The organism is Coleofasciculus sp. FACHB-542, assembly GCF_014695825.1.
GTDB lineage: Bacteria > Cyanobacteriota > Cyanobacteriia > Cyanobacteriales > FACHB-T130 > FACHB-T130.
In genome coordinates, this window is record NZ_JACJPB010000023.1 from 173,014 (window position 1) to 288,356 (window position 115,343).

Consider the following 115,343-nt stretch of genomic DNA (forward strand, 5'->3'; position numbering starts at 1 on the left):
CTAAACTTCTAGGGAAAGGTAGATTGTAATACAAAATGTGGGATGGATAGCTCCTATAAAATAGTTTATCATTGCCCTGTTTTCCTGAATAGACGACCTATTAAAAAAAGGGATTTGCGCTCAAAGAGTACAACAACGGGAATTTAGATGGAGAGGTTTAAGTTGTGTTAGTCAAAAGATAAATAGACGGATTAGAGAGAAGGTTGGCAATTTGGTTCTGGCTAAAACCGAATTGGCTGAAGCTATGGAAGAGATTCGCCTTTTCGCCTGAAAGAGTTCCGCTAGTGATGTCGAAGTGAACCGGAAATCGTCTTTTAAGATATCGCCCTTCTGTATAATATGGATGCCAGTGCCATCGGTCGCAGAGACACTCGACTGTGCCTGTGCCGCTGCGCTGAATGCAAAAGCATTCCCATGCAAAAGCTAGAACAAGGGAAGAAAGAAAACCGAAAATAATTGTGCTGAGTTTTAGTTGCTTGTTGGCTTTGTTCGGAGTTTCAATAGATAGCTATTTTGATGCGTGGATGATTTTGTATACTTTAAAAGGAGGGAGAATTGATTCATCTAAAATGATTTTTTCGACAAAAACCTTAGGATTAATTAGAGAATTAGTCATTCTAATGCCACATTAAGGTTAGCAAAGATTTTCTTCTTCAACATTCAAATTTACCATGAAAGCTAATTTGAAAGAATTTTTAGAATCCTGCGAAAATTTAGGAACACTGCGTCTGATTGTGACCAGCAGTGCTGCTGTTTTGGAAGTCCGCGGCCCGCTGAAAAAGCTGTTTTATGCAGAATTACCTAAAGGTAAGTACGCTAATATGCACGCCGACATATTCGAGTTTCACCTGAATATGGATGCTATCAAGCAGGTAAAATTTGAGACAGGCGAATCAAAACGGGGTAACTTTACTACCTATGCTATTCGCTTTCTGGATGAGAAAAGTGAACCCGCCTTGAGCGCATTTCTCCAGTGGGGCAAACCAGGAGAATACGAACCAGGACAAGTAGAAGCATGGCAGTCCCTTCAGGAGAAATATGGAGAAGTTTGGGAACCAGTACCCGTTGATTCGGTGTAGTCGAAATGCTTGAAAACCCGGTAAATTGAGGATCTTTCTGTGTTTAAAAGCTATATAATCCTACAAACAAACCCACGTTTACCGTGATGCGACGAGTCTTTTGGGGTTGTTTCCTAATTTTGGGGTTGCTGCTATGGGGAGGGGAAGCGCAGGCGGGGCTTTTGGCTGACCGTTTGGCGCAGTTTCCTCACTGGGACAGCAAACCACCCGTCAGCGCCGCGAAGGGCGACTTAGTTTATCCTGACTGGATGGAAGGTACTTGGAACGTCACCAGTACGTTAGTAGATTTAGTGGCACCCTTAGCGCCAGAAATTGTGACGCCAGGGTTTGAAAGTAATCGTCGCCAGCTGAATCAGCCCGTTAGTTTCCCCGTGCGATTCAAAAATCAAGACGCGATAACTGTCTCAACAAAAGGCAAAAATCAGCCGGTAGTAGCAGATCGGGCGTTTAACGGGTTGAGTATCGGGAAGGCATATTTAGGCGATCGCGCGATCTTATCGGTCAAAGTCGATCCCAATTCTCCCAATCGTCAGGTGACTTTACTGCGAGGCGATCGCCAGCTAGTCTCAATTGTCACGAGTCGAGGCACCGAAACACTCGCCCCAGATCGATTTATTGCCACAGAAGTGTCTCAGCAAGTCTTTCGCGGCACCCCTCAGCCGTATTTCAATATTGTAGAAACCACAACTGCTTATCAATGGATTCACTCATCCATTGAAGCCGATCAAGTAACAGCAATTTACCTCTCGCCTCAAGATCCAGACTATTTCAAAGCTGTCGATCAACCCGTCGCACTTTATCGCTATCAACTACAACTTTTGCCAGTTGAATAGCTAAACGCGATAAATGGCGTCTCTACGTGACTTCAGATCGGGGTGCATGGGTAGACGGCTCCACAAGCAAGCTAGACAATTGCTTGCCTAATCTAGCCCTACTTCTTTGCTTTCGAGAAGTCCGCACCTTATATAAAGTAAAAAACCGTGGGAGTTGGAGTTCCACGGCTTCTGAAGGAGTCTTATCTTAAAACAATCTTATTCGGCAGCAACTTATAGAAAAGGGCTGGTAACAGTTTTTGTAACCGAATTTCCTTAGCGGGTAGCAGTCGCGGCTATATAGACAAAACCCAGATGGTGCGCGGGTTTTAATTTCATCAGTCCGCAACGGGAGACTGAGTTTATATAGCCGCGATTTTTAATTGCCAAGGCAAGGTGTTCCCAGAATTTACATCCGTTCCACATAACGCTTCAACTCCCGCGCCATCCGCTTGATGCCTTGCTGCTCATCATCCCGAATGAAGGGCATAAATACACGAGTCAGCACCCCTGAGAACGTGTTGCGGTGGAAGTATTTAGTCCGTCCAATACCAATCTCTTGCAACTCAAAGACATACTCATTCTTAAAGCCAGGAATCGAGGAAACCCAAGCGAGGCATAGTCCAGACTGCACTCTAGTAATCAACGGCTGAAACTCTGTTTCCTCCTCACCCGGTACGCGCCGCACAGAGAGTAAAACTTCTTCCCCCTGCTTAAATGGCACCGTTGGGTCGAGGTCAAATAAAAAAGTGTTCCACTTGTACCACTTTTCTTTTTTCAACAGAACCTGCCAAACTTCCTGCTTAGGAGCATTAATTTCAATTTCGGTATAGAGACTCGCCATTATCGCGGCAGCTAATCCGGTAGTGTAACTGGGTACAATTGGAAACTTGCAGCTCCTTTAGGCTAGGAGCGAACAATTTTGGATTTTGGAGGAAAGGATTTTAGATTCCCAATCCAAAATCTATCATCTTAAATCTAAAATCCTTAGTCAGCATGGTCAACCTAACACCCAACTCTAGCTTCAGTTTAACGATTCGCCTCCAGATTCCCAATCGCACTGGGATGTTAGCAAGCATCACCACCGCGATCGCTAGTGTCGGCGGTAACATCGGTCAAATTAGTTTAATCGAGCGGACTCGCAATATCGTGGTGCGAGAAATCACCGTCGATGCTGCCAGCACGGAACACACCGAACAAATTGTGCAAGCCGTGAAAGGATTGCCAGATGTCAAGGTAATCGATGTCTACGATTGCACCTTTAACTTGCACCGCGGCGGCAAAATCGCGATGCAGAGTAAGATTCCGCTGAAAAGTCAAGCCGATTTAGCAATGGCTTACACTCCCGGCGTCGGTCGCATCTGTATGGCGATCGCATCTGACCCCGAACAGGTTCACACTCTCACGATTAAACAAAACACGGTTGCGATTGTTACCGATGGTAGCGCCGTACTGGGATTGGGCAACTTGGGCGCAGCCGCATCGTTGCCGGTAATGGAAGGCAAAGCGATGTTGTTTAAAGAATTTGCCGGGATTGATGCCTTTCCGATTTGCCTGGATACCCAAGACACGGATGAAATTATCCGCACGGTAAAAAATCTTGCCCCAGTCTTTGGCGGCGTTAACTTGGAAGATATTGCTGCCCCCCGTTGTTTTGAGATTGAAGCGCGACTGCGGCAGGAACTCGATATTCCGGTGTTTCACGACGATCAACATGGCACCGCAATTGTTAGCCTTGCCGCATTGATTAACGCCCTCAAATTAGTGAAAAAATCCTTAGCGGATGTCCGAATTGTGATCAATGGGGCGGGTGCTGCTGGGGTAGCGATCGCTCGGTTGCTCAAGAAAGCGGGCGCACAATCCATCTGGATGTGCGATTCCAAAGGAATTCTCTCCAGCCAACGTACCGACCTCACCCCGGAAAAGCAAGAATTTGCTGTCGAAGCCAGCGGTAACTTGGCAGATGCCATGCAGCAAGCTGATGTCTTCTTAGGCGTCAGTGCGCCTGGAGTTGTAACGCCGGAAATGGTGCGTTCGATGGCAAAAGATCCGATTGTCTTTGCAATGGCGAATCCTATTCCTGAAATTCAGCCGGAATTAGTCACAGAAGATGTCGCGGTCATGGCAACCGGACGCAGCGACTACCCGAATCAAATTAACAATGTGCTCGCCTTCCCTGGCGTTTTTCGCGGGGCGCTCGATTGTCGTGCACAGACCATTACCACCACGATGTATCTAGAAGCCGCTTACGCGATCGCTTCTTTAGTCAAACCCTCCGACCTCGACCGGGAAAACATCATTCCCTCCGTGTTCGACCCGCGCGTTGTCAATGCCGTCGCCGGTGCCGTGCAAGCCGCCGCCCGTCAAGAAGGCATCGCCCGCCATTAAGCGAGAAAAGCAGCTGGTTCCAGGCGCAATCGTATCGCGTCTGGAACCGGAAAGTGGGGAAGCGACCAACAATCGACTCCCCATTTTCATCTTTGAAATAGTTTGCTCTACAGATAGAGTTTCAATTTTCTAGATATTGGAAGAATAAGGGGGAATACTGCGTTCTTGCTAGGGAATAATGAGCTTTAGTTTCTTTGACCTCTTCTGGGTATTTCTGGCTGTCAGCTCGATCTTGCCCGCCTTCCAACAACGCCGCTTGGCTTTTCAGCGAGTGCAAGCCTTGCGGAATTTTGAGCGATCGCGCAATAGTCGAGTGATTTTGCTAATTCACCGGCAAGAATCGATTAGTTTCTTAGGAATTCCCATCTCGCGCTACATTAGCATTGAAGATTCAGAACAGGTGCTACGGGCAATTCGCCTCACACCTCCCGAAGTTCCCATCGATCTAATCTTGCATACCCCAGGTGGTTTGGTGCTAGCAACCGAGCAGATTGCTAGAGCGTTAATTCGCCACCCTTCCAAAGTCACCGTGTTTGTACCCCACTACGCCATGAGTGGTGGCACCATGTTAGCTTTAGCATCTGATGAAATCGTCATGGATGCCAACGCTGTCTTAGGTCCAGTCGATCCCCAGTTGGGAAATATGGCAGCGGCGAGTGTCCTCAAAGTCATCGAACAGAAGCCAATTAGCGAAATCGACGACAACACGATCATCATGGCAGACCTCTCGCGCAAAGCGATGGATCAGGTGCAGCGCTTTGTCCGAACCCTCTTGAAAGACAATATTCCCCAACCGAAAATTGCTCCCGAAAACATCGAACGGATTGTGGACGCGATCACTACAGGGCGCGTCACCCATGACTATCCGATTACAGTCGAGGAAGCTACAGAACTCGGTATGCCGATCACGGTAGGGCTGCCGATGTCAATCTATAACTTGATGGATTTCTATCCGCAGCCCCAAGGAGGACGTCCAAGTGTGCAGTACATTCCCATGCCCTACGAACGTCCCCCAATTTTACCCCCAGCGCCAAAGGGCAGACCGATCCCAGAGAATGCAAAGTCTTAAGCTGCCCTGAGATTGAATTTTCCCAGAAGTTGAGTCTGGATAATTGTCAGTAGTGAGCAGTCATTAACCGTTTAAATAATGACTGCTCACTAGCGATCCATTATCTATTCCCAACTCAGCGCGATCGCTATGCGATTTAGACCCACAGCACCTTAAAAATTTATCAGCTTGAAGGCGATGGACTTGGGCTGGGAGCCGGGGATGGACTTGGACTCAGCGTTGGTCTTGGCGATGGGCTAGGACTAGGACTTGGTCTTGGGGATGGCGATGGACTCGGACTCGGCGTTGGGGTGGCGCGGGGGGTTGGCGCGGGACTCGGTGTTGGCGATGGCGCTAGTGTTGGTTCTGGCGCTGATTGGGGTGTTGGTGTTGTCGCTGGCGCTGGCGATTGCTGTTCAAATCCGAGGATTCTTCTTGCTTCTTGGTCGAGTCTCTGACGAACTGGTAACGTAGCAATGCCAGTTACCGGCAAATTAAATTGTCTCTGAAACTGCCTGATAGCATCTTCAGTGCGCGGACCATAAAACTGGTTACGGGGAAGGGGCGGATTTGGCTTAACGACAAGATTCAAGTTTGCCTGAAGAATTCTAACGATATTTGCGGCATAATCCTGTGTCTTCGGCCCCGCTGTAGCATCAACAGGTGTTAGCTTATATCCCTGCTGAAACTCGCGGATAGCCCTTATCGTGGCTTCATCCGTCAGAGTATCTCCAATCGTGACGTTATACCCAAAGCCGCGCAACAGGGAGCGAAATTCCCTTGGCGTGTAATCGCGGCTGCGTTCGGCTATAGCTACTTGATAACTAACTAAGCTGGCGGTTATGGTTATCACCGCAGCTAAAGGCATTCCAAACCTATTCCACATAGCTCAATCTCCTCACTCACTCACTGATTAAGCGCGATAGCGATTTGAACAGTTACAGTTTAAGCTGAATTGGGCATTCTACCGTTTATTTTTCCCAAGCGATCGCTACAACCGCCAATTGCGATCGCGTCGCGTGCGCTACCGGGTTCGACCTTTCAGCGTGCTGATATCCAATAGAATCCTTCTATTTTGAAGGCAACATCAGCAATTGGTGAACAATTAGTGGTATCAAATATGACTGAAGCTTCAGAGGGTCTGTCAAGCTGATAATTGGTAATTGAAAATTGTGATGGATGCTAGCTAGGTAGTAGGTAGCAGCTTTTTCGCCATTCCCTTTTTTTCCATTACCGATTCCCGATTACCAATTACCTCATCTTCCTTTCCATGTCACCTCAAAAATTGGCAAAGACTCCCCAATCCCGCCGGAACTTGTGGTTTGAACGTGTGATGGCACTTTTGGCAGTGGCTAACTTGGGCTTAGTGCTGTTCGACTTAACTTACATTCCGCTGCGCGATTTCTACCTGCGGGAATTTCGCAGCATTACCCGAATCTATGACCCCATCAAAGGTATTGAACCCCATCGAGAAACCCAGCAGTACCTAGAGACAGTAGAAAAACTCAAAGCACAGCTGCAACAGACAGAAGGATTGCAGTCGCCAGAGGTGGCAACTTTACTGGAGGAACTGCGCCAACAAAGTGTGGAAATGATTGAGACAAACCCGTTTGCAGAGGCGAATAAGACAGGGACTCTGGAAAAAATCAAAAATCGGATGCGTCAGCGCGTTGGCAATGTCTCTGCCAAACAATCTTTTAGCACCTTTTGGAGTCTGCCTTATTTATCCCAAGCTGGCGTGGAAAAAGAAATTACCTTTTATAACCAAGAAATTCAGCCTTTGATGGCAAGAAATTATTTTCGCCCAGTTGGGGAAACAGGTAATTTCGTTGACTACTTCTGGAAAATCGATCTCTGGTTTATCATTCCCTTTGGCATTGAGTTTCTGCTTCGTACCTACTATATCCACCGACGTCACCATAGTCTCACTTGGCTCGAAGCAATGATGTGGCGCTGGTATGATATTTTCTTGCTGCTACCTTTTTGGCGGTGGCTGCGCGTCATTTCAGTTTTCATGCGCCTACACCAAGCACAATTATTAAACTTAGAATCAATACGAGTGCAAATTAACCGAGGATTTGCGGCAAACTTTGCAGAAGAATTGGCAGAAGTCATTGTGATCCGGGTAATCAACCAGCTACAAGGGTCGATTCGTGGCGGAGAACTGACTCGGTGGTTATCAGGACGGGAGGCTCGTCCTTATGTTGACATTAACAATGTTAATGAAGTAGAAGCGATCGCTACCTTATTGATGAAAGTAACTGTCAATCAAGTGTTACCAAAAATTCAGCCAGATTTAGAGGCAATTCTACAGCACAACATTGAAAAAATTCTCAGCCAATCTCCCCTCTATCGGGGACTCCAACAAGTACCTGGAGTGGGTACTATCCCCACACAGATAACTGAAAAACTGGTCAAAGAAATCTCACTTGCAGCCTACAACACCCTCACCGCCTCTCTGGAAGACGATCCGGTTGGCGCAGAACTTTCCAAACAGCTGATAGAACACTTCACTGAAGCCTTAGGATCGGAGGTGCAAAGACAGCAGACTGCTCAGAAAATTCAATCTTTACTTTTCGATATGTTGGAGGAAATGAAACTCAACTACGTCCAACGCTTGTCCGAGCAAGATTTGGAGCAAGTGTTAGAAGAAACACGGGCGATCCGTCAGATTGTCAAGCAATAATTTGAATTTGTATGTCAATTGCTGATATCCATCTCTAACTTGAACTCCTTATTTAGGATTCAAATTTAGTCTTGGCTTGTGCTAGGACAAGACCGAGACTGTTGAGCTTGGATACGAAGATGTTTGAACAGTAGTATTGGCATCTTGAAAGAGTTATTTATTGAGTAAACTACCTGCCACAAATTCTGATAAATTGTCGCGAAAGCGCCAAATTCCCGATAGATAAGGAGTGTCATAACCAACTTCTTAGACATTTTCTACCAATCTCAATTCCTAGCATTCTTTCCTAGATGTTTCTAGAGAGTTTATTATCGCGATCGCGCCGCCACCCAGAAGAAAAGTTGTTCTTCTACAGAGTCTTCATCCCGCGCTTGCACGCGCCTACGTTAATAATCCTCAGTCCAATTTTCCTAGCCCTTCAGGCACCGAGCATCGGTGCCTATCTCTTTTTTCTTATCTTCCCTCAGCGCTCGGTTGACGACTCGCCACTGGCATACCGCTTGAGTTAAACTCAAAGTTAGGAAGGCGAATCCATCAGGATTCGTCCAGAGACTTCTTGGAATATAGTGTTCGCAGGAAGTGGGGCAGCACCCACTTTTTTTATTGGAGTTTTCCAATGACTCATCCCCTGATTCCACAAATTATTGATTTAGCAGCGCCAGTGGCAGAAGCCCTGGACTTGGAAGTAGTCGGGGCGGTTTTTCACACCAACCAACGCCCACCCGTGCTACGCGTGGACATCCGGAATTGCAACGCTGACACAGGGCTGGATGACTGCGAACGAATGAGTCGGGCATTGGAGGCTGCTTTGGATGCAGCGGATTTCATTCCTGATGCCTATGTCCTGGAAATTTCTAGTCCCGGTATTTCGCGTCAGTTGACGACAGATCGGGAATTCATCTCCTTCAAGGGATTTCCCGTAATTGTCACCACATCCGAACCCTACGAAGGTCAGCAAGAGTGGACGGGGCAACTGATTCGTCGGGATGAAGAGGGTGTTTACCTCAACCAGAAAGGTCGAGCGATCGCCATTCCCCGCCAAATGGTCAGCCGAGTGCAGCTGGATGAAAAACGGTAATTGAGCTGTCAGCTTAGTAGTTAGTTGTCAGTGGTTCGCAAGGAAGTTGCCTCTTGACCACTGACCGATTACCAATTACCAGTTACCAATTACCAATAGCAATTAGCGAGGTTTTTTTATGTCAATGGTTAGTCTACGCGGACTTAAAGAGCTAATCGATAAAATTAGTGTAGAGCGCAATTTACCCAAAAGTGCCGTACAAGCAGCCCTACGAGAAGCTTTATTGAAAGGATACGAGCGATATCGTCGTACCCAGAACCTCGACAAGCATCATTTTGATGAAGAGTACTTTCAAAACTTTGAAGTCGAACTCGACCTAGAACAAGAAGGAGAAGAAGGCTTCCGCGTTTTGGCGACCAAGACCATCGTTGAAAAGGTGAGTAGTGGCGATCATGAAATTGGTCTAGAAGAAGTGCAGAAAGTCGCGCCTGAAGCAGCGATTGGCGACACGGTGGTTTTAGATGTGACCCCCGATCAAACTGAGTTCGGTCGCATGGCAGCAATTCAGACCAAGCAAGTGCTATCGCAAAAACTGCGAGATCAGCAGCGCAAACTCGTCGCAGAAGAGTTCCAAGAACTGGAAGGAACCGTTTTGCAGGCGCGGGTACTGAGATTTGAGCGGCAATCCGTGATTCTAGCTGTCAGTAGTGGGTTTAGTCAGCCAGAAGTAGAAGCCGACTTACCGAAACGGGAACAGCTACCCAACGATAATTACCGTGCCAATGCAACCTTCAAGGTATTTCTCAAAAAAGTACGCGAAGGCCCAGCGCGGGGGCCACAATTGCTAGTGTCTAGAGCTGCCGCAGGTTTAGTCGTTTATCTCTTTGCCAACGAAGTCCCAGAGATTGAGGATGAAGTGGTGCGGATTGTGGCAGTGGCGCGGGAAGCAAATCCTCCGTCTCGTCACGTTGGCCCGCGGACTAAAATCGCGGTCGATACCCTGGAGCGCGATGTAGACCCAGTGGGAGCTTGTATTGGTGCTAGAGGATCGCGGATTCAAGTGGTAGTGAATGAATTACGCGGCGAAAAAATTGATGTAATTCGTTGGTCGCCCGACCCATCTACTTATATTTCCAATGCTCTGTCGCCCGCACGAGTGGATGAGGTACGTCTGATTAACCCAGATGCTCGTCAGGCTCATGTTTTGGTAGCGGAGGATCAATTAAGTTTGGCGATTGGTAAAGAAGGCCAGAATGTCCGGCTAGCAGCCCGCCTGACTGGTTGGAAAATAGATATTAAAGATATTGCCAAGTACGATTACGAAGCGGAATCTCGGAATATGGCAGCGATCGCAGCCGCTCGGCAAGCCCAAGAAGAAGCTGAATATGACGAAGCCGACGATGAACTCGAAGAACTGGAAAGACCGGCAGCAGTTTCTAGCTGGCAGCAGAACGGTGACGATTTTGATGATGTAGATGTAGATGAGGTGGAAACCACGGAAGTTTAGATTTGAGATTAAATCTTCAATCCAAAATCTACACTCCCCATTGCTTGAGATGGAACCAAACTACCGTCGTTGTGTGAGTTGCCGCCAAGTCGCGCCAAAATCGGCGTTTTGGCGAATTGTCAGAGTCTATCCGTCCCAGCAGTTACAATTAGATCGGGGGATGGGGCGATCTGCCTATCTTTGTCCCCAAGAAAGTTGTCTGGTAGCAGCTCAAAAAAAAAATAGGCTGGGCAGAGCGCTCAAAGTACCTGTTCCAGAAGCACTGTACCAAACCCTGTGGCAGCGCCTAGCTACTAAACTTGAAGGCTGCGATCGCTCCTTGCCCAGAAGCGAATCCAGCCCTCAAGAACGTTGCCTCCCATCCGCATCAGACCTAAAACAGCCGTCCGAATGAGATATTGTAGGAAAGAAGCCCAAAAAAAGCGACGTGCCCCAAATTGTAAAGATTTGTGCAAAATTAGAAATAGAAGTGTTTCACTATCCTTAAAGATAGGCAATTCACTTGGTGATAAACAGACTTCCCATAAGTAGCTTGGATATCATTAGTAGAAGTATAGGCAGCAAGTTAAAGCTTCACACCCATTAGGCAGTAAGCAAATGATCAACAAGTTGTCGTTCAAGCAGATGGTTATGGTGTAAAAACTGGTAGGATTCGAGGGGAAAGACTGGATGAACAACGGCAAAGTAAGAATTTACGAGTTATCGCGGGAATTGGATTTGGAGAATAAGGATATTCTAGGAATTTGTGAGCGGCTCAATATTGCAGTCAAGAGCCACAGCAGCACAATAACTGAATCGGAGGCGGAGAGTATTCGCTCGGCGGCAGAAAAACAGGCAGCAGCCCGACCAGCTTCACGTGCGCGGGCTCCAATGGATCAACGTAAAACAGCACCGCCAGCCGCTCAATCGGTGCGACCCCGGCTAGAAAACAAGCCGCAAATTCTGGAGATTCGTCAGCATAAATCTGGGTCTGGTTCTAACGCACCACAACAGCCGGGAGAACAGGTCGCGATTCCTCCCCAACCACCAGTAAGACAGCAGACGCCATCACCCATGAAGCCGACAAGTCTGAATAAACCAGTGCGTCCTAGCCAGCGGGATAATCCTCCTGTAGTAGAAGTAGTAGAAGCAGAAAAACTACAGGTAGACCCAGTAGAGGCTCCTCCTATTCCAGCTCCGAAAGCTGTTGAACCAGCTCCCCATCTGGTTGAACCTCCCATGCGACAAGCAGGGGAGCGTCCTGCGCCAAGTAATGTGGAGCGGCCTGTATTAAAACGTGCCAAGGTAGAAACAGCTACTAGCTCGCCTGTCAGCGCACCCCAAAGAGTAGGACCAGCGAGCGGGGCACCCGAAAGAACTAACGCCTCGGCTCCTCCTGCCCCCGTCAGAACGGAGCGACCTGCCCCCCCGGCTCCACCCCGAGTTCCAGAACTGCACTCGCCTCCCCAAAGGCCGGTGCGACCTTCCATGCCTGTTGGTAGACGCCCAGGCGGTGCTGGTGACACGCAACTAGAACCTGGTTCCAGTCGCTCGAAGCTACTACGGGACGAAAATGATGAAGGTTTGGGAACGCCCGATACTCTGGGAGAAGAGGCAAGAAAACCGAATCCCCCCCGTCTCGTTGGTCCCAATAAGCGAAAACCTGAGTGGGAAGATGAGGAAGAAGAAAACCCAGATAAAGCAGGCAAGGCAGGTGCTAAAGCCAAGCGTCGGGTTCAACCCCTCATTGATGACGACGAAGACTTTGACACGGATTTAGAGGAATTGCCAGCAGCATTACAGGTGAGTCTATCTGTAGCTCGTCCTCCCAAGCAGCAGAAAGCTCGTCCAGCCAGCCCAGTCGTGGTGGCAGCGGAAAGAGAGAAGCGGAAGCCTCAAATGCAGCGCGGCGAAGGGCAAAGCAACGATCGCGATCGCCGTCGAGAACCTGCTGCTAAAGCAGAACGTCCGGAAAATCTGGTGTTAACGGGCAGTATGACCGTTCAAGAACTTGCTACGGCCTTAGCAGTTCAGGAAACAGAGATTATCAAAACTCTGTTCTTTAAAGGCTTTGCGATCAATATCACCCAAACCCTAGATATCCCAACCATCACAATGGTGGCGAAAGAACTGGGCGTAGAAGTGGAGACGCAAGAAGAACAAGCTGCGGCGACAAAAGTAACGGAGATGGTGACAGAGGAAGACCTCGATCACCTGCAACGCCGTCCGCCAGTGGTGACGATTATGGGTCACGTAGACCACGGGAAAACAACTCTGCTCGATTCCATCCGCAAAACCAAGGTAGCGCAGGGAGAAGCTGGGGGAATTACTCAGCACATTGGTGCCTACCATGTGGATGTGGAATATGAAGGAAAAACTCAGCAAGTTGTGTTCCTGGACACTCCCGGTCACGAAGCCTTTACAGCAATGCGGGCGAGGGGAACGCGAGTCACCGACATCGCTATTCTAGTAGTTGCCGCCGATGATGGAGTCCAACCCCAGACAATTGAAGCAATTAGCCACGCGAAAGCCGCTGAGGTGCCAATTGTTGTGGCGATCAACAAAGTTGATAAACCGGATGCCCAGCAAGACCGCGTGAAGCAAGAGTTGACCCAGTACGGTCTGCAACCCGAAGAATGGGGCGGCGATACCATCATGGTTCCCGTGAGCGCCATCAAAGGGGAAAACTTGGATACCCTGCTGGAAATGATTTTGATCCAGGCCGAAGTTTTAGAACTCTCTGCAAACCCAGACCGCGCAGCTAAGGGTACGGTAATTGAAGCCAATCTAGATAAGTCGAGAGGCCCAGTTGCTACCTTGCTGGTGCAGAATGGTACATTGCGAGTCGGTGATGTCCTGGTAGTTGGCTCAGTATTGGGCAAAGTCCGGGCGATGATCGACGACCGGGGAGATCGGGTAACGGCAGCGGCACCATCGTTCGCGGTGGAAGTGTTGGGCTTGAGTGATGTCCCAGCGGCTGGCGATGAGTTTGAGGTCTATCCAAACGAAAAAGAAGGTCGCGCGATCGCAAGTGTCAGAGCCGACGAGCAACGCCAGTCACGCCTGCAACAGGTCATGGCATCGCGCCGAGTCACTTTGAATACCCTCTCAGCTCAAGCGCAGGAAGGCGATCTCAAAGAACTCAACTTGATTCTGAAGGCAGACGTTCAAGGTTCCGTAGAAGCTCTTCTGGGCGCGCTCGGACAGCTGCCACAAAATGAGGTACAAGTTCGGGTGCTGTTAGCGGCTCCTGGAGAAGTCACCGAGACAGACGTTGACTTAGCGGCTGCCAGTGGCGCTGTAATTGTTGGATTTAATACCACCCTTGCTAGTGGTGCGCGGCAAGCAGCGGATCAAGCAGGAGTCGATGTGCGCGAATACAACATCATCTACAAACTGTTAGATGATATTCAAGGCGCAATGGAAGGTCTGCTAGAACCGGAGCAGGTGGAAGAGCCTCTGGGTCAAGTCGAAGTCCGGGCTGTCTTCCCAGTCGGTCGTGGCTCCGTCGCTGGTTGCTATGTGCTGTCGGGTAAAGTGGTTCGTAACTGCCGAGTGCGGGTGCGCCGCAACAGTCAGATAGTTCATGATGGCGTCTTAGATTCCCTCAAGCGGATGAAGGAAGATGCCAAGGAAGTCAATGCTGGATACGAATGCGGCATCGGAGTCGATCGTTTCAATGCCTGGGTAGAAGGCGACATTATCGAAGCTTATCAAATGGTAAGCAAGCGCCGTACTCTCTCGCCAAATTAAGGCAAAACTCAAAAGGCAAAAGTCAAAAGAAAGAAAAAAGGAAATAATCTCCTTTGCCTTTCTTCTGACTTTTGCCTTTTATTTTGCTTTTTGCCTTTTTACTACTTGTAATATGCGCTCTTTTTGGTTGGAACCGTTCTTGTGGATTCATCTTGCTGGTCTGGCGACAGTTCCCATTTGGTTGGAACTATGCTGGCTGGGTTTGGCAGTTGGCGATCCCGTGTTGCCGGTGTGGTTGGAACTTTTTTTGGTTGCCACTGTAGGTATTGCACCCATACTGTGGATGCAGTTGAGCCGTCCTTTTAACATTTTTAGCATCCTGGCAGTGGCCTTGAAGCCAAGTCAACTGACGCTTAACCAGCGACGCCTGTTGTCACAGTTCAAGTCCCCTACGAACCAATTATTAGCCGTTCTGGCAGCTGGTTTCATGCTGTGGGTATTGTGGCTAATCTATCAAGCAGCACCCCTAGCGGCAACTGTTACACCACTTCCCCCAGAGTGGCGGTTCGCTGGACTGCTAGTAGCGTCACTGGCATTTCTGGCAAGCAATTTGTTCTTGCAGATACCGCTGAGCGTGGCGCGAGTCCTTTTGACTAACGAAGCAGCATTTTCTGCTACGCAACCCTGTTCAGCAGAAGAAATTCCGCAACAATTTACAATTCCGGGACTACAGGTAAATCAAATCTTACCTTCGGAAATTTCCGAGACATCGGCGATATCAGCCAACTCTGTAGAACCAATAAATGCAGGAATAGAAGCCCCAGCGTCCTCCGACTAATCTAAAAAAGAGATTTTTCTTCAAGGTTCTTGGTTTTTCAGCACATGGGTGTCTATGTAGAAAAGCTTTCAGCAACTGGCGTACCCCAAAAAGTTTTGGCTGGTTGACTAGCAAGATGTTACTGACAGCACAAATCCCCCCAACCTAACTGCGTTATCCTAAGAATAGACATAGAAATTTGTTAAATAGTCATCAGCGGGCAGTCAATTTTAAAGATTAGATTTAGAGATTAGATTTTAGAGTGGGTTGTCAATCCATAATCTAAAATCAAAATCTAAAATAGAATTGCTGAAGGCTGATAGCTGAAAACTCCTTGTTCCCTTAATTTAAGGTGCATATGATCAGGTTTCCTGCTTCATCAACCAGCCAATTCTCCGGCAATACCAAAATCTGGGAAAGCCTCAAACAAGCGATCGCATCCAGTTCTGGGTTTCAGCGCTGGGAGATAGAACACCCGTTGGATAACGACCGCCTTCAGGAGTTCAACCTTGATTATCGGGTTCGCCGGTATCTGCGCGAAACCCTAGAAACTCTTGCTTATTAGTCATAAGTCATTCGTTCGGTAGCCAAGAACGAATGACTAACGACCCATCACTACTGACCAATTCTGATTAAATCACCTAGATTGGGCAAGCCCTGTCCCAGTCGCTTGAGTTTGCCAAAAACCTCAGCAAGGCGATCGCCCTCCACATGAACTTCTGAGGTTGGGTAATTTTCTAAAATTTCAATCAAGGTAATCTGATTGTCTGGAAGCGCTGAACTCATCACAGCTCCTCGCAAAGACTGGATGTTTGCGCCATTTCCGGGAGTATGAACCACGTCACTGACTTGACCCAAGACTAATTCCCCAATCTGGTTATTGAGTACCCGATCTAAAATGAGGGCATTCACCTTAACTTCTTGCGTTAGGGTTTTTCGCAAATCCTCAGGTTTTCTTCCTGCCATAGCCAAATAAGCACGTAGCGCTGGCGAAAGTTCACCCGTTTCAGCAAAAGTTGTGAGTTCGGGAACAGATACCGATTCCCTTAGAAAGCGGTACTTCAGCACGACTGTATTGGCAGCATCCGCACGAGAGGGGCTAAACAAAATACCCGTAGCGGCGGCTAAAGAGAACACGAAAGGTAGCGATCGCAGCAGTAGAGAGCGCATAAGGAACCTGAAAACAGCTTAGAGATAGCACAACTGTGCTATCTCTACTTTGACGATACTGGATGCCGATGGGTTGCATCCTCCTGCTCAAGTAACAACTGCTTATGAATCATCCCTCTCGCCTGGATTAGCCTAAGCCAATGTTCTTAAATTTATAAAACCTTAGCCTTATGGGCATTTCAGGGTTTACATCGCCTGAATTTTCTTTGCAGGGGCAAGTTGCCATGTTGGGAACTGATAATATTCGCAACTTGTCATCAAACGTAATTGTGAATATTAATATTAGCGACGCAAGTGCATACACCAAGTATGTATAGCTTCCAGCGTAAAAAAATATCCCAATTGGTGAGTCTCTAAGTTACTAAATCGTACAGTTAATAATGCACATCAAAAGCATCAAACGTATGACACCCCAGGGTTTTCCCGATCGTTTCTCCCATTCTTCTAGCATCCGTTTCGCCAAACGTTTCGCTGGTGTCGTACCCGTCCGGGCGTCCCTGCTAAGCGCTTTGTTACTTTGGTCTGGCGGGGTCATGGCACTTCCTGCGGCTACCCTTACCCCGCCATCGACACAGATAGCTCAACTTCCTGCAAGCGCGAACGTTGTCTACGTCAACCAATCCACGGGCAACGATACTGCCAGTGCTGGCACCAGTGAAAACACACCCTATCGCACTATCACCTACGCCCTCCAGCAAGCCCGCTCTGGCACAGTCGTACAATTAGCTCCAGGTTCCTACACGGCTGACACGGGTGAAGTTTTCCCCCTCCTTGTCAAACAAGGCGTCATTCTGCGCGGCGACGAGCAAAGCAAGGGGCAGACTGTAGCGATTATTGGCGGCGGCGGCTATGTTAGTCCTACCTTTTCCGGTCAGAACATTGCCATGCGGGCAGAAAAAGACAGTGAAATCAGAGGATTGACCATCACCAACCCAAATCGTCGGGGAACTGGACTGTGGATTGAATCTACCAATGCAACAGTCAGCAACAACACCTTTTCGAGCAACGACCGGGAAGGAGTTTTCGTCACTGGAACAGCTACCCCCAAAATTGAAAGCAATATCTTTACCAGAAATAAGGGGAATGGCATTTCAGTCGCTAAGACAGCGCAAGGAGAAGTCCGCAACAATCTGTTTCAAGAGACGGGGAATGGGATTGTCCTAACTGAGACGGCATCGCCTTTGCTCGCAGACAACCGCATTGTCCAAAACGTTGATGGAATCGTCGCCTCCAACTCCGCTGCCCCAGTCCTGCGTAACAACATTATTGAGGCAAACACGCGGTATGGAGTCGTAGCAAGCGGAGATGCCCAGCCCAATTTAGGGACTCAAGAGAATCCTGGGCAAAATCGGATTCGCAACAATGTTCGTTTCGATGTTGCCAACCTAACGCGCACGAATACTATCATCGCGGTCGGCAACGATATTGATTCTAAGAAGATTTCCGGGCGCGTGGATTTTGTGGCGACGTCGATACCTAGCGGTGGTTTTGCCGATGTTCAAGGGAACTGGGCGCAAGCCTATATCGAAGCTTTAGTTGCTAAAGATGTAATTGCTGGTTTCCCTGATGGGACTTTCCGCCCCAACGAACCTGTCACCCGCGCTCAGTTTGCCGCGATTATCAACAAGGCTTTTTCACCAGCACAGATACAGCCTGGGATTAATTTTGTCGATGTCAAAACTAATTATTGGGCTTATCAAGCGATTCAAAGCGCTTACCGGGGAGGCTTTTTGTCTGGGTATCCGGGTCAAGTTTTTAGAGCCGAACAGCGCATTCCCAGAGTGCAGGTTTTAGTTTCTTTAGCGAGTGGTTTGAAGCTGCGCTCTGAGGATACAAATGTGCTGTCTGTTTACAACGATGCCACCCAGATTCCTAGCTGGGCCAGCACAGCGATCGCTGGCGCAACTCAGAAACAGCTGGTGGTCAACTATCCCACACTGGCTCAGCTCAATCCTAGTCGTGATGCCACCCGTGCTGAAGTCGCCGCTTTTGTCTACCAGGCGCTGGTGAATGCCGGTCGTGCTGAGGCGATTTCTTCACCTTATCTAGTCAAGGCTCCATAATCGCGACTCAACGTTAAGATGTATCGCGCCAGTTTTCCAATTACTGGATGCTGGCGCTCGATCGGTCGTATAATAAAAGTTAACCATCAGTAGACTGCTGATCGTTAACCTCAAAATGCGGGTATAGTTCAGTGGTAGAACGTCACCTTCCCAAGGTGAATGTCGTCGGTTCGAGTCCGATTACCCGCTTTTCTAGACAGTGACTCATTAAATGTCATCGTTGATAGATGAATGTCGCTTTGACAATTAGGGATGTCGTTAAGGCTAAATCATCCAATTTGCCGAAATGATTCGCAGTGGCTTGGGCAGTTGAGGCAGTGGCAGGCATTTTTACAAGGCGACTTGGAATATCGAAAAAAACCTCAATTGGGATTCAAGTTTTCTGACGCCGTTGGCTGAAATTGGAATTTCTATGTAAGGCTTGGCAACTTGCGACAGAGAACTTAGCCCGAAAAGTGAGAGTAGAGGCTAGCGATCGCGCACAATAACAAAGCTTCTGTCCACTCTACAACTGCTCCGTAAGTATCGCCCGTATGTCCGCCTAGCTGGCGGTGAAACCAGGCTCCGGTTAAAAGCGAGATCGCGCATCCTGCGGCGGCTGTTCCCACCGCTGCGGGCCACCGAGTCGGCGATAGGACGATCTGTAATCCCATCAGGGCAAATAGCACTAGCAATCCCAGTAGGATGTCTTGAGGCGTCCGGATGGATTCTTTATGGAAGGCACCTTTACCCTCCGCTTTGAGGTAAGGATAGCAAGCGATCGCTACCACTTGTCCCCACCTTCCCCATCCTGCCGATACCATTAGTGCCAGCCACCGATAAGATTCTAAGTCACTCAAAGCAGATGTTTTTAATAGCAGCAGCGCGATCGCTGCCATCGCCCCAAACGCACCCGTGACGCTATCTGCCATCACCTTTAGACGCCGCTGCCGTTCGCGTAGCTTGTCCGAAGAAAAATCCTGCACTGCCAGTCCATCTGCTGTATCCATAGCCCCATCCAGATGCAGACCCCCGGTGAGGGCAATCCAAGCAACAACGACCATTGCAGAGCGAGTCAGCATTGGGACACCCAGCAGTTGAAAACAAGTATCCAGAAGAGCGAGTAACCCTCCAATAAATAAACCCACCAAAGGTGCCCAACGCGCAATGCCGCGAAATTCTAATGTCCATCCAGATGGAATCGGAATACAGGTGTAAAACGCGATCGCACCCAGAAATCCTTTCCAAAATGAGAAAATTTGCACCACAAACAAACTTAATGACTTTTCGATAACAAATTCAGCAGATTAGCGTATGAACAGGGGAGAAATGTTGGGCTAAGATTGTCTCGTAGCAGTTCCGATTGCCATAGGCGTATGCCGTTAGGCTCCTCGCGCTTTGCTGAGTGTTCGCGTTCGCCATAACCGTCGAATGCGTATGCCGTAAGGATTCGGATTCTTGCCCAAAGCGCGTATACCATTAGGTTATGAAAGCTACCTACTTCCCTAAGTAGTGTATATCGCATTATTCTGTTGCATCTACGCAGCGACCAGGCAAGATCGGGCTTGTTTGAACCAGAGGCTGTTCCCATGACTTATGACCAATCTCCGCCCCACTTACCGGCTCCATGTATTATTGACAGCGGCATTATTGTTAATAAACAAGATATGCGACGACTGTTGACCGATCTAGGTCGCGTTCGCTACATCCACACCCTCGATGGCAAAGTTCAGAGCGAGGGCGAAGGATGCGTACTGGACGTATTTGCTGAACCACAGCGGTCTACGATGATTGCTAACCAGGCAATCTATCTTAACGTCCATAGTTTTGATTATCTGCAACTGCACCAGTCGAGCGAACAGGAATCTTATTTTGACTTGATTCAAGATCATCGTCAGTTACGTTTGATACCACTTTCTAGCCCACTCCAAGAGCAAAGCACGCCGATCATTAACGCCGCTGCTTTAGAAGCAATGGTGACACAAGTTCTGTCTGCTAAGTGGGATGTCCAACTTGACGACGACGATTGCTTATTCTAAGTAATCTTTAGTTAGGAAGTCGTTAGTCATCAGTCATTAGTCAATAAAAATCGACTAATCATCTAAAAACTAAAGACTAAAGACTATTGTTAGTAGGACTCGCAGCTAAAGTAAGTGGGATTTTCGTTTCAATGTCAGGCGCGTTGTCGCCATACGCAGGCACGAGCCGGGACTTTTTTGACACCACATGGCTTAGTAGAAACACCTAAGTTTATGCCGGTAGGGACGCTGGCGACTGTCAAATCTGTGACAATCGATCAGCTGGAGGCAACGGGTGCCCAAATGGTTTTGGCGAATACCTTTCACCTCCACTTGCAACCTGGAGAAGCAATTGTGGCGGGTGCAGGTGGGCTGCACCGCTTTATGGGCTGGAAGAAGCCGATGCTGACAGATTCTGGCGGCTTCCAGGTGTTTAGCTTGAGCGAGTTGCGGAAAATTACTGAAGAGGGTGTAACTTTTCGCTCTCCCCGCGATGGGCGGATGATTCATTTAACGCCGGAGCGGTCAATCCAAATTCAGAACGAACTGGGAGCAGATGTCATTATGGCATTTGATGAGTGTCCGCCTTATCCAGCGGAGCGCTCAGAAGTCATGGCGGCAACAGAGCGGACTTATCGGTGGCTGGAACGATGTATAAATGCTAACCAACGTCCGAATGAGCAAGCTTTGTTTGGGATTGTTCAAGGTGGCGTTTACCTGGATTTGCGAGTTGCGGCTGCTGAGTCATTAGCGGAGTTAAATTTGCCAGGATACGCGATTGGCGGCGTCAGCGTGGGAGAACCGGCGGAACTGATTCACCAGATTGTGCGGGCGACTGCGCCAGTGTTACCCGCCGAAAAGCCTCGTTACCTGATGGGTGTCGGCACTTATCGAGAAATGGCACAAGCGATCGCTGCGGGTATCGATTTATTTGACTGTGTGATACCCACTCGCTGGGCGCGTCACGGTACTGTGATGGTACAGGGAGAACGCTGGAATTTGAAAAACGCCCAGTACAGAGAAGATTTCACTTCCCTGGATGTGAGTTGTCCTTGCTACACTTGCCAGAACTTCAGTCGCGCTTACTTGTGTCATTTAGTGCGAACGCGAGAAATTCTCGGTTACACTTTACTCTCAATTCACAACATTACTGAATTGATTCGGTTTACCCAACGAATCCGGGAAGCAATTTTAGGCGATCGCTTTGTCACGGAATTTGGTCACTGGCTAGACACTCCAACAGAATAATTAAAAATTAAAAAACTTTAAGCATGAGCGTAAACGTCTTTCGGATCGAGTCGGCCTTTTTAGAGATAGCGATCGCAATTTTGGGGAATTTTAGCGGTCGAGGATCGTCAAGAGCGATCGCCACCGTTTAGTAAAAGTAAATTTTCCATGTAGGCTGAAATCGCGTCCAGCTAACAGCCGAGTCATGTTAAGATACTTGTCAATTCTTAAAACTGTGTTGGAAAGGTGGATTTTAAATATGGAAGCAGCACTGCTGTTGGCAAAACTGCCGGAAGCTTATTCCTTCTTTGACCCCCTGGTAGACGTTCTCCCGATCATCCCCGTGTTCTTCTTGTTGTTGGCTTTCGTTTGGCAAGCATCTGTGGGTTTCCGCTAAACCTGAACTGCCAAAAAATTGAAAGGGCACCCACATGGGTGCCCTTTTATGATTCAGGGTAGGCACAAGGCCGCTTCCTAAAACTTTTTTAACCCTGCGATCCCATTGCTTTCTGAAAGGCAGGACGTTCCGAGAGTCGCTGGATATAGGTAACAACTGCTGGATATTCGCTCAGGTCGAGCTTCAGCATCATGGGTATATAAGCCAGAATCGACCCTACTGCTACATCGACGACCGTTAGTTCCTCGCCTAATAAAAATGGTTGCCCTGCCAAAATTTCATTCAGCGGTGTCAGCAACTTAGGCGTTTCGCGTTCCCGGCTTGCTTCCACAAAAATCCCTGGTCCCAAAGTGGCATTGCCAAATATTACCCATTGGGTGGTTTGTGCTTGTTCCTCCAGAGTGGCTGGCATCTTGCCGTACTTTTGGGCGAGATACAGCAGAATCGCCCCTGACTCCCAGAGTTTAAAATCTCCATCAACAATTGCCGGGACTTTTCCGATCGGGTTAATTGCCAGAAACTCTGGTTGGAGATGAGCGCCTGCCTGCATATCGAGCTGGACGAATTCGTAAGGAACGCCCAACTCTTCAAGATACCACTTAACAATGGATGCCCGACTACGGGCACCGCCATACAGTTTCAACATCGCAGATATCCTAAAGGACTTTATGGGTGTGAGAGTGTTGTTTCACGTTGTCTTCTTTGCGGACAACGCGCTGAGCATTCAGTACTCGCTTGCGTTCGACGGAATAGTTAAAGTCATTGCGGGTAGTGCCCAGAGGAATATGAGATTTGGCCTCTGGTTTGTTCTTATAGGTGCGAACAGATGCGATCGCCCGAAAAGTGAACTCATCGCTAAATTGCGCCTCTTCTGGAAAATCTGCTGGCTTGTAGAGGTTATCGCCGACGATCACTGCACCCATTGTGGTCGCAACAGCCATCTTGTAGGAGGTTGGAATGCCTTTGAGAAGGGCTTCCAGGGCAGCTGAAGGAATGGGTTCAATAATGTTGACTTCTTGGACTTCGCCATCTTCCTTGAAGAAACAAGTGGCTAAGCCAAGTAGCAGGTAGTCATTTTCGCTGAGATCGGGAGCATTGGGATAAGAAGTTGCAGTTGTCATAAGACCGTTTTAAGGAACGATTGCCAAACACCGACGGGAGCGCGTAAGTATCGCTTGCATTCTACCAGCATCCATTCAGTTGGGGCAGTGGGGAGAGGTGTAATGGGGAGCATCGCTTCAATTTTCCCTGCTCTTTTGCACCTTTGCATGGTTGTAGGATTTTCACCCCTCGCATCCCCCGCTCAAAATCCATAATTTTTTTCTATGCCAATCCTGCAAGCTTCACAGTCGTCAGTTCTCCTAGACGGGTAAATACGAGATTTAGGGAGTCTCTACAGATAGTTTCAGTAATGCTCTGGATTGGGGCTGTAGATTTCCTAAAGGACATCCAAACCGAACTGAAGGTATAGGAGATCGCTCCAGTGCTGGAAGACGCTTTAAGCAGTGACACAGAACACCCCGGCAACGAATAGGAAGCCGCTAAAGTAGATTCCAGAGAAGTCCAAGGTACCCTTGAGGATGATTATGAACGCTCGCGCAATCAATTTTCAAGACCAGGCAAAACACCAAAACGGTTCGCCGGTTTCATCGACCACCGGCACAGTTCCAAGGCGTTTTAATCTAGTCACCTCGGTATCTGGAGGACACCAGAACCAATCCCTGCGCTCCCTACGAGCTTTAGCAAAGGAAAAAGCTCAGCATGGCGATCGCAACGGCGCGATCGCTATCCTGACGACTCTCATCGAACTGAACCCCAGCAGTGCCACTGACTATAACAACCGGGGGTTGATTTATTTCCAGAACGGTCAAAAGGAGCAAGCGATCGCCGACTATAACACGGCGTTGGAACTCGATCCCCACTTGGACAGTGTTTACAACAATCGCGCCAACTACTACGCTTCTTTAGGACAGTTGGCAGAAGCGATCGCGGACTACGAGATGACCCTGGATCTTAACCCTGGTAACGTTCGGGCTTGGATTAACCAAGGGATCACCTTTCGGGATCTGGGACTTTACGACTTGGCGTTAGAAAATTTTGACCTAGTGCTGAGATTAGGTCAGCTACAAGGGAATATCTACGCAGAGCGGGGTCGTACCCATCATCTGCACGGCGACTGGAACTGCGCGATCGCTGATTATCAAAATGCTTTGGCTGTGCTTGCTCCTTTTGGTTCTGCCGGACGCTTGCGCTTGCAAGTCGAAAATTGGATGAACCAACTGCTGAAACCTATCAGCGCTTGAGGAACCATTTAAAATTCAAAAAATTCAAAATATTTTGAATTTTTACTCATCAATCGTATTGTTATCCAGCCACACAACTGGACGCTGAGAAGGGTCAACTCGATGGCTTTGTTCCTGCATCACGCTTTTGGCTTGCTGGGGATCGAAGTAGCGGCTGAAGTTATTACTTAAACGATTGACTCTTTTTTCTGTGCGCTTCACTTCTTGTCGGATTTCTCCTAGCTTTGCTTGCTGGGACAGGTGATAAGGCAAAAGTTGCACGAGAGCGGCGATCGCTGCCGATGAAAGCACTACATTTACTGCTAATTTAGCTGTCGTTTCGATTGCGATCGCTCGGTTAGGATGGCGTCGCGGTTGTCGCCGCGTCCGAGGAACTATCCGGCTGTTTGGTGCCGGTTGCTGATGAGGTTGTGAGGGTTCAATAGCATTCATGGTGTCAGGATACCACTCTGGACGCAAGCGCCACTATGTCTGTCGATAGATGTCAAAGGCTTTAAGGGAGGTACCCCTGCCTAGAGTTGCTGCAAGTGAATTTAGAAGCTAGGGATTGGATGCTAAGGACTAGAAACCAGGAGAAGAGGGAGCGGGAGAAGGGGAGCCGATGTGTACTAAAGCCCTGTCATTCCCTCACTCTCTCTTGCCATCAGCGGCTAGTCCCTAGCAAGGGGTGACATCTACTTGTACAGTTCCGTTGATAGCCGGAATGCCATGATGCCAGCAAACAGCGCCACAACTAAAGCAATATACACTTGGGTATCGGATATCGACATCGTTTACCAACTCCTTATTTCAGGTTTATAGTTCAACAATTTCGGCTAAATTATGCCCAATATAAACATCTTGTAACAAGATGCAACACAGCCGCGTAAAAATTCTAGCTCCATTGTTTGGCTTGCTGAATGGAATTTTCGACTAATTTTTCCCGACAAAGGTTAAGCTTAATTAAGACAGCAATCATTTTGGCACAATTTAGCCAGTTAATTTTTGCTTTTAGTTTGATAGTTCCAGTTTGAAGCTTGCGTGAATGCTAGACCAAATCCTGAACTCTCCGCTCAATCCGGGACTTGAAGCTCCCCTTGTACTGCTTGTTCTAGTTGTATTAGAGGCAGTGCTGTCAGCGGATAACGCGATCGCCCTAGCAGCTATTGCCCAAGGCTTAGAAGACAGCACGCTCCAGCGTCGCGCCCTCAACTTCGGATTAGCAGTTGCCTACATCCTCCGAATCACTTTGATTCTGACAGCAACCTGGGTAATTCAGTTCTGGCAGTTTGAGTTATTAGGGGCACTCTATCTGCTTTGGCTGGTGTTTCAGTATTTTACTTCCGATGAAGGGGAAGCTCAGGAACATCATGGGCCGCGATTTGCTTCTCTATGGCATGCAATTCCGATAATCGCCGTCACCGATTTAGCTTTTTCCCTCGATAGCGTCACTACAGCGATCGCAATTTCTAAAGATACCTGGCTGGTTCTCACCGGAGGTACGATTGGAGTGATTACGCTGCGGTTTATGGCTGGCTTATTCATCCGTTGGCTCGATGAATTTGTCCATCTTCAGGATGCTGGCTATATCACCGTTGCCCTTGTAGGATTGCGATTGCTCTGCAAAGCGATTCAGCCAGATTTGGTGCCGCCAGAGTGGTTAACCATTGCCTGTATTGGGGTGATATTTGCCTGGGGATTTTCTCAGCGCGTCCCCGCTGAGCAAACCGTAGAGATTCAGCAGAAGGAAGAGCAAAAGCGTTAGGCGAAAAAAGATTGAAAATGGCTAATCGCCGATGGCACATTCTTTAAGCGCCGTTCGCGATTAGCCGTTGGTGATTTACTCGTAGATCCAGGAAGTCAAGCTGGGCTTCCAGCTAACAAGTTCTTCATCTTTAAACCACAGAGCAATCTCGCGCTGCGCGGTTTCGATAGCGTCGGAACCGTGGATGAGGTTGCGACCAATACTGACTCCATAATCGCCGCGAATTGTACCCGGTTCAGCGGTCAGTGGGTTAGTCGCCCCAATCATTTTTCTAGCGGCTGCGACCACTCCATCGGCTTCCCATACCGTCGCGACTACTGGGCCAGAGGTGATAAACTCGACCAAACCCGCAAAAAACGGTCTTTCTCGGTGTACGTCATAGTGCTGCTCTGCCAGTTCCCGGCTCACACTCATCAACTTTAAGCCAACCAGAGTAAAACCTTTGGCTTCAAAGCGCCGGATGACCTCACCCGCGAGGTTGCGCTGTACACCATCAGGCTTGACCATGACAAATGTCCGTTCCAAGTTTATCTCCTTTAGATTTTACAAACTGATACAAAACACAGATTAGACTAGAAGGCTTTTTAACGCAAAGGGCGCAAAGGTTTACGCAAAAGGATACGAAGATCAACTTTAAGTAAATTCCCACCGCGTTGAAACTCCCAAATTGAGCATCTCACCTAAATCCCCTTTGCGTACCTTTGCGGTTTCCTTCGCCTACCTTTGCGTTAAAAGTTTAAATGAATTGCCGCCAATCTACCCGTTATGACGTTCTAAGGCTAATTGAATCAGTTGATCGACTAATTCTGGGAAAGCAACACCCGTTGCCCCCCAAAGTTGGGGATACATACTCGTTGCCGTAAAACCAGGCATTGTATTAATTTCATTAATCAATACTTCTCCTGTCGCTTCAACATAGAAAAAATCCACCCGTGCCAAACCAGCCCCATCAACTGCGGCAAACGCTTGAAGAGCCATTTCTTGGATTTGCGTGGCAACGGCATCTGGCACGTTCGCTGGGATCGCTAAATCCGCTCGTCCCTGGGTATACTTCGTTTCGTAGTCGTAAAAATCGCTGTCAAAGGTAATTTCTCCAACGACGGAAGCCTTGGGATTGTCATTCCCCAAAACGGCACATTCTAACTCCCGCGCCACCACGCCTGCTTCCACAATTAAGCGACGGTCGTAGCTGGCAGCGTTATCGAGGGCGGTTTCTAACTCAGCACGCGATCGCACTTTGGAAATTCCCACCGATGAACCTAAATTCGCCGGTTTCACAAAACAGGGATAACCGAGTGTCGCTTCAATTTGTTCGCAAAGCTTGGGGAAAACACAGGGATTCGACCACACTTGCGAGCGATTAACGGTGATGTATTTCACTTGAGGCAATCCTGCATTGGCGAATGCCATTTTCATGGCAATTTTGTCCATTCCCATCGCAGAACCTAAAACCCCAGTCCCGACAAAAGGCACTTGCATTAATTTAAGCATTCCCTGAATGGTGCCATCTTCCCCATTCGGGCCGTGGAGGATAGGAAACCAGACATCTACCTCAGCAGCTTGGGGGGGAGATTGCCAACGATTGAGGTCTGGCGATGGGATCGTAAGTTCGGTATTCGGTGATGCGTTTTCGTTACTGGGTAATTGTTGCGGAGAATTTTCTGAGGCCAGTTGGGATTCCGGCAGTTTTCCAGATGCTAAAACTTGTTGAGCCACTTCCCCGGCTTGCCAACGTCCATCTTTGTGGATGTAGAAAGGCAGGAGTTCGTACTTAGCGCTGTTTTGTTGGGCACTCAAAGCTTGCGCGATCGCCCGTGCTGAACTCAGCGAAACTTCATGTTCTCCCGAACAGCCCCCAAACAGCAATCCCACCCGCATTTTATTCATTTCGGATATTCCTGACACTGCACACCGCCGATAGTTTACTACAGCCTAGAGGCGTGAGACGAACTCCGATACGGAAACTCCCTCAACCCTCTTTGTTATGATGCCAGTGTTATTTGCCTCGCTCAGGAGCGGACAACGAGTTTCCAGGGACGTTGGACAGTCATTGCTTCTTCCGGCTCCAGCACGGCAATCCGCCATCCTCTGCCCCAAGGTCGCGCCAGGACGACCCGATCGGGATTCGCTGCTTTGACCTTTTGAGCCGCCGTGATGGTCAACTCGCTAAGTGCGATTTTTTCCACGGCTAGAGGTGCGCTAGCGACTGGCGTCAGGTCTGGGGGAGCCTGAATGGTGGGTGTTGCCGTGGGGACTGGGGTTGTGGCGGTGGAAGCCTGGATGCTTGGTTTAGCGGTGGGGAGGGGTGCCGTGGCGGTGCCAGTCTGAATCGCCTGAACCGGGGGTTTTTTACCCTTGAGCTGAAGCGGTTCCTGTTTAGGAAGAATCAGTTGACGAGTGCTAACACCGAGTAAGTAAGTAAAGCGGCAAGTCAACCAAGCAATGCTTCCCGTAGCAATTGCCGTCCAATACACCAATATCAGCGCGTTGTATAAAGTGTAAGCAATGCGGGGGGGAAGATAAACCGCTTCTTGCAAGTCTCGCCGGAGGAGTGGGAGGCGGGAGCTTACTTCAAGTTTCCACAAGGTGATAAATGTTTTCATAGCAGATGCTAGCACCGCGAAATCCTCCGATCCACCTAAAAATCTTATACCGGCACTGGCTGATGCACTTCCAATGGTTCCCCGGTCAAACTAAACGGGCGAACTTCAGTGATTTTGACTTTCACCACTTGACCTTTGAGTTCGGCAATATTGCCGGTAAAGAAGGTGAGACGGTTGCCCCGCGTGCGTCCCATCACCTGGGTGGGATCTTTGGTATTTTGCTCTTCTACCAAGACTTCTTCGATGCGACCGAAGTAACGCTGGGACGCTTGAGCCGCTTTAATTGAAACTAAGTGATTGAGACGTTGAAGGCGATCGCTTTTCACCTGTTCGCTCAGCTGATTCTCCCACAAGGCTGCGGGTGTTCCCGGACGCGGAGAATAAGCCGCTGTATTTAACAGGTCAAAACCAATCTCGTCCACCAGTCGCAGCGTATTCTCAAACTGTTCCTCGGTTTCTCCCGGAAAGCCGACAATCGCATCCGCACTAATCGAGGCATCTGGCATATACCGGCGAATCGTGTCAATGATGCGGCGATATTTCTCATGGGTATAACCCCGCGCCATTGCCTTCAGAATGTCGTTATCTCCCGACTGGAAGGGAATGTGGAAATGCTCGCACACGTTGGGCAATTCGGCACAAGCTCGAATTAACCGTTCGGTGAAATAGCGGGGATGGCTGGTGGCAAACCGAATCCGCTCAATTCCCGGCACATCATGAACGTAATAAAGCAAGTCTGTCAGCGTATTCTGGTGTCGCCCTTCTGCCGTGATTCCGGGCAAATCCCGCCCGTAGGCGTCGATATTTTGCCCCAGTAGGGTGATTTCCTTATATCCTTGACGCGCTATTTCTTCCATTTCGGCGCGAATCGCTTCTGGAGTCCGCGATTGCTCGACGCCGCGAACGCTGGGAACCACGCAGTACGTACAGCGTTCATTGCAGCCGTAAATTACATTTACCCAAGCTGTCACCTTACTGTCGCGGCGCGGCTTGGTGATGTCTTCAATGATATGAACTGCCTCAGTCGCCACTACCTGATTGCCGTTGAAAACTTGCTCTAGCAAATCTTGGAGGCGATTGGCGTGTTGAGGTCCCATGACCAAGTCTAATTCTGGCACCCGCCGCAACAGTGCTTCCCCTTCCTGCTGAGCGACACAACCCGCAACTACCAGTGTCAAATCTGGTTGTTCGTGCTTGCGCTTTGCCTGTCTGCCTAGGTAGGAATAAACTTTTTGCTCGGCGTTATCCCGAATGGTGCAGGTGTTGTACAGGATCAGGTTCGCATTTTCAGGTTCTTCTGACCATTCAAAGCCCATATTTTCCAAGATGCCAGCCATACGCTCTGAGTCGGCTTTGTTCATCTGGCAGCCAAAGGTGGTGATGTGATACCGGCGGGGAGAAGTGGTCATGGACGGCTACAACAAATCAATGAAAGTAATCGGAACTGTATATCTATAGTACCTATCTGGAGAATACAGCTATCGCGTCTTTACATCGAAAACTTCCAGAATTGCCCGTGAGCGTTGCCAAAGTTTGAGAGCGATCGCTCTCACGGTGCCCAAGCACCCACAATCCAAGCACCTATAACCCAAGCAGCGGTGAGTCAGCGTTCTTGAATCTTCAGGCAAGCCTATATTTTCTGACGCTTGTAAAAAATTGCGGGAACAAAGTAGGACGTTTATTCTACGAATTCCGCAATAAATTACAGCATCATAAACTCAATTATTCAGATTGTTTTGCAATTTTATCCTGATTATGCATCAGAGAGTCCGAATCAGGCAATAGAAGCTCTGACGAGACATCTACTATGCGCCTTTACAGCTCCCTCTTCTTATCAAGCCTATTAGTTACTGGCTTCGCGGTGAATTTACCAAACCTTCGGGATCGCTCGGAAAATTTGCACCAAGCAGATTCAACCCAAAAACACTTATTTACTCATGATTCAAGGCAGGACAGTGCCCATCGCGGTAGCGGACGAAGAGGAAGAGGAAATTCTGAAGCCGCTTTGAGGGGGTTGTTTCATCTTGATTTGACATAGAAGTCATCTGAGAAATCAACCCAGCTTCCCCCAGTTCCACAGGTCGGTTTTTCTATTTTCTGTGAGGATTAAAACAGTCAACATCAGCCAAATAATCGCCAAATTTTAAAAGCCCGTTTTATTGAATAAAGCGGGCTTTTTATATTATCTTTTTGAATTCGTCTACTTTTCCTTAGTTTAGAAAAATTAGCTAATTACTTAGCAAAAAAATTGTAGATGTAACCCTGAAAATCAGCGAAGCGGGCGATCGCTCTCTGGGTTGATGATAAAAGTCGCCAGATGATAAAAAAAGGCGAGATTTCGCGCCTTAAGAGTCTGTAGAGGCACTCTTGCTTGCGCCCCTACAGAGGACTTCAAAGAGACTTCAAAACAACGTTGATAGGCTCCTAAGCTGGTTTCCAGGTGCCGTGGAAGCTAGGGGGGATGACACTGGGTAATCCCAAACGACACGCAGGTTGCTCCGAAAGGCGATCGCTATTCATAATCCAGACTTCGCTGGTATCGGTGTTGCCGTCATACACCACCGTTAACACCCAACCCTGTTCGGGATTCAGGGCATCCGGGGCATAGATGGGTTCTGAGGGATAACGATTCTCACCCAAATCGGCTTCCTCTAGGGTGCCAGTTTTGGCGTCAAAACGAGCGATCGCGCCAAATTGATCTTGGCTAATCTCTACACCTTGCCGATGTACCGATAGATAGGTTTGGGGCGAAGCTTGACCAACCAGGTGTTGTGGCACAACCGGGAACTCACAGTGCCGATCTAAGACTTCTTTGATGCTTGTTACCTGACTCCTTGCCGGGTTGAGATGGATTTGCCACAGCGTACTCTTGGCAGGAGTCCGGGTTTCACCCGTCGCGACTTCCTTGAGATACTGATTGGTCTGAAAGTCTTCGTAGCGGACAACATCCACAATCACCGATCCGCTGGTATCTACATAGCCGTTCGCAAAGTGCCACTGATACCAGGGTTCAGTTTCGCCACGACTCACCAACGATAGGGTTTCGCGGTCAAAAACCAAAAACTGAGTACCGAGGTTGGGTTGCCACTCCAGCGCATCGCTATAGCTGCTCATGCCTGTTAGCAACGGCAGCACGTTCACTCGCACTGGCGGCACGAAAAAGACTAAATACTGCCCAGCGAGGACAAAATCATGCACCATTGGGATGCCATCTAGTTGAACTGCCGCCTTTTGCAGAATCCTGCCTGTGGAGTCACTTTTATAAATATTCAGCGTTGCATTCCGTCCGGGTGAAACCCCAAAGTTAAAAATTTCCCCAGTCTGGGCGTCGCGCTTGGGATGAGCGGAATAATGCAATCCGTCACTCAGTCCCGATAAATTATCTAATCCCCAAGTTTCCAGGGTTTGCAGGTCGAGGGCGTGGGGTTTGCCGCCTTCCCACAGTGCCAGCAGTTTATCCGGCAAAGCGAGTACCGAGGTATTGGCGGCATTTTTAATCGGTTTGAACCATTGATTCCAGATGGGGCCTGGTGCGGTCATGCCATAGTTGCCATAGAGCAATTGATTCGCTTTGGCTTCCTCTTGGTATCCCTCTGATTGAACGTAGCGATAGACACCAGAGGCACCAGCATCGCTGAAATGCACCCCTAGAATCGCACCATCCCCATCAAACCAGTGGCCCACCCGGATGCCGCCACGTTCTAAACGAGCTGGGCCGTTGCGGTAGAGGGTGCCGCGCAAACCTTCCGGTATGTTGCCGGAAAGGAGTGGGAGGGGAGTCAGGGGAAATTCTTGTGCAGGTTGGGCGATCGCATTTGCCCAAGCTTTACGGGTTGACGGTTTCGTGGCTGTGGTCATAGTTCAGGAATAGAACGCAACAGAGTGGGGATAAAATTAAGTAATGTTAAGCAAGGTCTTTCTTGAGTGTGAACGATCTTGCGGGCGTGCTGCTATATGAGAGGAAGTGCGATCGCAAAACGCCGACGTGTCGGTTCGCATCCTATGATTTACAGGGAAGGGATCGCGATCGCTAGAGCAAAAATTGGCTTTATATGAAGAAACTGATTAGAGGGCTGCGTGAGTTTCAAAGCAACTACTTCAGCGAACACCAGGAATTGTTTGAGCAACTCGCTCACGGTCAGAAACCGAGGGTACTGTTCATCACCTGCTCTGATTCTCGCATCGATCCGAATTTGATTACTCAAGCGGCTGTCGGCGAACTGTTTGTCATCCGTAATGCTGGCAACCTGATTCCGCCGTTTGGAGCAACGAATGGCGGCGAAGGCGCAAGCGTTGAATACGCCGTTCACGCTTTAGATATTCAGCAAATTGTTGTCTGCGGTCACTCTCACTGCGGTGCAATGAAGGGACTGTTAAAATTGAGCAGTTTGGCGGCAGAAATGCCGTTGGTTCACGACTGGTTAAAGCACGCAGAAGCGACCCGTCGGCTGATTAAAGAGAACTACACAGAGCTTTCTGGTGAAGAACTTCTGGAAGCCACGATTGCTGAGAACGTGTTAACGCAAATCGAAAATCTGCGGACTTATCCAGCAATTCGCGCTAAACTTCACCGAGGCAAACTGTCTCTCCACGCCTGGATTTATCACATTGAAACGGGAGATGTTTGGGGATACGATCCGATTCGTCAGGAGTACCTGCCACTCTACAGTCAACTTTCCACCAATCAGGATGAATCTGTAGAGCCTAAACCTGAGCGAATTGCCTCAATGCTGTTATCTCCGGAGCAAGCGGAACGAATTTACAGAGGTTCTGCCGCGAGATAAAGGTGTGGGTTATCAAGCGTTTATCTGCTGGTATCTGCAATTTCAATTATTAGGAACCAGCAACCTGAAAATCCTTGCCTCTAATAGGGGTTGGATTTTTAGGTATTTTTACTTTCATTTGTGCAATGGTAATTTGTAGCCTCCACATTAAGGGGGCTATCGGCTTCAAAATTACGCCTCACGGTCTTGATATTAAAAAGGAATTTGGGATCAAAAATTCTAACTCGATCGGCGTTAAAAGGAAATCTGCGATCGCACGTCTCAAATGTTTAGAAATATGCGATCGCTTACTTTTAAAACCTACCGACTTGCTGCTTCAGCGGTTTCCTGCTTTTGGGCAGATCCTTGAGTTCCTAGCTGAATCAGCTCAATCTTGTAGCCATTCGGATCTTCCACAAAGGCAATCACCGTAGAACCGTGCTTCATTGGCCCCGGTTCCCGCGACACTTTGCCGCCCCGCGCCTTAATTTCGTTACAGGTGGCGTAAATATCATCAACGCCAAGAGCTATATGACCGTAGGCATCTCCCAGGTTATACTGCTCTACGCCCCAGTTGTAGGTTAGTTCCACAACTGTATGGTCAGATTCGTCACCGTAACCCACAAATGCCAGCGTAAACTTCCCATCCGGATAATCTTTCCGGCGCAGTAACTTCATGCCCAGCACGTCGCAGTAAAATTTCAAAGACTCTTCTAGGTTGCCGACTCGCAACATCGTATGTAGCATTCGCATCGTTTTGATCCCGAATTCCTTTTTAATATGACGTTTGAGTGTCCGCTCAGGACGTATTCTATTTCAATCCCCGATCGGGATCTTTACACAACAACCCACGCCACCATAGAAACCATATTACATTCAGCCACGCTAGGTGTTTTCGACAAGGGATGACCACCGCTATAACCAGCTGGCTAAAAAGCCTATCTAAGGTTTGCTGATGTGTGAGACACTTGCAATTTTGCTACTGAAGGGTGAAACGGAATGATTAACACGCCAGATACTGCCATCGACGCCATTGTGGCTCGTGAAATTCTCGACTCGCGGGGGCGTCCTACAGTGGAAGCCGAAGTCTATCTGATCAACGGTGTGATGGGATTGGCTCAAGTTCCCAGTGGCGCTTCTACAGGGACTTTTGAAGCCCACGAACTGCGGGATGAGGATGCCAGCCGCTACGGTGGCAAAGGCGTCCTCCAAGCCGTCCAGAATGTCGAGGAGAAAATTGCTCCTGAGTTGTTGGAGATGGATGCGCTCGATCAGGTTTTAGTTGACCGCACGATGATTGAGCTGGATGGCTCGGAAAATAAATCGAATTTGGGAGCAAATGCCATCCTCGCCGTCTCCCTGGCAACCGCCAAAGCGGGTGCGGCGGCTCTGGAATTGCCGCTCTATCGCTATCTCGGTAGTCCCTTATCGAATGTGCTGCCGGTGCCGTTGATGAACGTGATCAACGGCGGTGCCCACGCGGATAATAACGTGGATTTCCAAGAATTTATGATTGTGCCAGTCGGGGCGTCTTCATTTAAAGAAGCGCTGCGTTGGGGTGCCGAGGTGTTTGCGGCTCTCAGCAAAGTTTTAAAGGACAAAAACTTGCTGACTGGTGTTGGCGATGAAGGCGGTTTTGCTCCTAATTTAGAGTCCAATCAAGCGGCTTTGGAACTATTAGTGGCGGCGATTGAAAAGGCTGGCTATAAACCCGGACAAGACGTGGCGCTGGCGCTAGATGTTGCTGCCAGTGAGTTCTATAAAGAAGGGCAGTATGTTTACGATGGCTCCTCTCATTCCCCGGCTGACTTTATTGAGTATCTGGGTAAGTTGGTAGGACAATATCCGATTGTCTCAATTGAGGACGGACTGCACGAAGAAGACTGGGAAAACTGGAAACTATTAACCGAGAAAATGGGCGATCGCGTTCAACTCATCGGCGACGATCTGTTTGTCACCAACCCGATTCGCCTGCAAAAAGGCATTGAGCAAGCCGCAGCGAACTCGATCCTGATCAAACTCAACCAAATTGGTTCTCTTACGGAAACCCTGGAAACGATTGAACTCGCTACCCGCAACGGATTCCGGTCGATCATCAGCCATCGCTCTGGCGAAACTGAAGACACCACGATTGCTGATTTAGCCGTAGCTACGAGAGCCGGACAAATCAAAACAGGTTCGCTTTGCCGCAGCGAACGGGTGGCGAAGTACAACCGACTGCTGCGAATTGAAGATGAATTGGGCGATCGCGCAGTTTATGCCGCTACCATTGGGCTAGGCCCCCGCTAAAGCGGATTAATTCGGGCAGTTTGTGCCAGATAATCGGGTGGCTCGTTCAGGAATTCAGTCAATTTGTCTGTTGTCTATAAAAGGATTGACCGACTTTTGCACAACTCAATATGAAACTAAAAATCCTAGCGATCGCCACCCTATTTGCTCCCCTGTCTGTGTCAGCAGCCGTCCGCGCCGAAGCAGTTAGACCATTACTTCAAATCCAACCCTGTAATAACTGTCAGCTCATCGGCGCTGCTGAAACGACGCCAGACGCTCAAGAGGATTGGCAGGAGTTTTCTTCCTCTGAAGGAGGCTTTGTGGTGCTAATGCCGGGAACCCCAGAGGAAGAAACACATACCGAAAAAGCTGAAGAAGGTGACGTTGAGCAGCATTTGTTTACAGCCGCTACGTCGGATGGTGTCTTTTTAGTCTCCTATGCTGACTTTGCCAACGAGATCGATCGGCTAGAGGCTAAAGAACTCTTGGATGCGGCGACTGAGGGTTATATAACGGATGGCGCGAAGTTAATCGCTCAGCGCCCAATTTCACTGCATGGAAGTCCCGGCAGAGAAATTAAGTATAAAGATTCGGACGGTTCTATTGGTCAATGTTGGATTTTTCTGGTGAACAAGCGGCTGTATCAAGTCAGCACGCTTGGTTCAAATACCAAGGATGTTCAAAAGTTTTTCGGCTCATTTCAATTGATGCCGTAATCAAAGCATTTGGAGTATTTTTTCACATAAACTCATTCACATTTTGTGGGGGCGTGTTTGTGCCATGCCCCCATACCAGGAATAGGGAGTGAATAAATACTACGACCTGCGATCGCTGTTTGCCAGCCAATTATTTTAGATACCCGTTTTCTAGACTAGAAAACGGGTTTTTGGTATGTACCTAGCGATCCAATATTTTATTGGGCTGCGACTGAGTCGCGCGATCGCGTCAAATTTTTCTCGCCGCAGCTAACTTCAGTAAGCCCCTCTGATTGCCAACACCAGCCGCTCATTCGACGACTCCGAAAAAACGATCCCTCAGCCATCCAACTCAACACCCAAAAATCTAAAAGGCGATCGCTACGGGTAAAAACCGAGTTGAGGTAAACCTAGGGTTTCTTCCATACCCAGCATCAAATTGAGACATTGGAGAGCTTGACCAGCTTGACCTTTGATTAAATTATCAATCGCTGACATAACAATGACCCGATCGGTGCGGGGATCAACTTCGATGCCGATATAGCAAAGATTAGTCCCGCAAGCCCATTTCGTTTGAGGGTAGATGCTGCCTGGTAATATTTTGACAAAAGGCGAAGCACGGTAGAAAGCTGAAAAGATGGTAATTAAGTCTTCTCGCACTAACCCCGGATCGCGCAAGTTGGCATAAACGGTTGCGAGAATCCCGCGCACCATTGGAATCAAGTGAGGGGTAAACTGCACCGTAACTTCGTGACCGGCGAGATCGCTACAAACTTGCTCAATTTCGGGGGTATGTCGGTGCCGTCCGCCAACACCGTAAGCTCCTAGCGTATTATCTGCCTCAGCCAGTAACAAATTGGTTTTCGCTTGCCGTCCGCCGCCGGAGGTGCCAGATTTGGCGTCGATAATCGCCGTTTCTGGCAAGACTAACCCTTGCTTGAGTAGCGGCGAGAGTGCTAGCAAACTGGCGGTGGGGTAGCAACCAGCGCAACCTACTAACTGGGCGTCGGCAATGCGATCGCGGTATAGTTCCGGTAAGCCGTAAACCGCCGTAGTTGCGAGTTCTCGGTCTTGACGTTCTCCCCCGTACCAAGCTTGATAGGTTTCCGGGTTGGAAAATCGGTAATCGGCGGATAAATCCAGTACTTTGCACCCCTTCGCCACTAGCGTCGGTGCCATCTGATAGGCAAGACCATTGGGCAAAGAGAGAAAAACGGCTTGACAGCGATTGGCAATGGTATCTAAATCAAGCGGTTCTATCTTTAAGTCAACACGATGACCTAAATGGGGGTAAAGGTCGGAAAAGGACTTTCCAGCGCTACTCTCACCACCTAGGTAAACCAGTTCGACTCCTGGATGCTCCATCAAGAGTCTTACAAGTTGCACACCACCATAGCCTGACGCGCCAACAATTCCAACAGGCACGCGCCCTAAATCACCCATGATGCTTGTTCCCTAAAAAGTTTAAATTTTAAACGCTCAGCGGTCAGCAAAGCGCAGTCAACCAAAGTCAGTACTGAGCGATCAGGATACGGCATTGCCATGTCCCTAATGGTTGCTGAATAGAATTTCTTTGTCATTGCTTATTCCTCAGTCCTGCTAAAAGCTGATGGCTGAAAGCGACTTTTGCTGCATTGTAGTATTAAAACCAAGATTTGGTGGTAGAAATATCAGCGTCATCATTTAGGGTTACAAGGTTAGCTGCGGGGAATGCAAGGTTGGCTAGAGCAACTGTTCGGGGAGTGACCGACTCTTTTGGGAATTTATCCTTATAGAAAAGCACCGCTCCAATTGATATTTTGGGCGGTGCTGCGTGGTCTAATTAGCGTTATAAATCAATATCATGACATATTGCGCTTCTCACTTGAACCTAACGCCATAACTCTCTTTTAGGCAAGGTGCGAGGGAATCCTTCTTCTTTCCCTTAAGTCCTACTTATAGCATTCATAAATGAGTTGTGAAGGCGAGATCCTCGACAAGTCTTACGAAGTTGGGGATCTGAAGGGCTGACATCACACAACTCAATTTGGATCGCTATAGCAGTCTGAGGGGATTTCTACGAGATATTTTAAACGAATCGTCTTAGCGAGCGAGCATAGCTGAGGGCGTCCGCGCTATAGAATATAGAAGATAAGAGAAACGGAGAAGAAAGAACATTTCAGTTTTTTTAGTTACTATCTATGAATCTCGATTTAGTTATTTATATAATCATTTTTTGAGCTTATATTTTAATCCCAAAACGGTAATATTTTGTATTTTAATCGAATTACTTTCATAGAGATGACCTTAAAAAAACTAATAATGTGAGATTCATTTATTCAATTTGTTTTAACAACTCGGAGGGAGATACGCTTAAAGCTTTTGCTAAACGGACGATATTAACAAGCGAAACATTTCTCTCACCCCGCTCAATACCACCGATGTAAGTGCGGTGTAACCCAGTTAATTCTGCTAATTTTTCCTGGGAAAGTTCGCGTGTCTTTCTTAATTTTCGGAGTTGTTTGCCAAATTTTTCGAGTTCGGGATTAGCCGCCATAATTGAGAAAGAAGGTCGTTTTAGATAACGATAAGTCTACAGACGATAAGTATCAATTTGAGCGTCGCCGTCGAATTCGCGCGATCGCGCCGCTGGGGGGTGCCCACAGGCTACTCTCAAAAAGAGATACTGGATCTATGGTTTATTGCGCTAATTAATCTGTGGAATTGTCTCAAAGCAAAGAAGCGCAAAATCGCGCTTCTTCAACCCAACCGTTTAAATTTGACGCGATTGACGCCGCCTTGGCAGACCTGAAGGCTGGGCGGGTGGTCGTGGTAGTAGATGATGAGAGCCGGGAAAACGAAGGCGACTTGATTGGCGCGGCTCAGTTCGCCACGCCCGACATGATTAATTTTATGGCGGTAAATGCAAGGGGTTTGATTTGTCTGGCGCTGACAGGCGATCGCTTGGACGAACTGGATCTGCCCTTGATGGTGAGTAACAACACCGACAGCAACCAAACTGCCTTCACCGTCAGCATCGACGCCGCACCGAATATGGGAGTTCGTACCGGCATCTCAGCGGAGGATAGGGCGGTGACGATACAAGTCGCCCTTAACCCAGCAACCCAGCCAAATGACTTGCGCCGTCCCGGTCACATTTTCCCCTTGCGGGCGCGGGAAGGGGGCGTCCTGAAACGAGCCGGTCATACAGAAGCCGGTGTTGATTTGGCAAGATTGGCGGGATTGTACCCGGCTGGGGTGATCTGTGAAATTCAAAATCCTGATGGGTCGATGGCGCGGTTGCCACAGTTAATCGAGTACGCCAAGACTCACCAACTGAAAATTATTAGCATTGCTGACTTAATTAGTTACCGCCTCAACCACGAACGGTTTGTCTGCCGCGAGACGATTGCTGAACTGCCGACTCAGTTTGGGAATTTTCAAATTTACGCCTACCGCAACAGCCTGGATCAATCCGAACACGTCGCAATTGTCAAGGGAGACCCAGCCGAGTTCTCAGACCACTCAGTGATGGTGCGGATGCACTCGGAATGCCTCACGGGTGACGCTTTGGGTTCTATGCGCTGCGACTGCCGCATGCAGTTGCAAGCGGCGCTGAAAATGATTCAGAATGCCGGGTCGGGGGTTGTGGTTTACCTGCGCCAAGAAGGACGGGGAATTGGGCTGGTTAATAAATTGAAAGCATACTCGTTGCAAGACATGGGGCTGGATACCGTCGAAGCAAACGAGCGCTTGGGTTTCCCTGCTGACTTGCGGGATTACGGGGTGGGGGCGCAAATTCTCAACGATTTGGGAGTGAAAAAAATTCGCCTGATTACGAATAATCCCCGCAAGATTGCAGGTTTAAAAGGTTATGGCTTAGAGGTGGTGGATCGGGTGCCGCTGTTGATTGAGGCGAATGATTATAATTCCATCTATCTAGCGACCAAAGCGAAAAAGCTGGGTCATATGCTGTTGCAGACGTATTTAATCACCGTAGCGCTGCACTGGCAGGATGAGCCGGAGTCAGTCACGAAGCGCTACGAACGATTAGAGAAACTACGGCATTTGGCAAAAACTCACGATTTGTTGTTGCAGGAAGAAACGCGACCTGTTGGGATCGCTCTGTTCGGCACGCCATCGTTAACCGTTCACTTAGGTTTTGACCAACCCAATCTGGCGTCACCGGATTGGTATCAGCAGACAGGACATCCTTATGTGCGAGCGATCGCGCAAATTCTGGATGCTTTGAGCGCGTGGCCTCAGTTGCAATATCTAGAATTTATGGTTTCGACGGGAATAGACCCCCTGACAGGCTTACAAATCCAGCTAGACCGGCAGAACTTCCCCGCAAGTACCCTGCCTTCGTCAGTTTGCCATCAGTTAGAAACCCAGAAAATCTACAGCTTTCAGAGTGGTGAGGGCTAAGTAGAGTTAGGACTGAGGACTGAGGGCTGAGGACTGAGTAGAGTTGGGGCTGAGTAGAGTTAAGACTGAGGACTGCGTAGAGTTAGGACTGAGGGCTGAGGACTGAGGACTGAGTAGAGTTAGGGCTGAGGACTGAGTAGAGTTAGGAAGGTTTTCAGCTAACGTTTGTGAGCTTTTACTTGATGAGCGTCTAAGTAGATTGGGATAAATAAACTTAACGGATAGGACTGTTTATCGCTCATGGAAAATTGAAAATTACCATGCACAATCAACGATAAACGGGCTTATTGAGTTATGTTTATTGTCACCCAGTTACTTAATTCCGTAATTTCTAGTAATGAAGCGATGCACTACGGATATAAAGCTATCACCGTTATAGGAACTGCCGCCTTACTTAGTGGAGGGACGACAGCTATCTATGCACAGACTCAGCCCCTACTCTTTCCTCAGCACTCTTTCCCTAGCACTCTTATAGTGGCTCAGTCGAGTGCAGAGGAATTATTCAATCGAGGGATGGAGAAGTATAACCAAGAAAACTATAGCGGCGCTTTCAATGATTTCACCGCTGCAATTCGCCAGGATGCCAACCTGACTAAAGCCTACTACAGCCGAGGGTTGGCAAGGCGGAAGCTAGGAGATAATCAGGGAGCGATCGCAGATTACACGGAGTTGCTAAAGCGAAATCCCCAGAATGCCGATGCCTACCTAAATCGGGGTGTAGTTTATGCCGACCAAAAAAAGTATGGGGAAGCAATTGAGGATTACACCAAGGCGCTGAATCTCGACCAGAAAAATGCGATCGCTTATTACAACCGGGGGAACGCTCGCAGTGCCCTAGGAAATCCTAGAGGAGCCGTTGAGGACTACAGCAAAGCGATTCAGCTTCAGCCTAGGGATGCCACCGCCTACGTGAATCGGGGGAATGCTCGCGTTCAACTGGGAGAAACCCAGGAAGCGATCGCTGATTTTACGAAGGCTCTGGGTCTGAACCCTAATCTAGTAGAAGCTTATTACAATCGCGGGATTGTCCGGCGGCGGCTGGGAAATATCAAGGAAGCGATCGCGGATTATGACCAAGCCATCCAGCGCGATCCCAACAATGCAGCAGCTTACTACAATCGAGCGATCGCTCGTCAGCAAATTGGTAATCCTCAAGCAGCCATTGCCGACTATACCGAGGCGATCGCTATTTCTCCCAACTTTGCTAAAGCTTATGGCAACCGGGGGCTGCTGCGCTACGAAACCGGCGATGCTAGAGGCGCAATTGAGGATTTACAAGCATCTGCGCGACTTTTCTCCGAGCAAGGATTAACCGCTGACTCTCAAAAGGCATTGCAATTGCTGAGACAGTTAAAATAGACCGCCTCCGTCATCGAAATGAGCCAGTGCCCATCTTCTGCCAGATCCCAACCACGTTCTGAGGTGAAAGTCGGTCAGGGTTGTTATTTTTCGCAAACACCGCTGGAATTTTGTACACCCTTTTTCAGAGGAGATAGGGTAGAGATCGTGTGCCGCTTCGCAAGGATACGTCTCTTTAATTACAGCAAATCCAACCGCATCTCATTACTTTCGCTAAAGCCAAGACTAGAGTAGACTGGCTTACCTGGTGGGGAGGCGTGTAGGATAACCCTTGTGCAGTTAAGCGATTTTAGATGGTCGATCGCACAAAGCGTAAGTTTCTTGGCAAGTCCCTGTCTGCGGTGAGGCGGTTCAACGTAAACTCCCCAGATGTATCCATATTTGCGAGATTCCGGTTTGAGGATATGCGGGTAAAGACCAGCAAACAGCTGACAACTTGCTGAAGCGATCGCTCTCCCATTAATCTCCGCCACAAAAGCTTTGTAGCATCCCTCTTTTCGAGCGCCTTCTATAAACTGGAGCGTAATGTTGAGCCAGTCAGACTCAATAGAATCAGAAGGAACATGATTATCCAGCCACATTTGATAAAAATGTTGAGCAATTAGAGAATCTTCCTCTGGAAAAGCTTCTCTGATATAAATTTCTCGTTCCATCACCACGATACGGGTTCATTCTTATTTTACGGTCAGAGTAATCTTGAAAGTGGTCTTCTACAAGAGCCACTTTTTCAATCTAATCTCAGTCCACTTCGGTTTGATTATCTCTTATCTGGTAACTATGGATTTAGCAATCGCGCTCGATAGCAATTCCGTATCCTTACCCTTGGGTTAAGTCACCAAAGCGATCGCGATATCTCTCTAATAACTCTGCCAGCTCATTTGAGCGTTGTCGTTCCGACTCAGCTTGCTGTTGTGCTAACTCCCGCTGATTCCGCTCAATTTCAGCTAATTCCTCCCCTGTCTGATACCTCACACCTTGGGCATCGTACCAGTACAATACCTCGCGCTGTATGCCTCCGACTTGAGCCACAAATCGCCCAATTCCTAAACCGATTTCTGGCATCCAGAATGGTTCTCCGATTTGTAACTGATATTGCCCATTTACTAAACGGTAAACTTCAAAAGGTTGTTCCTGGTCGCGCCGCCAGAAATTCGGATTATAAATTACATAATACAACACTCCTAAATTGGCATAAATTGCCATTTTTGTATCGTATTCTCCCCCATAAGTGTGAGAGACAATTTCTAAGACAAAAATGGGGGCAATATTATTTTCTTCCCAGAGAACATAGCTGGAGCGAGAACCATTGTTTTTCCTCCGTTCCACTCCCAAACTTAGAAATCCATCTGGCACCACGGGTACTCTTGGATTCACGCCTGTCGTGTGATAGATGCCCATATCTACACCAAAATACCAGTCAAGGCGATTACCCCAAATGAACTCTAGCAAGAATAATAGAAAATTCGGGATAAAATTCTGGTCTTCGTTATCCACAGGTGTATCATCCGAACAAGGAAGTTCAGCACTTGTTGGTAATCTGGTTTCCGGGTTGTGCTGTACCATAAAGATTAGCTCCACAAGCTATTAATATAATTATCCAATAAATCTCCCTAATATAAATCCAATCTATTTAAAGAATAATCTCTTTTCTCTTCCTCTGCGTTCTCAGCTTCTAAAGCGCTAACGCGCATGGCTTCGCCAACGCTAAGGCGATTCGTTTAAAAAAGATAGTGTTCATAAATTAAATGAGATTGTCATAACATGAGTTTAGATGTAATTGTTATCGGTAGCGGAATTGGCGGTTTAACCGCAGGGGCGTTACTTGCCCGTTACGGAAAACGAGTGCTAGTGTGCGAAAGTCACGCGATCGCTGGTGGTGCTGCACACAGTTTCTCGCGGCAGGGATTTCATTTTGACTCTGGCCCCTCATTTTACTGCGGACTCACCCCTGGAAGGGGTCTAAATCCATTACAGCAAGTGTTAGAAGTTCTGGGAGAATCGTTGCAAGCTGTTCGCTACGATCCTATGGGTCATTATCACTTTCCTGAAGGCACTTTTCCCGTTTACAGCGATGCTGAACGATATTGCCAAACTGTTGCTGAAATCACGCCTCAAGGTGCAAGAGAATTAGAACAATTTGAAAAACGTCTGCTACCTCTTTACGAATCGCTGCGGGAGATTCCTACTATTGCTTTAAGGGCAGATTGGCAGATAATACCAGTGGTTTTGAGGAAATATTTACCATCTGTATTGAAACTGCTACCGCATCTAAAAACCGTCCAAGGTTCTGTTGGTAATGTGATGGATCGAGAGGTACGAGAGCCTTGGGTGCGGCGCTTAATTGACTTGGAATGTTTTCTACTTTCTGGACTTAAGGCGCACGGAACAATTGCCCCAGAAGTGGCATTTATGTTGGGAGAACGTTCTCGCGCTGGTGTCGAGTATCCCGTTGGAGGAAGTGGCGCAATTGTTGATGCTTTAGTGCGCGGTTTAAAGCGTTGGGGTGGCGAATTAAAATTAAATGCTCAGGTTGAGCAAATATTAATCCAATTGGGAAAAGTAACAGGGGTTAAGTTAAAGAATGGTGAAATTATTAATGCGCCTATAGTAATTTCTAATGCTACCATTTGGGATACTTACACTAAGCTATTACGCCCCGAAGATTTGCCGCCATATTATCGTCAGCAATCTTTAGAAATGCCAGCCGTTGATAGCTTTATGCACTTACATTTAGGCATCCGCGCTGAGGGTTTGGAAAATCTGACGGGACATCATGTGGTAGTTCACGATGCGAGTAAAGATATTACTGAACCGGGGAATACTTGCATGATTTCTATCCCTTCGGTGTGGGATGCTAATCTTGCACCAGAGGGACATCATGTAGTTCACGCCTACACATTAGAACCTTATGAGGGATGGCAACGAGATGAAGGGTATGAGGAGAGGAAAAAAGAGCGATCGCAATCTCTATTCCGTGCGTTAGAGAGGGTGATCCCGGATATACGCGATCGCGTTGTATTAGAACTTATTGGTACACCATTAACTCACGCTTATTACTTACGCCGCTATCAGGGAACTTATGGCCCTGCAATTGCAGCAGGTCAAGGGACATTTCCTGGCACACAAACGCCGATTTCTGGATTGTATCGTGTGGGAGATAGTACGATGCCAGGAATTGGCGTTCCCGCTGTTGCTGCTTCGGGAATTTTGTGTGCAAATACTTTGGTTACGCCGCAAGAGACGGCGAAGTTATTAAAAATTTGAAGTTCAAATTAAGCTTTCTTAATTGTCGGCTTCGCGGCGATACTCTCCGCCTAGCATCTCACAACTCAAGTAGGATTGCTAGAAGAAAAGCGATTAGTAAAGCGGGAAAAAAGTAAATGGGTGTGAGGAGTATCAAGAAACAGCAACAATATATATTAAAAAAACGAATCGCCCCGCGATCGTAATCACAGACCAATTAGAAAAGAGAGGATTTTCTTTTAGGGTGCGATCGCGCTCCAGTTTATTTCCTTTCATCCTCTGTTGATTCAGTTAAAATTTCCTGCATGACGGGTGAGAGTCGATTATTCAAACGTCCTGCACGGATCAGTTCAGCGTAGGTGTCGCCTTCAATATCTAAGAGTTTTTCTCGCAGTTGTTGCATATTAAGCGCTCGCAACTGAGGATATTGATTTTGCAACTTCTCAATTTCCTCCTCAATACCCTTGAGTTGTCCTTGAACCAGATTTAACTCGTAACGATAAAACTCCTGATCGATTTCTAATTCTTTGCCAGCTTCCAATAAATAATTCAACACTCGATTTAAGGCAACGCGACGGGCAATTGCCTCTGAATATTGCTGGCGTAGCGGCTGATCTCCAATCAGTCCTAATCTTTCCAAAAACCACTGAGTTGTCAAACCTTGAACTAACAGAGTAAACAACACAACGCCGAACACCATATCAATAATTTCCTCTCTTCCTGGTAAGATAATGGGTACACTTACCGCCAAGGCAATTGAAACTGAGCCTCTTAAACCACCCCACCAAAGTATTGTTTGATCTCGCCAACCTATTTGAGATTTAACTAGCCAATTGCTCAAAGCACTGAGCCCATAGATGGCAATTGCTCGCGTTACCAATACCGCCCCAATTGTCACCGCAATCAGACTAAAATTCTCTACTAGACGCGAGTAGTGGATTTGATCGCCAATTAAAAGAAAAACGATGGAATTAACAAAAAATGCTAAAAATTCCCAAAATTCAGATACCAATAACCGGGTGCGCGGGTTCATGCCAATTCGAGAGCCAAAGTTACCCAAAATCACACCAACCGTGACAACCCCAATTACCCCAGAACCACCCAACTCTTCTGTTATCAAATAAGTGCCGTAAGCAGAAACAAGAGTGAGTGATTGTTCTACTAATGGCAAGTCAAAACGTTGCGTAAGGTAGGAAATTCCAAAACCAACTAAGCTGCCAATTCCAATCCCAACACCAACAAATACTAAAAAACTAGCAACTGTAGTGTCTAGTGCAAACTCATTGGTTCCTAGGGGGATTCCCACTAGCAACGTAAACGCCACCACCGCCACGCCATCATTAAATAAACTCTCTCCCTCCATCAACATTGTTAAGCGTTTGCCAGCACCCAGTTCCCGAAACAAAGCTACTACGGAAACGGGATCGGTAGCAGATAAACAAGCACCGACAAGGAGGGCAGTTGTAAGAGGAAGTCCAGTCAGCCAATTGAGAGGAAATGCAATACCAACAACCGAGATGATGACACCGACAATGGCAAACAAAGTGACGGGAAATATATCATCTTTCAAGTCTCGCCAACGGATATTCCAAGCAGCTTCAAATAGTAGGGGAGGCAAAAAAATCTCTAGAATTAATTCTGGCGACAGATTCACCAACCGCACATCTACAAATGCTAAAAATAACCCGACAATGACCAGCAGCAATGTGTAAGGAATTTGGCGTAACCAACTGAAAATTCGCGAGAGTGTCGCCACACTCAAGGAAATAGACAACACTAGCAGAAATTGCTCCAAGCTTTGCTTAATGGAAGCTTCATCTAGGGTGGTTTCTATCGCCATAGGAAACTCCAAATCGTAATTAGTCGTTAAAACTTAGTCGTTAAAACACTGTAGCTTTTAATTTGCCCTTTAATCTAGACGTTGTATAGGATAGTCTCTTAAATTGCCAACATCGTATCATTCAATAGATTTGGTGTTTACAAACATAATTTATTGCATCTATCTTAAGTAAGATAAAACGTTATGTCAGACATTAAACAGTTAATTGCAGATATCCAGCAGGAAGCGCAACGGGAAACATTTCCCGTTGATGAACCTGTGTATCTGGCAGCGAGTTTGAAGCCTACGCAGCCAATTCTCTATGCAGGTAATCTAGAGAGCAAGCTATGCTTTTTTGCTCGCGATTTGGGAAAAGATGAAGTACGGGCACGTCAACCGCTTTGCGGTGCTGCTGGTGGCTTTGTGCGTCGGGGTCTGTACCGTGCGATCGCAGCCACCGAACCCAATAAGGATACCGATTTACAAGTTGTCCTCGATCGCGTTTTACTGACAAATACCGTGCCTTACAAACCACCGGGTAACAAAGCATACGCTGAGGCTGTGAAAAAACGATTTCGCCCCTTTTTAGAGCGATTATTGGTATTGCATTGGCAAGGGGATAAAATTATCACTTTGGGAAATGAAGCGTTTAATTGGTTTGCCCCTTATGCGGCTAAGGGTGAATTGAAGCAGTTTTTTACAAGAAGCGATCGCTACTCTGCCAGCATTCAAGTTACGCTTCAGGCGAAGGACACAGAAGGCAATATACATCAACGTTCAGTGATGCTACTGCCACTCCCTCATCCTTCCCCACTCAATCAAAAATACTACGCCCAATTTCCTCAACTACTTCAGCAACGCCTCGCTGAAATAGTGCCGTAACACATTAACCCCAGCTATCGAATGGTTGAGAAAAGCGCTCTGTGTATTTATTTAAAGGGGGTATATATTCAGTTAATCATGATTAATGTAGCGTTTTTTCCCTATTACTTTGCCTTCTTTATCAAAAGACATTTCAAACGAAATCCAAGCAAAATCACCCCAAAGAGCTGCACCATCTACACCATAACTCCAATTCTCACGATCGAGGCTATGTTCGGGAGCAGGTAAGATTTTTAAAATTTCATCTTTGCCCATTCCTAATTGGATACTGGAGAATTTTTCTTCTGAAAAGCCTGGAGGTAATTTTGGATCAATTAAAGGATAAGGCAGAACATAATTCTCGGTATGGCAAACAAACCAGGCTAAAGTAAAAATTCCAATTCCTGCAAAAAACAAAGAGTCGATTCTAAGAAGTGATTTCATGGATTTCCTCAATTCATAAATATAAATATTTACGATATCGGAATTGATGATTCCCCTGACTTCCCTGTAAACTCTAATTTCACAGAACCAAAGTTAATTAGTCCCCCCTAAATTTTGGATTTCTGTTAGTTCCTTGCACTTAGAAGATTAGAGGCAAGATAACTAGCGATCGCGCTTGGGCTGGAAAACAGGGCAAACGCATCGAAAATTCAGATGTACCCATCTCTCCATCGTCCTTCCCTCTACTCTCTGATGACTCATTACCGCTACCAACTGATAGCAATTTCTAATGGTTTGGCTAAACTTCGAGCGGATAAGCATTTTAAGATTTGCCTGAGAAATTAGCCTAAATGTTGAGCGGATTTGAGACTCATGAATTATAAGTATTGAGTGTTTTTTTAAATTTAAAACTCAACACTTATAATTCAACTAATTCAAAACTTCTGCTTTCTACTCACATTGGTTTTAGGCGCGTTACCTTGAGCTTAAAAGAACCGCCACTTGTTTCCCCAAAAGCCCGAACCCGAATAATATAATCACCCGGCGCGGTAATGCGGGAAAATAAAAGCGAGTTAGTGCTGCCGTCGGGACCGTCATCATTTTCCGCCACAGTAGCGCCATCCGACGACATCAGCGTCACAATCGTGTCAAAACTATCAGAGATCAAGTCAACCGCTACCTGATCTCCAGCATCCAGACTCACCACGTAATCACGAGCAAAACCTCCCTCACCAGTCGGAATATCTTTTTCAGTCAGCGTGTCGGAAACTTCGTTGTTTGCCGGTACAGGAATTGGGCTGTACACCTTATTTTGCGCTCTGGCTGATATAGTGGTCAGACAAAGAGCCAGCAGCGTGGCAGGAACAATCAGGGTGCGGTGCCATCTAAGGGCAAAAGCGTCAGTCATAAAAATTTCCGCTGGACACCCTTCCCTTTTGAGGGTTGGGGGAAAGCGGGGCGGGGTGTACCGCTTCCCAAACAAAGAATGTTTCTACTATTTATTTTTTACTTTCTTTGGCACCCGGAAGCGATTCGATAGAAGCGATCGCTTTGCTTCACGCAATTTGTGGATAGTCCGGCACTTGGGAAGAAACCGGAAAATCCAATCGTAATTGCTCTGTCCGTGTTACCGCCCGACTTGAGCTTTCTCCAGATGGGCAGGCTGGAGTTGGCTAATTCACTAGCTTATCTCCTAAAAGCGATGAGTTGGCGCTCAAACTCCTGTTCATTAATTGAGTGGTGGTGAAATCCATTCTTCTTATATCCTTCCTAATTAGTTTTGACGGACAGGACGATACGGCAATTTACCGCAGAGCGAGGACTTCTCCCTTTACACTGTCCAAACACTATAAACAAAAGCCTGTAGCCATTTCAACACTGCCTCTAGCGCAAAAGTTGCCCCAAAAGCTAGCGTTGAAAAATCTAAAGACTTGAGGAACGTGTTTCCTTTCAGGAGCGGCCTTATGAAATCAATTGTCAAAAGAATTAATTTGTTGTTAGCACGACAAAAGGGAAAAGTCAAAAGGAAAAGGTCAAAATCTATCGCCTTTTTGCTTTTTGCCCTTCCACATCTGGCGTTGGGAATATCCGTTTGCTTTCTGAGCGTGCAGGCACAATCGATCGTCCCGGCGACTGACGGCACCGGCACCATTGTGAAGCCCAATGGAACCCAATACGACATCCAAGGCGGCACGACATCCGCTGATAAGACCAATTTGTTCCACAGCTTCACCCAGTTTGGTCTTAGCCAAGGTGAGATTGCCAACTTCATTTCTAACCCCTCCATTCAAAATATCCTGGGGCGCGTTACGGGGGGAGATCCTTCTGTCATTAACGGGCTTCTTCAAGTCTCTGGCGCTAATTCCAACCTCTTCTTGATGAACCCCGCAGGGATCGTTTTTGGCGCAGGAGCCAGTTTGAACGTACCTGGGAGCTTCACCGCCACCACAGCGACTGGAATTAAATTTGACTCAGGATGGTTTAATGCCATCGGTTCTAATAGCTATGCGGCGCTGGTAGGGACGCCCAATACCTTTGCCTTTGCCACCCCTCAAACTCCCGGAGCGATTGTCAACGAGGCACAGCTAGCCGTTAAAGATGGGCAGGATCTCAATCTACTCGGTGGTACGGTTGTCTCCCTGGGTAATCTCTCGGCACCAGGGGGGAGTATCGTGGTTGCATCTGTACCCGGTGAAAAGATGCTTCGCCTTTCTCAGGCGGGAAACCTGCTGAGTTTAGAGATTCAACCTCTCTCGCCTTCTCTTCCCCTCTCCAGCGCTTCTCCTCTCTCTTTGCCTCAGTTACTCACAGGTGGAGGTGCTAACAATGCCACCAAAGTAATGGTGAGCGACACTGGGGAGGTAAAACTGTCTGGATCTAACATCCAGGTAGACGCTGGTGATGTCGTGGTGCAGGGAGCCACCGCTCAAACTTCTTTGTCCTCAACCGGGAGTTCTGTGGATTTGGCTTCTGCTAACAACATTACAGTACTCGGAAAAATAGATACTTCCGCCACTTCTTTGGGGGCGCATGGGGGTTCTGTAACCCTGTCCGCTTTTAAGGATATTAATATCCTGAGTTCCCCCTTGGACGGGATTTTGACAAATTCCAATTCAGGCAATGGGGGCAATATTTTTCTGACGAGTAAAGCAGGTTCTATTAACATTCAAAGTTTTCTAAATTCTTCATCCAATCTTGGGAATGGAGGTGCAATTACTCTTTCGGCACTTGACAAAATTAACAATATTGTTGCACCTAAAAATAGTACAACGGGGACAATTAATGTTACCGGTTCTATCAATTCCTCATCCAACGCTGGGAATGGCGGCGAGATCGCGCTTTTGGCTCTAAACCAAATCAACGCTGGAGTCATCAACTCTAGTTCAGCAATCGGGAATGGGGGATCTGTCACCCTCGATCCGCTTGGAGATATTCAAGTTACCTCCATTAATGCCCAAGGAGGAACGAATGGCGTGGGGGGAAACGTTAACATTGCAACTGGTCAATTTTTCAAAGCCACAGGCACTTTTCTAGACCAAGATGGGATCTCTGCCAGTATCTCTACGTCCGGAGGAATTGGAGGAGGCGCGATCGCTATCCAGCACGGTGGCGGCAATAATTTAGTTCCTTTTTTAGTTGGAAATCCAACAACAAACGGGACAGCCGGAGCGTTGAACAATGGGCAATTCACGATTCCGACCTTCCAATCTTTTCCTGGGCCAGACACTCAGGGAAATATTCAATTAATTACTGCCGATCCCGCTCAAATAATCGATCCCACAATCTTAATCGACGACCCAGAAGAGGAGCCACCCACAGAACTCCCGCCGGATATCCCGGCAATTGAAATTGACGCGGTCGTGACTGAACGCGAAGAAATTTTTACCCGTCAATTTGCCGAATATTTCGGTCTCAATAATCTTCCCGCCCGTGTTAATTCTCTGCTCGATGCTCGTCAGACTCTCGCAAGAATAGAAACAGAAACGGGAGTCAGACCAGCGCTGATGTATGTTGCTTTTGTTCCCAAAACTATTGCCCCAGAGGTGCAGGAAAGTAGGAGAGTACAAGGGACTGAAAAATCCCTCTCACTCAACACTCAGCAGGGGCAGGAAACCCCAGCCTCTACAGCCGTTAGCCCTCAGAGCGACGAGCTGGAAGTATTGCTGGTAACGGCAGAGGGTCCACCCATCCGCAAGCGGTTATCGGGAGCCGTGCTAGGAGCGCAAGGCGCATACGCTTCGCGAACGCAAGTTCTCAAAGTCGCCGAGCAATTTCGCAAGGAAGTCATTCGGATCAGACGCACTCCCACCTACCTGACCTCAGCCAAGCAACTGTATCAGTGGCTAATCGCTCCGCTAGAAGACGAGTTACAAGCTAGAGGCATCCAAAATCTCGTATTCGTACCCGATAGCGGGTTGCGTTCTGTACCATTTGCAGCTTTATATGATGGTCAACAATTTCTGGTGGAGAAATACAGCGTCAGCTTGATCCCCAGTCTTAGCCTAACGGACACTCTCCAACGCAACCTAAAAAACTCTCAAGTTTTGGCAATGGGAGCATCGGAATTTCCCGACCAAGACCCGCTTCCCGCTGTGCCAACCGAGTTATCAATCATTACACCTGAGTTGTGGCCTGGTAAATCCTTCCTCAACAATGCTTTCACTCTCAAGAATCTCAAGACTCAGCGCCGTCTACAACCGTTTAGAATTGTTCACCTGGCAACCCATGCAGAATTTGAACCAGGAGATCCGAGTAACTCCTACATTCAGCTATGGGACACGAAGCTGTCCTTAAACCAACTGCCACAGCTTGAGTGGAATGACCCGCCGGTAGATTTGTTAGTCTTGAGTGCCTGTCGCACTGCACTGGGTGATGAGCAGGCGGAGCTGGGTTTTGCTGGGTTAGCGGTGCAGGCAGGAGTCAAGTCAGCGCTGGCAAGTCTTTGGTACGTCAGCGACCAAGGCACCTTGGGATTGATGACGGAATTTTACCAAGAATTGAAAAAAGCCTCCGTGAGAGTGGAGGCACTGCGGCAAGCACAGGTAGCGATGCTGAAGGGGCAAGTGCGAATACAGGGAGGTAAACTGCAAACTTCCAGAGGGGATGTAGTTCTAACGCCCGAACTCGCGAAGCTGGAGAATCAAAATTTATCTCATCCTTATTATTGGGCAGCTTTTACGATGATTGGCAACCCGTGGTAATCCATGCAAAATACAGAATTAAAAATTAAAAATGAGGAGTTCTTCAATTTTTAATTTTTAATTCTTTCTAAAATTGATAGTTAACGCTGAAATAGAATCCTCGATCCTGGGCATTTTCGCCACGGTCTTCAATATCAACCAGTGGAATGCCATAGTCTAGTCGTATATTTAGCTTGGGCAGAGGTTGCCAGATTAGCCCTAAGCCAGCACCTGCTAAAAATCTCTCATCCTGTAACGTGGCATCGTTGGGATTATCAGACACATTCCACACCCAACCCACATCCACAAAAGGAGCAAACTGCAATGTGGCGGCACCGGCTTCATCTCGCTGAACGGTAATGCGATCTTCAATTGAAAGTCGCACTCCATTGTCACCAGCACGCACATTTTGTCGGTAGCCGCGCAACGATTGACCGCCGCCAATCACAAACTGTTGGGAGGGTAATAAGCCACTGGTTGATAGCTGAATATCTCCCTGCACAATTAAGAAATTATTGTTATTCAGGACTTGGACTCGCTGCACTTGGCCCAACCAGCTTAAGAACCGACCATCGGGTATGGGGTCGGGATTGATGGTGGCATCCAATAAGCCAGTGCCAAGACTAAAAAGCGATCGCAATGCCCAAGCACCCTTAACATCCCGACGCAGATAGTCTTGCCCAAATTTAATCACGCTGGTGCGGCTGCGACCTTCTTCGTCGGGGCCAAAACCAAACGGGGTTGGCCCTGCAAAAGTAAAAGTCTGACCATTCTGGTGAGTAAAGCCTAAAGAAAGGGCAAATTCTTCACGCGGTGAGCGGATTAACGGCTGTCGATAACTAATTTCATAAAGCTGCGATTCTCCCCGAATGTCGAAAACTTCAAAAGGGGCTTGGGTGACTCTATTTCGGTTGGGAGCATATCTCAGTTGCAAGGTGCCGTTCATGGGGTTGAGCGGCACCCGATAGTTTAAGTCAAGAACATCAGCGCCGCCTGTAGTTGTATGGTAATAGGAGCCAGCAAATTCATCTCCAATGCCGGTGAGGTTGCGATAACCCAGATTGATCCCCAATCGTTCTGAACCAACGCTGGGAGGTGAGTAGTTATCGACGCCGAAGCTGCCATAAAAGGGGTTGGCTTCGGTAACGCGAACGACGAGAATACTTTGACCCACCCCGCTCCCAGAGCGGAGGCTGGCTTCTACATTTTTAAATAGGGGATCAACGCGCAATAGCCTTAATTGATCTTCTAGCTTGCCCGTATTGAGCGGTTTGCCAGCCCCCAAACGCACGCGCGATCGCACGTAATTTGAATTCAACCGGCGCGTTCCTTCTACCCTAATCTCTTCTAGGCTGCCTTCAATGACGCGAATCTGGACGACACCATCGGTAATGGCTTGGTCTACCAGGATGGCTCTTGAGGTGATGTAGCCTTGGTTGAGGTATAGCTGCGTGATCGCATCGGCAACGTTTCTGAGTTCTTCTAGGGTGACAGTCCGCCCCTCTACAGTTTGAGTAATCGAGTTCAACTGTTCTGCCCCAAAGATGGTGCTGCCAGTGACTTGAATCTTTTTCACCTCAAGAGTGTCTGAGGACGGTGCAGCATCAGGCGCTGGTGTTGGGGGCGTCAGTACGGGCGACGGTGACTCTTCCGGCAGAGGTTCTGGGAGGGGTGCAGGCTGCGGAAAGCGATCGCGGTTAGGATCGGATTGGGGTTGCAGAGGTTGATTTAGCTGTGGTTGGTTCTGCGGTGAAGCAGGTAGAGTCTGCGCTTGCAGCCGCCTATTTTCAGACCTCTCTGGCTCAGGCTGAACAACTCCCACGCGCTTTTGCTGTATGCCCCTTGCCGAGGCAATTGAACGCCTAGCGGGTTCTTTTTTTGCTCTCTCGTCGCTGGAAAACGCTTTCATCGTTTCCATTTCGCGATGAAAATTCAATCCATTCAGATCGGGCGTTGCCGGTAGTGTTTTGGCATTAGCACCGCTGGCAGAGACACAAGCGATCGCACCCTCAATTAACACTCCACACCAAAACCATTGAAATTTTGAACGCATGGTAGCTGTGTTCTCCACGGGTTGAATTGTCTAAAAACTTCAATTAATACAATTTTTTTGTATCCAATCCGTATTTTCTTTACTTAATTCAACTTTTTTCCTTTTCTCTCTCCAAAAGTAACATTCTCGCTTTTAGGAGCGAGAATGTTACTTTTGCAAGCAAACGAGCGGCATGATTTTGCGGTTTTCACCAAAATTGCATCTATCTGAAGACTCAATTTTATGTTTTCATTATGCCATCATCTGTCAATGGCGTCGCCTCTTTGCTAGTTACATTGTGCCTTCGGAAGGCGAGCTAATTTGCTCGCGAACAAGATCGGTTTGCTACCACACTCAAACGCCCAATCAATGACTTTTGCACCTGACTTTTGCACCTGATTGCACGCGCACTCTCATTTCAGACTGGATTCGCGATCCCCATCCCCAAGACAAACGGATCGATATCACCTGCGGCACTATTATTCAGCCAGGGAACGTATTTTTCTGACAGCTTTACCCAGTTTGGGCTAAACCAGGAGGGAATTGCTAATTTTCTCCCCTAGCCTGCTATCCAGAATATCCTGCTGAGAGTACGAGGTAATAATGGCGAGAGGGTAAAAGTGTGATGCGTCCCTCTATAGGATTTGAAATTTTGAATTGCCGATTTTGGATGGTACAAGTCTTGCCAGTAGCCACTTTCAGCAATCTATTTTAGGCGATATTAAGGTAAAAGGTTATAGTACCATTTCACAAAAGATGGTACATCAGAGACCCCAATCCCTGCAAAGAGAGTGCATCTGCGCCACAACGCGATCGCTAGAAAAAAGGGCTGCGAGAATTAAAGTACAGCCCCAATAAAGTGAATTGATATAAGCCGGGACACTTGTGGAGTTTAGATATCCAGCCTTCAGCTTTATCCTGTCCTCTAGCCGTTCATTTCATATTTACAGAAAATTGCAGTGCTAAGTGGTAGGGGCATAGGCTTTTTCCCTGCCCCATTGCCTGCTGAGTCTTCAAGGATGAGAAATTAAGTATATTTTCATCCTTAAAGTGAGGGAGCAGTTCATTCAAAACTATTGATTTTCTCTCAAGCGCTGAAAGGGTGTCGTTTGGCTAGCAGATGTCGTCATACTGGGAAGCAAAGGCTCTTTAGCAATGTTGTCCAGTCCAACTGCCTTCAAGAGTTGTTCCCACTCAGCAGAATAAGCGGAATTGTTCGGATTGGAGCGGCGCAGCTCTGCCAGAGTAGTTAAGGCATCAAACCACATCCCCGCCTCTGCATAAACATCTGGGCGCTTATTCGGTGTAGCCACCCTCAACTGATTATCAAGCTGCGCGGTTTGTGGAACCCGCTGAATCGAACCTTGTACAAAAACATCGAGCGATCGCTGTTCGGAATCGCAAACCATCGACAAGAACCACTGATAATTCTTACCGACTTCCAAGGGTGGTAATCCAGCATAAGTCGGAAGACTTATGCTGACAATACCCCCCTTTCCCGTAGTCATGAAGGTTGTTGTATAAATCTCTCGATCGTTTTTTTCATCCTTCAGTACGAACTCTAGTGCCAGTGGCGACGCTTGGGCAGGCACTGGAGGGACGTAGAATGAAAAGCTCGGATATGCGGCGACGGTAAACCCAATGTTATTGGCAGGAATCAGCGCGGTAAGGGGCTTGCCTGCTACTGGACAACTTCCAGGACTGCGAGTTCCGCCCCCTTCTCTGCGCCCTGGTGCCCCAACGGTTTTAGGTGGATTATATCCAGCAACTATCCACCGATCGGGCATTTCTTGGGCGAGTAGTGTTGGTGGTGTCCCTATCAGATTTGAGAAACCCGTGAGCAGTGCCACTTCCATAGAGATAGCTAAGGCTCGTTTTAACCTAGGGGACTTCATCCAGTCCATAGCAGAACTGCTCCAGAGAGTTTTGAGTTTTGAATAGATAGGTGCGGTTCAACCAACAAGATTCGATTGTCCCGCCCTAGATTGACTGACTACCCAACCCCTACATCGTTTTCTTCACGATCCGAACTCGGCTTTCTGCCTTCATCGAGTCGCATTTTGGAGTTGAAAACTCTGAACGAGTGGGTCAAATATTCCTATTTTTAGCAGATATAACAACCCAAAGACTGGTTGTTTTAGTTTGAGCCAGTCGTTCTTCGACTAGCTGCGCTCTGAACTAGAGGCTCGCTCGCAACCTTGTTCAGTTCAACTGACAGTAACAGCTTTTTCCAGTCAGATGCCAGGGTAGAATCATTAGGATTCAAACGGCGTAGCTCCAGCAGGGTAGCGAGTGTCTCATGCCAAAGGCGAGCTTGTGCATAAAGACCAACGCGCTCTTGTAAAGTGGCTCGCTGGATTTGTCTGACCAAGGCTGAATCTGGTGCAATGCGCTTGATCGCACCCCCTACGACCATATCTTTCTCCCGGTTGTTAGCATCACAAATCACCGAGACGTCCCAATGATATTCCTTGTCCTGCGCCAAGGGTGGTAAATTGGCGGATGGAGGAAGGTTGAGGCTGTAAATGCCAGGTTTTCCGGCGATCGCAAACTTCGCTTTGTACACTTCTCGATCGTTTGCATCCCTCAGCAAAAATTCTGCTTCCCGAGCTGACGTTTCAGCCATGTACCATGAGAAAGTTGGATACTCTGCAACCGTTAACCCAACATCCAAGGGTGTTAAGGCAGCGAGACTAGCACTCTTAGGTGCCAAGGCGGGATTCTGGCAACCGCCGCGGGTTGCACCTCGTTCTCTGCCATCAGGGGTGCCTCGCTCTGGCGGCTTGAAGTTTAAATTATCTGGTAGTAGGCTGCGGCTGAGTGAGGCAGGCTGTGCCTGTGCCTGGGAAGGCACGTTCAGAACCAGTCCGAGCGTTAAGGAAACAGCCAGTGTTGTAATCTGTGAGTAGCGTTTCATCCAAATCATGCTAGAACTGTTTTCTGTTGACACTCCCCAGAACTTAAGCTGTGGGATTTTTACTTCAACGAGTCTACTTAAAAAATTGAAATTGGGTTGAATTTTGCCGAGGGTTTCTCCTTTAGGGAGCGTATCGCGAGCGACCCCTAATTTTTGCGGCACTGTAGTTTCTTGTGTAGACCTCATCGATCCGGTCTCTTTCAATTTCCAGACCTTTTCAAGCGGAGTGCTTGAAGATTTTGCCCATCCAGACAGTTGTGGATGGCTCTGCACTCTGACACTTTTGAAGGTTCTGTTTAACAACCAATCGCTAGATTGATATCGCTTTGGAGCAGCAAGCTCGTCCGATCGCGTGTCCATAATTATATATCAAACTCATGTACGGAAAATTTGTTTTTCTATTCGGACATCGAGTCATGAAGTCTGCCCTTCTGCAAGAATCCCCAGAGGGGGCATCTAAAGGCAATGGGTCGGCTCAATCCTTAGTTGGGTCATTAATTAAAGAAGTCCTAACCGTTGTTAGAGTTCCCGGCTGACACAGACAAATAAGATCGTACTCAAGTTCGTATAAAGCAGTTGTCTTGGTTGCATTTTTGGTAACTTGGGCTAAGACTAGGGTCAAACCAATTTGAGAGTGGCGATCGCTATTCTAGATTGACTAAATCCTCATAATCCCAAATCCCAACTTTCAAACCCCTCTGCCTCCCTGGGTATCCACTTCTACATAAACTTCACTGAGATTTGAGATGATTCCTGATTCAGCGGCTCTACCACTCAAAGAAAATCCTTGGCATCGGACAATTAGACCGATTGCAGCTGCTGCCATACATGGCATTGCTTCTCAGAAAGATACACTTATCGCCATTGACGCCACTAACGGGTATCTGCTGCAAATCGATCCGAAGAGTGACAACACTACTATACTCAATGCCAATCATCTGCCAGATTTTCTGGGCGTGACTGGGTTAGCTCTTTGGGAAGATACTCTCTGGTGTACCCAGGAAAATGGTATTTTCTTTTGTCCAAACGCCATTAATGGCATCTCTACCACTGATTTGACGCCTCAGTCTTTTGTCACCTTGCCCTACCTAGCAAATGGGGTTGCTGTTTGGGAATCAACTGTTTACGTGACTTCCCAGAAGGCGGGATATATTCTTGTTTTTAGTCGTGAGACAGGTCAAGAGATTACCCGTTTTTATGCCCCTGGAGTAGGGGTAGAAAATATCACAGTCAAGGGTGAGGAACTCTGGGTTTCCGATAGCATTGAGCAAACAGTTTACTGCCTTGACCGAGCTACGGGTGAGATCAAATTCAGCGTACTGACGCCTTTTGAGTGCCCGACAGGGTTAGCTTTTTACACAGATCCTCAAACGGGGAAAGATATTCTCTACGTAGCTTATGCAGGTGAGGAGCCTTACCTGCGCGATAACCCGAACGCTGACCCGAATTACGAATTACAGTACCGCGATCGCACGTTTATTCACCCGTTGTATTTTTACTACAACGAGGCTGAACGCTACGCTCTCTCAAATGGTTATCTGATGGAAATTTCCTACGTCGAGGAACTTTCCCCCCTCGACGAGGTGGATTTAGAAAATGTGGAGTGGCGAATTGCTCTACCCTCGGAGACTCATCGACAGAAGATCAGAAAAATTGAAGCGGTCGGATTGCCTTTCACGGAAGAAATTCAAGACGGACAGCGGGTGGCTGTATTTAAATTTAACAGCCTCAAAACTGGCGATCGCTATATATTTGGCTGGAAAGCCCTGATAGAAGTCTGGAGCATCAAATATCGCCTGACGCCCAGAGATGCCGAAAAACTTCCCGACCTCCCGCCTGAGTTACGCAGCAAATATCTGACGGATGATGATGATTTGGCAATGGACACCGATATCATCCTCAAGGCCGCCAAGGAAGCGATTGGCAGCGAAACGAATATGCTGCGGAAAATTTTCAAAATTCGCAACTATGTCTATGACCGTCTTTCCTACGGGATTAAGCCCTACATTGACCCGCCAGATGTCGCCTTAGAAAGGGGTGTTGGTTCCTGCGGTGAGTACCTGGGGGTTTTACTTGCCTTGGCGCGGCTGAATGGCATTGCCTGCCGCACGGTAGGTCGCTACAAGTGCCCTCCCCATCCTGAATTGATGAATTTGCCCCTGCAACCTGATTTTAATCATGTCTGGATGGAGTTCTACCTGCCTGGATTTGGTTGGTTGCCGATGGAATCTAATCCGGATGATGTGGTCGAAAAAGGCCCCTATCCATCGCGGTTTTTCATGGGTTTAGCTTGGTATCACGCTGAAATGGGCAAAGGTATCACCTTTGAAAGCTTGATGAGTCATGGGGAAAGAGTCAATAAGCAGTCCGTTTCTATTGGAGAATTATCTCTAAATCATGTGAGATTTACGATTTTGGAGGAACTAGCACCGTCCTCATAAGGGTGAATAAAGTCAGAAGGGTGGGCACTGTCCACCCTTTTTCACTGGGTACTCATTGCTAATTGTCCGCTATTCCCTAGTAGGTCGCTGCTTAAACTGTCACAAGCTGTTCTCCGTTTTTACCAGAAAGCAGCAGTTTAGGGAAAATGGTATCTATCGCCTATTAAAGTAATTGGAAATCGGTTAACGATCGCTAATTTAAGACTTTCACAGTAGGTCAATATTTTAACTGTCACAAAATTTAGAAAAAATCCGGATTGCTCTTCGATACTAAATTTGTCCTAGAAGCATCAATCTTTATCAAGAATCTAAGCTTTTGAATATCAGAATGCTGTTACAAAGATACTTGCTAGAGGGTTGAATAGGTACTTATTAATCAAGGCTAAAGCAAGAAGGAAGCACTGAATCTATGAATAATTCTAGCATTAAAGAGCGCTCGGTCGATCTAGCTGGATATCAATATCCCCAGCCGCATTATTTACAAACGCGATCGCGCATTAATTATCTGATTGAGCGCTATCTATCGTTGGAGATTCTCCAGCAGAACCTGTCAGACTTACCGAGACAGTTTAAAAATCCTCATCAGCGCCGCTGGGAAACGATTGATTGGCAAGCAATTACTTCTAATCAAATTATCGGTGTCGCTCCCGAATTATTTATTGCAACAGTTGCAAATGCAGTGGAGATTGAAACGCCGATTCGCGCTTATGCGATGGAAAGCTGGAATTATTTGCAAGCAGCCCACTTTCCAATGGCACGATTTGTGGGCGGTACCTTTGCAGCGGATGGCACGATGCTAGAAGTCGGAATATGGGAGAAAGAAGAACGGCAACACCGCCCCACTTTTAGCAAAATCTATCAACAATTAACGGGTGATAAACTACAATCCCATCCGAACTCAGTAAAAGGCTATGAATCGAGTGGAAATCTACGAGAAGATGTTTATAAACACGCGATCGCCCGGATCGCAACCGAGTGGGGAGCAACGTCTGTATATCTCTGGTTAATGGCTCATTCGACAGGGGCATTGCAACAAGCGATCGCGCAACCCATGCAAGACGAAATCAATCACCTAGCAAAGTTCTGGGGGATTAGCCGTTGGGCGTTTGGAGATTCCTATCTCACCCGCTTGCAGGGCACCACTAAAAATTTAATGGGTATTCTCAAACATCACCAGGGCGAACGCCCGAAAGGGAACGATGTCTTGCAAATTGGCTATGCCTTGTACGCGGTGGAATTAGTTTTCACATTTGCCCGACTCATGGTGCAGCTGCGTCACTGGAACCAAACGCTTACGCCTGATTATCTCGAAGAGTTATTTGGGTTGCCGCCACAACAATTAGCTGCTAGCTGATAGCTGTTAGCTGATAGTCTGGACTGAGTAGGGGGGCGCTGCCCACTCTACTCATTTGACTATTTGAATAGCTGAAGATGAATGTAATTCCAGCGATTGATTTGCTAGAAGGTCGGTGCGTGCGGTTATATCAGGGAGACTATGCGCGATCGCAAGTTTTTGATAACAACCCCGCTAATATTGCTAAACAGTGGGTAGAACAGGGGGCAACCCGGTTGCATATCGTAGACCTCGACGGTGCTAAGGCGGGTCAACTGGTCAACCGACAGGCAATTGAGGCGATTTTACAGGTAGTGCCGGGAGAAATCCAAGTAGGGGGCGGCTTGCGCGACAAAAGCTCGGTCTCTCAGCTGCTAAACATGGGTGTGAAGCAGGTAATCTTGGGAACCATAGCTGTAGAACAACCCCAGCTGGTCGAAGAACTTTGCCAGGAATTTCCAGGGCAAATTATCGTAGGAATTGACGCTCGGAATGGACGAGTTGCCACGAGAGGCTGGTTAGAAACGTCTGAAGTTGCGGCAATCGACTTGGCTAAGCAAATGCAACAATTAGGGGTTGCTGCCATTATCTACACCGATATTCATCGAGATGGCACGCTTTCTGGCCCTAATTTAGAGGCATTAAGAGAACTCGCCAACGCTATTTCCATCCCCATTATTGCCTCTGGCGGTGTTAGTTCGATTACTGACTTGTTGAGTTTACTAACACTCGAACCTTTGGGAGTTAGCGGTGTGATTGTGGGTCGTGCCCTCTATACAGGTGATGTTTCGCTCAAAGCAGCCCTGCAAGCGATAGGGTCGGGACGTATTCAAGATGTCCCGCCAGATTTGGGCTTTTCCACTTTTGCTTGACACTTCAACGAGCTAAAGACGCGCAGTTGCGCGTCTCTACATTTCCTTCTTTTTATCCCCAAAACTAGAGGTTTAGTTAATTAGCCTATAATAAGCCCGGAGGTTGGGTTGAGGCACGAAAACTAACATCTAGTAAGTTTAGCGAGTGATTGGGCGAATCATAGTAAAACCCAATCAACAAATTACTTTTTCTGTTTAAGCTTTTTATGCTTAAGTAAGTGCCATTCGCTAATTTCTACACTCCTTCCGGCTGGGGAAGATTTACGGGCAACTCGATACAGAATTCCGTTCCTTCTCCCGGTGCTGACTGACACTTCAAGACGCCGCCGTGTTTTTCTACAACAACCTGGTAGCTGATTGACAACCCCAAGCCAGTACCTTGACCGACTGGTTTAGTAGTAAAGAAAGGGTCAAATATATGTTGCTGCACTTCAGATGGAATGCCAGGGCCATTATCAGTAATCTGAATGACCACCTTATTGTCATTTGCCAGTTCGGTGCGAATCCGGATAGTAGGAATGTCAGTTGTTTTTCTACTGGCAACTGACCATTCACCATTAATGATTGACTCTTCTAGGGCATCAATCGCATTACTCAGAATATTCATAAATACCTGATTGATTTGCCCAGCATAGCAATCGACACGAGGCAGGTTGTCATACTCTTTAACTATCTGGATCTCGGTGCGTCCTGCTTTCGGCTTCAAGCGATGTTGTAACAAAAGTAAAGTGTTATCAATTCCATTGTGAAGATCGAAAGGCTCTCTTGCCGCTTTATCTAGACGAGAGAAGTTCCTCAAGCTCAGCACAATTTGTCGAATACGTTCAGCTCCCACTTGCATTGAATTCATCAGTTTTGGAAGGTCTTCACTGAGGAAATCTATGTCCAGTGCTTCTGCTGCTTCTTGAATGGCAGGTGTTGGTTGTGGATATTCCTGCTGGTAGAGGTGAACGAGGTGCAGCAGGTCTTGAGTATACTCCGTCGCGTAGGGAAGATTACCGTAGATAAAAGAAACCGGGTTGTTAATTTCGTGAGCAACACCGGCGACTAACTGCCCCAAACTGGACATTTTTTCTGTTTGTACCAGTTGACTTTGAGTTTGTTGCAGTTCGTATAAGGCTTGTTCCAACTGGGCTGCTTTGTCTCTCAGTTGCGCTTCCGATTGAATTAAAGCTGTCTCAGCCAGTTTGCGATCGGTAATGTCACGAGAGTTCACAACAATGCGAACCCCTGGCGCATCCATTACCAGATTGCTGTGGGTTGCTTCGATATAACGCCACGAGCCATCTTTGTGCTGAAATCGGAACTCAATGGATAAAGCAGTTGTTGAATTTTCGAGGACGCCTTGAAAATCGTTTTTGACTAAAGAAACATCCTCTGGGTGAACAAGGTCAAAGGTATTTTTGCCAATTAATTCTTTTTGCTTGTATCCTAAAATGCCCTCAATGGCAGGACTTGCGTATTTGATGGTCCCGTCCGCTTCCAAAATTGTGATCAAATTGGAGCTGTTTTGCAGTAGCGATCGCCATTTCCCTTCGTTTTGCGCCCACACCACTGCTTCCCTCTTGCGTTCCTCTTCTACACCGATCGCCGCAGCCATAATCCCGATCAGCTTCTTGTCAGATTCTGTGGGAACAAACTGGTTCTGATAGACCACGCAAAGAGAGCCGATATATTCACCCGCGCATCTAACTGCTTGTCCAACGTAGGTTTGCAGTTGGTAAGGAATGACCCAAGGATCTCTGTGTGCGTAGGGGGTGTTGGGTAAATCCTGAACGACATAGGGCTGGTTGCTTCCCTGCTGAATCACGTCATAACAGAGATGTCCGTCCGGACCGCCTACATTTAGGAACTCCGACGGCGTCTGCCATTGACCCCAAGACCACAGTAAGCCTTGATGCAGTCGATTGTAGACTGCCCAAGCACCGCCTAGTAATTCCCCTGCGGATGCCGTGATGCGGTTAATATTCTCATCCGGGTCGGAACCAAGACCCGAAAAACATTCATTGATTTTTGAAAATTGTTCGCTTGCCTTGTGGTTGGTGATTTCACTCAGCGTGCAGACGACTTGCTCGACGCAACCATCTGGATCTAACTGCGGTTCGGTGTTAACAGATATCCAAATGCGATCGCGCTTTGTCGGTCTATAAACCCCTAGCACCAGGTTTCGCAGCGATTGTCGGGTCGAAAGCAGCAACAATGCTTGCTTTGCCCGGACTGGTGCCGTGTGGAGTTTCATCTGAAATGGCGTTCCATTCTCCTGGATGACGTGCCAAGCGGGATCGAGCGGCGTTTGATCCAGCATCTGGTCTGCTGTTAAATCCAGCAAGTCCAGTGTCGCCTGATTCGTAAAGCGTATTTCTCCCTGCGCTCCCATCACCAAGACGCCAACTGCTAGTTCGCTCAGAAGTGCCTGAGGGAGGGTATCCATCCTGGGCGCTGATTGGGCAGCGCCTTGCTGATTCGCTTGTAAACTTCGCATAGCTTTCAATCAAGGCACTGGCTGAGTACCTGGAGTTTTTATTATGGCAATCTTTGTTAACTCGTTCAGCCGTTGGACTGGATACACCCTTTTGTCTCTACTCTGGTATAGCCTTTCTAGCTGTGGAGCTGCATACACCCTGAGTCGTAACTTTCAGACTATTTTATTTAAGTCTTTGAAGCCACCACATTAACAAGTTTGTCTACAAATAGATAGATGCTTATTTTTTCTAAAAGTTACACTCTAATCACTGTAGCTAAGGGTTTTGAGTCTCTATTGGTATCAGTTTTAACAAGTAATGAGAATTTCTGGCCTAAAAGGAGTTGTTTTCCTAAAACTCGGTTAAAAAATTGAATAGGATATTTAGGTTTCTGTATATATTTTTAAATATTTAAATAATACTTGTCTTTTCTTAATGTCCAAAAAGCTAAATTGTTGCTAGTTGTTCTCTGGAATTAACCACAAGGACTATTCCTAAGGATTGATCGGTTATTCGCCAGTCAGTATTCGTTATTTTTTACACGCAAACATACTGAAAGTTTTGACCTAATCAAAAATTAAAGTAAAAGGAAAAAGCAGTTTTTATACCTATTTTTTGAATTGCAAAAGACAGCTTAATGATAAATGTTCGTCTAATTGCAAAAAAAACGATGGGGCAGTGCTTCGGGTACTGCCCCATCGATTGATTCTGTAGCTGGTTGAGCAAAGGAAAAGTAGCCGCTTGCTTTGTGCAACAGCCGCGTTTTGTGGTAGAGAGAATCAGCGAGAAGCTTGGTGGAGTAACTTTGCTAGCAGCAGCAGTTGCTCTTTATTAAACACTTGAGCCAAAACCTTTGCCGCCGCCCTAGGTTCTACAGGCACGGCGATTTGTTTGATGGATGTCGGAGTGGGTTTTGACTCCGTTGGGCTGGGTGGCCCTTCCCCAACTGCCACCTTTGCCGGCGGAATTGGGGCTGTAGTTGCTTCAGGGGAAGCTGCCAACAGCCGCAAACTGGCACTCGGCGCGATCGCGTCAGTTTTTCCGTGTGGCAACAGATCGCTAGCCTGCTTGAGTTCCTTAATTACAATCGGTGCCAAGGTGGCATAAGTATTTTTGGGATTAGCGATCGCTCGATTTGCAGTTCTTACCAGCACTTGCCAGGTTTTTATTTCAGCACTCATCTGCACGAGACGACTGCACAAAGCGCAAAGTTGTTGACGATTTGCGGGTGTTTCTGCTTGTTTAAACAGCGGCAACATTTGTTTTAGAACCCCAGTCACCTGAGCAGAAATATCTGGAGTTGACGTTTTGCTCGCTTCTGGAGCGCTTCCTGCCGCCCCAAGCAGGTGGTTAAGGTGTGCCTGTAACTTAACAAAATTAGGTTCTGCTGCTTGTACGATTTTCTCGCCTTCCTCTTCTCGGAGACCAAATGGCCCCTGAAGCTGGTCAACTAAGTGCTTAAGGGTGTCATACCCTTCTAAAAACATGGACTCCAGATCGTTATCGATATTGACTGGATGTTCCTTGAGGAGCTTGAAACAATCCTCAAACCGATGGGAAACTTTTTGAATACTGTTGAAGCCCAGCATCGCTGCCCCTCCCTTGACAGAATGGGCGGCGCGAAACATTTCATTAATCCTTTCTTGATCTGCCATTACGCCTCGCAAATCCAGTAGCCCTTTTTCCAGGGTTTCGAGGTGTTCTTTTGCCTCCTCGATGAAAAAGCCCAAAATCTTTCCCGACTCCACGGCAGCATTCCTCAAAACAACAATTTTGTGTAGTCACCTGGTTATGGGGGAGTCGTTCCTGGCAGTGGATTTTTCCACTAGGCACTGTTTACCCCTGTTCCTGTCGGCACGCCTCAGGTTGAAGCGCAGCTAAGTTTGATATACGTTGGAGACTGTTCCTAAAATAGCCGAAACCACCAATTTAAAGCTTGGTAGCAATACTTAAATTAGCAAGTGCTAATTTTGCCATTGCGTGAAAGTATTTTATAACTAAGCTTCAAAAAGCTGAAAGGCGAACCAGCGGCTTCTAAAACAAACAACACTTCACAGTTACCTGTTGACGGGCTAAAGTCACCAGGTTCGATTGTCGCCTTCCTTGTCTTTGCCAGAGGATACCAGTGCGTGGAGGGCGAACCCGTAACCTTTGGCGAAGCCGATAGCGGCGCGGATTCGCTTAGTCGTGCGCTGTCTGGGCTATAGGAAGCATAGAAACGTAGAAAAAAATAGAGTTTCCAAATCAGTTACGAATGCGAAGGGCTGAATGCAAGTACGATTTTCTCTGCCTCAGTCCTCAGCCCTCAGTCCTCAGTCCTCAGCCCCCAGCCCCCAGCCCTCAGTCCTCAGTCCTCAGCCCCCAGCCCCCAGCCCTCAGTCCTCAGCCCTCAGTCCTCAGTCCTCAGTTCTCAGTCCTCAGTCCTCAGCCCCCAGCCCTCAGCCCTTACCCCTTACTTCTCTTACCAAGGATTGCCAATCATCGTGAAAGCTGCCCAGTAATAAGGATGCGTTAGCTGCGTGTCGCCCCGGTTGGCGAGTTCGGGTGGCAGCTTGATGTTTCCTGTGGGGAGGCGCAGTTCGCCCGCCTCCAAGCGTACCTGCCCCTTGAGCATTGCTATCTGCGCTTGCCGTAAAGCTTCTGACTTGATCGGGGCTTTCTTCAATTGGGCATAGAAGTCCGCCATCAATCCTTGAGTTCCCTCGTCGCTGACATACCATAAACTGGCTACAACTGATTTCACCCCTGCCAGCACTGCTATGCCCCCAAAGCCTAACTCTGCTTGTTCATCTCCCAGTGCGGTGCGACAGGCACTCAGTACCAACAATTCCACTGGCGGGTCATTCCAGCCCAATTGGCGCAGCTGGTTGAGTCGTAGCTTGGTATCCCATAACTGAATGTAGGAGTTTTCGATTTTCCCAGGTTTAAATTCGCCATGCGTCGCCAGGTGGATAATTCCATAAGGCTGTTGCTGACGCTGTGCCTTGAGATTTCCTAGCGTAAATTTCTCGTTGAGGAAAGATTTCCCCGACCACAGCGTCGGAGTGATGATAGATAATTCAATCGGCACGGCTGGTAAGGAATTCAGTTCGGTAAACTTTGACGCGCCCATTGCCAAAACTTGAGTGTTTTTGATACTCACATAGCGGGTATCGGTGAGGCTGAGACTGGGCATCATGCCGATGCTGTAGTTTTCCACCAGGAACTGTTGACCATTGTGGAGGGCAGCCATTGGCAGCGATCGCAAACCTGTATCCATCAGAAATACTAGATTTTGGATACCTCTGGCTTGTAAATCGGCTTCTAAAGGTGCCACCATCCACTGATAAAGTTCCTGAGATGGTGCCAGGTAGCCATTGGGTTTTTTAAGGTTAGTAACTTCGCTGCGGAATTGTTTAGCGACTGTGAGAATTTCCTCGCGCGTTGTCCCCTGCACCCGTTTGCGAATTGGTTGACCCTTGGCAGTGATGACGACTAATTCGAGTTGGTCATTGTCTTGGGCGGGAGGACTGGTAGCGGGAGTAGCGGCGGGTTGCGGGGATGCTTGGCTGAGGGCAAAGCCTTGGGGATTAAACTGCCAAAGGATGTCTGATTCTGGCGATGTTGCAGGTAATAGAGTCTTATCGGTAGCTGAAGGAGGTGCCGCCGTGGCAGGAACAAAAGTGATGTAGATAAGTGCCGGTTTTACCCCAGTCGATTTTTCAATGTTTTGAAGAATATCGCGGGCTTCGGTGAGGGTTCTAATCGGAGTATCCGCACTTCCACTAAAATATTGCTCAAACTGGCGCGTGAACGGTTCGTCTAGGTCAGCGAACAAGGTGTCAACTTCCGCGAGAGCCGAACTGGCAGACACCGACAATTGGGGCGTTAGCGTTTCCTGTGGAGGCTTGATTTCCTCTGGCAGGGGAATCGGTGAAGACGGTGTATCAGGTTGATCGGCTTGATCGGCAGTAATGAGCTGAATCTTGCCCTGAGTATAGCTGCCGGGGAAAGATCCTGAAGCAATTGTATTGCCTGACCCAGTTGTTAATACTCCGGCTGTGCCGTTATTACTAGCGTTGCCGACAACGAAGGGAACGTTTTTGGAACCGCCTCCGTGGCGCAGGATGATGGAACCTTCACCAGCACCCCCAGCGGCGGAAATACTTGCTTTTTGCCCATTTTGGTCAGTGAAGGTACCCGTAGCTCGAAACAGACTTTCGGTGGTAATGTCAACGATGCCCCCTTTGCCTCCCGTTCCGCCTTGGGCATTAATGAAGCTAACTTGAATGTCGTTTTCGGGGTCAAGGATGACATTACCAGCATCTCCGAAGCTAGCGCTGGAATTAATTCCCAGCGTTGTAATGCTGTCAATGGCGGATACAAAGATATTCCCGCCTTTCGTGGTGCCTGAGGCGGTTAGATTTCCGGTTTTTATCGCGGCTGTTTGGCTGATGAGGGTAATATTTCCGCCAACCCCATTATCAGAATGAGAGTCGATGTTAGCAGTGGCAAGGTTGTTTTTAGCAGTAAGAGCGATCGCGCCCCCATTTCCCGTCGGCTGGCTAGTATTGAGCGAACCTGTACTGATACTATTGTTCGCTGTTATTTTAATCCCGGTAGCCGTAATATCTTTTGCGATGACATTGTTGCCGCTATTTACTGTCAGATTATCTAGAAAATAACCATTTCCTCCCACTGCATCCTGGAAAGTGACATCACTGCTGACACTGATGGTTAGGTCGGTAGCATTGCCGCTATTAGCGAGGATACCGCCAAAGGTAATCGAGCCAGCGCTACTGCTGATTTCTATCGGGTTTTGACCGACGAGGTAAACATCGCCGCCATAGTTTTGAATTCCGCTGGTGGTAACATTCCCGCCGATGACGCTACTCCCCTGTATCGTCACGCTGGCTGCATTGACACTGTCATCCAAGCTAGTGAAGCCACTGGTGTTAGCAGTTAAGGCTCCGATGGAGGTGCTGTTGCCCACTGCATCAGCGATTTCAATGCTGCCCGTACCGGCAGTTAGGGTGAGGTTTTGACCGCCTGCGCCCGTTCCGTTTGTCTTACCACCGAGATTAATATCACCACCCGCTTGATTTCCTGTACTGAGGGTAATGTCTTTAGCGAGAACTGTATCGCCGTTGATAGTGATGTTTTGATCGGCGGTAGTGATATCTGCGTTAAGGGAGGTTAATCCAGCATCAAGGGTGATGGAGGCATCCCCCGTGCCTGTAATGGCTCCATTAACCGCCACTGAGCCAGAGGGTGCTTGAACGGTAACAGGATCTTTGAAGGTGACACCCACACTATCAATCGTAATCGCACCACTGCCATCCAAGCGTCCAATCGTAATAGCGCTAAAGCCATCTTGCAATTGTCCCAACTTTGCAGCCGTCAGATTCAAACTATCGGTTACAGGAGTTGCATTCCCAACCTGAATATTTTTCGATGCCGTTGCGGGTGCCAGTCCAATTTGGTGTCCCGCACCGCTGACTGCCCCATTAAAGTTAATCTCGTCTGCGGTTAGGGTTGCATTGTTGTTCAGCGTCACCGGAGTATTGAAACTGATGGTGCTGCCGCTGCTTGTAGTGACGTTGCCATTCAGGGTGACATTGGAGGCACTATTGACGCTCAAATTGCTAATAGGTGTAATGTTGCCGACAGCGTTCCCGAATGTAATGTTACCCGTGTCTGCATTCAGCGTCAGATTTTGACCACCTGCACCCGTGCCATTGACTGTTCCGGCGATTTCGATGTCACCGTCCCCATAACCAGTACCACCGATTGTGGTGAATGTGGCATTGTTACTGAGCAAGACATCGCCAGAAAGAGTGATGTTATTTCCGGAACCATAAGCGCCGCCAGAGGAATTGAGATCGCCTCCAATTGCGATCTTGCCACCTGCGCTCGTTATCAGAGCAATATTTCCACCATTAAAAAAAGTAGAACTGGCGTTGAGGATGCCTGTAGTAATGTTGCCAGTAGCATCAATGTTGATATTCCCGCCTTGGGTGGTAATGGTAGTCGCGCTACTGTTGAAAGTGTTGCTCAGGCTACTGAAGTTACCGCGACCCGTATTAATGGGAGCATTAATTGTTACATTGTTGGCTCGACTTCCCGCACCACCTTGACCCTGAAGCACTACATTCAGCCCAAAACCAGTGCCGGTGATTGAGCCATTGAGGGTAATGTTATTGGCTGCTTCCAGGGTGAGAGTGACAGTGCCAAAAGAATATCCTGCACCAATATTTACCCCAGGCAGTAGAGTAATGTTACCCTCCTGAATACCTGTAGTTCCCGTCGTGATAGTGACGTTGGTTCCTCCATTCAGCGAACTCTCAATAGTTGCCTTATTAACTACTGCGTCATCACCAGTGGGAGTGAAAATATTTTCAAAAAATCCTCCACTAAAAATACTGTTAAAAATACCGTTACTGGTTGGAGCTGCGGCAATTATAACGTTACGAGGATCGAGCAACCAAGTGCCGGGAAGACCTTTAGGGGCACTTGCATCCGCAGCTTTGGTGACATCCAGGTAAACTTTACCAGAAGTTTCGATAAACCCGCCGTTACCGCCTTGTGCGCCGCCACGGGCACTAATGGTGCCATAGGTACGAGTGGCTTGATCTGACCAGACAATGACTTTACCGCCATTGCCATTAGTAATGGCATCGGCATTGAGTGTCACATCTGCGCCGACAAAGGTGAAAGCAGCATTGGGTACGCTACCTTTCCCCAGATAATCTCCGCCAATCAATACTTGACCGCCGCCTGCATCTCCGGAGGCATTCACACTGGCGTTCTCGACTAAACCAACTTGATTACCTAGTACAGCTACTGCGCCGCCAATACCAACTTGAGTGTTAGAGGTATCCAGCTTCCCGGAGACAATTGCAGTTCCCGGTTCTGTGGGAATGGTAATACCCGATCCGCTTAGCACCACTTGTCCCGCACTGTTGACGGTCATTTTGGTGGCATTGGCGACACCTCCACCGGAGAGTAATTGCGGCAGTGAGGGAGGATTTGATAACTGGGCATTAAAGCTGGAAGGTAAGACGGATGGCTGAATTTCTAAACTCAGCACGTTTCCCGCTTGCGAAATCTGTACCGTCTTCTTGCCCGGTACGGCGGCTACGGTGATATTACCTGCTGGTGCTTTGAGTTCTCCGGTGTTGACGACAGTTCCGCCGATAAGAGTGAGATTTTTTCCCTCTCCCACCGTTAAATTCCCAGCGTTGATAATGCTACCCGGCTGGGATGTGGTAAAGGCAAAGAGATTGGGCGTGCCTACCAAGTTGGCGTAGTTATTAGGATCGAAGGCATTGAACCAATTGTCACCAATCCCTATTCCGGTGGCGGTGGTGGCGGTGAAGCTTCCTGGTACGTTCAAAGTGGCACCCGAACCAAACACAATGCCAGCCGGGTTCATCAAGTATAAGTTGGTGGAGTTGCTGCCGGAAACTTGGATAAGTCCGTTAATAATAGAAGGGTTTCCACTCGTGACGCGACCCAAAATATTGTGGATAGATGGGTTAGAAAGAAAGTTGGCAATTTGATTTTGTTCTAAGCCAAATTCGTTGAAGCTGTGGAAGAGATTTCCTCCATCGGCTGAAAGTTTTCCACCAGTAATATTGAATTGATTGCCAGAGGTGGTGACATTGGTGTTGGTGCCGTCAGGTGCGGTGGTAATTGATTGTGCTTGGGCAAAAGTTGGAGAAAGGCTACAGGTGAGGGCGAGAAGGCAAGAGGCGATGTTTTTAGCAATCGGTAATCGAGAATTAGTAATTGAGAATTGGTAATCGAGGATTGATTGCTTTTTGCGAAATAATAGGACTTTAGAGTTGAAAGGGAAATGGCTGAGGATGTGCAGTTTTACAGAGAAGCGATCGCTTAATCCTCTCCTTTGGAGTGCCCGTGCGATCGCTTTGCAGGCGTTTTTCGCCTGTTGCTTGGTATAGGTGTGCGAGTCACTCGCCTGATGGCAACGATAGTAATAAAGTGGCTTGTTGATATGCCGCACTTCGGCAACTTCTGACAGCTTTAGGCACAGATCGTAGTCTTCAACGTAGTCGAAGGACTCTTCGATTCCCCCCACTTGGTCGAAGAAACTGCGACGCATCAACCGGAAGTGAAAGGTCATAAAATCGAGCAAAAGCCGCTCTTTGGAGTAGGGGATGCGACAGCGCTTCCCGTAGTCGATGACTTTGCCGCTTTGGTCGATGTCGATGTAGTCGGTGTAGACAAAACCTACCTCCGGGTTCACCTCCAGCACAGCTGCTGTCTCTTGCACTGCTGTGGGCGCAAGCAAATCGTCACTATCTACCAAACCGATGTAGGTGCCGGTGGTTTGCGCGATCGCTGCTTGCAAGGCGCTGACTCGTCCTTGATGTTCTGCTGCAACTACCCGAACTCTGCGATCGCGGGCTTCGTATTCACGGGCAATTTCTACAGTTCTATCTGTAGAACCGTCATCCCACACCAGTAGCTCAAAGTCTTGCCTAGTCTGCGCCAGAATACTTTCAATCGTGGCAGCAAGATAAAGTTCCCGGTTGTATGCCGTGATGACTAGGGAAATGGGTACGAACATGGGAAGACTCCGGAGGTGTTAACTCTCGTTGCCGAAAGTCATGCGAGTGCTAACTAAATTATTTTCTTTTCTAGAATACTCCTATGGATAGTTGCATTGGTGAACTTCTTTATACAATTCCTTCTAGAGATTTGCCTCACATCATGCTCCGGGCGGGCGGTTGAAACCGTACAGCGACAGCAAGCACACAAACGAAACCTGCCGGGAGCAGGTTACATTTGTATCGATCGATCGCTGAAACTCTAAAAATCTACGCCACGCTTCAAGTCCACCCCTCTGTCAGCGTAATGCTTATGGCAAATCATCTCTGAATGGACGCTGGCAAGGTCAAAATACGCCGGACGATTTAGACAGCGCCCCGTGATAATCACTTCCGTGTCGCGGGGTTTGCGTAGCAGTGCGTCTACGATTGGTTGTTGATCCAGCAGTTCTAAGTCAACCGTGGGATTGAGTTCGTCTAAGATAATTGTCTTATAAAGCCCAGACGCGATCGCTGCCCTAGCAATCTCCCAACCGCGTTCAGCTTCCACATAATCTAGTTCTTGCTGTTGTCCGCGCCAGACAATCGCATCTTGTCCGCAGCGCTGATGATCGACTAAGTTTGGGTAACTTTGTTGCAAAGCTGCGATCGCGGCATCCTCAGTATATCCAGTCCCACCTTTGAGCCACTGCATAATCAGCACTCGGTGCGACTGATCCTGACTAATCCCGCGCCCAATCGCCTGCAATGCTTTACCCAATGCACTGGTAGACTTGCCTTTACCAGCACCCGTGTAGATTTCTATCCCTTGTAAAGGCAGGGAAACCCCGTCCCTACCTTCGGTAATCGGGTGGTGCGGCTTCATCTCAGAGTGCAAATCCGCAATTTCTAGCAGTTGTTGGGGGGCAGCCCGACCTGTAACAATTACTTCCAACTCCTGCGGTTTATGCTTGAGCGTCCGAACCACTTCCTCCACTGGCAACAAACCCAAGTCCAGTAACGGGTTCAGTTCGTCCAGAACTAGGACAGAATAGAGGTCAGATGCGATCGCGCCTTTTGCCACATCCCAACCGCGCTGCGCCTCCTGTCGGTCAAAGCGCGTTATTTCCTCCGCACCAAAAAATTCTGACCGCCCTGTGCGAACTTGGTCAATCAAGTGAGGGAAGCCTTGTTGCAAGGCAGCGATCGCCCCATCTTCATCGTAGGAGCGTCCCGGTCCTTTGAGAAACCGCAACAGCAGCACTCTCGTTGCTAAATCAGTATTAATTCCCAGCCCAATTGAGCGTAACACCACGCCCAGCGCCGCCTGGGACTTTCCCTTCCCTGCCCCATCGTAAACATGAATCTGACCGACGAGACGCTCAGAACGCACTTGAGCCGTGCGAATGCCGATCCCCATTCTACTCATAATTCTCATGAATCTTAGCTGTCACAAACTGTTAACAATAGCAGCTTAGAAGGGTAAAGTGAAAAGAATCAAGAGTAGCCGTTCCACAAAAGCTAAAGTTGAGACTAGGAATAGGTAGTAGGGGATAGGGACTCAATTATCCATCATTCAGTTGTCAGTTCTTTTTTCTCTTCTACTGAGTTATTTCTCGCGCTAAACTACCCACCCCTCTACTTAATTTATGAGTATTTCAAATATGCTTTCTTTACATAAAAGGTTTCTTGATATTCCCAAATTCGCAGGATAATAGAAGTAAAGAACAAGCTGCCATCAACAACATCAAAATTTACGTTTAAACTTAATTAAACAGGTGTCAGAGAGACAACCTTATGCTTGCAAATGTTTTCCCGCTTCAAACGATTTTATTTCAATTTTTATTGCTGTTGGTTGGAATTGCAATTGAATCATTCATTTTATACCGACAATTAAATCTTAGCCAAAGAAGAAGCATTGACTATGCCATTTCGATTAATTTATTTTCAACAATTTTGGGTTGGGTAGTTTTCTTTTATGTACATCCTTGGCTTCCCCGGTCACTGAAATCTCAGTTAATCAGTTATATCTTTTTTGATCGATTCTTTCCATTTGCTCAGTCGTCCAATATTGTAACAGAACTAATCTTAAGTGGCTTTGTTGTCTTCTTTGCCACCTTTATCGTTAAACTAAAAGGATTAGAACTTTTACAAATGTTACTGGAAACACCGTCTTATGGGGAAAGACAAAACCAAGAAAAGTTTAACCTACAAGATTTTCGACTTCTTACTTTTAATTCCAACCCTCTTTTAACTAATACTATTTTTCAGGCTAATATCTACAGTTTTGGGGGATTCGTGTTGCTTCTATTTATTCGGACTCAATTTAGTTAAACTACAAACATTTTTTGAGTTAATCATCTTTTGATAGATGAATTTAAATTTTAGTTGCGACCAATTTATCAAGTTAGGCTTAACTTAATAAAGACTTACAAAGAATATGGCATCAATTCTTGACTTTTTTATTTTCAAATACTTAATCAATACTTTTAAAGTATTATGGAAATCCCTAGCTCCTTCCCGTGCTTATTCCTGGAAAACGTTTATTTATCTCAGTTTCTTTTCTTGGGTGATGTCATTTTTTGCAACTGACTTAGTACATGATATTATCACTCATTGCGGTTGGTTATTTTTAATTATTGGAGTGAGCTGGGCTACAACAGAGAATCCAATAAAAATTTGGGGTATTCCGATTGGTCCTTGGATTACGGGTGCCTTAATCTGTATGTTTTTATTTGGCGATTGGACTGGGAGTATCCCACCGATTGCTTTAATAGTTTGGCCTACGCTTTCATCAGTGATTGCTGTGTTTCCAACCTTTTTTGATGAAAGATTTAGATTAAAAGTACCGGCGCTGCAATTTCGTCAAAGAAGTGTTATTTTGATTGGCAGCAATATGGTAATTAGCTGCTGGATTCAATTTTATTTTATTAGTCAAGATTGGTTAGAACAATATCCTACCTTGCTGTCGGATCATTTTGGGAAAACCACGATGGTATCCCAATCAGCATCTCAATCAACAAGGACTCTTAGAGGTACGGTTATTTTAGAATTTATGGAACCCTTGATCGTACAAGAATTAGAAAATAAACCTTGGTCGGAAGTGGAGCGATGGCTGCTAGAACCACAACCGCGTATAGAAGCACTTCGGGCAGAAGCCGCAAAAAAAATTCCGCTTGTGGAAGAAGATTTTTGGTGGCGTTATACCTATAATATTGGTTCGATTAACTCAGGATACAATTTACAATTACGCGCAATTTGGCAAGGTCCTCGTTCGCAAACCGAAGCATATTATGTGGAAAAAAACTGTCAAATTACTCAAAGCTATCAACCAATAGTAACTGGAGCAAGGACGACGCCTAGCCAGACAGCAGCACAAAATATTGCGGTTGCACAAGTCAATTGTCAGCCTATCAGCGAACTAAAAAGCTATGAATGATGAAGACTCTCTCTAAAACTTATCAATAGAGCTAGGAAGTGGCTGCTCGGGGAAGATAGTTGATCGCATAAAGAATTAACTATTAGTAACAAAAGAGTTATTTTTTATTCGTGCCAAGGATAAAATATAAATCGTTGAGAGAAATCATCAATGATGATTTAGAAGGACGATGAGTTTAAGCACAGTAAAATCGAGGAAAATAAATGTGTTTCGGGCAGCGATCGAGAGTTTAAAGAGAATTTGGGCGATCGCAGTGAATGGGTTTCGGGAAGTCATCCGCGATCGCGTTCTCTATATCATCGGTTTGTTTGCGCTGTTAATGGTGGTGGCGTGGCGGCTGTTGCCGGAAGTGGCAGCAACAACAGAAGATAAAATTCTTAAAGATGTTGGATTAGCAGCAATGGATGTACTGGGAACCATTGTTGCTGTATTTGTCGGGACTGGATTGATTAATAAAGAAATCGAAAAGCGCACTGTCTTAGTGTTAATTCCCAAACCGCTCAGTCGCGCCGAATTTATTATTGGCAAACATCTGGGGCTATCAGCCGTTTTAGGCGTCTCGATCGCAGCGATGACGGCAATTTATCTTGGCATCCTCAGTTTAAGTAAGATTTCTTACCCGCTAGGTAGCATTCTGATTTCGGCGCTGTACTTGTTTTTTAAGCTATCTTTACTGACTGCTGTCGCGTTGATGTTTGGCGTCTTTACAAGTTCGCTGTTAGCGACCTTGTTTACATTTGCAGTGTATTTGATGGGACATTCCAGCCGAGATTTAGTAGAGCTGGGAAAATTAAGTCGGAATGTAGACATCGAACGGATCGTAAATGCTTTATATGTGGTACTGCCAGATTTATCTCGGCTAGACCTCAAAAATCAGGCGGTTTATGGTCTTTTGCCTTCTTCCTCGGCGCTCCTAACCGATGCTTTGTATGGTTTGGTGTATACCGTCCTCCTCTTAGCGATCGCTATCATAATTTTTTCGCGACGTGAGTTTTGAGCTGCCTCGCGATACAAACTAGCTAGAAGAAGCGCGAAAGTAAAAGAAGCAAACCCGTCCCTAATCCTTCGTCCGTTACTCCTTGTTTCCAGCTCGTACTTCGCCTCGTGATGCCACAACTGCAACAAGCTCCGTCCCCAGATGCCCTCCGCCTCTTGATCGTGATAGCTTCAAGCGCGGATGTCGGGCTGATTACAAATCCACTGCGGGAAGCAGATATTGATTTTACTTACGAAATTGCCGCTACATCTGCCGCTTGTCGAGAACAATTGCAGCAAAACACCTACGATGCAGTGTTGTCAGTGCAGCGGAGCGGGGATGCTAGCTCAATGACAGATAGGAAGGCTGGGAGGCAGGGAAAACTAGAAAATTCCCCTTCTCACCCCCTCACAGATGCCCCAAGCTCTTTAGAAGCATTGGAGTTAGTCCAACAATCCGGGCAGTTTATTCCTTTGATTGCGATCGCGCCGGAAGCTGAAATCGCCGATGTTGGCTCAGAACAGATGAAACATCTGCCAGAGATTTTGATGCGATCGCTCCACGAATTTGAACAACACCGAATCGAGCGCGATCGCATTGTCAAAATTCAGCAGCAAGCTCAGCGAGAGGCAATTATCAACCGCATTGTGCAAGCAATGCGAGAAACGCTGGTTCTGGAGGAAGTGCTGCAAACCACCGTCAATTTGCTGCACGAAGCGCTCAACCTCAGTCGGTGTCTAATTTTTCTGCCCGATCCCAATCAACAAATGCAGGCTTGCCTTGCTAGCGAATCTACCCCTCAAAGGCAGAGCCTGATTGGCGTCTATTGCGGCTTCTACTCCTATTACCATTCCTCCCTTGCTCAAGGTGAGCCGCTGATATTCAACCAAATTGACGACCGCATCCCACTCAAACTGCAAGAATTAGCCAGAGAGTATGAAGTTTGCTCCATGCTGACGATGCCGATGTTGTATCAGCAATCCTTGGTGGGGGGGATTAGCCTGCATCAATGTGTTAGCGAACGGCAATGGACAGAAGATGAAATCGCTTTGGTAAGTGCGATCGCGAATCAATGCGCGATCGCCATCCACCAAGCGCAGCTGTTCGCTCAAGTTCAACAACAAGCAACGCGGGAGCGATTGTTAAATAATATCTGTCAGAGCTTAAATTCCAGCCTCGATCCACAATATATTTTGCAGGAAATTGTGAATCTAACTGGAGAGTTCTTCGGCGTTGAGCGAGTCGCTATCTTTGCCTTAGAACCAGAGGAAATTAAGATTCTCAAAGAATGGCGAGTCAGCGAACAAGTGGTTTCCGTCTTGAACCTCAAATTTCCTAGATCGGAAAACCCCGATGTATTAGCTCCTTCCTCTAACTATTCGGTTCATCAAGTTTTTCATGCCCCCAAAATTGCAGACATCCCCTCTTCTCCCAACCGCGAAGAGCAAATTCGGCAGCTACAAATCCTGTCTATGGTAAGAGTGCCAATTTTTATTCGCGGTCAGATTTTTGGTGGCATTTCGTTACAATCCACAACCCGTTACCGAACTTTCACCGAAGACGAAATTCACCTTCTCGAAAGAATTGCTGACCAAGTGGCGATCGCGCTTTACAATGCCCAAAGCTATGAAGCAAGCGAGCAACTTGTCAAAGAACGTACCCAACAATTAGAGCAAGAAAAACAACTCTCAGAAGCCGCGAATCGTGCCAAAAGCGAATTTATCGCTACGATGAGCCACGAACTGCGAACCCCTCTAACTAGCATTTTGGGGCTTTCTCGCTTGCTAGTCGATCAAATCGTGGGACCGCTCAATGACAAACAGCAAGAATACCTCACTTCCATTACATCCGGTGGCGAACATTTATTGGAATTGATTAACGACCTTTTAGATTTATCCATGATTGATGCCGGTCGAGAAGAATTCAGCCTAGAAATCCTGTTAGTGGAGGAAGTTTGTCAGGCGTCCGTTTCCGCCGTGCGCGAACAGGCGCAAAAGAAAGGATTGCAATTAATTGTAGATATTGCCCCAGACATCGCCACCTGCCTAGGCGACCATCACCGCTTGAGGCAGATTTTAGTCAACCTGCTCTCTAATGCGGTGAAATTTACACACTTTGGCTCAGTTACGCTAAAAGTGGAAAAAACCGCAGACACTATCTTATTTTCAGTGATTGACACCGGAATTGGCATCGCCAAAGCCAATCATGCCACCCTCTTTGAACCGTTCCTACAGATAGATAGTGGTTTAAATCGTCAATATGAAGGAACGGGTCTCGGCTTAGCTTTATCCCGCAAACTGGCATTCCTTCATGGCGGCAATATCACCGTAGATTCAGAACTGGGACAAGGCAGCTGCTTTACTTTACACTTACCGATCCAGCCACCAGACGAATTGAATAAAGCTTGAAATTCGTTACGATCTGGAGAGTGCTGAGGACTTAGGACTGAGGACTGAGGGAAGGATGAAAAACTTCTCCCCATCTCCTCTGCACCATTTGGAGAGTGCTGAGGACTTAGGACTGAGGACTGAGGGAAGGATGAAAAACTTCTCCGCATCTCCTCTGCACCATTTGGAGAGTGCTGAGGATTTAGGACTGAGGACTGAGGGAAGGATGAAAAACTTCTCCCCATCTCCTCTGCACCGGAAGCGCCTGAAGCACCTTAAGCACCTTTGCGTCCTCTGTGATTCGATTTTAAACAAACCATGATACAGCAGAAACTTGAGCAACTAAAAACCCTCTTTGCAGAAATGGATCGGGCATTAATTGCCTATTCTGGGGGCGTCGATAGTACCTTGGTTGCCAAGATAGCTTACGACGTTTTGGGCGATCGCGCTTTAGCCGTTACCGCCGTTTCTCCCTCCCTCCTCCCAGAAGAACTCGAAGACGCCCAAATCCAAGCAGCAGCGATTGGAATTGCCCATCAAGTGATACAGACGCACGAAATGGACAATCCTAATTACACCTCGAATCCTGTCAACCGTTGCTATTTTTGTAAAAGCGAACTTCACGACAACCTTAAACCCCTGGCACTTCAACTGGGTTATCCCTATGTTGTAGATGGCGTGAACGCCGACGATTTGGGGGATTATCGTCCGGGAATTCAAGCGGCAAAAGAGAGGGGTGCGCGATCGCCTTTAGCAGAATTAGGCATTACCAAAGCTGAAGTCCGCCAACTTTCTCAACACCTCGGACTTTCCTGGTGGGATAAACCCGCCCAACCTTGCCTAAGTTCCCGCTTCCCCTACGGCGAAGAAATCACCGTCAGCAAGCTGCAACGAGTCGGACGCGCAGAAATCTATCTGCGTAAATTAGGATTAAAAAATCTCCGCGTTCGTTCCGAAGGTGACACCGCCAGAATTGAGTTACCGTCAGAACAAATTAAAGAATTTGTTCTTACCACCGATTTATCCACCCTGGTTTCCGCCTTTCAAGAATTCGGCTTTATTTACGTCACCCTCGATTTAGAAGGCTACCGCAGTGGCAAACTCAATCAGGTGTTACCGCTGGCAGTAAAAGCCTAAAATTCTGGCGTTGTACAAAGTTAAGTTGTACAAAGTTAAATAGATTCTAGGGGATGGGGACGTGTCTACCCCCTCAACGCCGATCGAGATTACGATCCCCCATCCTCTCAAAAGTTGCGATCGCTTCTAGCAACTAAATTAGGTTTTAATACAAATCCATCAACAATAATCACTCATGCCATAAGATAGTAGTTTTCTCGCAGCATGGGCACGACGCCCAAGAGTGCGAACAAATGGCATGAAAGCTTCGGCTTTGTCTACATCATCTTCGATCGAGAACGAGCGATCGCTCTGACAAGCAGAATCAGCTTGGAATCGGGAAGTATTGTACGTCAAAGTCTGACTTCTCAATTTACAACTCAACCAAAAAGTAGGGGTACCTGATTGCCGTACCCTTAAAATTGAAATATACGAGGCGAAGTGCGGCGACGATACTACCCGATTATAAGCTTAGGCAAAAAGGCAATTCCTGCCAAACAACGATTCCTCATGAGTTAGCTGTGTGGCAACCAATGGAGGGCAAGGCTAGGGCAATGCATAAACTTTCAGAAATGGTATATTCGACTGTATTTTGGTTGATTTCCGGCTTACTTGTGTGGCTGGTAGTTCTGCCCGCAGCACTCATTACTTTACCCATTATCTTACTGGGAAAAGTAGTCAAACAGCTACTTTTCAAGATACCTCAACAAAATCTGACAGAGGTCGAAATCTTATTAGAAAATCACTCCGAACAGAAACCTAAAAATGCAGGAGAATCGCTTTTGACTTCGTTGCTCATGACAACGCTTGTGGGAGTGCCCGCTCTACTCGCATCAGCCATTTCTTTGCAGCCAATGAGAGTTATTAAAAGAGAAACAGAACTTACCCCAAAGCCTCCGCTACAGCCAACAACAGCACAGACAACCTCATGGATAGAGACTGAGGAAAGTGAAACTTAAACTAGAAAGGCATCAGTGACATTGCCAGACACAGAAAAAATGCTAGGCATCTTATAAATTGGAAAGTCCGGTTTGAGGTAAGGAACCCGGCATTTCCTGTAGGAGCATGGCACAAAAATGCTCTACTCAAAATCTCTTATATTTATTAAAATTTTGTGCAGCAAATTTAAATAACTTACTCAACTATCTAACCATCACCAAGTCACTTTTCCATCTTAGTTGGTTGATTACAGAGCCTTCAGTCATTTTATAATCAGCCAAGGAAAGTATGCGATCGCTCGAAAAAATGGGATTAAAACTTGAAAGCGTCATTCCTTGGGGACGTTCCCTGGCAGAATACATCAGGATGTTCAACTTAACGCCTGACGACCTCCAGTTAAAAATTCTAGATTGTGGCGGTGGCCCTGCCAGCTTCAATATTGAGATGACACGCCTAGGCTACAACGTCATCTCTTGCGATCCGGTGTATCAGTTTTCCAACCACGAAATTCGAGAACGTATCCAGAAAACCTATCAAAAAGTGATTGATGGACTCCAAGCCAACCTCGATAGCTACGTTTGGCACGAGATCCAGTCACCAGAAGATTTAGGGCAAATTCGGATGTCAGCCATGCAGCAATTTTTAGAAGATTTTCCACAAGGAATTCAACAAGGACGCTATTTAACCGCTGAGTTACCTGTTTTACCCTTCAAGACTCAGCAGTTCGATTTAGCCTTATGCAGTCACTTGTTGTTCACCTATTCGGATTTCTTCTCAGAAGATTTCCACCTCGCCTCCATTGTGGAATTGTGCCGTGTTGCTGCTGCGGTACGGGTTTTTCCTCTCTTAAATGTTTCTGGAGAGGCGTCGCCAGTCCTTCAGCCAGTAATGGAGAAATTAAAAGCGCAAGGCTACAGTGTAGAAATTCAGCCAGTACCCTACGAATTCCAAAAAGACGGCAATCAAATGTTGCAGATAAAGTCAGTCGTGTAAATATGTACTGCAATCTGTCGCTCCTTTGAACCTAGATGATTCAAGAAGGCGAAATCCCCGACTTCTTTAAGAAGTCGGGGATCTGAAGGGCTAGTATTTCACAATTTAAATAGGATTGCTGTATATGCCTGCTACACATCATGCAGGTTAGCGGTAATGGATAAAAGGTCATACGATAACGTGAAATGGTATAAGAAACACTTTTTTCTCTAATTACCTATTCCCAAAAACCGATGAGTCGCGCATTTAAAGGGAAATACTCAAAAGGAGATACTATTTTTTCAAAAAAAAAGTTTCAGGGTGTTCTTATTGAAAAGAACACCCTGAATTAGGTTAATTATTTATTTAGCAGCCTTTGATATATCAAATAAAGCTGCTACACCACTATGCAAGCGAGATAATACAAAAAACTAACTCTAGCCGGTTAACTTTAGCTCAAACCTAGCTCAGCGAGGCACCGCTGCGGTCGTAGCTAGAGCGGAAGCTTGGGTGTGGTTGTCCTTGAATGTGATTCCAGTATTCAGATGATTCAACATCTAGACCCACTTCAGCAGCGGCGCGACCCAGCATAGACTGCTGACGGTTCTTGATGAGGTGATGATGACGCATCATGAGGGCGCGAGCTTGTTCTTGAGTAGACATACCAGGTTTCTCCGTACTGCTTCAGTGATGTTTGACTAACTTATTTTCTCTTACCTATTTAATATAACAGAAAATTCTGTATCTAAATTTACAAAATGCTTTTAAAAACAAAACTTTACAAAAAAATTAAGGTTAGGTGCGGCACTCATCCGATAGAGCGATTCTAAATGAGGAAAAAATCGGAATTGCTGATTCCAATTTTGCATAGGGGATAATAGCCAGACGCAGAAACTGTAAAATTTGACAAACATCCTGAAAGTTTAAACGGCTACATCCCCCAAAAGTGTGATTTAGTAGTTGCCTTGGGCAGGCTAAAAGCATCATGGATGATGTGGAGTTCGTGCGCCAATCAAAAACCAAAAGAGACAGCCGACCAGGAGATAAAAAAATGGCTACCCCCTGTCACATTCTTGTAGAAGGCAACCCGGTCATCATCTATGCTTCCCGGAATGGCAGCCCTAAAAAAGTTTTGCCTATCCTCAATCGCTTTTTAGAGAAGTTTTGGCAAGAGAGAGAAACCTGCGGAGAATACTGCGATACACCTGGGTGCTTAGTGGCTCAGATTCTGGTTCGCTTTGGCTACGAGATATGCGAAGATGATTTTTCTAACCTGCGAGTGGGAGTGAATTTTGACTCAGCGGTGGAATACATCTACTGGGTTTCTTTGGATTACAAAGTGAGTATCTGGGTTCCAGAGGTGTCCTACCGCAATAATCCCTCTTTGGGACTGCAAGGCTGTCGCCAGGATCTCGTTTTGAGTACTCTCTAAATACCGCGTGCGCGATCGCACATTTTGTCTGCATTTTATTATTTGCACTCCTCACCCCCATTCCTGACCTGGCTGCACGCCAGATAACAGCGAAAACGACTAATCTGTATACAGATGGATAAGACCCACAAACTCACAAATGTGGGCTTTCTTCAGCCGATTTTGATAAGCAGATAACTATCTAGCCGCCTAAAAGATACACATATTATGTTCGACGCACTTGCTGAACGCTTAGAATCTGCCTGGAAAAGCCTGCGGGGTCAGGACAAAATTTCCCAATCCAACATTCAAGATGCCCTGAAGGAGGTGCGTCGCGCTTTATTGGAGGCGGATGTCAATCTCCAGGTCGTCAAAGATTTTATTGCCGATGTTGAAACCAAGGCACAGGGAGCCGAGGTCCTTTCCGGCGTGCGCCCCGACCAGCAGTTCATCAAAATTGTTTACGATGAGCTAGTCCAGGTGATGGGGGAAACTAACGTCCCCCTGGCTTCAGTAGATAAGCCGCCCACGATTGTACTGATGGCTGGCTTGCAGGGAACGGGTAAAACCACAGCCACCGCAAAGCTAGCTTTGTACCTACGCAAGCAAAATCGCAGTACTTTGCTAGTCGCAACCGACATCTATCGCCCAGCCGCCATCGATCAGCTAGTGACGTTGGGACAGCAAATTGAGGTGCCAGTGTTTGAACTCGGCACAAATGCTAACCCGGTAGAGATTGCGCGGCAAGGGGTTGAGCGAGCTAAGGCAGACGGCATAGATACAGTCATTATTGATACTGCCGGACGCCTCCAGATTGACCAGGACATGATGGCGGAATTAGCCCGCATCAAACAAACCGTCCAGCCGCACGAGACACTGCTGGTGGTGGATGCCATGACCGGGCAAGAAGCGGCGAATCTCACCCGAACTTTCCACGAACAAATTGGGATCACGGGTGCCATTTTGACGAAGCTGGATGGCGATAGTCGCGGCGGTGCAGCGCTATCAGTGCGACGGATTTCCGGTCAGCCGATTAAATTTGTCGGCGTCGGAGAAAAAGTCGAGGCGCTGCAACCGTTTTATCCAGAGCGCATGGCTTCCCGAATTCTGGGCATGGGAGACGTGATCTCCTTTGTGGAAAAAGCCCAGGAGGAAATAGACCTGGCAGATGCCGAGAAGATGCAGGAAAAAATGCTCTCGGCTAAGTTTGACTTCAGCGATTTTCTCAAGCAGATGCGGCTGCTGAAGAATATGGGTTCTCTGGGGGGAATCCTGAAGATGATTCCAGGGATGAATAAGATTTCCGACGAACAGTTGCGCCAAGGAGAAACCCAGCTAAAGCGGGCTGAGGCGATGATTAATTCTATGACGAAGGAAGAACGCCAAAACCCAGACTTATTAGCGAAGTCTCCCAGTCGTCGTCGCCGGATTGCTCGCGGTGCTGGCTATCAGGAGACGGATGTCAGCAAGCTGGTAACTGATTTCACAAAAATGAGAACCGTCATGCAGCAAATGGGTCAAGGCGGTTTCCCCGGTATGCCCGGAATGGGCGGTATGCCCGGAATGGGTGGTGGCAATCGTCCTTCTCAAGCCGGTTGGCGGGGCTACGCCCAAGGAAGTCCCGGCAAGAAAAAGAAAAAGGAGAAAAAGAAGAAAGGCTTCGGCACTCTCTAGCTGGAACCGTTAATCCAATTAGCTTTTAGCTTGGAGGGGTAGAACTTGATGCCAAAAAATGGTACAATCAATGACTCTGCGTCTAAAGTCTAAAAGCTAATCGCTAAAGAGCTGATAGCTTAAAATCCAAACAGGAACATTCTTCATCAACATGATCAAACTGCGATTAAAGAGATACGGCAAAAAGCGGGAAGCTAGCTACCGGATTGTGGTAATGCAAAGCACTTCCCGCCGCGATGGGCGTCCTTTGGAAGAACTGGGCTTTTACAACCCCAGAACCGATGAAGTCAGACTAAAGGTGCCAGAAATCCAACTGCGCCTCCAACAGGGAGCGCAACCTACGCCAACGGTGCGCCGGATTCTTCAAAAAGCTAATGTCTTGGAACAAGTCAGTGCCCCAACTACCGCATGAGTCCGAGTTGGATTCCCCAGATTCAACCAGCCAGCCTGTAAGGTCATCCCACGGGAGTTCCCTACCGGATTATGCTGCTCTGGTGAAATTTTTGGTGCAGCCGTTTTTAGAATCACCAAAATTGCTGAGCGTGGACTGCGAAATGTCGCAGGGAAATACTAAAGCGTGGGTGCGGCTGGCTTTTGAAGGCGAAGATAAGGGAAGAGTTTTTGGTCGGGGAGGACGTAATATTCAGGCAATTCGGACGGTGATTGAAGCGGCTGCGAAAGCTGCCAATCAATCTGTCTACCTGGACATCTATGGGAGTTCGGCGCGATCGCTTGAAAGTACGTCAGGAAGTCCAGAAGTTGCGAAAAAAGATCCACCCCGCCGGTCTTCCCCAGTATCTGCTCCCAAATTCCGCTCCCGTTAAAACTTTAGACGGTTAGCATTGAGGAGGTGATGGATCGCCTCCGATTATGAATATCTCCTAAGTAAATCGCCTGTTATCTTTGGCAAAGGGGGCTATCAGCTTAGTATTGGTACTAACCAAAAGCTAGGGTTGATGGTTAACTTAAGCAAAAAACAGCGAGTGGCTGCAAGTCCGTTTGGTTGAACACAAGTTGATTAACTCGGCGTGAAGATGCAATCAACCAGAAAATCTAGCGATGCGGAATTTTCTGGGGTTAAATCTTGCCAACGGTACGAAAAGCCGAGTATTCGTCGAAAGCGGAAGCCTCCCGTCAGCGCCTACGCTCTCATTGAGGATCTGTAGCCAATTAAATTGGGACGCCTGAGCTGTTATGGAAAGTCATATATCGGGCGTCTTTTCGCATCAAAGGGACGGATTTTACTAATTAATTCCGTCCTCTCACCGACGAATGCTGTAAACTCGCCCATAATATTACGATGACCGAGGCATTTAAAACAATACATCTACCAAATGCTAATAGCGCGATCGCTTTAGCAGGCGATCGCGAAGAAAACCTCAAAACCCTGGCAAAAACGACTGGCGCGGTTCTTGTGTTGCGGGGTCAAGAACTGATGGTTTCTGGGACTCCTAAACAAGTAGACCGCACCAACGATCTGGTGAACGCCCTCAAACCTTTCTGGAAAGACGGGAAGCGGATCTCCAAAGTAGATATCCGCACGGCTTGCCAAGCCCTGGATACGGGACGCCAGGTGGAATGGCAAGCAATGCAAGAGGAAGTTCTAGCACGAAACCGTCGCGGCGAAGAAATTCGAGCTAAAACATTTCCTCAGTTGCAGTATATCCAAGCAGTACGCACCCACGACCTCACCTTCTGCATTGGCCCAGCAGGTACCGGCAAAACCTACCTAGCAGCCGTTCTGGCAGTTCAGGCGCTGCTTTCCGATCAGTACGAACGACTGATTCTCACCCGTCCAGCAGTGGAAGCTGGGGAAAAATTGGGCTTTTTGCCTGGGGACTTACAGCAGAAAATTGACCCGTTTCTGCGTCCCCTTTATGACGCGCTCTATGAATTTATCGATACAGATAAAATTCCCAGTTTGATGGAACGCGGGGTGATTGAAGTTGCTCCCCTGGCTTATATGCGGGGTCGAACTCTCAACAACTCCTTTGTAATTGTGGATGAAGCCCAGAACACCACCCCAGCACAGATGAAAATGGTGCTGACTCGCCTAGGGTTTCGTTCTCGCATGGTTGTCACGGGTGACATTACCCAGACCGATTTACCACTCAACCAACAATCTGGGTTAGCCGTTGCCCAAAAAATTCTCCAACGGGTTGAAGGCATTGCCTTCTGCAATCTCTCCAAAACTGATGTTGTCCGCAATCCGTTAGTTGAGCGAATTGTAGCGGCATACGAAAATGATGCGTTGTGAGGGATGAGTGAGGAGAACTCTTCGGATTTTCTAACCAGGAGAATGTCGGTTCGCAAACTATTTGAAAATTTGCTCGCAGTTCTCTACCCAAACAATCAGGGAAGAAGTTCTCGAATGCGTGCGTCGAGAGTAAAGATAAAACTAGAAAATTTTGCCTTTTTCAGCAGCTGATAGAGGTAAAAAAAGTAAAAGAATGAACGATACCACAGTGCTATTTCGTCCAGTGGGTCAAAAAGAGCTAGATTTGCTCCGACAAAGCGGTTATAGTGCCTTTCCACCTCGGCTTCCCTTCCAACCAATTTTTTATCCGGTGCTAACGGAGGCGTATGCCGTGCAGATTGCTAGAGATTGGAACACAAAAGATGAAGCTTCTGGCTGTGTAGGTTATGTCACCCGCTTTTATGTGAAAACGGAATTTCTAGCGAAGTATGACGTGCAGACAGTGGGGAGTTCTCAACACCAAGAGTATTGGATACCAGCGGAGGATTTAGCAGAGTTCAACCAAAATATCGTCGGGAAGATCGAAGCGATCGCTGAATTTCAAGCCAAACCAGAAACCGCACTATAAAATGCTTCTTATCTAACAGATACGACCTCGTTTCTCTCCGGCTGAGTGACCCACCGGGTTGCTCCCCACCCATCTTTCATCCACGGGTTCCGAAGCTAGCTGATAACGACTATCTGAAGAAAGCCGAATTTGCTGGGAGTGGTTATCTAAGCTGGCATGAATTGTAAACATACCGAAAATCAAAACATCTCCAGCTTTGAAATCGGCGGTTAACCAACGTCCTCCGTATTTTTTTCGCAGAGAAACTGGGTTTTTTGATAACGCCCCATTCCACCACTTTTCACCCGATGCATACAATTGGGCAGTCTTTCGGTTGGAACAATAACTATCTACATCCTTGCGCCCATAATCGTTTTTAATCCTTTCCAGACGATGCGAGTTTTCTAAAATTATCAACCCTCCCATCTCCAGAGATACGTCGCCCAACGGTGTCCAAGTTGTGTAAAGGTCATGAGTTCCCCGTCCCATGTACACGATATCGCAGTGAGCATAAGTACCATGACCGGGGGCAACTGCCCTTAACCAGGTGTAATCGAAAGGTCGGACATCTCCGCCTAAAAAAACTTGATAAAATTCCATCATTCGACCCGAATAAAGCAGTTTTTTAAGCGCCTGACTTTGAGCTGCTAAATCGGGTCTAAAATGCATTTTCAATCCCGGTTTTGCCACGCATTCTAGAATCGGGTGTCCGGGTTTGAGACAATCTTCTGCGGCTAGGAGTTCGGCAATTTCCTGACGGCTTTGCCAAACTTCTTGGGAATTTAGAAGTGCCCGAAGGTATAAATACGCGTCCTGTTGCATCCGCTGGCGCAGTTTCTGGGGCTGATTGAGTAAATTTGAAGAATCGCTTAAATAACCAAAAGCTTCGCTGCTGCAATCGAGTTCGTAACCTAAAGAAGTGAGGACGGTTTTCTCAGGTAAGACGATCATCACTCAGTATTTAAAGTTGCTATTCTCACATCTTATTCTCGTTATCAGGCAGCAGCCCAGGAACGAGAGATGCGAGGCTACTGCCGCCCCAGCGCCAGCGCTCAGACGAACGTTATCAAATCACATAATTGGACAACCCACTTGCTTGAAGGATTGTATTGCTATCCTGTAAGTTAGTTGCCCTGCGCTTGAATCGCCCACTCACTAGAACCATGACCCAGCAACCTACACGCATTTGTATCCTCGGTGGCGGCTTTGGCGGTCTTTACACTGCCCTGCGCTTGAGCCAGTTGCCTTGGGAAAAATCGGAACGTCCGGAAATTGTCCTGGTGGATCGAGATGACCGCTTTTTGTTCACGCCGCTGCTGTATGAACTACTCACCGGGGAACTGCAAACTTGGGAAATTGCTCCACCGTTTCAAGAGATTTTAGCGAACACGGGTGTGCGCTTCTGTCAGGGTGTTGTGGCTGGAATAGATATCCAAGAAAAACTGGTACATTTGCATGATGGCCCTGCCTTCTCCTACGATCGCTTGGTGTTAGCCCTGGGTGGAGAGACGCCGCTAGATATGGTGCCAGGGGCTGCCGAATATGCGTTTCCTTTCCGGACGATTGCTCACGCCTACCGCTTGGAAGAACGGCTGAGAATTTTGGAAGAGTCGGAAACGGATAAGATTCGCATCGCCATTGTGGGGGCGGGTTATTGTGGGGTTGAATTGGCTTGCAAGTTGGCGGATCGCCTTGGCGAACGAGGTCGCATCCGGTTAATCGAACAAGCTGATATGATTCTCCGGACATCGCCAGATTTTAACCGGGAAGCGGCGCGAAAAGCTTTGGAAGAAAGGGGCGTGTGGATTGATTTGGACACGGCAGTGGAGTCGATGTCACCGACTACGATCTCGCTAGTGTACAAAGCACAGGTAGACCCAATCCCAGTGGATTTGGTGCTGTGGACGGTGGGAACCCAAATGGCAGAGGCGGTGCGATCGCTCGAACTCAAACACAATCAACGCGGTCAAATTACCACTACGCCGACTCTACAAGTGGTTGACCATCCAGAAATCTTTGCCCTTGGCGACCTTTCGGACGCTCGCGACGCTGACGGTCAGCAAATACCGGCAACTGCCCAATCTGCCTTCCAGCAATCAGATTATACTGCCTGGAATATCTGGGCATCCCTAACCGGACGTCCGTTGCTTCCCTTCCGCTATCAGAGTTTCGGCGAAATCATGACCTTGGGGACGGATAACGCTACTTTCACCGGCATGGGAGTAAAGCTGGATGGTTCCCTCGCCTATCTCTTCCGGCGTCTGGCATATCTGTATCGGATGCCAACGCTCAACCATCAGTTGAAAGTGGGATTCAATTGGATTGCCCAACCCTTGTTGGAAATTTTCTCGAAGTAATTCGGAATTCGGGGTCATTGGCTTGAAGTCAAAGGTGGGCAATGCCCACTTATACAGTTTCACTATATTTATCTCTTAGATTCTCATGTAGGGGCGCGAGGCTTTGTCTCGTGCCCTTACGTTTAGGAAGGAATTGACGTTCCCACGGCTTTAAGGAAGTAGAGCTGTGGGAGCATCAATACTGAGATAGGATTTATGACATGATGATGAATCTAATCGCTGGTTTTGTTGGGTTTGCGATCTTGAGATGGAACGCTAAGGTAGCATGAAGCGCCCCAAAGTTATTTTTCTCGATGCCGTGGGCACCATGTTTGGTGTAAGAGGTAGTGTAGGAGAGGCGTATAGCGCGATCGCCAGTCGGTTTGGCGTCCAAGTCTCTGCTGAGGTGGTGAATCCAGCCTTTTACCAAAGCTTTAAAGCCGCACCGCCGCCAGTTTTTCCAAGCGCAGAACCCCAAGAAATCCCGGATCGGGAATTTGAGTGGTGGAAAGCGATCGCCCTTTCCACATTTGAACAAGTTGGCGTCTTGCCCAAATTTTCCAACTTTCCCAGTTTTTTTAACGAACTCTACGCCTACTTCTCCACCTCTGAACCTTGGTTTGTTTATCCCGATGTTCTTACAGCTTTGGAAAAATGGAGGGAAATGGAAATTGAGCTGGGTGTATTGTCAAATTTCGATTCCCGTATCTACTCGGTTTTGCAATCACTAAATTTAATTGAATTTTTTACCTCTGTCACCATTTCCTCGGAAATCGGTGCTGCCAAACCCGATCCAAAAATTTTTGCCGCTGCGTTGGAGAAACATAACTGTTCGCCTGATGAAGCATGGCACATTGGCGACAGTCATAAAGAGGACTATCAAGGAGCAAAAGCAGCGGGACTCAAGGGCATTTTTTTAAAGCGCACTGAGTAGAGGGTTGGGACATGATGTAACAGTGTAGTTGTGGCAGCGAAAAGCCACGTATAGTGCGATACGGTCAGCGATCGTTTTTCTCAAGTGCTACTGCCTGTAGTTTCACCATCGTGACTCAAGAGCAACTGTGCTAATCGAGCCATGCTACTGCATCATTTCTACTTGCTTGGAGCGATCGCGTAACTCGTCAACAAGGAGTCATAGATGTCTTTTCTACCTTATGAAAATTTCACTATTACAACTAATCTAGATTCAGAAGAAGTCAAGAGAATATTGGCTGATGTCATTGAACCGCCTAAGACGTTTAGAAATTCTTGGTCTTCGGCATCAAGATCGCATAAACCCTATGAAGGTAAAATTTATGATGATAGTTTCCAAATATCTAGAATTATCCATTCCCGAAATTCATTTTTACCAATTATCAAAGGCAAAATTTTCCCTCAAGTTATTGGTTGCTCAATCAATATAACTATGAAATTGCATATTTTTGTATTAATATTTATGGGCTACTGGTTGAGTATGACTGGCAGCATCGGAGTAGGATTTCTATTGGCATTGCTATCAGATAGTCGAATAGGCATAGCTGGTTTGATGCCCCTTGGGATGTTTGTATTTGGTTGTCTTTTATGCATAATTCCTTTTAAAATTGAAGCCAAAAAATCTAAGGAGTTTTTATACAAGCTGTTCAGCGCTTAGTTTTCATAAAAATCACATGACAAAAGCATCTAAGAAAAATCCTTCGTTCCATTTGACTAGGAAGAAAGAGCATCGACCAACATTAAAGCAGTTTGATGGGAGCGATCGCGCTAATTTTGTAGCCAGATTAAAACTTGAGTCACTTAATTTTTTGCAGGTGTTACTTGGATGATGCAAGGCTGACTGTTGCACTGCTGGATGTAAAGCCAATCCACATAAGGTTTCTGCCACCTTAAAGGAATCTCTAGTAAATCTCGCGTACCAGTCATGCTTTGTCCTACAAACATTAAGAGTGCAATGCAGCTCAAAATGATGTGAATGGTGCGCCAGCGATTTAACCGATCTTTGTAGATATCTTCAATAATTGCTAACGAAAAAATCATCAGCATTGCCGCTGCGATGCCGATGTAGTAGTGAGACACCAACCACTCGTTGTCCCGACGATAGACGCCTTCTTGGAAGCCGAGAATAATTAAACCTGCGCCGGTTAAGGTTGCAAAAACGCCGCGCCAGAGCCGCTGTTTGGCTTTGTAGAGCAACATTAAAGAGGCAATGGTAGCCGCAAACATTAGGACGATAAAGACAACTTGAAAAGGTTTCTGGCTCCAGATTTGCTTGCTCAAAATATGCTCAAAAATTGGGTAAGCAAGCCCGATAAGGGTAACTCCGACAATGGCACCAGAAAGCCATTTGCCTAATTGGACGTGTTCTTGCCCAACCACTGGCGGAATTTTACTTTTGCCTTCTAAATTTTGTAAGCGGCGTTGGCGAGTCTGCCAAGCGCGGTTGACGACAATGCCAATCAGAGGGAAGACGACTGCAATTGCGATCGCAGGATGAATTAAAGCCGCCAAATCTGCAATTTCCATAACAACCTCAGTATGCGTTGATTTTTTAGCTACTGAAAGGGGCAAAGCCAAAGGTAGGGTTGAATAAGCGACACCAAATCACCACCGATCCAAACTCTGCTGGATTGACACTAGCAGGAATAGCATAGCGTTGAGCACCACTTATTTTTTGCAAGCGACCGATACTTACATAATCTTTCTCTTTAATGCCATTTGTTGGAGGTTTTTCAGAACGATACAGAATGACGAATAAATCCAGGCCATTGTCAGTTTTGAAAGCTCGATCTAACTCCAGATAGCGTTTTCCATTTTCTGTCACCAAGCGCACAGTTCCTTGGGTATGATGTTCTGATCCCTGAAAAGTCCCAGATTTTGTAGGCGTCTGTGCTACCGATGTAGCAGATGAGCCAGTTAATGGTGCAGGCTGAACATTTGGCTGATTAAAATTGGCTTCTATTGTATTACCTTTTAGCTTCAATGATTACTAAGATTATTTGGTGTTTAAACAGTCTTATTAACCCCTATTAATTAAGTAAAACTTTAGAGTATAGATAAAAGTTATAATTACTATAAAAAACGATATTACGTATTATCTAATATTTTTTTAATTTGTGTTTAATTGAAAATTAGTATATTACTATTAATTTCAATGAAACCTAAAATTAACTGATTATCAAACAACTTTGAATTAGGAAATTACAGCGATGACGACTTCATACATTAAAAATAAAATCTCAAAGCGTCAAGTCCTAAAACGAATTTTCCGCCTTCGGATGGCAACGCTGCTCATGGTAGGAATTGTTGTCTTCGCAGCTGCGATCGCTACTGCGTGGTTTGCGGGTGAAGGGAAAATTAGTCAGCTGTTTGCCGAACTCAATACTTTACAAGAGAATCCACCCCTGTGGCTGCAAGCGCCCATGAAAAGTGAATACCTACTAGTTCCTACGGTTGCTTTGCTAGTAATTGTTTTGATAATAAGGAAAATCTCTCCAAAAACCGATGCTTGGTCTCGGTTTTTTGTAGTGGGGATTTTGCTGGGGTTAACGGGTCGATATATTGTATGGAGATCGCTCTCAACTTTGAATGTTGCTGACCCCCTGAATGGGGTTTTCAGTTTGGGGTTATTTTTCATGGAAATGTTGATGTTGAGTAGTAGTACGATTCAGCTTTTTTTGATGCTGAACGTCAAAGAGCGACATTGTGAAGCTGACCAAATGGCTAGAAGTGTGATTGATGGCAGCTTTCTGCCAACTGTTGATATTTTTATTCCTACTTACAATGAAGCTGTATTTATTGTTAAACGCACAATTATTGGTTGCCAAGCTTTAGATTATCCCAATAAAACAGTTTATTTGCTAGATGATACAAAACGCCCAGAAATGCATAAATTGGCTGAGGAGTTGGGCTGCGAATATAAAACCAGACTTGATAATAGACATGCAAAAGCCGGTAATTTAAATCATGCATTCCCTCAAACAAGTGGAGAATTAATTGTTGTATTTGATGCAGACTTTATTCCGACTAAAAACTTTCTTACTCGCACTGTAGGTTTTTTTCAAGATGAAACAGTTGCCCTGGTACAGACACCCCAAAGCTTTTATAACTCCGATCCAATTGCCTACAATTTAGGATTAGAACACGTCCTAACGCCAGAAGAAGAAGTGTTTTACCGACAAATTCAACCGATTCGGGATGCAGCTGGTAGTGTTATTTGCTCTGGAACTTCTTTCATTGTTAGGCGTAGTGCTTTAGAAGCAGCGGGTGGCTTTGCCACCAACTCCTTAAGCGAAGATTACTTCACCGGCATTTGTTTATCTGCCCAAGGCTACCAATTAATTTACCTAGATGAAAAGTTAAGTGCTGGATTAGCCGCAGAAAATATTGCCGCTCATGCTACTCAGCGACTACGGTGGGCACAAGGCACTTTACAAGCGTTCTTTATTGAAGAAAATCCGTTAACGATTTCAGGACTTAGTCCTCTGCAAAGGCTGGCTCATTTAGAAGGATTATTACATTGGTTTACCAGTTTGTCGCGGGTTTATTTCCTGTTTATACCCTTGGCTTATTCGTTTTTCGGTGTTATTCCTATTCGGGCAATGACTGGTGAATTATTATATTACTTTTTACCTTACTATGTCGTGCAAATTTCAGTTTTTTCCTGGTTAAATTATCGTTCTCGATCAGCTTTGCTCACGGATATTTACACGTTGGTGCTTTGCATTCCTTTATCACTAACTGTACTTCAAGCAATGCTGAAGCCTTTTTCTAAAGAGTTTAAGGTAACGCCTAAGGGAATATCACGCGATCGTTTTTCTTTTAACTGGAATTTAGCATGGCCTTTGATTATTTTGTTTATAGCAAGTGCTGTCAGTTTGTGGCGAAATTTAGGAATGTGCATAATAACGGGTAATTGGCAAAGGCTAGAAGCTTACGGAGCAACTGAAGTGTATAAAGGTATCGGGTTGGGTTGGATTTGGAGCGGTTATAACTTGTTAATGATTGGCATTGCGTTGTTAATTTTATTAGATGTCCCTAAACCAGATATTTATGAATGGTTTGATTTACGAAGGGTAATCCGCCTGAATGTTGCTGGGCAGAAGTTTTGGGGCATTACTACAATAATTTCGGAAGCAGGTGCCCAAATTGCCTTAACCCACGAAGGGCTAGCGAATGATACCAGTGAAATGTTGCCAGTGACATTAGAAATTATGGAAGAAAAATTAGAATTGCAAGGCAAAATTATCCACACAGGATTTAGAGGTGAGTATCCAACGGTGCAAGTGGCTTTTGAGAAATTAAACCTCAAACAATATCGGCGTCTAGTAGAAATGCTATTTTGCCGCCCAGGTCAATGGAAACGCCGGGAGGCTCCTGGAGAGTTTGGTTCTTTGTTACTGATTTTAAAAATTTTACTTCGCCCACGAATTTTGTTTGATAGGGAGCCACAAGTGAGAGCGATCGCTGTCTCCAAAATTTAATGACTGTCCGCAAAAGCGATATCTACATTTCCCCAAAAGACTGTTTAGAAGGCGATCTGAGGGGCGATGGGTTCTCGATCCCTACGGCGGAGGGGAAGCAGTTCACTTGGCTAGTGTTGATTTTAGGTGCGCGATCGCAACCTTGTATGAAGATGTATTAGCGCTTAGTTGATCGCTGAGTTACCCGCCCGGTTAGCGATAAATTGATTAATCGGCTAACTCATCAAGCGCTTTCCCTTGCCAACGCTAAGATCGTTAAGCACTGTTTCGCTCTGCCCTCATGTCTGACCGTGTCAATCTTTCGGATGCTTTACTAACTGAGTCCTCAAATGGGCATCATTCCGCAGGCGTAAATCAAAACAGCCAGAACGCGATTCGCATTCGTGGCGCTAGGCAGCACAACCTGAAGAACATCGATCTGGAACTGCCACGCGATCGCTTAATTGTCTTTACTGGCGTCTCTGGTTCCGGCAAGTCTTCCCTCGCCTTTGATACCATCTTTGCAGAAGGACAGCGGCGCTACGTGGAGTCCCTGAGTGCCTATGCGCGGCAATTCTTGGGGCAGTTGGATAAGCCAGATGTGGATGCGATTGAGGGACTGAGTCCGGCAATTTCAATTGACCAAAAATCAACCTCTCACAACCCCCGCTCAACGGTTGGCACGGTAACTGAGATTTACGACTATTTGCGGCTGCTGTTTGGACGCGCGGGTGAGCCTCACTGCCCTCTGTGCGATCGCTCGATTGCACCTCAGACGATTGATGAAATGTGCGATCGCATCCTGGAACTGCCCGATGGCACTCGCTTCCAAATCTTAGCCCCTGTAGTGCGCGGCAAAAAGGGCACCCATCAAAAATTGCTCTCCAGCCTAGTTTCTGAAGGATTTGCTCGCGTCAGAGTTGATGGAGAGGTGTTTCAACTGTCGGATTCTATTGAACTAGATAAAAATTATACACACACGATTGAAATTGTCGTTGACCGACTGATTAAGAAACCCGGTATTCAAGAGCGTCTAACCGATTCTCTCAGCACTTGTCTGCGTCATGCCAGTGGAATTGCGATAATAGAAGTATTAAATGACACATCAAAACCTAAAGAATCCGACTCATTAAATAATTCTGATGCAGAAGATACCACGAAAAACGAAAGTGGGAAAGGAAATTCTCCAAAGGCTGATAATTCCTATCAAGAAAGCTCCAATGAATTAGTCTTTTCAGAAAACTTTGCTTGCCCAGAACATGGGGCGGTAATGGATGAACTTTCTCCGCGATTGTTCTCCTTTAACTCTCCTTATGGTGCTTGTCCACAGTGTCACGGATTGGGTAGTTTGCGGACATTTTCACCAGAGTTATTGGTGCCTTTTCCAGAGTCGCCGGTGTATGCTGCGATCGCGCCTTGGTCAGAAAAGGATAATTCTTACTATCTCTCCCTTCTATACAATCTCGGACAAGCGTATGGCTTTGAAATTCAGACACCTTGGAATCAGCTAACAGCAGAACAGCAGCACATCATTATGCATGGTGCTGACAAATCAATCTGGAACGAAAGTCGAAATGATTTTAGACGGTATGCAGGCGTTATTGCTATCCTCCAGAAACAATACGATGAAACCAGTTCCGAACTCATTAAACAAAAAATGGAGCAATATCTCGTCGAGCAGCCGTGTGAAGTGTGCGCCGGGAAGCGATTGAAACCGGAAGCCTTGGCTGTGCGATTGGGACAGTATCGGATGCTCGATTTGACAAGCGTTGATATTGGGGAAAGTCGAGAAAGAATCAATAATTTGAAATTGAGCGATCGCCAGTTTCAAATAGGCGATTTGGTACTTAGAGAAATTAAAGCTAGGCTGCAATTTCTCCTCGATGTTGGCTTAGATTATCTGACGCTTGACCGTCCGGCAATGACACTTTCGGGAGGAGAAGCGCAACGAATTCGCCTCGCAACTCAAATCGGTTCGGGTTTAACCGGCGTCCTCTACGTGTTAGATGAACCGAGTATCGGATTGCATCAGCGAGATAATGGGCGCTTGCTGCAAACTTTAATTAAACTCCGCGACTTGGGCAATACATTAATTGTGGTCGAGCATGATGAAGAAACGATTCGTGCGGCTGACCATATTGTTGATATTGGTCCTAGTGCAGGCGTTCATGGCGGAAAAATTGTTTCTCAAGGTGACTTGGAGACCTTGTTGGCAGCAGAAGATTCTCTAACAGGTGCTTATTTGTCGGGACGGCAGGTAATTGAAACCCCTGCACAGAGGAGAGAGGGAAATGGGCGATCGCTCATTCTCAAAAATGCCTACCGCAACAACTTAACAAATATCGATGTCGAAATTCCCCTAGGTAAACTTGTCTGCATCACCGGCGTTTCTGGTTCCGGCAAATCTACCCTAATTAACGAATTACTTTACCCAGCCTTACAACACCACCTCACCCGCAAAGTTCCCTTTCCTAAACACTTGGAAGCCATCAAGGGATTGAACGCAATTGATAAAGCAATTGTGATTGACCAATCTCCAATTGGACGCACTCCTCGTTCTAATCCAGCGACCTATACGGGTATATTTGATGCGATTCGAGACGTGTTTTCCCAAACGATAGAAGCAAAGGCGAGAGGGTACAAACCGGGGCAATTTTCTTTCAATGTTAAAGGCGGACGCTGCGAAGCTTGTGGCGGACAAGGCGTGAATGTGATCGAGATGAATTTCCTGCCAGATGTCTACGTGCAGTGCGAAGTTTGTAAAGGCGATCGCTACAACCGAGAAACTTTACAGGTAAAGTACAAAAACAAGTCGATTTCTGATGTTCTCAACATGACCGTAGAAGAAGCTTTGGAATTTTTTATAAATATCCCTAAAGCATCAACACGGTTGCAAACTTTGGTAGATGTGGGACTCGGTTATATCCGTTTAGGACAAACTGCACCCACTCTCTCTGGTGGTGAAGCGCAACGAGTGAAGTTAGCCTCGGAACTCTCTCGTCGTGCTACTGGGAAGACGCTTTATTTAATCGATGAACCGACAACGGGTTTATCTTTTTATGATGTCCACAAGTTGCTAGATGTGTTACAGAGATTGGTAGATAAAGGCAATTCAATTTTAGTCATCGAACACAATTTAGATGTAATTCGTTGCGCCGATTGGGTTATCGATTTGGGACCGGAAGGGGGAAATAAAGGTGGAGAGTTAATTGCGATGGGAACTCCAGAAAAAGTGGCGGAAAATCCGAGGTCTTATACCGGGCAATATTTGAAACAAGTGTTGCAGCAGCATCCCCCAAAATGACAACTTTTAATTTGTCAATCTACTAACCGCGATCGCGCAATACCAGTCCAGAAATCGACAGATTTTTAAGAGGATGTTTGAAAAGTCGGCTTATTAGTAAAAAAGCTCTCTAGGTGTAAGCTGCGAATACATAGTACACAGCACCTTTGAGAGCGATGAGTAAAGCTTACCCCAGTAACCTCACCCAAGACCAGTTTGAATTGCTCAGGGAGTTAATTCCACCAGCTAAATCAGGAGGTCGCCCTCGTGAAGTCGATATGTGGGAGGTACTCAATGGGATTTTCTATATTTTGTGTGAGGGGTGCCTCCGGGCGGGCTTTACCTGGCGACTTTCCTGCTTGGCAGACAGTGTATACCTATGGACGTAACTGGCGTAAAGACGGAACCTGGGTGAGAATACACGACCGTCTGCGTGAATGGGTGAGGGTAGACAATGACCGACAACCCAGCCCATCGGAAGCGATTATCGATAGTCAAAGCGTGAAAAGCGCAGCAATGGTGAGTGCAGCCGTTGGGTTTGATGGTGGAAAATTGATCAAGGGACGTAAACGGTTTGTGACGGTAGACACGTTGGGTTTAGTACTACGGGTATTAGTTACGGCGGCTAACGTCGGTGAGCGTGAAGGCGGTAAACGGGTACTCAAGCGAGTCAAACAGATGGGCGCTTCAGTGTCTCGTCTGCATACGATTTGGGGTGATGGCGGCTTTGACGGGACTCCGTTTATGCAATGGGTGATGGACTATTGCTGCTGGATTGTCCAAGTCGTGTTGCGTCCTCAACAGCGTCAGGGTTTCGTTTTGCCCACCTTGGCGGTGGGTGGTGGAGCGAACTTTGGGTTGGCTCGTTTGGTGTCGGCGGTTGAACAAAGACTACGAACTACTACCCCAGACCGCAGAAACCTTGATCTACCTTGCCATGATCCGAATTATGGTGAAGCGATTAGCATAAAATTTGACCCTTCAAAACTTTTCAAACATCCTCTAATACTGGCTTTTCGCCAGATGCCTGCTGGGAAAAAAGCGCATTTCCTCAATTCAGCAACTGCCCGCACCCTAGAAGTCTGGGGCTACATAAACGAAGCCTGCCGGGATCAGGCTTTAACTTAAAATTCTCTTTATTTTCTGCCAATCAAAAGATAAGTTGTCATCTCGCCTTTACCCTTGACGTGGATGAGACCCCGTTCCTCAAAAATATATTCATCTCGTAATAACTCATAGGTAGTGGCAGTGACTTGAATTCGACCCGCAAGACCGTGAGATTCCATCCGAGAAGCTGTATTTACCGTATCGCCCCACAAATCATAGATAAACTTTTTGATACCAATGACGCCAGCAACGACGGGTCCCGTACTAATGCCGACTCGAATCTGAAAATTTTTCGCATTTTTGAGGTTAAATAGCGCGATCGCATCTTGCATATCCAGCGCCATGTCAGCTATCGCCTGGGCATGATCGCTGCGGGGCATTGGCAAACCGCCGACAACCATATAGGCATCCCCAATTGTCTTTATTTTCTCTAAACCATGCAGTTCGGACAATCGATCGAAAGCAGAAAATATCTTGTTGAGCAATTCGACAAGTTCGGTGGGTGATGTATCGGCAGAAAGTTGGGTAAAGCCAACAATATCAGCAAACAAAACGGTAACTTCGGCAAAGCTATCGGCAATTGTGCTTTCCTGAAGTTTTAATCGCTCGGCAATCGGGGCAGGTAAGATATTGAGCAGCAGCAGTTCCGATTGTTCCTGTTGATAGCGCAGTGCTTCTTCTGCGACCTTGCGATTGGTAATATCTTGGACAGTGCCTTCGTAGTAAAGGATTCTCCCTTGAGAATTCTTAACCGTGCGGGCGGTTTCCAAAATCCAGATAGTGCTGCCGTCCTGGCGGTAAATTTGAGACTCAAACCGAGATACAGAATCATACTTTTGCATGGCAGCAATAAATTCCGTCCGTCGGTTTGGGTCAACATAAAGTTGCCGCTCAACGCTCGTCACATTGGCGATTAATTCCTCCGGGGACGAGTAGCCATAAAGGCGTGCGAGGGCAGGATTCGCACTGATGAAGCGTCCATCCGGTGTCGTTTGAAAAATGCCTTCAACTGCGTTTTCAAAGATGCTGCGATATCGTTCTTCGGCTTGCCGAAGTGCGCCTTCCACTTGCTTGCGCTCGGTAATGTCGCGGGAATTAACAACGATGCCTGCCACGAAGGGATCGGCTAGCAAATTGCTCCCAGTTGATTCTAGAAAACACCAGGAGCCGTCTTTTCGGGGAAAACGATATTCGATGGAAAAAACACTCTGAGGGTTGTTAAGCGCCTCATGGAAAGCTTCTAAAACGCGGCGACGATCCTCTGGGTGAATCATGCCCAAGGTGTGTACCCCGGTCAATTCCTCTGGTTGGTAGCCCAAAATACTCACAATCGAAGGACTTTGATAGCGGGTAATGCCATCTGCGTCATAAATGGCGATCAGATCCGAACTGTTGAGAATCAGCGAGCGAAATTTCGCTTCACTATTCGCGAGGGCGGTTTCTGCTTGTTTGCGATCGCTCGCTTCCATTGCCAAAGCAGCCATATACGCTAAATAAGTCGCAAAGTTCTGATCCTCCAACGCCCACTGCCTTTGCGTACTCATGTGTTCCAGACAAAGCACCCCCATCGTCCGTCCACCTACCCGAATCGGGACATCCAACATCGAAGCAATGCCTAAAGGAGCTAAATAAGCCGCGGAAAACTCCTTCGTCCGAGGATCGGTATGGGCATCAGAAGCCGCGATCGCGCGTTCCTCTTCTAGTGCTTGGAAATAGCCCGGATAGTCTACTCGGTACAGCTCCATGCCCCAGCTATGCCGCTTCTGAGTGACTTCGTACAAGTCAACGCAGAGCAATTTTGGATTGGGTTGGGATGTGGTAGAAGCCGGTTCCTGAGTCTCAACGATTTCTTGTTGATAAAGCCAGATACTCGCTCGTGCGACGCCCAGCGTGTTTGTGGCTGTCTCGGTAATCTCCTGCCAAGCCGCGCTCAACTCGCCCGTGTATAAAGCCTGACACGTAGCCAGTTCCATCAGCGCCCGCTGCTGTCTGCAAAGCCGAGTCTCGCTTTCTTGGAGTGCGGCTTCCGTCTGCTTGCGCTGAATGACGGAACCCAGCTGAGCCGCAACGCCCGATACTAGCTCCACCATCTGCCGGTCTTCTTCCTGGCTGTCGAAGCTGAAGAAAACCAGAACAGCTAGCACTTGTGGCTGCTGTAGGGGCATCCCAGCGCTTTGCCCGTCCTGAATCGGCAGGGGGGACGATTCCCAAAACGTTGCCGCAATAATCGGAATGGCGAAACTTGCTTTCAATCCGCTTTCTCGTGCAATTGCGACACGATCAAAAACGGCTGGTGGCTGAATTGAAACATCATCAATCCACTCTGGCTGCTGCGATGACCAAACTCGTCCCGGCAATCCGTTCCAGGATGCAAAAGTGAGCTTCTGGCTGAAGTGTCTGAATTTCTTCAAGGCGGGGGATACTTTCTCCTTACCGCCATACCAACCCCGACTGCATTCGAGAAAGTCACCCGTTGGGTGGGGAATCCAAGCTTCCCCAAAACTCCAGCCGATTGTCTCGCAAACCTTGCCCAGCGTGACTTGCAAAGCTGAGTGAAAATCTGAGGCATCCGCGATCGCTTGCGTCGTCGTCTGCAACAAACGGATTTCTTCTTGGGCTTGTTTGCGATCGCTAATATCTCGAACCACGCCACAAACGACTTCTCTGCCACCATAGGAAATCGAGTTGGCACTCACTTCCACATCCACCAGCGTTCCATCTTTACGCCGGTAGCGTCGTTCGCCTAGGTAGTGCTGTTTATCGACTAGGATTTGGTTGATATTTAAGTCAGCGCTGTCTTGGGTGTGGGGAATGAGATCGTAAAGGGTCAGCTGTAGAATTTCTTCATGGCTGTAACCGAGCAAGCGATTAAAGGCAGTATTGGCTTCTAGAATTTGAGAAGAGCGAGCATCAATCAGAACAATCCCTTCTGAAGCTTGCTCAACCACGGCGCGATGACGTTCTTCGCTTTCGATGCGATCGCGTCCAGATTTTTCCAACGCTTCTAGCATCCCATTAATCGTCAGTGCCAAGCTGGACAATTCATCCTTTCCGGGCGTCGATACCCGCAGCGAAAGATCGCTACTCGCGCCAATTTTCCGAACTTCCCCACTCAAAGCTGCCAACCGAGATAGCACCAATCGCTCTATCAGCAGCAGCGTCACTCCACCAAATACCAGTCCTACTACCAACAGACACAAGATGAGATAGACTAGGCGAATCTTTCCTTGCCTGTAGATTTCTCTGGGGACATCCACCCGCAACAGCAAAGCCGGTTTGCCATAAATGTCTTTAATCCGGGCGTATCCAGAAATCGTGTCTTCATCGCGCGATCGCACCAGAATTGGGCGTTGTTCTGACAAAGCAGAACGCACGGCTTGAAAGTCCGCAGGCATTTGAGGATCGTTCATCCTGTACATCATCACGGGCAAACGGTTGATTCTTGCCAACTTCTCGATCGTTCGATTGTCTATATAGCGCCCGAAGATCAAAGTTCCTCGGATAGAGCCTTTGCCATTTGAAGGCAAAATCGGCTGCGAACTAATCAGCATTGGCCCTTCCGGAAGCAGAATGATTCCTGACAGGATGCGATTAGAATGGGGACGCTCTAAAAGCCGGTCGTTGAGAGCCAGGTGTTGTTTGAGGGCCGGTGGAATCGGTGTTTTTTTCTGATTTTTTAGATCGAACCCAGTCCCAAAGACAATTTCACCCCTGTTATTGATAAACAGCACCAAGTTGATCTGCAAGTTGTAGAGCGATTCTGGATTTAGATTCGACTCCCGATAAGCTTGGTTTGGTTTGTTAATAAAGTTATAGGTGTCATCCCACGATGACCAATCGCGAAATCTAGAACTAAAGTCATCGCCAGTTTGGCTAAAAACATTCAGAACTGCCTTAACCATCTGACGGGTATTTTGATCCTCAGCGTGTTTGAGGCTCCGCAACAAAACGATGGAAGAGGTAGCATATAGCACCCCTACCAGACCGACGAGTGTCGCGCCAATGACCATTAGTGTCTTCGTTCGCAGTCTCATGCTTTAGTGCTGAGTCCGTCCTGTAAAGGCGGGTTGACCCGTCCGAGCTAAGTGTTGAGAGGGGAAGTCAAATTATCTCCTTTATTGTTCCTCGTAAACTCGGCATTCGATACGATTTCTGCCAAAATCTACCTCCAGACGTTTGACGAAAAGCGGGATCGCTAAATACTGCGTCAACAAGCTGTGTTCGAGAAGCACCCTGGATGGCGAAAACCCCGAAACCCAACAGGAGGAAGGTTAGGGGTGAATGCCAACATCCTAGCTACGTTCAGAACGACAGCTACAGTCTCTAATCAATAACAACGAGAAACTACTTGACGATCCGGACGCGATCGCTCACTCTAAGTTGTTAACTGTAGGACTTCCCCTAGAGTTTTCTCTAGACGGAATCGATGAACGCTAAAGCTAGATATACCAATAGTGTAGTAATGGCTTGAAGGCGTAAGTCCTAAACTAACAGGTGTGAGTGAGTGAGGAGTGAGTCTAATGCTAAGCTGGGAGCCGACTCCTGTCGGGATGCCTTCTTCTGGGTACCCCAATCTTTCCCAAATACAGCGAGAAAATTTTACAGCGCTCAAGGAACGGGCTTGGGTAGAAATTGATTTAGCCGCTTTAGCTCATAATGTGCGGCAGCTGAGGCGTTTTCTCTCCCCAAAAACGGCACTGATGGCGGTGGTGAAGGCGGATGCTTATGGTCATGGTGCCATTACGGTTGCCGAGATTGCTTGCCAAGCCGGTGCAAGTTGGCTAGGTGTTGCCACGATTCCAGAGGGAATTCAACTGCGGGAAGCGGGAATTCAGGCACCGATTTTGATTTTAGGTGCCAGTAATACGACCGAGCAAGTGCAAGCGATCGCTCACTGGAATTTGCAGCCGACGCTCTGTACGCCTCAGCAAGCTTTGGTCTTTTCCGAGACGCTGGGCACTTTAAATCGTTCTTTGCCGGTTCATGTAAAATTAGATACCGGGATGTCTCGCCTAGGTACTCCCTGGCAGGAAGCAGCGGAGTTTGTCGCCTTGGTGCAGGGATTGCCCCATCTCAAAATTGCCAGTATCTACTCTCATCTAGCAACGGCTGACAGTCCAGAGCCGACAGTAATGAGACAGCAGCGAGACAGATTTGAGGAAGCGATCGCTCTTATCAAAACTACAGGAATGACGCCTCCCCGTCTGCACCTCGCCAACTCAGCTGCCGCTTTAAGCGACCCAAGCTTACACTACGACATGGTGCGAGTGGGTTTAGCAACCTACGGTCTTTACCCCGCGCCCCATCTAAAGTCTGTCATCGACCTCAAACCCGTCATGAAAGTAAAAGCACGGGTAACGCAAGTAAAAAATATTTCAGCTGGTACGGGAGTAAGCTACGGACATCAGTTCGTCGCTAGCCGGGATATGCGCCTCGCCGCGATCGCTATTGGCTACGCCGACGGGGTTCCCCGCAACCTCTCCAACAAAATGCAAGTTTTGCTCCGAGGTCAGCAGGTCCGGCAAATCGGCGCGATTACAATGGATCAGCTAATGCTGGATGTCAGCGCAATCCCCGATTTACAAACTGGCGAAGTCGTCACTCTGCTGGGGCAAGAAGGAAACGCCGAAATTTCTGCGGATGACTGGGCGGCGACTTTAGGCACGATTTCCTGGGAAATTCTCTGCGGCTTCAAGCATCGCCTCCCTCGCGTGGCAGTTGGTCAACCCCTGGAATCAGAACAGGCTACACCGTCTTGACGCAACTTGACAACTCGCAAGTCGTTCCTTCTAGATGCCGGGGTACGGCACTGCCGTACCCCTACCGAGAATAAGAATAGCCGAGAATAAGAATAGTGGCAGACAAAAATTCATTTCCTCTGCCAATTTTTATTCGTTAAGCTGGTCAAGATATGGTCTTGCCATTCACCTTGAATAAATAAATATTCTTTAGCATATCCTTCAACAACAAATTCTAATTTCTTCAGTAAATTAGCACTCCGGTGATTGTGGGGTAGATAATTTGCCATCACCCGGTGCATATCTAATTGTGCAAAGACATCATTTATGGCAAAGTGCAATGCTTCCGTCATATACCCTTTACCTTGTTCAAATTCTGCTAAATTATAGCCCAAATAACAAAATTGGGCAGCACCCCGCATAAACCCGTGAAAGCTAACATTGCCAATAATTTCTGAGAAATTCCCATTCTTGAAAATAAATAATTTTAAAGAGCGAGCGCATTCAAATTCTTTAATGTTTTTCTCAACTTGCTCTTGCCAAAACTCATGGGTTAAAAAATTAACAGGCCAAAAAGGTTGCCAGGGAGATAGATGCCCTTGATTGTTCCGGTAAAATTTGACAATCTCAGGCACATCTTCTTGAGTTCCCATCCGTAATAACAATCTAGGCGTATAAATCAGCTTAAATTCCGAATTCATTCCAGTATTCTTATAAAAAAAGATATATTAATTGGAAGTGAAAAACGATTGAAAATGGATATTATTTCTGTTGAAGCTGCATCGCAGTTATGGAACTACCTGATTGGCCAAGCGTATTTTAAGATTCTACAGAACCTTCTCTGGGCAGCGACAATTCTGCTGCTCACCCGATTAGCTGTAGGTTGGGTAGGAGGTCTTACCCGCAAAGCGCTAAGTCGCACAGAGCCAACCTTACGCAAGTTCTTGATTCAGGTAGCCGAGATTTTCACGCTGGTCGTCGGGATGGTCGCCGTTCTCAACAGGTTGGGAATCGAGACGACCAGCGTTGTCGCGGTAGTGGGGGCGGCTGGTTTAGCAATCGGCTTAGCATTGCAGAATACCTTATCTCACTTTGCCGCTGGTGTGATGCTGATTAGTTTGCGCCCGTTTGAGGTAGGCGATTTTATTGAAGGGGCGGGGGCTGCTGGGGTAGTGGATGCCATCGGCATTTTCTCGACTACGCTAGTAACGCGAGACAACGTAGTAATTACAGTGCCGAACGGGCAATTATTCAGCGGGACGCTGAAAAATACCACCGTACTCGGCAAGCGACGAGTCGATTTAGACATTGATATTGGCGATCGCCCGATCGAACCGACTATCACCCTACTTTTGTCTTTAATTCAACCCCATCCCTTAGTTTTGGAAGAACCAAAAACGACCTGTCACGTTGCCTCCATCTCAGCAACCGGAACAATTTTATATCTCCGTCCTTGGTGTGCATCTGAAGCCTACGATCACGTCCGTTCCGAAGTACAACAGCTGGTGAAAGAAGCTCTGCGAGAGCCAGAATTGTCACTGTAGTCTTCTGCCTACTCCTGAAGGGCGCGGGATCATTCTTGCTCCTTCATCTTCATTATTTTCCCGTGAATCGGCAGTTCAATCCGAAACTCTGTTCCTTGTCCTGGTTCAGACAGACACTTCAGTACCCCGCCATGCTTCTCAACGATAATCTGGTAGCTAATCGACAATCCGATTCCCGTGCCTTTCCCTACAGGCTTCGTCGTGAAAAATGGATCGAATATCTTTGCCCTAATCTCTTCCGGTATGCCAGGGCCATTATCCGCAATGCGAATTACTACATGAGATCGGTCAGAAGAAAGGCTGGTGCTAATGCGAATCCAAGCACTGCTAGTGGGTAGAGACACGATTAATCGTGTCTCTAGGTCAGTTGTTGTTTCACGAATGATTGACGGCTGACTATTGACCATTGACAACTCTAGAGCATCCACCGCATTACTCAAGATATTCATAAATACCTGGTTCAAGGGACCTGCGTAGCACTCAACGGGTGGAAGGACTCCGTACTCTTTAATCACTTCAATGCCGAGATTTTGGGCTGTAGGTTTAAGCCGATGCTGAAGGATTAAAAGCGTGCTATTAATCCCTTCGTGAATATCAACTCGTCTCATCTCGGCTTCATCCAATCGGGAGAAGTTTCGCAACGAAAAAACAATTTGATGGATTCGGTCAGTACCCACTTTCATAGAAGCCAAAGTTTTTGGTAAATCTTCTACTAGAAAGTTCACATCAATTGTTTCTGCTTTTTTTTGAATCTCGCCATCGGGATGGGGATATTGCTTTTTGTAGAGGTTTAGCAAATCGAGGAGATCCCGAACATAGGCACTAACATAGGGCAGGTTGCCGTGAATAAAGTTGACAGGGTTGTTAATTTCATGGGCGACACCAGCAACCAATTGACCCAAACTCGACATTTTTTCGCTCTGAATCAGTTGGGCTTGAGTATTTCGTAATGTCTTGAGGGTTTGCAACAGTCGTTGATTACTGCGGCGGAGTGCTTGCTCTACTCGCCGACTCTTGCTGACAGTCCGTTCTAATTTATCCAGATTAATCCGTAACTCCATCTGGCTGACCACTTGACGCCCCAACGCCCGCAGTGCCTCCATCTGTTCGGGGGTGAGATGACGTGGAATCCGGTCAATCGCGCAGAGGGTGCCGACAGCATAGCCATCAGATGTTACCAAAGGGGTACCCGCATAAAACCGGATATTGGTGTCTGAAGTCACGAGCGGGTTGTTGGAAAACCGCCGATCTTCTAAGGCATTGGGCACAATCAACAACTCATCTGGTTGCACCAAGGCATGGGCGCAGAATGCCACGTCTCTTGGCGTTTCCGTTGCTTCTAGACCGATTTTTGATTTGAACCACTGCCGATTAGAATCGACGAGGCTGACTAAAGCAATGGGAGTGCCACAAATATAGGCTGCCAGAGCCGTCAAATCGTCAAATGCTTCTTCAGGAGCAGTATCAAGAATCTTGTAGCGATTCAGCGCTTTGAGCCTATCTGCCTCATTGATGGGGATGGGTGGGCTGCTGCTGATTTCCTCTGTCGGTTTCGATGGGGTGAGGTTGATTTGATTCAATTCAGAATCGATTGAGGCGTCTTGTCGGAGGGGCTGACGACGTAACTGGCGACGTTTTTTTCTAAAAAGACGACTGTAAATGGTTTGAATAGCGTTCAAAAGAAGGTTCCATGCTGTTGTAAATAGCCGTTTCACGCTGGTATTCTGCACGCTTAATTAGAGATTATCATAGGTCATTCATACCCTTTCTTTAATTGATTGTAAGTATATGAACGTAAGCACACGACTATGCGCTCTTACTAAAGTCACAAGTACAAAGTGAATTGGTATCAACGTGAATTGGTATCAACGTGAATTACTATCAACGCCACGAGCGGTACTGTGTTACTTGAGGTTAACACCATTTTAGGTTGAGGATTTTGGATGGAAAAAGGGAACTTAGAATCGGATTGTAAAATTTAAATAAAGTATATATATAACAACATCATCCAATTCCAACCCATTATTTTATTTATTCCATCACTAATAAATTGCAGCCAATCTCCTGAAAATCCGGATAATTTGAGAGCGAGCAACACTCAAATGGTTGCTTTAAAAAGGGAATTTTTCTAAATAATCATTCTGTAGATGTAGAATAATTTTTATTTGGAAAAAAGTATACAGTAAAATAAAGGCTTCTAGTTGTACTAATCTTACTCGTACAACTAGAAGTCTTTGTAGGGTATTTCCAGGACAAGCTGCTGCGTAATTAGGCGCTGACTTGAGTGACCAATTCTAATTCTGGTGCAGGTTGTTCTTTCAATAACTGGATGTAAAGGTCGCTTAGTTGAGTCGCTACGCCATCCCAACTAAACATCTTCTCTACCCGAACTCTTGCCTTCTCACCTAGCTGCTTGCGCCATTCTGGATTGGCGAGAATGCGGTCAATCGCGGCTGCAAACGCTACGGCATCTTTCGGGGGTGCCAGTAAACCCGTTTCTTCGGGGACGACGGTAAACTGGAGTCCGCCGACATCACTAGCAACGACGGGCGTTCCAGAAGCCATTGCTTCAATTGCCACTAAACCGAAGGGTTCGTAATGACTGGGTACGACACAAACATCAGCCGCGGCGTAGTAAGCGGGCAGGGTGTCGTCACCCAACCGTCCGGGGAAGGAGGTGATGTCTTGCAGTCCCAGTTCGCCGACAATTTTTTCAATGCGATCGCGTTCGATACCGTCACTTTGACCGGGACGAGAACCCCCGCCGATAAATAGTTTTAGGTTGCCCTGCTGGCGCATCTGGGACTTGCCAACGGCGCGAACGAGTGTTTCAATTCCCTTGCGGCGATCAAATCGACCCACATAGAAGACCACGTTGGTATCGGCGTCGATTCCCAGTTTCTCTCTTGCTGCTTCGCGGGTGACGGAACCAAACTTGCGAATATCGGTGCCGCAGGGGATGATATCGATGTTGCCTTTTGTGGAAACGAGCGATCGCATATGTTCTTTCTCTTGCGGACTGGTGGCAACAATCCGTTCCGCTGTCTCTAAAACCTTTCTTTCTACCTCTAGCCGCGTGGTAGCAATCAAGGGAATCGTCGAAACTGACTTATATTTGACGGCTCCCAAAGAGTGGTAAGTATGAATTTGTTTGATGGGTTGAACTTTCTTCAGCTCCATTCCCACCCAAGATGAGAGCCAGTAATTTGTGTGTACTATAGAATATTCAATGCCTTCTTGCTGCTGAAACTTGAGCATCTGTTCGACAAACACTGGCAGATACTCAAACAAATTGTCTCTTGGGACAAACTCTTCAGGACCAGCTGTCAAGCGAATTGTTCGACAATTCGCGCTATGTTGAACAATCGTGGGTTGATCGCCACTAACTTTGCGGGTAAACATATCTACTTGCCACCCCTGTTGAGCAAGTGCCTCACCCACCTGACGTACATAAACGTTTTGACCGCCAGCCTCTTCTTTACCGATTTCAATTGCTGGATCTCCGTGGACGGAAATTAGAGCAATGTGCTGGTTGTTTGTGGAAAGCATATATTTATATCGATTTTTTCACTCAACGACGTTCAGGGCGAAGCAGGGGTTGACTATTCTACTTAGTTGCCTGTTTAGCCCACCGGAACTTAAGGAATCTTTACTTGTGCTAATAGGATAAGCTTCGCCGTTGATGATGAACATCAACTACGGGAGAGAATCTACTACCTGACTATATTCAACCTTCCGGGGGACGGGTGGGTATCATTGGGTATCGTGACCTCCCCCCAAAGAAATAAAATTTTAAGCCAAAGGGCATATAAATAGCCAGAGTAGCGAATGGATTCCCATTTTTCCGTCCTCCAACGGTCAGGGAAGTGAAGATTTATAGATTTAATTGTGGAACGCGAGAATATTTAAATCGCCCAAGCCTTAAGGAAAGCGGGTTGTAAGCGTTTATTAGATTTCTTTGTCAGCCATGAAAAATTTAACAATAGGTAATTATACTAAGGGAGCGGGAAAGAAGCAAACAGCCGCAACGACGAGGATGAATCATGGCTTTCTCTGCAACTGCGAAGACTTACTCGGAACGATCGGACATCAAAAAAAAGAAAATTTTTTTGACAGCAGCACCAATTGATTAATATCTGCTATTATCTATATTTGTCACCTAGGAGAGGTGGCTGAGTGGTCGAAAGCGACAGATTGCTAATCTGTTGTACGGTTGGTAACTCCGTACCGAGGGTTCGAATCCCTCCCTCTCCGTTTTAAAAGCGAAAAGAGACAAGTAGCGAAGCCCAATAGGGAAAAGCAAACGCCTCACTCTTGACGTCTCACAGCGATCGCTTCTGCTAGCTAAAATGTTGGCAGAAGTTATGGCTGTATTCTTAAACAACTGAGATCAATTAAAATATTTGATTTCAATCGTGGACTGTTGAAGAGTTAAACACCCAAATGAGCAGACCCGCTTCAGCCAAAAATATCAAACCGAGTTGGGCGATCGCCCTAGCAGTTACCACCATTACGACAAGTTTTCTAACCGTTGCTTGCGAAAACCCCTCTCAAACAACGCCAGGTAATAACACGCCAACCAGTACAACCAGTAGCCCCGCCCAGACTACAGGTTCTACCCCAGCCACCAGCGGTTCCGGACTCAAGATTGGCTCACTGCTGCCGACCACTGGCGACCTATCTTCCGTAGGGCAACCCCTGCCAGATGCTATCCGCCTGTTAATAGACACCGTCAACAAGTGTGGCGGCGTCAATAGTCAGCCAGTCACATTTATTCCTGAAGATGACCAAACCGATCCCAACGCTGGCACCGCAGGAATGACCAAATTAACGGAAGTAGATAGAGTTGCTGGCGTCGTCGGTTCCTTTGCCAGCAGCGTTTCTAGTGCCGCCGTGCCTGTTGCTGTCCGCAACAAGGTGATGTTTATCTCACCGGGTAGCACCAGCCCAGTCTTTACCGAACGAGCCAAAAAAGGAGAATTTCAAGGTTATTGGGCGCGGACGGCTCCCCCCGATACCTATCAAGCTCAGGCTTTAGCAAAACTAGCTAGTGACAGAGGATTTAAGCGCGTTTCCACCATCGTCATCAACAACGACTATGGAGTTGGTTTTGAACAAGAATTTGTACAAGCCTTTAAAAAATTAGGAGGCACTATTGTCAACAAACCAACTCGCTACGACCCCAAAGCCGCTACTTTTGAAAGCGACATACTAGAAGCGTTCAAGGACAAGCCTGATGCGGTGGCAGCAGTTGTTTATGCTGAAACCGGCAGCTTGCTCTTAAAATCTGCCTACGAACAAGGTCTAAGTAAAGGCGTCCAGGTGATGCTGACAGATGGTGCTTATTCGGAAGACTTTCCCGAACAGGTCGGCAAAACCAGCGATGATCAATTTATATTAACTGGGGCAATTGGCACGGTTCCCGGTGCTAATGGCCCAGCACTGGCTGAGTTCACCAAGATTTGGAAAGAGAAAACCGGAAGGGGATTGAGCGCCTATGTGCCTCATGCCTGGGATGCTGCCGCTTTGATGGTACTAGCAGCCGAAGACGCTAAATCAAATACTGGCGAAGGCATTAAAAGTAAGATTCGCGATGTCGCCAATGCCCCAGGAACGGAAGTCAGCGATGTTTGTCAGGCGCTAGAACTGGTGCGTAAGGGTGAGGAGATTAACTACCAGGGAGCTAGCGGTAACGTCGATATTGATGCAAACGGCGATGTGGTGGGTAGCTACGATGTCTGGGCGGTGGAACCTACGGGTAGTCTAGCCGTGACCGGCAAAGTCAGCCCTCAAGTAGCCGTAACCGAGAAAAAGTAAGAAAGTACAAAGGCAAAAGAAACAGGAGAAACCAAATTTTTCTGCTGTCTTTTGCCTTTGATTTTTACCTTCTCTAGAAACCAGGGAAGGTGTAACCCACGCCCAGAATTAGTCCCACTGGCACTTCATCGCTTTGAAATCCGATATTTAGAGCTGCATTTGCTGTAAATTGCCGTGTCAAAGGTACATCGACGCCACCTGTAACCAGGAAACCAATGTCGCTGTCATCACCCGTGGAAATCGTGACACCGCCACCCACGTAAGGGGCGAATCTGACGGGTTCAAACGGATCTGACTGTCGGATGTTAAAGTCGTAAGTCACTGGAAGCAGAAAGGTCGTATCGTCACCGAGTAGCACGGAAGGGCGTACAGACAACGTATTGGTTAGACCAATTTTGCTGATCACGGCGAAACTACCATCGCCCAAAGCACTATCACCCCCGAAACCAATATTGAAGCCAACCCCGACGTAGCTTCGACCGGCACGGGTGGCTCGACCGAGTTCGATGTCGGTTTGAGCAATCTCAGAGTCATTGGGTAAGTTTGGAGTTTCAGCAGTTGGTTGCTGTGGTGCGGCGAGAGCGGCAGCAGAAGTGGTTACGCCGGGAAATGGTTGCGTAGTAGCAGTATCATCAGCTGCTGCCAAGGAGGAAGGCTCTGAAGCCACGGGCTTTGCGCTTTCTTCAACCAGCGTTGCATCTTGGT

General features: G+C 47.2%; 89 protein-coding genes, 2 tRNA genes and 2 pseudogenes (1 of these 93 running past the window's edge). 55 read left to right on the forward strand and 38 right to left on the reverse strand.

What is annotated here, in order from left to right; all coding sequences use genetic code 11:
• Nucleotides 1-671 precede the first annotated feature (671 nt).
• Nucleotides 672-1,079: a ChuX/HutX family heme-like substrate-binding protein gene (locus H6F52_RS06975; protein ID WP_190533120.1), complete on the forward strand. Its 408-nt coding sequence runs from the start codon at nt 672-674 to the stop codon at nt 1,077-1,079.
• An 86-nt stretch (nt 1,080-1,165) separates the two neighbouring features.
• Entirely contained in the window at nt 1,166-1,912 is a 747-nt protein-coding gene (locus H6F52_RS06980) for a DUF6816 family protein (protein WP_190533123.1), read from the forward strand.
• 388 nt (nt 1,913-2,300) lie between these two features.
• Here H6F52_RS06980 and H6F52_RS06985 read toward each other — a convergent pair whose 3' ends face one another.
• Nucleotides 2,301-2,735, reverse strand: coding sequence for an SRPBCC domain-containing protein (locus H6F52_RS06985; protein WP_190413358.1), 435 nt, complete (start codon nt 2,733-2,735; stop codon nt 2,301-2,303).
• Between the two features lie 152 nt (nt 2,736-2,887).
• Between H6F52_RS06985 and H6F52_RS06990 the strand changes: the two genes are divergently transcribed.
• Both H6F52_RS06990 and H6F52_RS06995 read left to right on the forward strand, forming a co-directional pair.
• Nucleotides 2,888-4,279 (forward strand): malic enzyme-like NAD(P)-binding protein, encoded by a 1,392-nt coding sequence (locus H6F52_RS06990; RefSeq protein WP_190533126.1) that lies wholly within the window; start codon nt 2,888-2,890, stop codon nt 4,277-4,279.
• A gap of 178 nt (nt 4,280-4,457) precedes the next feature.
• Entirely contained in the window at nt 4,458-5,348 is an 891-nt protein-coding gene (locus H6F52_RS06995; RefSeq protein WP_190435590.1) for a hypothetical protein, read from the forward strand.
• Nucleotides 5,349-5,511: 163 nt separating this feature from the next.
• Here H6F52_RS06995 and H6F52_RS07000 read toward each other — a convergent pair whose 3' ends face one another.
• On the reverse strand, nt 5,512-6,213 hold the full coding sequence (locus tag H6F52_RS07000; protein ID WP_190533129.1) for a peptidoglycan-binding protein: 702 nt from the start codon (nt 6,211-6,213) through the stop codon (nt 5,512-5,514).
• A 384-nt stretch (nt 6,214-6,597) separates the two neighbouring features.
• Between H6F52_RS07000 and H6F52_RS07005 the strand changes: the two genes are divergently transcribed.
• The 8 genes from H6F52_RS07005 to H6F52_RS07040 all read left to right on the forward strand — a co-directional run bounded on the left by H6F52_RS07005 (nt 6,598) and on the right by H6F52_RS07040 (nt 15,592).
• Entirely contained in the window at nt 6,598-8,013 is a 1,416-nt protein-coding gene (locus H6F52_RS07005; protein WP_190533132.1) for a hypothetical protein, read from the forward strand.
• Nucleotides 8,014-8,303: 290 nt separating this feature from the next.
• Nucleotides 8,304-8,522 carry a hypothetical protein gene (locus H6F52_RS07010; protein ID WP_190533133.1) on the forward strand — a complete coding sequence of 73 codons (219 nt, stop codon included), beginning with the start codon at nt 8,304-8,306 and terminating at the stop codon, nt 8,520-8,522.
• Nucleotides 8,523-8,629: 107 nt separating this feature from the next.
• Nucleotides 8,630-9,091 (forward strand): ribosome maturation factor RimP, encoded by a 462-nt coding sequence (rimP, locus tag H6F52_RS07015; RefSeq protein WP_190413346.1) that lies wholly within the window; start codon nt 8,630-8,632, stop codon nt 9,089-9,091.
• A 118-nt stretch (nt 9,092-9,209) separates the two neighbouring features.
• Nucleotides 9,210-10,538, forward strand: a complete 1,329-nt coding sequence (gene nusA / locus H6F52_RS07020; RefSeq protein ID WP_190529947.1) for a transcription termination factor NusA — start codon at nt 9,210-9,212, stop codon at nt 10,536-10,538.
• A gap of 49 nt (nt 10,539-10,587) precedes the next feature.
• Nucleotides 10,588-10,932 (forward strand): YlxR family protein, encoded by a 345-nt coding sequence (locus H6F52_RS07025; protein ID WP_190533136.1) that lies wholly within the window; start codon nt 10,588-10,590, stop codon nt 10,930-10,932.
• Between the two features lie 275 nt (nt 10,933-11,207).
• Nucleotides 11,208-14,270 (forward strand): translation initiation factor IF-2, encoded by a 3,063-nt coding sequence (gene infB, locus H6F52_RS07030; RefSeq protein WP_190413340.1) that lies wholly within the window; start codon nt 11,208-11,210, stop codon nt 14,268-14,270.
• A 139-nt stretch (nt 14,271-14,409) separates the two neighbouring features.
• Nucleotides 14,410-15,048 carry a low-complexity tail membrane protein gene (locus tag H6F52_RS07035; protein ID WP_347276193.1) on the forward strand — a complete coding sequence of 213 codons (639 nt, stop codon included), beginning with the start codon at nt 14,410-14,412 and terminating at the stop codon, nt 15,046-15,048.
• 337 nt (nt 15,049-15,385) lie between these two features.
• Nucleotides 15,386-15,592, forward strand: coding sequence for a hypothetical protein (locus H6F52_RS07040; RefSeq protein WP_190413336.1), 207 nt, complete (start codon nt 15,386-15,388; stop codon nt 15,590-15,592).
• Nucleotides 15,593-15,642: 50 nt separating this feature from the next.
• Here H6F52_RS07040 and H6F52_RS07045 read toward each other — a convergent pair whose 3' ends face one another.
• Nucleotides 15,643-16,197 (reverse strand): alpha/beta hydrolase, encoded by a 555-nt coding sequence (locus H6F52_RS07045; protein WP_190413334.1) that lies wholly within the window; start codon nt 16,195-16,197, stop codon nt 15,643-15,645.
• A 404-nt stretch (nt 16,198-16,601) separates the two neighbouring features.
• On the opposite strand from H6F52_RS07045, the gene H6F52_RS07050 reads away from it, so the two are divergent.
• Together H6F52_RS07050 and H6F52_RS07055 are read left to right on the forward strand one after the other, a co-directional pair.
• Nucleotides 16,602-18,260, forward strand: coding sequence for a DUF1565 domain-containing protein (locus H6F52_RS07050; RefSeq protein WP_190533139.1), 1,659 nt, complete (start codon nt 16,602-16,604; stop codon nt 18,258-18,260).
• Nucleotides 18,261-18,377: 117 nt separating this feature from the next.
• Nucleotides 18,378-18,449 (forward strand) — tRNA-Gly (locus H6F52_RS07055).
• Nucleotides 18,450-18,703: 254 nt separating this feature from the next.
• Here the strand turns inward: H6F52_RS07055 and cobS are convergent.
• Nucleotides 18,704-19,507: an adenosylcobinamide-GDP ribazoletransferase gene (cobS, locus tag H6F52_RS07060; protein ID WP_347276194.1), complete on the reverse strand. Its 804-nt coding sequence runs from the start codon at nt 19,505-19,507 to the stop codon at nt 18,704-18,706.
• Between the two features lie 321 nt (nt 19,508-19,828).
• On the opposite strand from cobS, the gene H6F52_RS07065 reads away from it, so the two are divergent.
• The 3 genes from H6F52_RS07065 to H6F52_RS07075 all read left to right on the forward strand — a co-directional run bounded on the left by H6F52_RS07065 (nt 19,829) and on the right by H6F52_RS07075 (nt 21,881).
• A complete protein-coding gene (locus tag H6F52_RS07065) occupies nt 19,829-20,278 on the forward strand; it encodes a hypothetical protein (RefSeq protein WP_190432259.1) in 450 nt (149 codons plus the stop codon).
• A gap of 114 nt (nt 20,279-20,392) precedes the next feature.
• Nucleotides 20,393-21,505, forward strand: coding sequence for a tRNA guanosine(34) transglycosylase Tgt (tgt, locus tag H6F52_RS07070; RefSeq protein ID WP_190413328.1), 1,113 nt, complete (start codon nt 20,393-20,395; stop codon nt 21,503-21,505).
• Between the two features lie 238 nt (nt 21,506-21,743).
• On the forward strand, nt 21,744-21,881 hold the full coding sequence (locus H6F52_RS07075) for a photosystem II reaction center protein K (RefSeq protein WP_190413748.1): 138 nt from the start codon (nt 21,744-21,746) through the stop codon (nt 21,879-21,881).
• Nucleotides 21,882-21,969: 88 nt separating this feature from the next.
• Here H6F52_RS07075 and H6F52_RS07080 read toward each other — a convergent pair whose 3' ends face one another.
• Together H6F52_RS07080 and H6F52_RS07085 are read right to left on the reverse strand one after the other, a co-directional pair.
• Nucleotides 21,970-22,527 (reverse strand): glutathione S-transferase family protein, encoded by a 558-nt coding sequence (locus H6F52_RS07080; protein WP_190426881.1) that lies wholly within the window; start codon nt 22,525-22,527, stop codon nt 21,970-21,972.
• A 10-nt stretch (nt 22,528-22,537) separates the two neighbouring features.
• On the reverse strand, nt 22,538-23,002 hold the full coding sequence (locus tag H6F52_RS07085) for a hypothetical protein (protein WP_190413324.1): 465 nt from the start codon (nt 23,000-23,002) through the stop codon (nt 22,538-22,540).
• 465 nt (nt 23,003-23,467) lie between these two features.
• On the opposite strand from H6F52_RS07085, the gene H6F52_RS07090 reads away from it, so the two are divergent.
• On the forward strand, nt 23,468-24,184 hold the full coding sequence (locus H6F52_RS07090; protein WP_190533142.1) for a tetratricopeptide repeat protein: 717 nt from the start codon (nt 23,468-23,470) through the stop codon (nt 24,182-24,184).
• Between the two features lie 42 nt (nt 24,185-24,226).
• Here H6F52_RS07090 and H6F52_RS07095 read toward each other — a convergent pair whose 3' ends face one another.
• Both H6F52_RS07095 and psaM read right to left on the reverse strand, forming a co-directional pair.
• Nucleotides 24,227-24,616 carry a hypothetical protein gene (locus H6F52_RS07095; RefSeq protein WP_190533145.1) on the reverse strand — a complete coding sequence of 130 codons (390 nt, stop codon included), beginning with the start codon at nt 24,614-24,616 and terminating at the stop codon, nt 24,227-24,229.
• Nucleotides 24,617-24,858: 242 nt separating this feature from the next.
• Nucleotides 24,859-24,954, reverse strand: coding sequence for a photosystem I reaction center subunit XII (gene psaM / locus H6F52_RS07100; protein WP_190413318.1), 96 nt, complete (start codon nt 24,952-24,954; stop codon nt 24,859-24,861).
• A 254-nt stretch (nt 24,955-25,208) separates the two neighbouring features.
• Between psaM and H6F52_RS07105 the strand changes: the two genes are divergently transcribed.
• Nucleotides 25,209-25,928 (forward strand): TerC family protein, encoded by a 720-nt coding sequence (locus H6F52_RS07105; RefSeq protein WP_190426878.1) that lies wholly within the window; start codon nt 25,209-25,211, stop codon nt 25,926-25,928.
• Nucleotides 25,929-26,003: 75 nt separating this feature from the next.
• Here the strand turns inward: H6F52_RS07105 and ndk are convergent, their stop codons facing one another.
• The 5 genes from ndk to H6F52_RS07130 form a co-directional block, all read right to left on the reverse strand.
• Nucleotides 26,004-26,453: a nucleoside-diphosphate kinase gene (gene ndk / locus H6F52_RS07110; protein ID WP_190413315.1), complete on the reverse strand. Its 450-nt coding sequence runs from the start codon at nt 26,451-26,453 to the stop codon at nt 26,004-26,006.
• A 231-nt stretch (nt 26,454-26,684) separates the two neighbouring features.
• A complete protein-coding gene (locus H6F52_RS07115) occupies nt 26,685-27,815 on the reverse strand; it encodes a D-alanine--D-alanine ligase family protein (RefSeq protein ID WP_190533148.1) in 1,131 nt (376 codons plus the stop codon).
• A 122-nt stretch (nt 27,816-27,937) separates the two neighbouring features.
• The gene (locus tag H6F52_RS07120; RefSeq protein ID WP_190533151.1) at nt 27,938-28,531 is read right to left on the reverse strand and encodes a hypothetical protein; all 594 of its coding nucleotides are present in this window, start codon (nt 28,529-28,531) and stop codon (nt 27,938-27,940) included.
• Between the two features lie 44 nt (nt 28,532-28,575).
• A complete protein-coding gene (gene miaB / locus H6F52_RS07125) occupies nt 28,576-29,940 on the reverse strand; it encodes a tRNA (N6-isopentenyl adenosine(37)-C2)-methylthiotransferase MiaB (RefSeq protein WP_190533154.1) in 1,365 nt (454 codons plus the stop codon).
• A gap of 1,015 nt (nt 29,941-30,955) precedes the next feature.
• Nucleotides 30,956-32,389: a carotenoid oxygenase family protein gene (locus H6F52_RS07130; RefSeq protein WP_190533157.1), complete on the reverse strand. Its 1,434-nt coding sequence runs from the start codon at nt 32,387-32,389 to the stop codon at nt 30,956-30,958.
• Nucleotides 32,390-32,583: 194 nt separating this feature from the next.
• On the opposite strand from H6F52_RS07130, the gene H6F52_RS07135 reads away from it, so the two are divergent.
• Nucleotides 32,584-33,315 (forward strand): carbonic anhydrase, encoded by a 732-nt coding sequence (locus tag H6F52_RS07135; protein WP_190413306.1) that lies wholly within the window; start codon nt 32,584-32,586, stop codon nt 33,313-33,315.
• 300 nt (nt 33,316-33,615) lie between these two features.
• Here H6F52_RS07135 and gloA read toward each other — a convergent pair whose 3' ends face one another.
• On the reverse strand, nt 33,616-34,047 hold the full coding sequence (gene gloA, locus H6F52_RS07140; protein ID WP_190432239.1) for a lactoylglutathione lyase: 432 nt from the start codon (nt 34,045-34,047) through the stop codon (nt 33,616-33,618).
• Between the two features lie 246 nt (nt 34,048-34,293).
• Here gloA and eno point away from each other — a divergent pair, with 246 nt between their 5' ends.
• Complete coding sequence (gene eno / locus H6F52_RS07145; protein WP_190529929.1) at nt 34,294-35,583, forward strand: phosphopyruvate hydratase; 1,290 nt, start codon at nt 34,294-34,296, stop codon at nt 35,581-35,583.
• A 110-nt stretch (nt 35,584-35,693) separates the two neighbouring features.
• Nucleotides 35,694-36,281: a hypothetical protein gene (locus H6F52_RS07150; protein ID WP_190533160.1), complete on the forward strand. Its 588-nt coding sequence runs from the start codon at nt 35,694-35,696 to the stop codon at nt 36,279-36,281.
• 360 nt (nt 36,282-36,641) lie between these two features.
• On the opposite strand, the gene argC is transcribed toward H6F52_RS07150, so the two are convergent.
• Entirely contained in the window at nt 36,642-37,703 is a 1,062-nt protein-coding gene (argC, locus tag H6F52_RS07155) for an N-acetyl-gamma-glutamyl-phosphate reductase (RefSeq protein ID WP_190533163.1), read from the reverse strand.
• 871 nt (nt 37,704-38,574) lie between these two features.
• Nucleotides 38,575-38,796 (reverse strand): helix-turn-helix transcriptional regulator, encoded by a 222-nt coding sequence (locus tag H6F52_RS07160; RefSeq protein WP_190413297.1) that lies wholly within the window; start codon nt 38,794-38,796, stop codon nt 38,575-38,577.
• Between the two features lie 161 nt (nt 38,797-38,957).
• Between H6F52_RS07160 and ribBA the strand changes: the two genes are divergently transcribed.
• Together ribBA and H6F52_RS07170 are read left to right on the forward strand one after the other, a co-directional pair.
• The gene (ribBA, locus tag H6F52_RS07165) at nt 38,958-40,667 is read left to right on the forward strand and encodes a bifunctional 3,4-dihydroxy-2-butanone-4-phosphate synthase/GTP cyclohydrolase II (protein WP_339380239.1); all 1,710 of its coding nucleotides are present in this window, start codon (nt 38,958-38,960) and stop codon (nt 40,665-40,667) included.
• Nucleotides 40,668-40,961: 294 nt separating this feature from the next.
• Nucleotides 40,962-42,026: a tetratricopeptide repeat protein gene (locus H6F52_RS07170; RefSeq protein ID WP_190425653.1), complete on the forward strand. Its 1,065-nt coding sequence runs from the start codon at nt 40,962-40,964 to the stop codon at nt 42,024-42,026.
• 179 nt (nt 42,027-42,205) lie between these two features.
• Here H6F52_RS07170 and H6F52_RS07175 read toward each other — a convergent pair whose 3' ends face one another.
• Nucleotides 42,206-42,679: a GNAT family N-acetyltransferase gene (locus H6F52_RS07175; protein WP_190432217.1), complete on the reverse strand. Its 474-nt coding sequence runs from the start codon at nt 42,677-42,679 to the stop codon at nt 42,206-42,208.
• A gap of 163 nt (nt 42,680-42,842) precedes the next feature.
• Nucleotides 42,843-43,589 (reverse strand): Uma2 family endonuclease, encoded by a 747-nt coding sequence (locus H6F52_RS07180; protein ID WP_190413288.1) that lies wholly within the window; start codon nt 43,587-43,589, stop codon nt 42,843-42,845.
• Nucleotides 43,590-43,787: 198 nt separating this feature from the next.
• On the opposite strand from H6F52_RS07180, the gene H6F52_RS07185 reads away from it, so the two are divergent.
• Nucleotides 43,788-45,290: an NAD(P)/FAD-dependent oxidoreductase gene (locus H6F52_RS07185; RefSeq protein WP_190533165.1), complete on the forward strand. Its 1,503-nt coding sequence runs from the start codon at nt 43,788-43,790 to the stop codon at nt 45,288-45,290.
• A 241-nt stretch (nt 45,291-45,531) separates the two neighbouring features.
• Here H6F52_RS07185 and H6F52_RS07190 read toward each other — a convergent pair whose 3' ends face one another.
• Complete coding sequence (locus H6F52_RS07190) at nt 45,532-47,109, reverse strand: Na+/H+ antiporter (protein WP_190533168.1); 1,578 nt, start codon at nt 47,107-47,109, stop codon at nt 45,532-45,534.
• 183 nt (nt 47,110-47,292) lie between these two features.
• Between H6F52_RS07190 and H6F52_RS07195 the strand changes: the two genes are divergently transcribed.
• A complete protein-coding gene (locus tag H6F52_RS07195) occupies nt 47,293-47,970 on the forward strand; it encodes a uracil-DNA glycosylase family protein (RefSeq protein WP_190533172.1) in 678 nt (225 codons plus the stop codon).
• Nucleotides 47,971-48,042: 72 nt separating this feature from the next.
• Here H6F52_RS07195 and H6F52_RS07200 read toward each other — a convergent pair whose 3' ends face one another.
• Complete coding sequence (locus tag H6F52_RS07200) at nt 48,043-48,393, reverse strand: hypothetical protein (protein ID WP_199300454.1); 351 nt, start codon at nt 48,391-48,393, stop codon at nt 48,043-48,045.
• Nucleotides 48,394-48,847: 454 nt separating this feature from the next.
• On the reverse strand, nt 48,848-49,300 hold the full coding sequence (locus tag H6F52_RS07205; RefSeq protein WP_190533175.1) for a PPC domain-containing protein: 453 nt from the start codon (nt 49,298-49,300) through the stop codon (nt 48,848-48,850).
• A 556-nt stretch (nt 49,301-49,856) separates the two neighbouring features.
• Here H6F52_RS07205 and H6F52_RS07210 point away from each other — a divergent pair.
• On the forward strand, nt 49,857-53,093 hold the full coding sequence (locus H6F52_RS07210; RefSeq protein WP_190533178.1) for a CHAT domain-containing protein: 3,237 nt from the start codon (nt 49,857-49,859) through the stop codon (nt 53,091-53,093).
• A 67-nt stretch (nt 53,094-53,160) separates the two neighbouring features.
• Here the strand turns inward: H6F52_RS07210 and H6F52_RS07215 are convergent, their stop codons facing one another.
• From H6F52_RS07215 to H6F52_RS07225, 3 genes are all read right to left on the reverse strand, one after another.
• Nucleotides 53,161-55,125 carry a ShlB/FhaC/HecB family hemolysin secretion/activation protein gene (locus H6F52_RS07215; protein WP_242033867.1) on the reverse strand — a complete coding sequence of 655 codons (1,965 nt, stop codon included), beginning with the start codon at nt 55,123-55,125 and terminating at the stop codon, nt 53,161-53,163.
• Between the two features lie 1,052 nt (nt 55,126-56,177).
• The gene (locus H6F52_RS07220) at nt 56,178-57,008 is read right to left on the reverse strand and encodes a DUF928 domain-containing protein (protein WP_190533181.1); all 831 of its coding nucleotides are present in this window, start codon (nt 57,006-57,008) and stop codon (nt 56,178-56,180) included.
• A gap of 233 nt (nt 57,009-57,241) precedes the next feature.
• Nucleotides 57,242-58,207, reverse strand: a complete 966-nt coding sequence (locus tag H6F52_RS07225; RefSeq protein ID WP_190533185.1) for a DUF928 domain-containing protein — start codon at nt 58,205-58,207, stop codon at nt 57,242-57,244.
• A gap of 560 nt (nt 58,208-58,767) precedes the next feature.
• Between H6F52_RS07225 and H6F52_RS07230 the strand changes: the two genes are divergently transcribed.
• From H6F52_RS07230 to hisA, 3 genes are all read left to right on the forward strand, one after another.
• Nucleotides 58,768-60,462 (forward strand): transglutaminase domain-containing protein, encoded by a 1,695-nt coding sequence (locus H6F52_RS07230; RefSeq protein WP_190533188.1) that lies wholly within the window; start codon nt 58,768-58,770, stop codon nt 60,460-60,462.
• Nucleotides 60,463-60,871: 409 nt separating this feature from the next.
• The gene (locus H6F52_RS07235) at nt 60,872-61,816 is read left to right on the forward strand and encodes a hypothetical protein (protein ID WP_190533191.1); all 945 of its coding nucleotides are present in this window, start codon (nt 60,872-60,874) and stop codon (nt 61,814-61,816) included.
• A gap of 77 nt (nt 61,817-61,893) precedes the next feature.
• Entirely contained in the window at nt 61,894-62,667 is a 774-nt protein-coding gene (gene hisA, locus H6F52_RS07240) for a 1-(5-phosphoribosyl)-5-[(5-phosphoribosylamino)methylideneamino]imidazole-4-carboxamide isomerase (RefSeq protein WP_190533194.1), read from the forward strand.
• Between the two features lie 235 nt (nt 62,668-62,902).
• Here the strand turns inward: hisA and H6F52_RS07245 are convergent, their stop codons facing one another.
• Nucleotides 62,903-65,149, reverse strand: a complete 2,247-nt coding sequence (locus H6F52_RS07245; protein ID WP_190533198.1) for a PAS domain S-box protein — start codon at nt 65,147-65,149, stop codon at nt 62,903-62,905.
• 759 nt (nt 65,150-65,908) lie between these two features.
• On the reverse strand, nt 65,909-66,877 hold the full coding sequence (locus H6F52_RS07250; protein WP_190432269.1) for an Hpt domain-containing protein: 969 nt from the start codon (nt 66,875-66,877) through the stop codon (nt 65,909-65,911).
• Nucleotides 66,878-67,397: 520 nt separating this feature from the next.
• On the opposite strand from H6F52_RS07250, the gene H6F52_RS07255 reads away from it, so the two are divergent.
• On the forward strand, nt 67,398-67,616 hold the full coding sequence (locus H6F52_RS07255) for a hypothetical protein (RefSeq protein WP_190533201.1): 219 nt from the start codon (nt 67,398-67,400) through the stop codon (nt 67,614-67,616).
• Here the strand turns inward: H6F52_RS07255 and H6F52_RS07260 are convergent.
• Nucleotides 67,591-73,701 carry a CHAT domain-containing protein gene (locus tag H6F52_RS07260; protein WP_190533205.1) on the reverse strand — a complete coding sequence of 2,037 codons (6,111 nt, stop codon included), beginning with the start codon at nt 73,699-73,701 and terminating at the stop codon, nt 67,591-67,593. The genes H6F52_RS07255 and H6F52_RS07260 overlap by 26 nt on opposite strands.
• A 242-nt stretch (nt 73,702-73,943) precedes the next feature.
• Nucleotides 73,944-75,089, reverse strand: coding sequence for a cob(I)yrinic acid a,c-diamide adenosyltransferase (locus tag H6F52_RS07265; RefSeq protein ID WP_190413257.1), 1,146 nt, complete (start codon nt 75,087-75,089; stop codon nt 73,944-73,946).
• Nucleotides 75,090-75,457: 368 nt separating this feature from the next.
• Here H6F52_RS07265 and fraC point away from each other — a divergent pair, with 368 nt between their 5' ends.
• The 5 genes from fraC (at nt 75,458) to larE (ending at nt 81,599) form a co-directional block, all read left to right on the forward strand.
• Nucleotides 75,458-75,994 (forward strand): filament integrity protein FraC, encoded by a 537-nt coding sequence (gene fraC, locus H6F52_RS07270; protein WP_190430429.1) that lies wholly within the window; start codon nt 75,458-75,460, stop codon nt 75,992-75,994.
• 106 nt (nt 75,995-76,100) lie between these two features.
• Nucleotides 76,101-77,099 (forward strand): DUF5357 family protein, encoded by a 999-nt coding sequence (locus H6F52_RS07275; protein ID WP_190533209.1) that lies wholly within the window; start codon nt 76,101-76,103, stop codon nt 77,097-77,099.
• A gap of 169 nt (nt 77,100-77,268) precedes the next feature.
• On the forward strand, nt 77,269-78,096 hold the full coding sequence (locus H6F52_RS07280; protein WP_190430431.1) for an ABC transporter permease: 828 nt from the start codon (nt 77,269-77,271) through the stop codon (nt 78,094-78,096).
• Nucleotides 78,097-78,206: 110 nt separating this feature from the next.
• Nucleotides 78,207-80,483, forward strand: a complete 2,277-nt coding sequence (locus tag H6F52_RS07285; RefSeq protein ID WP_190533212.1) for a GAF domain-containing protein — start codon at nt 78,207-78,209, stop codon at nt 80,481-80,483.
• A 297-nt stretch (nt 80,484-80,780) separates the two neighbouring features.
• A complete protein-coding gene (gene larE, locus H6F52_RS07290; protein ID WP_190533215.1) occupies nt 80,781-81,599 on the forward strand; it encodes an ATP-dependent sacrificial sulfur transferase LarE in 819 nt (272 codons plus the stop codon).
• A 159-nt stretch (nt 81,600-81,758) separates the two neighbouring features.
• Here the strand turns inward: larE and H6F52_RS07295 are convergent, their stop codons facing one another.
• Nucleotides 81,759-81,935: a hypothetical protein gene (locus tag H6F52_RS07295; protein WP_190413240.1), complete on the reverse strand. Its 177-nt coding sequence runs from the start codon at nt 81,933-81,935 to the stop codon at nt 81,759-81,761.
• 197 nt (nt 81,936-82,132) lie between these two features.
• On the opposite strand from H6F52_RS07295, the gene H6F52_RS07300 reads away from it, so the two are divergent.
• Together H6F52_RS07300 and H6F52_RS07305 are read left to right on the forward strand one after the other, a co-directional pair.
• A complete protein-coding gene (locus tag H6F52_RS07300) occupies nt 82,133-82,537 on the forward strand; it encodes a hypothetical protein (protein ID WP_190413238.1) in 405 nt (134 codons plus the stop codon).
• A gap of 286 nt (nt 82,538-82,823) precedes the next feature.
• The gene (locus H6F52_RS07305; RefSeq protein WP_190437652.1) at nt 82,824-83,510 is read left to right on the forward strand and encodes an SAM-dependent methyltransferase; all 687 of its coding nucleotides are present in this window, start codon (nt 82,824-82,826) and stop codon (nt 83,508-83,510) included.
• Nucleotides 83,511-83,951: 441 nt separating this feature from the next.
• Here H6F52_RS07305 and H6F52_RS07310 read toward each other — a convergent pair whose 3' ends face one another.
• Entirely contained in the window at nt 83,952-84,152 is a 201-nt protein-coding gene (locus H6F52_RS07310; RefSeq protein WP_190413235.1) for a hypothetical protein, read from the reverse strand.
• Nucleotides 84,153-84,540: 388 nt separating this feature from the next.
• Between H6F52_RS07310 and H6F52_RS07315 the strand changes: the two genes are divergently transcribed.
• The 6 genes from H6F52_RS07315 (at nt 84,541) to H6F52_RS07340 (ending at nt 89,399) form a co-directional block, all read left to right on the forward strand.
• A complete protein-coding gene (locus tag H6F52_RS07315) occupies nt 84,541-84,921 on the forward strand; it encodes a histidine kinase (protein WP_190430189.1) in 381 nt (126 codons plus the stop codon).
• Nucleotides 84,922-85,128: 207 nt separating this feature from the next.
• Nucleotides 85,129-86,574 carry a signal recognition particle protein gene (ffh, locus tag H6F52_RS07320; RefSeq protein WP_190533219.1) on the forward strand — a complete coding sequence of 482 codons (1,446 nt, stop codon included), beginning with the start codon at nt 85,129-85,131 and terminating at the stop codon, nt 86,572-86,574.
• Nucleotides 86,575-86,725: 151 nt separating this feature from the next.
• Nucleotides 86,726-86,986, forward strand: coding sequence for a 30S ribosomal protein S16 (gene rpsP, locus H6F52_RS07325; RefSeq protein ID WP_190533223.1), 261 nt, complete (start codon nt 86,726-86,728; stop codon nt 86,984-86,986).
• A complete protein-coding gene (locus H6F52_RS07330; RefSeq protein WP_190413227.1) occupies nt 86,949-87,398 on the forward strand; it encodes a KH domain-containing protein in 450 nt (149 codons plus the stop codon). Before rpsP ends, H6F52_RS07330 begins: the two co-directional genes overlap by 38 nt.
• Before the next feature lie 476 nt (nt 87,399-87,874).
• Nucleotides 87,875-88,831, forward strand: a complete 957-nt coding sequence (locus H6F52_RS07335) for a PhoH family protein (RefSeq protein ID WP_190437647.1) — start codon at nt 87,875-87,877, stop codon at nt 88,829-88,831.
• 193 nt (nt 88,832-89,024) lie between these two features.
• Nucleotides 89,025-89,399 (forward strand): hypothetical protein, encoded by a 375-nt coding sequence (locus tag H6F52_RS07340; RefSeq protein ID WP_190533226.1) that lies wholly within the window; start codon nt 89,025-89,027, stop codon nt 89,397-89,399.
• 12 nt (nt 89,400-89,411) lie between these two features.
• Here the strand turns inward: H6F52_RS07340 and H6F52_RS07345 are convergent, their stop codons facing one another.
• On the reverse strand, nt 89,412-90,329 hold the full coding sequence (locus H6F52_RS07345) for a phytanoyl-CoA dioxygenase family protein (RefSeq protein WP_190533229.1): 918 nt from the start codon (nt 90,327-90,329) through the stop codon (nt 89,412-89,414).
• A 212-nt stretch (nt 90,330-90,541) separates the two neighbouring features.
• Here H6F52_RS07345 and H6F52_RS07350 point away from each other — a divergent pair, with 212 nt between their 5' ends.
• The 3 genes from H6F52_RS07350 (at nt 90,542) to H6F52_RS07360 (ending at nt 93,344) form a co-directional block, all read left to right on the forward strand.
• Nucleotides 90,542-91,735 carry an NAD(P)/FAD-dependent oxidoreductase gene (locus H6F52_RS07350; protein WP_190533232.1) on the forward strand — a complete coding sequence of 398 codons (1,194 nt, stop codon included), beginning with the start codon at nt 90,542-90,544 and terminating at the stop codon, nt 91,733-91,735.
• Between the two features lie 265 nt (nt 91,736-92,000).
• On the forward strand, nt 92,001-92,648 hold the full coding sequence (locus H6F52_RS07355; RefSeq protein ID WP_190533236.1) for an HAD family hydrolase: 648 nt from the start codon (nt 92,001-92,003) through the stop codon (nt 92,646-92,648).
• 204 nt (nt 92,649-92,852) lie between these two features.
• On the forward strand, nt 92,853-93,344 hold the full coding sequence (locus H6F52_RS07360) for a hypothetical protein (protein ID WP_190434569.1): 492 nt from the start codon (nt 92,853-92,855) through the stop codon (nt 93,342-93,344).
• A gap of 143 nt (nt 93,345-93,487) precedes the next feature.
• Here the strand turns inward: H6F52_RS07360 and H6F52_RS07365 are convergent, their stop codons facing one another.
• Nucleotides 93,488-94,213, reverse strand: coding sequence for a DUF4079 domain-containing protein (locus H6F52_RS07365; RefSeq protein WP_190533239.1), 726 nt, complete (start codon nt 94,211-94,213; stop codon nt 93,488-93,490).
• Nucleotides 94,214-94,238: 25 nt separating this feature from the next.
• Nucleotides 94,239-94,670, reverse strand: a complete 432-nt coding sequence (locus H6F52_RS07370; RefSeq protein WP_190533242.1) for a DM13 domain-containing protein — start codon at nt 94,668-94,670, stop codon at nt 94,239-94,241.
• A 226-nt stretch (nt 94,671-94,896) separates the two neighbouring features.
• Between H6F52_RS07370 and H6F52_RS07375 the strand changes: the two genes are divergently transcribed.
• The 4 genes and pseudogenes from H6F52_RS07375 to H6F52_RS07390 all read left to right on the forward strand — a co-directional run bounded on the left by H6F52_RS07375 (nt 94,897) and on the right by H6F52_RS07390 (nt 101,402).
• A complete protein-coding gene (locus tag H6F52_RS07375) occupies nt 94,897-97,170 on the forward strand; it encodes a glycosyltransferase (protein WP_190533244.1) in 2,274 nt (757 codons plus the stop codon).
• A 43-nt stretch (nt 97,171-97,213) separates the two neighbouring features.
• Nucleotides 97,214-97,342, forward strand: a pseudogene (locus H6F52_RS07380) (Uma2 family endonuclease); the annotation flags it as partial.
• Between the two features lie 108 nt (nt 97,343-97,450).
• Complete coding sequence (gene uvrA, locus H6F52_RS07385; RefSeq protein WP_190533247.1) at nt 97,451-100,453, forward strand: excinuclease ABC subunit UvrA; 3,003 nt, start codon at nt 97,451-97,453, stop codon at nt 100,451-100,453.
• Nucleotides 100,454-100,608: 155 nt separating this feature from the next.
• A pseudogene (locus H6F52_RS07390) lies at nt 100,609-101,402 on the forward strand (IS5 family transposase).
• A 166-nt stretch (nt 101,403-101,568) separates the two neighbouring features.
• Here the strand turns inward: H6F52_RS07390 and H6F52_RS07395 are convergent.
• Nucleotides 101,569-105,573 (reverse strand): PAS domain S-box protein, encoded by a 4,005-nt coding sequence (locus H6F52_RS07395; RefSeq protein ID WP_190533250.1) that lies wholly within the window; start codon nt 105,571-105,573, stop codon nt 101,569-101,571.
• Between the two features lie 486 nt (nt 105,574-106,059).
• Here H6F52_RS07395 and alr point away from each other — a divergent pair, with 486 nt between their 5' ends.
• Nucleotides 106,060-107,298, forward strand: a complete 1,239-nt coding sequence (alr, locus tag H6F52_RS07400; RefSeq protein ID WP_190533253.1) for an alanine racemase — start codon at nt 106,060-106,062, stop codon at nt 107,296-107,298.
• A gap of 110 nt (nt 107,299-107,408) precedes the next feature.
• Here alr and H6F52_RS07405 read toward each other — a convergent pair whose 3' ends face one another.
• Nucleotides 107,409-107,978 (reverse strand): GNAT family N-acetyltransferase, encoded by a 570-nt coding sequence (locus H6F52_RS07405; protein WP_190533256.1) that lies wholly within the window; start codon nt 107,976-107,978, stop codon nt 107,409-107,411.
• A gap of 54 nt (nt 107,979-108,032) precedes the next feature.
• On the opposite strand from H6F52_RS07405, the gene H6F52_RS07410 reads away from it, so the two are divergent.
• Nucleotides 108,033-108,821: a mechanosensitive ion channel family protein gene (locus H6F52_RS07410; protein ID WP_190413201.1), complete on the forward strand. Its 789-nt coding sequence runs from the start codon at nt 108,033-108,035 to the stop codon at nt 108,819-108,821.
• Nucleotides 108,822-108,850: 29 nt separating this feature from the next.
• Here H6F52_RS07410 and H6F52_RS07415 read toward each other — a convergent pair whose 3' ends face one another.
• Together H6F52_RS07415 and H6F52_RS07420 are read right to left on the reverse strand one after the other, a co-directional pair.
• Entirely contained in the window at nt 108,851-110,500 is a 1,650-nt protein-coding gene (locus H6F52_RS07415; RefSeq protein ID WP_199299568.1) for an ATP-binding protein, read from the reverse strand.
• A 589-nt stretch (nt 110,501-111,089) separates the two neighbouring features.
• Nucleotides 111,090-112,370: a glycosyltransferase family 1 protein gene (locus tag H6F52_RS07420; protein WP_190434593.1), complete on the reverse strand. Its 1,281-nt coding sequence runs from the start codon at nt 112,368-112,370 to the stop codon at nt 111,090-111,092.
• Between the two features lie 613 nt (nt 112,371-112,983).
• Here H6F52_RS07420 and H6F52_RS07425 point away from each other — a divergent pair.
• Nucleotides 112,984-113,075, forward strand: a tRNA-Ser gene (locus tag H6F52_RS07425).
• A gap of 189 nt (nt 113,076-113,264) precedes the next feature.
• Nucleotides 113,265-114,638 carry an ABC transporter substrate-binding protein gene (locus H6F52_RS07430; protein ID WP_190533259.1) on the forward strand — a complete coding sequence of 458 codons (1,374 nt, stop codon included), beginning with the start codon at nt 113,265-113,267 and terminating at the stop codon, nt 114,636-114,638.
• Between the two features lie 73 nt (nt 114,639-114,711).
• On the opposite strand, the gene H6F52_RS07435 is transcribed toward H6F52_RS07430, so the two are convergent.
• Nucleotides 114,712-115,343 carry the 3' portion of a hypothetical protein gene (locus tag H6F52_RS07435; RefSeq protein ID WP_190533262.1) on the reverse strand. 337 nt of this gene lie beyond the right edge of the window, so only the last 632 of its 969 coding nucleotides appear in the window; its start codon lies beyond the right edge, outside the window; its stop codon occupies nt 114,712-114,714.

Bases quoted from the DNA above. Each gene is read 5' to 3' on its own strand.
- H6F52_RS07330 (WP_190413227.1), top strand. From the start codon at position 86,949: ATGTCTTGGAACAAGTCAGTGCCCCAACTACCGCATGAGTCCGAGTTG.
- H6F52_RS06985 (WP_190413358.1), bottom strand. From the start codon at position 2,735: ATGGCGAGTCTCTATACCGAAATTGAAATTAATGCTCCTAAGCAGGAA.
- H6F52_RS07365 (WP_190533239.1), bottom strand. From the start codon at position 94,213: ATGGAAATTGCAGATTTGGCGGCTTTAATTCATCCTGCGATCGCAATT.
- H6F52_RS07090 (WP_190533142.1), top strand. From the start codon at position 23,468: ATGAACGCTCGCGCAATCAATTTTCAAGACCAGGCAAAACACCAAAAC.
- H6F52_RS07045 (WP_190413334.1), bottom strand. From the start codon at position 16,197: ATGCGCTCTCTACTGCTGCGATCGCTACCTTTCGTGTTCTCTTTAGCC.
- H6F52_RS07200 (WP_199300454.1), bottom strand. From the start codon at position 48,393: ATGAAATCACTTCTTAGAATCGACTCTTTGTTTTTTGCAGGAATTGGA.
- H6F52_RS07065 (WP_190432259.1), top strand. From the start codon at position 19,829: ATGACTTATGACCAATCTCCGCCCCACTTACCGGCTCCATGTATTATT.
- H6F52_RS07335 (WP_190437647.1), top strand. From the start codon at position 87,875: ATGACCGAGGCATTTAAAACAATACATCTACCAAATGCTAATAGCGCG.
- H6F52_RS07360 (WP_190434569.1), top strand. From the start codon at position 92,853: ATGTCTTTTCTACCTTATGAAAATTTCACTATTACAACTAATCTAGAT.
- H6F52_RS06990 (WP_190533126.1), top strand. From the start codon at position 2,888: ATGGTCAACCTAACACCCAACTCTAGCTTCAGTTTAACGATTCGCCTC.
- H6F52_RS07105 (WP_190426878.1), top strand. From the start codon at position 25,209: ATGCTAGACCAAATCCTGAACTCTCCGCTCAATCCGGGACTTGAAGCT.
- H6F52_RS07215 (WP_242033867.1), bottom strand. From the start codon at position 55,125: ATGCGTTCAAAATTTCAATGGTTTTGGTGTGGAGTGTTAATTGAGGGT.
- H6F52_RS07005 (WP_190533132.1), top strand. From the start codon at position 6,598: ATGTCACCTCAAAAATTGGCAAAGACTCCCCAATCCCGCCGGAACTTG.
- H6F52_RS07210 (WP_190533178.1), top strand. From the start codon at position 49,857: ATGAAATCAATTGTCAAAAGAATTAATTTGTTGTTAGCACGACAAAAG.
- H6F52_RS07315 (WP_190430189.1), top strand. From the start codon at position 84,541: ATGGCTACCCCCTGTCACATTCTTGTAGAAGGCAACCCGGTCATCATC.
- H6F52_RS07095 (WP_190533145.1), bottom strand. From the start codon at position 24,616: ATGAATGCTATTGAACCCTCACAACCTCATCAGCAACCGGCACCAAAC.
- H6F52_RS07050 (WP_190533139.1), top strand. From the start codon at position 16,602: ATGACACCCCAGGGTTTTCCCGATCGTTTCTCCCATTCTTCTAGCATC.
- H6F52_RS07275 (WP_190533209.1), top strand. From the start codon at position 76,101: ATGGCATCAATTCTTGACTTTTTTATTTTCAAATACTTAATCAATACT.
- H6F52_RS07265 (WP_190413257.1), bottom strand. From the start codon at position 75,089: ATGAGTAGAATGGGGATCGGCATTCGCACGGCTCAAGTGCGTTCTGAG.
- H6F52_RS07345 (WP_190533229.1), bottom strand. From the start codon at position 90,329: ATGATCGTCTTACCTGAGAAAACCGTCCTCACTTCTTTAGGTTACGAA.
- H6F52_RS07080 (WP_190426881.1), bottom strand. From the start codon at position 22,527: ATGTTGAAACTGTATGGCGGTGCCCGTAGTCGGGCATCCATTGTTAAG.
- miaB (WP_190533154.1), bottom strand. From the start codon at position 29,940: ATGACCACTTCTCCCCGCCGGTATCACATCACCACCTTTGGCTGCCAG.
- ffh (WP_190533219.1), top strand. From the start codon at position 85,129: ATGTTCGACGCACTTGCTGAACGCTTAGAATCTGCCTGGAAAAGCCTG.
- H6F52_RS07170 (WP_190425653.1), top strand. From the start codon at position 40,962: ATGTTTATTGTCACCCAGTTACTTAATTCCGTAATTTCTAGTAATGAA.
- H6F52_RS07130 (WP_190533157.1), bottom strand. From the start codon at position 32,389: ATGACCACAGCCACGAAACCGTCAACCCGTAAAGCTTGGGCAAATGCG.
- H6F52_RS07115 (WP_190533148.1), bottom strand. From the start codon at position 27,815: ATGAATAAAATGCGGGTGGGATTGCTGTTTGGGGGCTGTTCGGGAGAA.
- H6F52_RS07355 (WP_190533236.1), top strand. From the start codon at position 92,001: ATGAAGCGCCCCAAAGTTATTTTTCTCGATGCCGTGGGCACCATGTTT.
- argC (WP_190533163.1), bottom strand. From the start codon at position 37,703: ATGGGTGATTTAGGGCGCGTGCCTGTTGGAATTGTTGGCGCGTCAGGC.
- H6F52_RS07410 (WP_190413201.1), top strand. From the start codon at position 108,033: ATGGATATTATTTCTGTTGAAGCTGCATCGCAGTTATGGAACTACCTG.
- H6F52_RS07185 (WP_190533165.1), top strand. From the start codon at position 43,788: ATGAGTTTAGATGTAATTGTTATCGGTAGCGGAATTGGCGGTTTAACC.
- H6F52_RS06995 (WP_190435590.1), top strand. From the start codon at position 4,458: ATGAGCTTTAGTTTCTTTGACCTCTTCTGGGTATTTCTGGCTGTCAGC.
- H6F52_RS07405 (WP_190533256.1), bottom strand. From the start codon at position 107,978: ATGAATTCGGAATTTAAGCTGATTTATACGCCTAGATTGTTATTACGG.
- fraC (WP_190430429.1), top strand. From the start codon at position 75,458: ATGCTTGCAAATGTTTTCCCGCTTCAAACGATTTTATTTCAATTTTTA.
- H6F52_RS07260 (WP_190533205.1), bottom strand. From the start codon at position 73,701: ATGTTCGTACCCATTTCCCTAGTCATCACGGCATACAACCGGGAACTT.
- H6F52_RS07120 (WP_190533151.1), bottom strand. From the start codon at position 28,531: ATGAAAACATTTATCACCTTGTGGAAACTTGAAGTAAGCTCCCGCCTC.
- uvrA (WP_190533247.1), top strand. From the start codon at position 97,451: ATGTCTGACCGTGTCAATCTTTCGGATGCTTTACTAACTGAGTCCTCA.
- H6F52_RS07195 (WP_190533172.1), top strand. From the start codon at position 47,293: ATGTCAGACATTAAACAGTTAATTGCAGATATCCAGCAGGAAGCGCAA.
- rimP (WP_190413346.1), top strand. From the start codon at position 8,630: ATGACTCATCCCCTGATTCCACAAATTATTGATTTAGCAGCGCCAGTG.
- H6F52_RS07180 (WP_190413288.1), bottom strand. From the start codon at position 43,589: ATGGTACAGCACAACCCGGAAACCAGATTACCAACAAGTGCTGAACTT.
- H6F52_RS07420 (WP_190434593.1), bottom strand. From the start codon at position 112,370: ATGCTTTCCACAAACAACCAGCACATTGCTCTAATTTCCGTCCACGGA.
- H6F52_RS07220 (WP_190533181.1), bottom strand. From the start codon at position 57,008: ATGGACTGGATGAAGTCCCCTAGGTTAAAACGAGCCTTAGCTATCTCT.
- infB (WP_190413340.1), top strand. From the start codon at position 11,208: ATGAACAACGGCAAAGTAAGAATTTACGAGTTATCGCGGGAATTGGAT.
- gloA (WP_190432239.1), bottom strand. From the start codon at position 34,047: ATGCGAATGCTACATACGATGTTGCGAGTCGGCAACCTAGAAGAGTCT.
- H6F52_RS07040 (WP_190413336.1), top strand. From the start codon at position 15,386: ATGATCAGGTTTCCTGCTTCATCAACCAGCCAATTCTCCGGCAATACC.
- H6F52_RS07135 (WP_190413306.1), top strand. From the start codon at position 32,584: ATGAAGAAACTGATTAGAGGGCTGCGTGAGTTTCAAAGCAACTACTTC.
- H6F52_RS06975 (WP_190533120.1), top strand. From the start codon at position 672: ATGAAAGCTAATTTGAAAGAATTTTTAGAATCCTGCGAAAATTTAGGA.
- H6F52_RS07395 (WP_190533250.1), bottom strand. From the start codon at position 105,573: ATGAGACTGCGAACGAAGACACTAATGGTCATTGGCGCGACACTCGTC.
- psaM (WP_190413318.1), bottom strand. From the start codon at position 24,954: ATGTCGATATCCGATACCCAAGTGTATATTGCTTTAGTTGTGGCGCTG.
- H6F52_RS07230 (WP_190533188.1), top strand. From the start codon at position 58,768: ATGATTCCTGATTCAGCGGCTCTACCACTCAAAGAAAATCCTTGGCAT.
- H6F52_RS07300 (WP_190413238.1), top strand. From the start codon at position 82,133: ATGCATAAACTTTCAGAAATGGTATATTCGACTGTATTTTGGTTGATT.
- H6F52_RS07375 (WP_190533244.1), top strand. From the start codon at position 94,897: ATGACGACTTCATACATTAAAAATAAAATCTCAAAGCGTCAAGTCCTA.
- H6F52_RS07150 (WP_190533160.1), top strand. From the start codon at position 35,694: ATGAAACTAAAAATCCTAGCGATCGCCACCCTATTTGCTCCCCTGTCT.
- H6F52_RS07010 (WP_190533133.1), top strand. From the start codon at position 8,304: ATGTTTCTAGAGAGTTTATTATCGCGATCGCGCCGCCACCCAGAAGAA.
- nusA (WP_190529947.1), top strand. From the start codon at position 9,210: ATGTCAATGGTTAGTCTACGCGGACTTAAAGAGCTAATCGATAAAATT.
- H6F52_RS07285 (WP_190533212.1), top strand. From the start codon at position 78,207: ATGCCACAACTGCAACAAGCTCCGTCCCCAGATGCCCTCCGCCTCTTG.
- H6F52_RS07245 (WP_190533198.1), bottom strand. From the start codon at position 65,149: ATGCGAAGTTTACAAGCGAATCAGCAAGGCGCTGCCCAATCAGCGCCC.
- larE (WP_190533215.1), top strand. From the start codon at position 80,781: ATGATACAGCAGAAACTTGAGCAACTAAAAACCCTCTTTGCAGAAATG.
- H6F52_RS07430 (WP_190533259.1), top strand. From the start codon at position 113,265: ATGAGCAGACCCGCTTCAGCCAAAAATATCAAACCGAGTTGGGCGATC.
- H6F52_RS07350 (WP_190533232.1), top strand. From the start codon at position 90,542: ATGACCCAGCAACCTACACGCATTTGTATCCTCGGTGGCGGCTTTGGC.
- H6F52_RS07085 (WP_190413324.1), bottom strand. From the start codon at position 23,002: ATGACAACTGCAACTTCTTATCCCAATGCTCCCGATCTCAGCGAAAAT.
- H6F52_RS07255 (WP_190533201.1), top strand. From the start codon at position 67,398: ATGCAAGTACGATTTTCTCTGCCTCAGTCCTCAGCCCTCAGTCCTCAG.
- H6F52_RS07340 (WP_190533226.1), top strand. From the start codon at position 89,025: ATGAACGATACCACAGTGCTATTTCGTCCAGTGGGTCAAAAAGAGCTA.
- hisA (WP_190533194.1), top strand. From the start codon at position 61,894: ATGAATGTAATTCCAGCGATTGATTTGCTAGAAGGTCGGTGCGTGCGG.
- H6F52_RS07175 (WP_190432217.1), bottom strand. From the start codon at position 42,679: ATGGAACGAGAAATTTATATCAGAGAAGCTTTTCCAGAGGAAGATTCT.
- eno (WP_190529929.1), top strand. From the start codon at position 34,294: ATGATTAACACGCCAGATACTGCCATCGACGCCATTGTGGCTCGTGAA.
- H6F52_RS07305 (WP_190437652.1), top strand. From the start codon at position 82,824: ATGGGATTAAAACTTGAAAGCGTCATTCCTTGGGGACGTTCCCTGGCA.
- H6F52_RS06980 (WP_190533123.1), top strand. From the start codon at position 1,166: ATGCGACGAGTCTTTTGGGGTTGTTTCCTAATTTTGGGGTTGCTGCTA.
- H6F52_RS07280 (WP_190430431.1), top strand. From the start codon at position 77,269: ATGAGTTTAAGCACAGTAAAATCGAGGAAAATAAATGTGTTTCGGGCA.
- H6F52_RS07075 (WP_190413748.1), top strand. From the start codon at position 21,744: ATGGAAGCAGCACTGCTGTTGGCAAAACTGCCGGAAGCTTATTCCTTC.
- H6F52_RS07225 (WP_190533185.1), bottom strand. From the start codon at position 58,207: ATGAGGTCTACACAAGAAACTACAGTGCCGCAAAAATTAGGGGTCGCT.
- H6F52_RS07025 (WP_190533136.1), top strand. From the start codon at position 10,588: ATGGAACCAAACTACCGTCGTTGTGTGAGTTGCCGCCAAGTCGCGCCA.
- rpsP (WP_190533223.1), top strand. From the start codon at position 86,726: ATGATCAAACTGCGATTAAAGAGATACGGCAAAAAGCGGGAAGCTAGC.
- alr (WP_190533253.1), top strand. From the start codon at position 106,060: ATGCTAAGCTGGGAGCCGACTCCTGTCGGGATGCCTTCTTCTGGGTAC.
- H6F52_RS07160 (WP_190413297.1), bottom strand. From the start codon at position 38,796: ATGGCGGCTAATCCCGAACTCGAAAAATTTGGCAAACAACTCCGAAAA.
- H6F52_RS07190 (WP_190533168.1), bottom strand. From the start codon at position 47,109: ATGGCGATAGAAACCACCCTAGATGAAGCTTCCATTAAGCAAAGCTTG.
- H6F52_RS07205 (WP_190533175.1), bottom strand. From the start codon at position 49,300: ATGACTGACGCTTTTGCCCTTAGATGGCACCGCACCCTGATTGTTCCT.
- H6F52_RS07235 (WP_190533191.1), top strand. From the start codon at position 60,872: ATGAATAATTCTAGCATTAAAGAGCGCTCGGTCGATCTAGCTGGATAT.
- H6F52_RS07000 (WP_190533129.1), bottom strand. From the start codon at position 6,213: ATGTGGAATAGGTTTGGAATGCCTTTAGCTGCGGTGATAACCATAACC.
- H6F52_RS07310 (WP_190413235.1), bottom strand. From the start codon at position 84,152: ATGTCTACTCAAGAACAAGCTCGCGCCCTCATGATGCGTCATCATCAC.